The following is a 113841-nucleotide window of genomic DNA, read 5'->3' as shown; positions in this document are numbered from 1 at the left end:
GCACACCCGCGAACAGACCGATCACCGTCGACACGGCGCCGATCGCAGCCATGCCAAGGATCAGCAACCGCCGGTCCATCCGGTCCGAGAGCCACCCCACCGGAAACTGCCAAACCATCGACCCGACAAAGATCGCCGCAACGAAGCCGGTAATCTGCGGCACGCTCAGCCCCGCAGCAGCGCCATAAACCGACGCCATGCCGAACTGTGCCGCGAAAACGCCGCCCAGAAGCAGGATCCCCACACTGGCCAGCGGCGAATGGTCGTATAGCTGGCGCAGGCTCATCGGCTTGGTCGATTCAAAGGCCGGGGTCGGCGTCACCGACAGCAGGATCGGCGCAAAGCTCAGCGAAACCAGGATCGACGGGATCACGAACAGGAAATACCCCGCCGCCTCGCCAAGGTTCATCATGCCCTGCGCCACGATCAACCCGGCCATCTGCGCCACCATGTAAAGCGACAGCACCTTGCCCCGCGTCTGGTTGGTCGCGGCATTGTTGAGCCAGCTTTCGGCCGTCACGTAGACCCCGGAAAGACAGAAACCGATGACCACGCGGATCACCGTCCAGCTGATCGGGTCGGTCAGCACCGGAAACGCGATCAGCCCGGCTGAGAGGAACGACCCCAGCGCAGCGAAGACCCGCACATGCCCGACCCTGCGGATCAATTCGGGCGCCAATCGGCTGCCCACCAGGAAGCCCAGGAAATAACCCGACGTGATGATCGACAGCTCCAGCGTGCCGAACCCCTCGATCGCGCCGCGCACACCCATCAGAGTCGCCTGCATGCCGTTGCCGATCATGATCAACGTCATGCCCAGCAGCAGCGCCCAGACCGAGGCGATCACCTGAAACATTCGCTTCTACCTTGTCCTCGGCGCAGTCATCGCGCGTTTCGGCGCGGCCGCGGGCACATCGTTCCCTTGCCGGGCTAACAGCCGGTCGAAGCCGCCGTCGATCCCGAAAGCGACAGGTTTGTCGGATTTTTGCCGCCCCCGTAGCGCGCGGGCTCTGGCCCTTCGCCTCTCTGAGCATTACACGGGAGGAAATTTGACGCATATGCGCTAAACGCAGGACGGACTCGATGGCAAGGCACCTGATCACATCGGCACTTCCCTATATCAACGGGATCAAGCACCTGGGCACGCTGATCGGCTCTCAGCTTCCCGCCGACCTCTATGCCCGCTACCAGCGCGGGCGCGGTCACGAGGTGCTGTTCCTCTGCGCCACCGACGAGCACGGCACACCCGCCGAACTGGCCGCGGCCAAGACGGGCGAACCGGTGGCCGATTATTGCGCGCGGATGCACAAGGTGCAGGCTGATCTCGCGCGCGGCTTCCGGCTCAGCTTCGACCATTTCGGCCGCTCCTCCAGCCCCCAGAATCGTCGCCTGACACAACATCTCGCCGGCAAACTCTACGAGTCTGGCCTGATCGAGGAAGTGACCGAAAAACAGGTCTATTCCAATGCCGATGGCCGCTTCCTTCCGGATCGCTACATCGAAGGCACCTGCCCCAATTGCGGCTATGACAAGGCCCGCGGCGACCAGTGCGAGAACTGCACCAAGCAGCTCGACCCGACCGACCTGATCGATCCGCGCAGCGCCATTTCCGGTTCGACCGACCTTGAAGTGCGCGAGACCAAGCACCTGTTCCTGCGCCAGAGTAACATGCGCAACCAGTTGAATGCCTGGATCGACTCCAAGGAGGACTGGCCGATCCTCACCACCTCGATCGCGCGCAAATGGCTCAATGACGGCGACGGGCTCCAGGATCGCGGCATCACACGCGACCTCGACTGGGGCATCCCCGTCAAGCGCGGCGACGAACCCTGGCCCGGCATGGAGGGCAAGGTCTTCTATGTCTGGTTCGACGCCCCCATCGAATACATCGCCTGCGCCGCCGAATGGGCCGAGGCCCACAGCCTTGACGACAGCGCCTGGGAACGCTGGTGGCGCACCAAAAAGGGCGCATCCGATGTGCGCTACACGCAGTTCATGGGCAAGGATAACGTGCCGTTCCACACGCTCAGCTTCCCCGCCACCCTGATAGGCTCGGGCGAGGATTGGAAACTTGTCGATTTCATCAAGTCGTTCAATTATCTCAATTACGATGGCGGCCAGTTCAGCACCTCGCAGGGACGAGGCGTGTTCATGGACCGCGCGCTTGAAATCCTGCCTTCGGATTACTGGCGCTGGTGGCTGCTGAGCCATGCACCCGAAAGCTCGGATGCCGAATTCACCTGGGACAATTTCCAGCAATCGGTGAACAAGGACCTGGCCGACGTTCTGGGCAATTTCGTCTCGCGCGTGACCAAGTTCTGCCGCTCCAAATTCGGCGAGGCCGTGCCCGATGGCGGTGAGATGGGCGCCCGTGAACGCGCTCTGATCGATGACATCACCGACCGGGTCCGCGCCTATGAGGGCCATATGGAGGCAATGGAGGTGCGCAAGGCCGCTCAGGCGCTGCGGGCGATCTGGGTCGAGGGCAACGAATACCTGCAAGAGGCCGCGCCCTGGGCCACCTACAAGGAAGCCCCCGAGCAGGCCGCCGCCCAGATCCGCCTGGCGCTCAACCTGATCCGTCTCTACGCGGTGCTCTCTTCGCCCTTCATCCCCGATGCCTCGGCTTCGATGCTCAAGGCCATGCAGACCAGCGACGACGCCTGGCCCGATGACGTCGCAAACGCGTTGGCACATCTGCCGGCAGGGCATGGCTTCATGGTGCCCGAAGTGCTGTTCAACAAGATCACCGACGATCAACGCGATGAATGGCAGGCGCAGTTTTCCGGCGTTCAGGACTGACGCCAAGGCTGACGCACCAACTCTGGTACCCGCGGCCGGACTCGAACCGGCACGGCCTTTCGGCCTGGAGATTTTAAGTCTCCTGTGTCTACCATTCCACCACGCGGGCCAGTGGGGCGGACAATATCCGTTCCGCTTGCGGTGTAAACCCGTGCAAATCCACGAAAAGCGGCCTCAGAGTTCGTCCTCGCCCGCTTCCAGGGCGGGCAAAAGGTGGCGCTCACTCAGCCACGGGTTCAGGTCCAGCGCGCGGCGCAGCGCCAGCGCCGCCTCAGGCATGCGCTCCAGCGCAAAGAACGTCAGCGCCTGCCCGCTGAGCGCCGCCACATGGCGCGGCGACAATTCGATGGCGCGTTCCAGATCCGGCAGCGCGGCGTCGTAATCCTCGCGGATGAAATTGATGAAAGCGCGCTGGTTGTAACCCTCGGCGTAATCCGGGCAATAGGCGACCAACGCGTCGAAGGCCTTGATTGCGCCTTCGAAATCATAGGCGCCGCGCCGAGTTATTCCCTCGTCGAGAAGCTCCTGGGCGTAAGCGTCGGGCGCATCGGTCCACAAGGCCCACATCTGATCGGACAGCGCCTGGCCACTGCCTTCATCGGGCGCGGCGCGGATTTCGCCGATCAGGCGCGTCAACGCCTCCGAATGATCAGGCGGCGGCGGGCAGGCCCCGGCCCGCGCCATGCCGGGCAGCGCCGCGTCGACCGCGACAAGGCCGCACAGCAACGGGATGACAGGCAAGACTCTCATTATTACAGCAAAGCACCGCGATGCCGCCCCGGTCAAATAACATCCGAGAGAGCATTCTCCTTCACCGCCTGCATCGCCACGTAGGTTGACGTGTTCGCGACATGCGGCAGGGTCGATATCTTTTCTGCCAGCACCCGGCGGTAATCGGTCATATCCTGCGTGCGCACCTTCATCAGGTAGTCGAAGTTTCCCGCGATCAGGTGCACTTGCTCGATCTCGGCGATCCGGGTGACCGCGGCGTTGAACTCGGCCAATGCCGCTTCGCGCGTATCGTGCAGCCGCACCTCGACGAAACTGACGTGATCCAGACCCAGACGGATCGGATCGAACAGCGCCCTGTAGCCGGTAATCACCCCGTCCTTTTCAAGGCGGCGCAGCCGCGCCTGTGTCGGGGATTTCGACAGCCCGATCTCGCGCGCCAGATCGGTGATGCTGATCCGGCCATCACCCGCAAGCACCCTGAGAATCGCCCGGTCGAAGCGGTCCAGCTCTGGATAGTCGTTATTCATCGGCGGCCCTCTGATTTTGTATCGCAATGGATCGCGAAAACAGTGCATTCAGGAAAAATGACTTACCGCGCGGTGATATGATGGGTCAATCCACCTTGAGGGAATCCCATGCCATATGACAGCGATATCCGCCGCGCCATCGACCTTGCCACCTATGCCGATGAAGCCGCGACCATAGACCGGCTGACAGAGCTGGCCGCGCTGTCCGAAGCCGACCGCGCCCGCATCGTCGCGCGTGCCGCCGATCTCGTGCGCGAAATCCGCGGAGAATCCAGCCCCGGCCTGATGGAAGTGTTCCTCGCGGAATACGGCCTTTCCACGGACGAAGGCATCGCCCTCATGTGCCTGGCCGAGGCATTGCTGCGCGTGCCCGACGCCGAAACCATCGACACCCTGATCGAGGACAAGATTGCGCCTTCCGACTGGGGCAAGCACATGGGCCATTCTGCCTCGCCACTGGTCAATGCCTCGACCTGGGCGTTGATGCTCACCGGCAAGGTGCTCAAGGATGAGGATCCCGGCGTCGTCGGCCACCTGCGCGGCGCCATCCGCCGTCTCGGAGAGCCGGTGATCCGCACCGCCGTCGGGCGCGCAATGAAGGAAATGGGCCGACAGTTCGTGCTGGGCGAAACCATCCAGTCCGCGATGAAACGCGCCGCCGGCATGGAGAAGAAAGGCTACTCCTATTCCTATGACATGCTGGGCGAAGCCGCACGCACCGATGCCGACGCGAAGCGCTATCATCTCAGCTATTCGCGCGCGATTTCGGCCATCGCCAACGCCTGCACCAATGCCGACATCCGCGACAACCCCGGCATCTCGGTCAAACTTTCGGCGCTGCACCCCCGCTACGAGGTCGCCCAGCGCGAACAGGTGATGGACGTGCTGGTGCCGCGCCTGCGCTCCCTCGCGCTTCTGGCCAGATCGGCAGGCATGGGGCTCAATATCGACGCTGAAGAGGCCGACCGCCTGTCGCTCTCGCTCGACGTGATCGAAACTGTGTTGTCCGAACCCTCGCTCGCGGGCTGGGACGGGTTCGGCGTCGTGGTGCAAGCCTATGGCCAGCGCGCCGCGCCCACGCTCGACTTCCTCTACGACCTCGCCACCCGGCTGGACCGCCGCATCATGGTGCGGCTGGTCAAGGGCGCCTATTGGGACACAGAGATCAAGCTGGCGCAGGTCGAAGGCATCGACGGCTTTCCGGTGTTCACCTCGAAGGCCGCGACCGATATCAGCTATATCGCCAATGCGCGCAAACTGCTGAACATGACGGATCGAATCTATCCGCAATTCGCCACCCATAACGCCCATACAGCTGCCGTTATCCTCGATATGGCAAAGGACAAGTCTGCCTTTGAATTCCAGCGCCTTCACGGCATGGGTGAGGCGCTGCACAGCATCATCCTTCGCGGCGAAGGAACCCGCTGCCGCATCTACGCCCCGGTCGGGGCCCATCGCGACCTTCTCGCTTACCTTGTGCGCCGCCTGCTTGAAAACGGCGCCAATTCCAGCTTCGTCAACCAGATCGTCGACGAGGACGTCGCCCCCGAAACCGTCGCCCGCGACCCTTTCGAGGCGATCCATGACGATACCCCGAGGCTGACCACCGGCCCCAACCTCTTTCAGCCCGAGCGCCGCAACTCGATGGGCTTTGACCTCTCGCATCGGCCCACGCTCGATGCGATCGACGCCGCGCGCGACCCCTTCGCCGCGCCCCATCGATGGAAGGCTGCGCCGCTTCTGGCGGGTAAGAGCGCGCCGCAGGCTCCTGAACCAGTCAACAACCCCGCCGATCCCGCCGACAGCCCCGGCACCGTCGCCTTTGCCAGCGAGGCCGATGTGAACACCGCCCTTGATGCGGCCCACCCTTGGGACGCGCCCGCCAGCGAGCGCGCGGCGGTGCTCAACAAGGTGGCCGACCTCTACGAGGAAAACTTCGGCGAGATCTTCGCCATCGTCCACCGCGAGGCCGGCAAGATGGTGATGGACGCGGTGGCCGAACTGCGTGAGGCAGTTGATTTCCTGCGCTACTACGCGGCCAACGCGCCCGAGGGCTCGCCCGTTGGGACCTTTACCTGCATCAGCCCGTGGAACTTTCCGCTGGCCATCTTCACCGGTCAGATCAGCGCGGCGCTTGCGGCAGGCAACGCGGTACTATCCAAGCCCGCCGAGCAGACCCCGATCATCTCGCATCTCGCAGTGCAGCTCATGCACAAGGCGGGCGTGCCGAAAACCGCACTGCAATTGCTCCCAGGCGCGGGTGATGTCGGCGCGGCGCTCACCTCGGACCCCCGCGTCGATGGCGTCGCTTTCACCGGCTCGACCGAAACCGCGCTCAAGATCCGCACTGCAATGGCTGAAAACCTCGCCCCCGGTGCGCCGCTCATCGCGGAAACCGGCGGACTCAACGCGATGATCGTCGATTCCACGGCCCTGCCTGAGCAGGCCGTGCAGGCGATCGTCGAATCCGCCTTCCAGTCCGCCGGCCAGCGCTGCTCGGCGCTGCGCTGCCTCTATGTGCAGGAAGACATCGCTAAACCCTTCATCGAGATGCTGACCGGCGCGATGGACGCGCTCTCCATCGGCGCGCCCTGGAACCTGTCCACTGATGTCGGCCCGGTCATCGACGACGAGGCCCGCAGCGCCATCGCCGCACATATTCAGCAGGCCCGCGCCGAAGGGCGCCTGATCCACACGCTGAAATCACCCGATACCGGCACTTTCATCGCGCCCAGCCTGATCCGAGTCGGCGGCATCGCCGATATGGAGCGCGAAATCTTCGGTCCGGTCCTGCATCTCGCAACCTTCCGCGCCGATGAGCTGGACAGCGTGATCGACGCGATCAATGCCACCGGCTACGGGCTGACCTTCGGGCTTCAAACCCGGATCGACGACCGCGTGCAGCATGTCACCGACCGTATCCACGCGGGCAACATGTATGTGAACCGCAACCAGATCGGCGCCATCGTCGGCTCGCAGCCCTTCGGCGGCGAGGGCATGTCGGGGACCGGCCCCAAGGCCGGCGGCCCGCATTACCTTGCGCGCTTCACGCGTCAGACCGCACCCGCTTCGGGCGGCGACGGGAATTGGAGCGGCGACATGCCCATCACCGAGCTGAAAGCCGCGCTTAAACGCGCCAACAGCCAGCAGGCCGAACGGCGCGAAGCGCTCGTGCTGCCGGGGCCGACAGGTGAATCGAACCGCCTGACGACCCATACCCGTCCCGCGCTGCTCTGCCTCGGGCCGGGCCAGGCGACGGCAGAGACACAGGCCCGCGCGGTCCGTGACCTTGGCGGTATCGCGGTGGCGGCAACCGGCCATATCGCGCCCGAAACGCTGCGCGATCTCGACGGGATCGCGGGCGCGCTGCATTGGGGCGACGCCAGCGCGGCGCGCGCCTATGCCCAGGCCCTCAGCCGGCGCAGCGGACCGATCCTGCCGCTGATCAGCGGCTTGCCCGATACCGGCCATGTGCTTCATGAACGCCATGTCTGCGTCGATACCACGGCAGCGGGCGGCAACGCGGCACTGCTGGGCGGTATGGCGTGACCGCACTGATCCGCGCCCTCCGGTCCCCCCCGGCGGGCGCACGCGGTTTCGCTTGACCATCCGGCGGCGGCGCGCCAACACTCCGGCATGTTCCCGATCCGCGATCACAACCCCTCGGGGGGCACACCCTATGTCACCTACGCGCTGATCGCGATCAACGTGGTGGTGTTCGTCAGTTACTGGCCCCTCTTCACCGATCCCCGCCAGTTGAACCTTTTCTTTTACGACTGGGCAATGACACCGGTTCTGGTCAGCAGCGAGGGCACCTGGCCGACCATGTTCACCTCGATGTTCCTGCATGGCGGCTGGATGCATCTTCTCGGCAACATGCTGTTCCTCTGGATCTTCGGCGACAATCTCGAAGACGAGATGGGCCATCTCGGCTATCTCGCCTTCTATTTCGCATCCGGCCTCGGGGCCGCGGCAGCGCATTTGATCTCGGCGCCCTATTCGCAGGTGCCGACCGTGGGCGCTTCGGGTGCGATTGCCGGGGTCATGGGCGGCTACCTCCTGCTTTATCCCAAGGCCCGCGTCGATGTTCTCCTGATCATCATCTTCATCGTCAAGATCATCCCGGTTCCTGCCTGGGTCATGCTGGGGCTCTGGTTCGGGCTGCAACTCTTCAACGGTTTTGGAGCCGACCCCACGGGCGGCGGCGTCGCCTATTGGGCGCATGCCGGTGGGTTCATTGTCGGGCTGGTCCTGACCCTGCCAATCTTCCTGCGTCTTGGCGGCACCCGATACTGGCGGCGCACCGATGGCCATCCGCCACATCCCGAGGCGCGCTACACCTACCGGCGCACGCCCATCCCCCGCGTGAGGCGGCGCAAATGAGCAACCCTCTCAAAGCCGCCTGTCATTGCGGCGCGGTCGAACTTCGCGTGACGCTTTCCGATGGTCTTGCCACGGCCCGGCGCTGCGACTGCTCCTTTTGCCGGCGCCGCGGCGCCGCCGCGGTCTCTGCCCCGCTCGACGGTGTCGAAATCCTGCGCGGCGCCGACAAGCTCACGCTCTATCAATGGGGCACCGGCACAGCGCAGCATTACTTCTGCTCGGTCTGCGGCATCTACACCCATCACCGCCGCCGCTCGAACCCGAATGAATACGGCATCAACCTTGGCTGCCTTGAAGGCATCAACCCGCGCGACCACGAGCCGATTCCCTGGGTAGATGGCGTGAACCACCCCTCCGATACCTGATCGCACACCGTTCGCGCGCCCGGCTTCATCTTGCCTTAAATACGCCCGCCGAAGGCGGATTTCCCCATCGGGACCCGCAGGGATTCAGATCGCGTGAAAACGGCAACCCGATGCGCATCCGCGCTCGACCCAGCCACCGGTCACGATGCCCTCTAGAGCATCCCGCGCGCGATGTGCTCGATCTTGCGCGCCACCGCCACAAGGCGGGGGGCTAGATCCTGCTCCAGTCGCTCTGTCGTGATGATCGAGCGCAAACCGCCCACATTGACCGCATAGACCGGGTATCCGTCACGCCGCCGGATCACCGCGCCCGCCGAATTCGCCTCGGCGATCCAGTCACCGTCGCTCAGCGCATATCCATGCGCATCCGCATGTGCGATTGCGGCGCGGGCGCGCGCCTCGACCTGGGGCCAGTCATCCCCGAATTGCGACGCGATCGACGCCATATGCGCTTCGCGCTCGGCCTCGGGCAGCGCGGCCAGAAAGGCACGCCCCATGCCGGTGCTGATCATCGGAATGCGCGAGCCGACGCCAAGCCGGATCGCCATCGACGCAGGCGTGCGGCAGGCTTCGACATAGATGATCTCCGAACCGCTCGGCGTTCCGAGGTAGACGCTGGCATCAGCATATTCGGCCAGTTCCTGCATGTAGGGGCGCGCGATATCGCGGATCTCCATCTGCGCCATCACATCATAGCCCAAGGTCAGAACCGCCGGCCCCAGCGAATAACGGCCGGTTTCCTCGTCATGATCGAGATAACCAAGCTCCGTCAGCGTGAAGGTCAGCCGCGACACCGTCGCCTTGGGCAGATCCACCCGCGCCGCGATCTCGGCATTGCCGATGGGCCGGTTATCCGGCCCGAACGCCTTGAGAACCGCAAGACCCCGCGCGAGCCCGGAATTGATCCTGTAGTCCTTTTGCCCGCTCTCGGCGGACGGGGCTTCTTTTCGTCTGACCAAGTCCGTGTCCCATGTACCGTTATGCTATGCACCATGATGGCAAGCACACATAGCCCATAAGGCAGGCCGAAGGCAAACACGCCGTTAGCCGGACCCGGCAGCATTCCGTTCCGCGATCGACCGGTAGAGCGCGACGGTCTCGCGGATACCCTCGGACAGGGGCGTTTCCCCGATATCGCCGATCACGTTCCTGAGCTCGGATGTGTCGAATCCTTCGCAGGGCGATATCCGCTCGTCCCCCGCACAGGTGATGCGCGCAGAGGGCACCACCTCCTGGATCGCGCGCAAGACGTCGGCCGTGGTGTGAACCGTCTTCGTGACATCCGACAACAGCGCCCCGCCCCAGCGGCCGGTCACGGCCTTGACGAACACATCGGCCACATCCCCGGCATATTGAAAGCAGCTGCGCATGGTGAAAGGAATTTCATAAGGCCGCCCCAGCGCCGCGGCCTCGATCGCACGGGTGATCGCCGATGTCTCACCGTCATCGCGCCCCACGCCATAGACCACATAGGGCCGCAGACCGAGGCTCGCCAGCTGGTAATCCTGCCAATAGATGCGGGAAATCTCCTCGCCGGTTTTCTTGAACACACCATAGAGGTTCGACGGCGCGTTCGCCGGGCCGCGCGGTTTCGCGGCGATCGAGCTGGTGTAGATGATCCGCTCGATACCATTCTGGCGCGCGGCCTCGAAGACGTTGATATGGCCACCGATATTGATCGCCGCGCCACGCCCCGGCATATCGCGGCATTGCGGGATCTGAAGTGCCGCAAGATGGATGATGCCGGTCGGGCGCGTCTCGGCAATCATCGCCCCAAGCGCGGCACCGTCGGTCACATCGCAGACCTTGAAATCCACCAACCCCTCGGGAAGGTCGGGCTTCAGCAGGGCCAACCGGCTGTGATCGTCGCTGATATCGGTCGCAACCACGCCGATCCCGCGGTCGACCAGCCGGGAAATGATCCAGGACCCAAGGAACCCGGTCGCGCCGGTGATGAAAATGAGCTCTCGCGATGGCGTCATCGCCCCCCCTGTATGATCTTTGTCACGGCAGCCAGTGACATGCGCATCGTCATCACGTCTGCGCACGCGGCGCGGATTGCCCGTTGCATGTGGCCTGCCTCCTCCGCTCTTTCACCGCGCTGCCCCAGGAATGCGGCCTCCTCTGCCGCTGCCCGAACATCGCTCTGACTATTTTTAAAACACAATTTCAATTTTGATTGCAAGTGAAATTCCAACCCGATAGCCTTTGGCACGGAAACAATTGGTCTGCCGGGCCTTTATGCGCGGCTGGCCCCAATCCGGGAGGAGACGGAAAACCCATGCCGAAGACGAATGAAATGGTGGTGCGCACGCTGATCGAAAGCGGTGTCGAACGCGCCTTTACGCTGCCCGGACTGGGCGTGACCTGGTCGCTGCCCGCCTTCTACGACGCCAAGGACGATTTCGACGTCGTCCTGTGCCGCAACGAGTGGATCGCGTCGATCATGGCGCAGGCCGCAGGCCGCCTGACCGGCAAGCCTTCGGTCCTGATGGGGCAAGGCCCGTGGATCACCACGATGGGCGGACTCGGCATTCTCGAGGCACATTTCGCCGGTTCGCCTATGGTGGTTCTGACCGAGACGTCCGATTACGACGGTTACGGGCAGATGGGCTGCTACCAGACCATGACCGGCGATTACGGCGGCGCGAATGCGCTGGCCTCGCTCAAGCCGATCACCAAGTACAGCACATATGCCACCTCGCCCGAAGAGGCGGTGTTCGGAACGCAGATGGCCGTGAAACATGCATCCCTGCCCCGGATGGGCCCGGCGGCGGTGATCATGAAGACCTCGATCATCCGTCAGGAATTTCCCGAGGACGCCAAGCCGGCGATCTATCCCACGGGCGGCTACCTCAGCTACACGCCCGCACGCCCCGACAAGGCGGCGGTCGCGGAACTCGCGCGGATGATCGACGCCGCCGAGCGGCCGGTGATCGTTGCGGGCAACGGCGTGAACGCCGCCGAGGCGGGCGAGGCCCTGCAGGCGCTGGCCGAAAAGACCGGCATCATGGTCGCCACCAGCTACAACGGCAAGGGCGTCATCGCCGAGACCTCGCCGGTCTGCGCGGGCATGCTGGGCACATGGGGACACCCGACCGCGAATCGCGTCGTGGCGCAATCGGACCTCGTGATCATGCTGGGCGCGTCGATGGGACCGGATTACACCCGCTTCCGCGACCCCGGCCTGATCCGCCCCGGCGATCAGAAGCTCGTTCAGGTCGATATCGACCCGCGCAATTCCGGCTGGGTCTACCCGGTGGATCACGCGATCACCGGCGATGTCGCCGATGTGCTGGCCATGCTCGAGGAATTCGGCCTTTCCGAGGAACGCGCCACGCCGCGCATCGGTCACGGGATGGATATGAAGAAGCGCTGCGGCTATTTCGATCTGCCCGACCTGCCGTCGGCACAGGGCACGGTGCATCACACCGATGTCGTGCGCGGCTTGCAGGATTTCCTCGGGCCGGACGATCTGGTCACCCTCGATGCCGGTGCACAGCGGATCTGGGCGACCTTCGGCCTGCGCACGCCCTATCCGGGGCAGCTTCTGGTGCCGGGCGGCACCGGCGTGATGGGCTGGGGCGGCCCTGCCGCAGCGGCCGCCAAGATCGTGCGCCCCGAAAAGCGCGTGACCTGCCTGTCTGGCGATGGCGGCTTCATGATGACCGTGCAGGTTCTGCCGACTGCCGTTCAGCAGAACCTGGACGTCGTCTTCCTGGTGTCCAACAATGCCGGTCTTGGCATGGTGCGCGACAACCTCGGCGACAAGCAGATCGCGGTCGATTTCAACGATGTCGATTTCGCCAAGGTCTCCGAAGGCATGGGCGCCAAGGGGATGAGCGTCTATCACCCCGGCGAAATCCGCGATGCGCTGGAAGAGGCCCACAAGATGGGCGGGCCGGTCGTCATCGACGTCAAGGTCGACCCCGCAGCCAGCCATCACGAGGCGGTGGACAATGCGCCGCTTTGAAAACCGCAGCGCCCTGATCACCGCCGCCGGCAGCGGCCTTGGCCGCGCCATGGCGTTCCGGCTGGCGCAGGAAGGGGCCGTCGTCACGATCTGGGATCGTGACGCCGACGCCCTCGCCGAGGCCGAACAGGAGGCCCGCGATGCAGGCCTCGACGTGACCGGCATGGCACTCGACATGACCGACGCAGCGGCGATCGACGCCGCCGTTGCCCGGATGCTCGACGCAAGCGGGCAGATCGACATCCTGGTCAACAATATCGGCGGCTCACTCCACACGCCCTTCCGCTTTCTCGAACAAAGCGAAGAGGATTGGGACAGGGTGATGTCGGTGAATGTCACCGCCTGCGTGCGCACCACGCGGGCGGTTCTGCCGCATATGGTGGCCGCAGGCTATGGGCGCGTGATCAACATGGGCTCCAAGGCGGGCCGCTTCGGCAGCCTGTTCGCGGGCGCCAACTACGCCGCCTCGAAAGGTGCGATGCAGGCCTTCACCCTTCAGATCGCGCAGGAATTCGGCCCGGCGGGCATCACCTGCAACACGCTGTGCCCCGGCGCGATCCTGACACCGCGCGTCGAACGCCTGCTGTCGGAACGCCAGTCCGAGGAGGAGCGCGCCAAGGTTCTGCAATCCATCCCGGTCCGCCGACACGGCACGGTCGAGGACATCGCCGCCGCCGTCGCTTACCTCGCGTCAGAGGAAGCCGGTTTCGTCAATGGCGCCTCGCTCGACATCAACGGCGGTCAGGCAATGGTCATCTGATGGCCGCGCGGCGCGGGAGACCTCCCGCGCCGCTTTCGTGCTTTCCGCCCCTTTCGATCAGATGGCGGGCGGGTTCCAGGCTTCCGGCGCGCGCGGGTCGATATCCGTCACCACGTCAATCAGCACCGGCTTGCGCGCGGCGATGGCGCGCTCCAGAACCGGACCAAGTTCGGCAGGATCTTCGACCCGGATGCCCTCGACCCCGAAATCCCGCGCGATGGCGGCAAAATCCGTGGGGCCGAAACGGTTGATCTCCTCGGGTGACCCGGTGCGCCCCTCGTAGAATGACGCCACCTTGGGCGTTCCCTGCCCGAACCCCGAATTGTTGTTGATGACCGTCACCACCGGGATGTTCCAGCGCCGCTGCGTTTCCAGTTCGGACAGGTGGTAGTAGAACGCCCCGTCCCCCGAGAAACAGACCACGGGCCGCTCCGGCGCCCCGCATTGCGCCCCAAGCGCCGCAGGATAGGCCCAGCCCAGAGAGCCCGCCGCGCGCAGATAGCTTTGCCCCGGATGCGGCAGGTCAAGCATCGTCGCCGTCCAGATGCCGGAATAGCCGGTATCGGCTACCAGCACGCCATTCTCGGGCAGGGCATCGGAAATCGCGCGGCACAGGCGCTCGACCCGGATCGGGGCGACGTCGGACGTGGCCAGCGGCTCCATGTCGGCGCGCCAGTCTTTCACCACCTTGCCCACATGCGCGGCCCAGGCCTCCCAATCGCTGCGCGCGGTTGTCGCCGCGTCCAGATCGGTCACCGCCTGGCGCGGGCATCCCCAGACCGGCGTCACACCGGGATAGTTGCGGCCGATCTCCTGTCCGTCGAGATCGATCTGAATGATCGCCGTGCCCTGCGCGGGAACGGTGTAGTTGTTGGTCGGCTGGTCGCCCGCATGACAGCCCACGAAGATCACCAGATCCGCCTCATGCACCAGCCTGTTGGCCGGGGGCGCCGAATAGGTGCCGACCGTGCCGACATGCAGGGGATGGGTCGTCGGAATGATCGTGCGCCCGCCCAGGGACGTGGCGACAGGGATGTTGCAGCGCTCGGCCAAGCTCAGGATCGCGGCATTGGCATCGACCTGTATCGCGCCGGCCCCGATCACCATGATCGGCCGCTCCGCGCGCATCAGGCGCTCGGCGGCGGCGGCGATCGCGTCGCGCGCGGCAATCGGTCGATGCACCGGAAGACGCCCCAGCACCGGCTCGGGCAAGACCGCATCCGGCACCTCGCCGCGTTCGATCACTTCGCCCCCGAGGCCGTTCACATCCAGATGCACCGGGCGGGGCGACCCGTCTACCGCCATGCGGAAAGCCTGCGCCAGCAGATGCGGCAGCTCTCGCGCCTCGGCCACATCCATGCTGGCCTTGGTCACCGATTGATAAAGCGGGGTATGATCCACCTCCTGATAGGCGTTGCGATATCGCAGCATCGGCTCCTTGCGCCCGGTCAGCGCCACCACCGGTGCGCGGTGCAGATAGGCGTCCTGCAAGCCCGCGGCCAGATTGGCCGCCCCCACCGACTGCGCCATGCAGACCCCGACATGGCCGCTGACGCGGGCATATCCATCCGCCATGTAGGCCGCGGATTTCTCGGAATGGGCCAGTATCCGGGTGATCCCGAGAGATTCCATTTCCACCAATGTGGGCCGCAGGATCGCGTCCATGAAGAACACATGTGTGACCCCGAGCGCGTCAAAGGATTCGGCGATGTAGCGGGCTCCGTTCATGGGTGCGGAAGTCTTGGCAGGCATGGCGTCAAATCCTTGTCAAATCTCGTTCATGCGCGATTCGTGAAAGCGCTTTCAAAATGAACATTCACAAATTGCACTTATATTTTCAACATATATTTTGAATTGCTATTCCAATAAAATGCGCAATAATGATTTCGCTTTCATATCTTGCAGTGGATGCCTCGTGACCCGGACAAACCAGACAGATAACGGACCTCGCCGCGTGCGCATGGAAGAAGTCGCCCGCGTCGCAGGCGTCTCGCCCGCAACGGTGTCGCGCGCGCTCAAATCGCCGGAAACCGTGTCCGAGAAACTGCGCCTGCGCGTGCAGGAGGCCGCCACGCGCCTCGGCTATGCGCCCAATCGCATCGCCGGCAGTCTGGCGGGCGCGCGCACGCCACTGATCGGGGTGGTGGTGCCCAGCCTCACCAACTCCTTTTTCGCGGCCACGCTGGACCGGATGAGCGCCCTGCTCGATGCCAAGGGCTATCAACTCATGATCGGCCAGCACGATTACGACTCCGACCGCGAGGAGCGCATCGTCACCGCCTTTTCAAGCTGGAATCCCTCCGCGCTCGTGGTGACCGGGCGCGACCACACGCGCGGCACGGTCAGCATCCTTTCGGCCACCGCCTGCCCCGTGATCGAGATGTGGGATCACGATGAGCGCCCGATCGATTCCGGCATCGGCTTCAGCAACCGCGCTGCGGGCCGACTGGCAGGGCAGCATTTCGCATCGCAGGGCTTTGAGCACGTGGCCTATGTCGGCGCCCTGCTCGAGCAGGACACCCGCGCCCGTGCCCGCGCCGGGGGTTTCGCCGCCGAGTTCCTCGCGGCCACCGGCAGGCAGGCCCAGATCCTGGATGTCAGCAGCCGCGATCTTGGCGAAGGCTGCAAGGCACTCGCGCGGGTTCTGGCAACCCAGCCCGAGACACGCGCCATCGCCTTTTCCGGCGACATGCTGGCCGCTGGCGCCATGTTCGCCGCCGAAAGGGCGGGGCTGCGCATTCCTCAGGATCTGGCCATTCTGGGTTATGGCGATCTTGATATCGCCGCGCATATGAACCCGGCGCTCAGCACCATTCGCCCACCCCGCAACGAGATCGGCGAGGCCGTCGCGGACCATATTCTTGCCCGGCTCGCGGATCCTTCGGCGCCCAAGCAGAATCTCGATCTCGGGGTCGAACTGATCCGGCGCGCCACGACGTGAGCGCACGGATCAAGGGCCTCCCACCCGAACAACCCAACCCGAAAGGACAGGCCATGAGAATCGAACAGACCGCCGTGATCGGCGCAGGCACGATGGGCCACGCTTTGGCACTGGTTCATGCGCTTGGCGGGCAGCGGGTCAGCCTGCATGACAGCAGCCCCGAGGTGCTCAGGTCCGCGCCCGCACTCATCGAAGCCGCCAGCGCCACCCTTGTCGATGCGGGCGCGGTCTCGGCTTCCGATGCCCGGACAGCGCTTGAGCGGATCACCTATACCGAGTCTTTGCCGGACGCGGTCCGCGACGCCGATCTCGTGGTCGAAGCCGTGGTCGAGAAAGCCGATGTGAAGCGAATCGTTTATGACGAGATCGACCGCTATGCCCCGGGATACGCGGTCATAGCCAGCAATACGTCCTATCTGGATCCCTTCCCGCTGATCCCCGCGGCGCGTCAGTCGCGCGCCGCCATCGCCCATTGGTATACGCCGCCCTATATCATCGATCTGGTCGATCTGGCGCCGGGGCCCGAGACCGCGCCCGAGGTGATCGAAACCCTGCACGCCCTCTACAAGGGGTTCGGCAAGGCACCGCTGGTCTTCGACCGCCTCGTGCCGGGCTATATCGCCAACCGGCTGCAACAGGCGCTGAACCTCGAATGCCTGCGCATGATCGACGAGGGCTGGGTAAGCGCCGAGGACATAGACCAGTCCATCCGCCACGGTCTGGTCCATCGCCTCGCCGTGCTGGGCCATATGAAAAAGCTGGATTTCACCGGGCTGGAAATGGCGCGCCTCGGCATTGAGGGCGGCACGTATGAGCCGCCCGCGAACATGCTGCAAAGCCCCACGCTCGACCGGCTGATCGCCGCCGGGCGCACCGGCGTGCGCGCCGGGGCCGGCTTCTACGATTATGGCGATGCATCCGCCGACGCGCTGTTTCGCGAACGCGACCTGAAATTGCTCAGGCTCAAGGCACAATTGAAAGACCTCGAAGGAGAAGACACATGATTACCGCCGACCTCGCGGGCAAGACCGCCTTGGTGACAGGGGGCGCATCGGGAATCGGGCTTGCGACCTCGACGATGCTGGCCCGGATGGGGGCAAAAGTGGCGATCAACCATCTCGAGGATGACCCGACCGGCCCGGCCAGGCTGTCCGAGTTGCGCGCCGAAGGACTGGACGTGATCTCCGCGCCCGGCAATGTCTCGGTCCCCGGCAATGCCGAGGCCATGACCGCCGCCGCCATCGAGGCCCTTGGCGGGCTTGACTACCTCGTCAACAACGCCGGAACCTCGGGCACCCCGGACAAGATTCCGCCCTCGCAGCTCGACAAGATGACCGAGGAATTCTGGCAGCTCCTGCTGAACACCAACCTGATCGGCGCGTTCCGCTGCGCCCATGCGGCCGCCGACGCGCTGAAGGCCAGCCGCGGGGCGATCGTCAACATGACCTCGATTGCCGGGATCGGCCAGCAGGGCAGCTCGATCGCCTATGCCGCCAGCAAGTCCGGGCTGGTCAGCCTGACCCGAAGCCTTGCGCGCGGGCTGGCGCCCGAAGTGCGCGTCAACGCCGTCGCGCCCGGCCAGACCAAGACCCCCTGGACCGAGAACTGGCCCGAAGAGCGCAAGCAATGGGCGCGCGACCAATCGGTGCTCAAGCGCCGCTCGTCGCCCGAGGACATCGCCGAGGCGGTCCTTTTCCTCTGCGCCGGGGCCAGCATGGTCACCGGGCATGTGCTGGTGGTCGATGGCGGGATGACGCTCTAGAGGCCTATCAGCGCGCGAAACCGTTTCAGGTGGCTGGCGCGCCCGCCCTCGACCTGCGAGAGCACCAGCAGCCGTTTCAGCATGTGACCGACGGCCAGTTCGTCGGTCACACCGATCCCGCCATGCAGTTGAACCGCATCGCGCATCACCACGCGCGCGTCCTTCGCGATCTTCACGCGCGCCGCCGATACCAGCTTGCCGCGAAATGCGGCATCGTCGCCCTCCATGGCCTCTGCCGCCAGCCGTGCCATCGAATGCACCTCCTCGCGGCGGATGAACATCTCGGACATGCGGTGCTGAACCACCTGAAACCGCCCGATCGCGCGACCGAACTGCTCGCGCAGCTTCACGTAATCCAGCGTCGCGCCATGCAGCGCATCGACCAGCCCCGACATCTCGGCCAGCACCCCGACAAGCGCCATGTCCCGTCCGTAAGCCAGCGCCTCGGCGCAGCCGGTCACGACATCCTCCTGCGCGCAGCGCACACCGTCAAAACAGACCCGCGCCGCCACCTGCCCGTCAACCAGGCGCACGGGCGTCACATCCGCGGCCTCGGCGGGTATCCGCATCAGGACGGGCGCGCCATCAAGCTCGGCCACCACCCAGAAGACCTGAGCCCAGGGCCCGGCCATCACCAACGGGGCCACGCCCGACAAGACCAGCGCTCCGCCCGTCTTCACCGCGCTGACCGGCGCGCCCGGCGCACCCTCGGCCACAAGCGCGATACGCTCACCCGACAGGATCGGCTCCAGCTCGGCCCCAGCATCGGGCAAGGCCCGCGCCAGCGTCGCGGCGCATTTCATGGCGACCGGCCCCACCGGCTCCAGCACCAGCCCACGTCCCAGCACCTCGAGCATCGGAACAAGCTGCGCCGCGCTCAGCCCCAGACCGCCCGCTGCCTCGGGCACCGCCGCCGCCAGCCAGCCCAGTTCAGCCATCTCGCCCCAATGGGGCGGCACCTGCTCCGGCGGCTGCTCCAGCATCACATTGCGCTGCGCAAGGCCGTAATGATCTGCAACGAACCGTTCGGCGGTATCGCGCAGCAAGAGGGTCTCATCATCTGGAATGTCGAAACGTATCATGGATGTCTCTTTCAAAGTCCCAGCACCTGGCTGGCAAGGATGCTGCGCTGAATCTCGTTGCTGCCGCCATAGATCGACAGCTTGCGCCAGTTCATGAACTGGAACGCCACGTTCTCGAACGGTTCCTCGGTCGCGCCGCTGTCGCGCGCGGGCAAGGCCGATGGTCCGGCGATATCCAGCATCAGCTCCGTCAGCCCCTGTTGCGTCTCGGTGCCCCGAATCTTCAACAGCGATGTTTCAGCCCCGATTCTGACCCCAGCCTCCGCCGCCGCCATCAACCGCAGCGTGGTCGCCTCGATCGCCATGATGTCGATCTCGAACTCAGCCAGCGCATCGGCGATCTCGGGCTCGGCCTCGCATCCGGCCGCGCGCGCCATCTCCCGCGCCCTTTCCAGCAGATGCTTGGAACGGCCGATCCCGCCGATCCCAAGGCGCTCGTGTTCCAGCAGCGCCTTGGCATAGGTCCAGCCCATGTTGATCTCGCCGACCACCATGTCATCCGGGACAAAGACCTGGTCCAGGAAAATCTCGTTCACCTCCTCGGTGCCGTCCATCAACCGGATTCCGCGGCGCGTCAGGCCCGGCGCCGACATATCCACCAGCATCATCGAGATGCCCTCTTGCTTCTTTACATCCGGGTCGGTCCGCACCAGGCAGAAGATCCAGTTCGCGTATTGCGCATAGGTGGTCCAGGTCTTCGATCCCGAGATCAGCCAGCCACCTTTCGTGCGCTCGGCGCGGGTGCGCAGGGCGGCAAGGTCGGACCCCGCGCCGGTTTCGCTGAACCCCTGGCACCACCAATCCTCACCCGACAGGATGCGCGGCAAGAACCGCTGCTGCTGCGCGGTCGAGCCAAAGCGCATCAGGATAGGTCCGATCATCTTGAAGCCGAAACCCGGCAAGGGCGGCGTGTGCAGGCGGAACAGCTCTTCATCCGCGATCAGGCGCTGGCGGGCGCTCCATCCCGGCCCGCCATGTTCCTTGGGCCAGCCCGGCGCGGCCCAGCCCTTCTGATAGAGACTGCGGTGCCACATCATGAAATCGTCCCGCACCAGCGGCGCGCCCCGCACCACCTTCGCACGCGTATCCGGGTCCAGCTCTGCGGCGACGAAATCGCGGATCTCCTTGCGAAACGCCATGTCTTCGGGGCTGTTCAACAGATCGGTCATTGGGTGGCCTCCTCCGGTTTTACGATCAGGGCATCCACCGCGACACAGCCTTCGCCCTCGGGCAGCACCAGCAGCGGGTTGATGTCGATGCTCTCGATCTCCTGCGCATGCTCCACCGCCAGATCCGACAATCTCAGAATGGCATCCTCAAGGGCTGCACGGTCCGCGCGCGGCGCGCCCCGGTATCCTTGCAGCAACATCCCCAGCCGGGTTTCGCCGATCATGTCCTTCACGTCTCGCCGGCTCAGCGGCGCACGGCGCAGCGCCACATCGTCCAGCAGCTCGGTCATCACGCCCCCCACGCCGACAAGGATCATCGGCCCGAAATCAGGATCGTTCTGCATACCGAGGATCACCTCGACCCCGCCCGTCACCATCTGCTGGACGACACAAGGCGCAGGCTGCCCGTTCAATGTCTGGCCCGCCAGCTTTTCGGCAAGATCGCCATAGGCCGCACGCGCGCCGCCTGCATCCTTCAGGTTCAGATGCACCAGACCTGCATCGCTCTTGTGCTCCAGTCCGTCGGCAAGCCCCTTCATGACCACCGGGAAACCGATTTCCTCGGCGGCGGTCAGCGCCTCGGCCTCGCTCATGACCAGTCGCTCACCCACCATCGGCAGGCCATAGGCACGCAGCGCCGCCTTTGCGGCATGTTCCGACAGGCTGCGCCCGTTCCCGGCAAGCTGCGCCTTCATGGTCGCGGCCGCCCCGTCGGGCAGATCAGGCCGCGGCGTGTCATCCGCGGTGACATTCGCACGCCTGTGGTAATCCACGAACCGCTTTAGCGCCTTCAGCGCGGGCTGGCTGCCGCGATAGATCGGCAGGCTGCGATCCTTCGCCAGCTGGTCAAAGCCAGCCTCGACCACCTTGCCGCCGTCATAGACCACAAGGATCGGTTTGTCCGAGCGCCGCGCCAGCTCCAGCACCGGCGAAATTAGGCGCCCGCGCCATGCCTCGCGCACCTGATGAATGAACACCACCACGATATCCGTGTTCTCGTCCGCCAGCACCGCCTCAAGGCTCTGACCCCAGCGTTCGGGATGGTTGTTGACGTTCCCCGACAAATCCAGCGGGTTCACCGGCGGCGTGAAATCCAGCAGCGGCCGCAGCGCCGCCTCGGTCTTTTCCGTGAAATCCGCCATCGGCAGGCCCAGTGCCTCGGCCTGGTCCGCAACGACCCCGCTCCACCCGCCCGAGAAGGTGACGACCGATATCCGCTCACCGCGCGGCGCGGGGCATTTCTCGAACAGCGCCGCCACCTCCGCCAGCTCCAGCGGATCGTCGACCGAAACGACATTGTTCTGCCGGAACACCGCCTCGTAGGTGCGAAACGCGCCGGCCATCTTGCCGGTATGGGCCAGCGCCGTGCGCGCCGCGCGCTGGCTGCGGCCCAGCTTCAGAACGATCAGCGGCTTCTCTGCCTCGCGCGCGCGTCTCGCCAGTTCAAGGAAACGCGACGGCGTGCGCAGCCCTTCCAGCGCCATCGCCACCGACGCGATCTGCGGATCGTTCAGCGCCCAGCCCGCGTAATCCGCCGCCTCGACATTCAGTTCGTTCCCGGTCGACACGAGGTAGCGCATATGCACCCCCTGGTCATGCGCCCGCGCCAGCAGCACCATCAGCAACTGGCCGCTTTGCGATATCAGCGCGGTTCGGCCCGCCGACATATCCTCGGGAAACGTCGCGGCGGTCAGCCCCATGAATCCGCTGTCCAAATTGGCCAGCCCAAGGCAGTTGGGGCCACAGATCGCGATCCGGTTGCGGTTGGCGACCTCGCGCAGGCGCTCTTCCAGCGCGCGGCCCTCCTCGCCGGTCTCCGAGAACCCCGAGGCCAGGATGACCGCTCCGCGCACGCCCTTGCGTCCGCAATCTTCCAGAATGTCCGGCAGCACCTTTTGCGGCACGAACATCAGCGCGGCGTCCACCTCTTCGGGTATGGCCGAAACCGACGGATAGCAGGGCAGCCCGTTCAGCTCTTCGTATTTCGGATTCACCGGGAATATCTTGCCCGTATAGCCAAGGCGGCGCAGCACCGGCACCGCCATGCCGCTCCAGCCCTCGGCGTTCGCGCTTGCCCCCACCACGGCCACGCTTTGCGGGTTCATCAGGCCGGAAAGCTGGTCGGAAAGCCCGAAATCCGCGGTCGCGCCTGCGGCGGGCGGGGCCGCGGTGACTGTATCGGATGGCATCGTTGTTCCTCCCCGGAAAGCTCTGTTCAGCCGCTTATCCGCCAAGGTGATGAACGAGTCAATATTTTCGGAATGTTAGTTCGCTATGCGAAATTACGGGAGCTTGAACCCCCTCATCTCGCTCCGCAACACCTAGTCAGGATACAGCCGCCGCATACGGCTCTGAATGATCTGTGCGCTGTTCATCAGCGCCGGGGCGTATTCCTCCCGGATGCGCTCAGCCGTCATGACCGAAGACAGGCCCGACACCGACAGCAACAGCGGATCGGCGCCATCGACAACGCTGATCGTTGTCGCCACCGCATGAAGTTCGGGCCACCAGCCGCCCATCGACGCCGCGTATCCGCGCGCCTCGAATCCGGCGACGGCAGCGTTCACGGCCTCCTCCTGGGCGGCGAAAAGCGCCGGGTCGGCGCGGGCCAGATCGCTCAGGATCTCCGCGCGCCTCTCCTGCGAAAGCCCCGCCAGATAGGCCCGCCCGATCGCCGTCTGAAGCATCGGCACCAGCGCCCCGACCTCAAGGTTCAGAACAATCGCCTCAGGCCGCCGCGCCAACTCGATATACCTTATTTCAAGGCCGCTCGGCACGCCCAGCGCCACGGAAAACGCCCCGATCTCCGACAGCGCCTCCATCGCCGGGCGGGCGATATCGCGGATACCAGTGCTGACATGCGCGGCATGGCCCAGCTCTATTACCCGTGGCGTCAGGCTATAGCGCCCCGCGCGCTCGTGATAGGCAAGGTAGTTGAGCTTGCGCAGCGTATGGGTAAAGCGCGACACCGTGGGTCGCGGCAGCCCGGTGCGCGCGGCAAGCTCCTGGTTGCTCAGCGCCCGCTCGTCGGGGCGAAACGCGGCGATGATCCGCAGCCCGCGCGCCAGCGAGGTGACAAACTGACGGTCCGTCGCCTGGCCCTGCTCGTCCTCGCTCATGACCCGCCCTCCTTTTGCTGGCAAAGCACGCGTTGATAGGCAACATCACCGCCCCGCGCAAGCCACCCTTCATCCACAGATCGCGGGCTTGTCACCCAGGATAGCGGGTGCTAGACATTATTGAAATACAATTTTGCAAAGCGGACGCATTCGGATTTATCACCCCGAAATCACCCGCGCCACGCAGAGGAGGGAAACATGACAGCCAGCCCGGATCGCCCCGGCCCGCCCCCGACCGGCCCCGACCAGCAGTTTCAAGCGCATGTGGCCGATGGGCGGCTCTGGCTTCAGACCTGCCAGGATTGCGGCAGCGCCATCTTCATGCCGCGCATTCTGTGCCCGCACTGCCACTCGCTTTCGCTGCAATGGGCACCGGCATCGGGGCTTGGAACGGTCTATACCCGCTCGGTCCTGCACCGCCGCCCCAAACCCGGCGACGATCGCCCGACCGAACACGCCATCATTCTCGTCGATCTCGACGAAGGCCCCCGCATCATGAGCCGCCTGCCCGACACGCCCGCCGCCGATATCCGCATCGGGATGCGCGTGCGCGCCCGCATCGCAGGCGAGGACGGCGCGCGCGTCGTGCTGTTCGATCCCGAGGAGAGCAAGACATGAGCAACACGCTGAAAGGCGCCGCCGCCATCGTGGGCGTCGGCACCGCAGGCCTCGGCGAAGCCCCCGGCTTCAACGCGATGGATATTCAGGCACTTGCAGTGCGCGCGGCGCTTGAAGATGCCGGCTTGTCCCTGGCGGATGTCGACGGGCTTTTCTGCGCCAACATGAGCCATACCTTTCCCGCCATCTCGACCATCGAATATCTCGGCATCGCGCCGCGCTGGATCGACGGCACCAATACCGGCGGCTCCAGCTTCGTGGCGCACGCGATGTCGGCGGCGATGGCGCTTCAGGCGGGGCTCTGCGACGTTGCGCTGATCTGTTACGGCGCGACCATGCGGACCGGCGCGGGGCGCATGGTCCCCGCCGCCGAGCAGCCCACCTACGAAATCCCCCATCAGCCGCGCTATCCGATGACCGCCTATGCGATGGCGGCGGCGCGGCACATGGCGCAATTCGGCACCACGCGCGAACACCTGGCCGAGGTGGCGCTTGCCGCCCGTGCCTGGGCACAGCTCAACCCCGACGCCTTCGAGCGCGGCGACCTCACGATGGAAGATGTCCTGTCGTCGCGCATGGTGCTCGAACCCCTGACGCTGCGCGATTGCTGCCTGTTGACCGATGGCGCGGGTGCGGTGGTGATGACCCGCCCCGACCGCGCCCGCGACCTCGCACAGAAACCGGCCTATTTCCTTGGCGGCGGCGTGGCATCCTATAACCGGGCGATCTCCGAAATGCCCGACCTCACCACCACCGCCGCAAAGGACTCCGGCGCGCGCGCCTATGCGATGGCCGGTCTCGGCCCGGCGGACATGAATGTGCTTCAGCTTTACGACGCCTTCACCATCAACGTGATCCTGTTTCTCGAGGATCTGGGCTTTTGCCCCAAGGGCGAGGGCGGCGCCTTCGTCTCGGGCGGGCATATCGCACCGGGCGGCGGGCTGCCGGTCAATACCAATGGCGGCGGGCTCTCGTTCACCCATCCCGGCATGTATGGGATCTTCACCCTGATCGAAGCCACCCGACAGCTGCGCGGCGAGGCGGGCGCGCGGCAGATACCGGATGCAGAAACCGTTCTGTGCCACGGTAACGGCATCACGCTGTCGCACCAGGCTACCGCCATCCTGGGCAGCGAAAACACACTCTAACCGCAGGGAAGCGACCCTATCATGACCGATCTCATCGAACGATTCACGCGCGGCCCGCTCGGGATCATCCGCATGACGCGACAGCCGGTGAACGCCCTGGGCCATGCCCTGCGCTGCGCCATATCCGAGGCGCATCGCGATTTCGATGCCGACCCCGCCATCGCCGCCATCGTGCTCACCGGCTCGGGGCGGTTCTTTTCCGCCGGGGCCGACATCACCGAGTTCGACAGCGGGCGCAAACCGCCTTACCTGACGGACCTGATCGATCAGCTTGAACAGGGCGGGACGCCCGTCGTCGCGCTGATCAACGGCATCGCCTTTGGCGGCGGTCTCGAACTGTCGCTCGGCTGCGACGATATCTACCTTCTGCCAAAGGCAAAGCTGGCCTTGCCCGAGATCAAGCTCGGCATCATTCCCGGCGCGGGCGGCACCCAGAAACTGCCCCGCGTCATCGGCGGCCCCGAGGCCTTGGCCTTCATCCTCAAGGGCGATCCCATCAATGCCGACAAGGCCTGTGCACTTGGCCTTGCCCGTGCAATCGCGCCCGACGAAGACGCCGCCCTCGACCTTATCGCGCGCGCCGCCGAAGACGGCCTGCCCCGCCGCGACATGCACACGCTGACCGTGCCCGGCGCAGTCAGCGATCTTGACGAGGTCGCCGCGCCCTTTCTCAGGCGCGCGCGCGGCGCACCGGCCCCCGCCAAGGCGCTCGAAGGGGTCCGCATGGCCTATACCACCCCGCTTGACGAGGGGCTGGCATGGGAACGCGAGACCTTCACCGCGCTCAATGCCTCGCCGGAATCGCGCGCCATGCGGCATGTGTTCTTCGCCGAAAGACAGGCCGCCAAGATCGCCGATATTCCCGCCGATACCACCAAGCGCCCGGTTGAAACCGCGGGCGTGATCGGCGCCGGAACGATGGGGGCGGGCATCGCCATGTGCTTCGCCGATGCGGGCATCCCCGTGACAATCGTGGAACAGGATCGCGAACGGCTCGATGCCGGGCTGGCGAATATCAGGCGCAGCTACGAGGCGATGCGCGACAAGGGCCGCCTCGCCCCCGAGACCGCCGAGGCGCGCCTCGCATCTATCACCGGCTCGGTCGCGATGCGCGATCTGGGCGCGGCGGACGTCGTCGTCGAAGCCGTGTTCGAGGCGATGGACGTGAAACGCGAGGTCTTTGCGCAGCTCGACGCGATCTGCAAGCCGGGCGCAATCCTGGCCACCAACACCTCGACGCTCGATGTGAACGAAATCGCCGCGGCCACCGGACGGCCCGAGGATGTCATCGGGCTGCATTTCTTCAGCCCCGCCCATATCATGAAGCTGCTCGAAGTGGTGCGCGCCGAAAAGACCGCGAAGGACGTTGTCGCGACGGCGATGGACCTCGGCCGCAGGCTCGGCAAGATCGCGGTGCTGGTCGGCGTCTGCAACGGCTTCGCGGGCAACCGCATGTTCATCAATTTCAACCGCGAGGCGCAGATCCTGATCGAAGAGGGCGCATTGCCCTGGCAGATCGACAAGGTGCTGACCGATTGGGGGCTCGCGATGGGGCCGCTCTCGGTGATGGACCTGGCCGGGCTCGACGTGGGCTATCGGATCCGCAAGGCCCGTGGTGCGCAAACCCCCTACCCCTTCACCACCGCCGACCGGCTGGCCGAAGCCGGACGGCTGGGCCAGAAGACCGGCGCGGGCTGGTATCGCTATCCCGAAGGCGCGCGGCGCGGTGAACCCGACCCCGAGGTCGAGGCGCTGATCGAACAGGTGTCACGCGAAAAGGGTATCACCCGGCGCCCGGTCAGCGACGATGAGATCCTGCATCGCTGCCTCTGGCAACTGGTCAACACCGGCTACCAGATCCTTGAAGAAGGCATCGCGCAGCGCGCCAGCGATCTCGATGTGATCTTCGTCAACGGCTATGGTTTTCCGCGCAGCCGCGGCGGCCCGATGTTCCACGCCCAGGAGGTCGGGCTTGACCGCGTTGCCGCCGATGTAAGCCGCTATCACGACGCCCATGGCGCGCATTGGGCGCCTTCGGCGATGCTGCTGAGAGAAGCCGGGAAAGCACCCCCCGCCTGACACGCCCAGCGCCCGGTAAACGCAAAACGGCCACCTTTCCGGTGGCCGTTTTCTTGTGTCCCGCTTGGCCTTCCAGTGTCAGGCGTAGCCAAACAATCGCGGGAAATACATCGTGAAGAAGGGGACGTAGGTGATGAGCAACAGCACCAGTATCTCGGCCCCCACGAAGGGCAGGATCGCCCAGCTCAGCCGCGTCAGCTTCACATTGGAGATCCCGCAGGCCGCGAACAGCACCAGTCCGAATGGCGGCGAGGCCAGACCGATCGTCAGGTTGGTACAGGTGATCAGCGCGAAATGGATGGGATCGACCCCGTACTGATAGGCAACCGGCGCCAGAAGCGGGCCAAGCACGATGATCGCAAACCCCATGTCCAGGAACATCCCGATGATCAGGAACAGGATATTCACCAGCAGCAGAAACACATACTTGTTCTCGGTCAGCGAAACGAACATCACCGTCACTTCATCGACCAGGTTGTAATAGCTCACCAGCCAGCTGAAGCTCTTGGCGCAGGCCAGGAGGAACATGATCATCGCCGTGGCCTTCACCGTATGCAGCAGGATCGGCGCGATATCCGACAGCTTGAGCGTGCGGTAAAAGACAAAGCCGATCAGCAGCCCGTACATGACCGCAACCGCCGACGCCTGTGTCGGGCTGAAAAAGCCGAACAGGATGCCGCCCATGATGATCGCGGGCAGCAACAGCGCCGGAATCCCCTGCAGGATCGCGATGGACAGCCGCGCAAAGCCCACGAACGGCGCGCGCTCGCCATATCCCTTGCGCACCGCCACGATATAGGCCGTCACGATCAGCGCGATTGCAACCAGCACGCCGGGCAGCATCCCCGCCAGGAACATGCCCGCGATCGAGACATTCATCACCGACGCATAGATCAGCATCGGAATACTGGGCGGAATGATCGGGCCGATCACCGAACTGGCGGCGGTGACGGCGGCCGCGTATTCCTCGCTATAGCCGTTCTTCTTCATCGCCGGGATCATGATCTTGCCCACGGCCACCGTGTCCGACACGGCCGAGCCGGTAATCCCGGCAAAGAACATGCTCGAGACGATATTGGTATGTGCCAGCCCGCCACGGACCCAGCCCACGAGCGACCCGGCCAGCGTCATCAGCTTGTCGGTGATGCCCGCCCGGTTCATGATTTCGCCCGCCATGATGAAGAACGGGATCGCCAGCAGCAGAAGGTTCTCGGTGCTCGAGAACATCCGCTGCGGAATCTGCGTGAACAGGCGCGGATCGCCGATATCCACGTAGACGAAGATCGTCATCAGGACGAGGCAGAATGCGATCGGCACCCCCAGCAGGAGCATCGGAACGAAAGTGCCAAAGATAATTCCAACCACGGGTTCAGCCTCCGGAAAATTGCATGACAGGGGGGGCGTTGCGCGGATCGGGGAGCGCTGCGCCGATGCTGAAGAACCCAAGCAGCGCACCGCCGACCGGGATCGAGAAGTAGTAATAGAACAAGCTGATATCGAGATAGAGAGAGGTCTGGTACTTGCCCACGAACAGCGCCATCTTGACCCCGTAGAACACCATCACCCAGACGATGATGAGCGCCATGACCATGTAGATGATCCGGAACACGGTCTTCATGCGTGGCCCCAGAAGCTCGTAGACCATGTCGACCCCGATATGGCCGCCATGCCGGGCAATCACGCCGGCGCCGACAAACACGGCCCAGGCGAAGAAAAGATTGTTCAACTCCTCGACCCAGACCAGCGAATTGCCGGTGATCCTGTCGGCGACGATGCCCGACGCCGTGTTCAGGAACAGCAGCGCGGTCAACACCATCGCGAAAATCAGACTGGCCCGCTCCAGCCAGTCAAGGAAGGTATGATACCCGATCAGAAACGTCTTCATGTCGACACTCTCCTTGCCGCCTTGCATCACTGACGGCCTTCACCGCCCGCTCTTTGATCCGTGCCTTGCAAAAGAGGGGCGCGGCGCCAGTCAGGCGGAGCGACGCCCCTTCATCCGTTCAGACCATAACGCACCGGTCCGGGCTGGATCGTCCAGAGAGAATTGCAGAACTGGCGCCGATCCTGCCAGGTCATGCCGGACCGGCGCCTGCCGGCCGGATCGCGGTGTGGGTCGCCCCTCTCCGCCTCCGGTCGGCTGCTTTGAACGTGGTGTGCGATCTACCTGGCCGTTTGCTCGGCTTCCTTCGCCGCCGCCATGATCTTGTCCACCCATTCCTGGCCCTCGTCACCGATCTTGCGGGTGATCGTGTCGATATAGGGCTGCTGTCCAAGATCGCGGAACTCTGCAATCTCTTCATCGGTCGGGTAATAGAAGGTCGCGCCCTCGGCCTCCATCGCCTGTTTCACCACCAGCGAACTGACGAAGGAATGCGCATTGCCGACGCGCGTATAAAGGTCGCCCGCCTGAAGAACCAGCGTCTGATGCTCGGGCGAGAGCGACTGGAAGAACTCTTCGTTGATCATGATCGGGTGCAGGTTATAGCTGTGCCGCGTCATGGTGACGTAAGGGTTCACCTCGTAGAGCTTCTTGGAATACATCGAGTAAAGCTCGGTATCGTGCCCTTCGGCCATGCCCGATTGCAGCGCGGTGTAAAGCTCGCTCCAGGTGATGGTCACCGTGTTCGCCCCCCAGGCCCGGAACATCGCCAGAAGGCCGGGGTTCTCGGGCACGCGCATCTTGGTGCCTTGCAGGTCGGCCACGTTCTTGATCGGCTTTTCCGCATAGATATGGCGGAAACCGGCGCCATCGGCCCAGCCCAGCACGCGCAGTCCGGTCTTCTCAAGGAAGGATGCCGCCAGCTCGTCGCCAACCGGCCCCTCCATCACCTTCCACGCGGTCAGGTTGTCGCGAAACACGTAAGGGATCTGCGTGACCGCGATCTCGGGCGCGAAGGGCACCATGATCGACGTGTAGGCACCGACCATCTCGATCACGCCGGTCTGCGCCGATTCCACCATCGTGCGGGCATTGCCCAATGCCCCATCGGGGTGAATTTCCAGCTGAAGTTCACCACCCGAAGCGACCTCCAGGTAGTTCTTCATCGCCAATGCGCCGGCCGAGCGGCCAGCGCCGGGCATGCGGATATCGCCCTCGGAACTGAAGCCGATCTTCATGACGATTGGCTCTGCAAGCGCCGTGGTAACCGTCGACCCGAAGGCCAGCGTCACGCCCAACGCGAAAGCTGCGAATTTATTCATTTTAATCCTCCCTGTTCCATTCACTCCTCCGAAACGGATGGCCACCGAGCATGCGCGCCACTGGCGTGACCAGGTCCAGCGGCATGGAACAATTTGCCGCTTTTGAAACGTTATTTTAAAAATATTCATGTGTCGATTCATTTCTCATGAAAGATCTTTCAGAACCGAGGCTCTGAATTTGCACATATTTTCGGGAAAATCCCCGGAAAATCGCCCGCGTTCGGGCGCGCTTCGCCGGGACGGCGCCGCTCTTGTGCAACGTCACCTGTTCACGCCATAGATCGCGGTTTTCGCTCCAACTGCGCCACGACCCAAACGCCACCGGCAGGAAAACCGCGCGGGGCTGCGACGCCTTGTGGCCGATCCGCCCCGCCCGCGATGTCAGGTCGCCCGCACCGATGACACATGTGAGCTTCAGGATCGCCTCGCCGGACCATTGCGGGATCACGCGCCGCAGCGCTCGAATGCCGCTCGTCGGGCTCGCCCCGGCTTCATCTTGCTTGAAATACTCCCGCCGGAGGCACCCAATGCCTGCCCCGCACGGTTTGTACGCAATGACACGCGGTTATTGCCGTTCGCCGTGTTAACCCGCGCAGATGCAGTGGCGCATACCGACGCGATACCGACGCCACGCCGACGCGATACAGATCGTCATTTTCTCATGTTAACCAATGGCTTGATCCCGATTCGGGATCAACGGCCGCGGATCACCTTTGCGAACTTCTCAAAGATCACCTCGTTGGCGCAGACAACCTCGCCATCCTCGAGGATATTCCCCCCCTCGGTCAGCGGCTCGACAAAGCCGCCCGCCTCCTGAAGGATCACGATTCCCGCCGCCAGGTCCCAGGCATTGAGCCCGCGCTCCCAGAAACCCTCGTAACGTCCGGCGGCCACATAGGCCATGTCCAGCGCCGCCGATCCCCAGCGCCGCACACCCGCGCAGGCCGGCATCAGGCGCGCCAGGTCCTGCAAGGTCGCCGGCAGGTCCGCGCGCCCCCCGAACGGCACGCCCGTCGCAAAGAGCGACTCGATCATCTTGCTGCGTCCCGATACCCGCAGGCGGCTCTCGTTCAGCCAGGCGCCCTCGCCTTTCTCGGCGAAGAACATCTCGTCCTTGGCCGCGTCGAAAATGACACCGGCCACGATTTTTCCCTTGTGTTCCAACGCGATGGAGATCGCCCAATGGGGCAGCCCGTGCAGGAAATTCGACGTTCCGTCCAGCGGGTCGACGATCCAGCGGCGGGTCGGGTCCTTGCCATCCTCGGCGCCACCTTCCTCGGCCAGCCAGCCATAGGTGGGGCGCGCCTCCATCAGCTCGTCCTTGATGATCTTCTCGGCAGCGAGGTCGGCGCGGCTCACGAAATCGCCCGCGCCCTTCATCGAGACCTGCAACTGCTCGACCTCGCGGAAATCCTTGACCAGCGACCGCCCCGCCTTGCGCGCGGCCTTGATCATGACATTGAGGTTGGCACTGCCCGGCATCGCATGGCTCCCTTGCGTTCAGGCCGCGCGTATACGCCGCCCGCGCCTTGCTTACAAGTGGTCTCGCTGCTCGGCCTCGCCGCGCTGCATCCTGACCGGAATCTCGCGCGCCAGCCGGATCAGGTGGGCGACATAGGGCTTGTCACCGTCTTCTTCCCGTATCGCCGCATAGAGCCTTTTGGTGACACCCTTCTGCGTCAAAGGCCGGGTCACGTAATCGCGGCTCGTGCGCAGCTCGCGCACCACCCAGTCCGGCAGCACCGCCACGCCCCGGTTCGAGGCGACCAGCAGCAGGATCACCGCCGTCAGCTCGACCTGCCGGATGGCGCGCGGCTCGACCTTGGCAGGGGTCAGCAGGGAGGTGAACACATCCAGCCGGGCGCGGTCCACCGGGTAGGTTATCAGCGTTTCGTCGCGAAAATCCTCGGCGACGACAAAGGGCTTCTGCGCCAGTGGATGCTGGCTCGAGGCCACGAAAACAGGCTCGTAATCAAAGAGCGGCTTGAAGGTGACGCCGGGCAGGTCCTCGGGATCGGAAGACACCACCAGATCGACTTCCTCCTTGCGAAGCGCAGGCAGCGCATCGAAGGCAAGGCCGGGGCGGATATCCACATCCACGTCGGGCCATGCCTTGCGGAACTGCTCGAGCACCGGAAACAGCCACTCGAAACAGGCATGACATTCGATCGCGATATGCATCCGCCCCGCCGATCCCTGCCTCAACCCGCCGAACTCGCCCTCCAGCGCCTCGACCTCAGGCAGCACCTTCTCGGCCACGCGCAGCAACCGCTGCCCCGCCGCCGACAGCTTGAGCGGCTTGGAGCGGCGCACGAACAGCTCCACCCCGGCCTGATCCTCAAGCCCCTTTATCTGATGGCTCAGCGCCGATTGGGTGATGTGCAGCAGGTCCGCCGCGCGCGCGATCCCGCCCGCCTGATGGATCGCCCGGATCGTCCTAAGATGCCGCAACTCGATATGCATATATTAGCGCGCCTCACATAGACCATGAATATTATGAAGTTGTCTCACAATGCTGCGCCTGCAACAAGAGGACAACCTGTAAAGCATGCAAGATGGATCCAGCCGATGCCCACGCCCCGCGTCTCCTTTGAATTCTTCCCCCCGAAATCGCTCGAGGCGTCGTTCCGTCTCTGGGATACGATCCACACGCTCGCGCCGCTCGATCCGCGTTTCGTTTCGGTCACGTACGGCGCTGGCGGCACCACGCGCGAACTGACCCGCGAGGCGGTCGGCACCCTGCACAAGGCCACCGGCCTCAATGTTGCGGCGCACCTGACCTGCGTCGAGGCGACCCGCGAAGAGACCCTCGCGATTGCCGATGGCTTTCACCAGGCTGGCGTCACCGAGATCGTCGCCCTGCGCGGCGACCCTCCAAAGGGTTCGGACGGCTTCACCCCGCATGCCGACGGCTTCGCCAATTCCTGCGAGCTGATCGAGGCGCTGGCCGATACCGGCAATTTCACTATCCGGGTCGGCGCCTATCCCGAGAAGCACCCCGAAGCGGCTGACACCAAGGCCGATATCGAATGGCTCAAACGCAAGATAGACGCGGGCGCCAGCGAGGCGATCACGCAGTTCTTCTTCGAGGCCGAAACGTTCTTCCGTTTCCGCGACGCCTGCGTCAAGGCGGGCATCGACGCGCCGATCATCCCCGGTGTGCTGCCGATCGAGAACTGGACCGGCGTGCGCAAGTTCGCCACTGCCTGCGGCACCGGCATTCCCGCCTGGCTGGACGATACCTTCGACAAGGCGCTGCGCGACAACCGTCAGGATCTGCTGGCCACAGCGCTGGCCACCGAGCTCTGCAGTGAACTGATCGAGGGCGGGGTCGAGGATCTGCATTTCTACACGCTGAACCGCCCGGAACTGACGCGCGACGTGTGCCACGCACTTGGCGTCTCGCCGAAGGTCAGCCTGCGCGACGTGGCTTGAGCCAAGCCGCGCCAGGCCGCATCATGCATTCTGTCCGGCCACCGGCACTTCGATGTCGCGTGGCCCGACGGTTTCGTGCAGGCGCTCGCTGGGATGCTGCCCGACGCGCCGCCGCCCCCTGAGCAGGAACACCTTGCCCCATCCCCGCCATGTGCCGACCGAAGGCGCCTCCGGGTCGGTCGGAAAACGCGTGCGCCAGCCTTCCGGCAGCGGCAACGCGCAGCTTTCGGCGCGCTCCAGCATCCAGACCAGCGGGATGTTCGAGAGCGGCCGCGCCGCGTGAAACCCGCCCAGTTGCCCGCCCACATCGCCATGCGTGCCGCGAAACCACACCTGTTCGACGCGGCCGTTCCACTCGGGGGGCGATGACCACAGCACCGGCTCGAAGACCGTTCGCGTCTCGTCCAGCGCCAGCGCATGAAAGCCATGCAGGATTGTCGGGCCAAGACGGTGATTGTGAAACGCATGCGCCTCGGCGCTCCAGCGCCACAGCATCGGCAGGCGCAGGCCAAGCGCCTTGACGGTATCCCACACCCCGACCATCTCGACCGGCGCGGCCTCGTGACAAAGCGAGGCCTTGAAATCCGCGGCCACCGGGCCGCCCGGTGCCGACTGGTAGTGGCGATAGGCGGTGACGATATTGCGCACGGTCGCGTTCTCGGCCTTCAAGAGGCCCACCCGGTCGATCACCCCGGCCAGCGAACGCACCGCATAGGCACCCCGCGAATAGCCGAACAGGAAGATCCGGTCACCCGCGCGATACCGGCTGGCAAGATAGCCATAGGCGCGCCGGATCTGCCGGTTGATGCCACGCCCCATCATCACATCCGGCGTCGTGCGCCAGTCCTGCCATTGCAACCCGGCCTCGTAATAGACCGACAGCGACGGGCCACTCATTTCGGAAAGCAGCTTATAGGTAAGACCCGCATTGCTTTCGTCGCCCTCGACCAGCGACGACATGGTGCCATCGAGGATCAGCACATGCGTGACCTGCCCGCGCGAGCGCGCCAGTCCGCTTTGCCCATGGCGCAGGCCGGGGCGCAGCAGTGCGTATAGGCGTTTAGTCCACTGGCGCCATGACATCGTTCAGCATCTTCCACACGCGATGCGGCGTGAATGGCATGTCCGCCTGCCGCACTCCCTTGTCCCACAGCGCATCGGCCACTGCATTGGCCGTCGCCGCCATCGCCCCGACCGTGCCCGCCTCGCCACAGCCCTTCATGCCCATGACATTCGCAGTCGATGGCACCGGCTCGGTCGCGAAACCGAACATCGGCACATCGTCGGCGCGCGGCATGGCATAGTCCATGAAACTTGCCGTGAGCAGCTGCCCGTCCTCGTCATGCACCACATGCTCGCACAGGGCCTGCCCGACACCCTGCACCACCCCGCCATGGATCTGCCCTTCCACCAGCATCGGGTTAATCAGATTGCCGAAATCATCGACCACCGTGTATCGCTCCAATGTAACCTTGCCGGTCTCCGGGTCGACCTCGACCTCGGCCACATGCGCGCCATTGGGGTATGAGCGCGCCGGAAGCGTTGCAGTTTCCTCATGCACCAGCAAATCGCTGCGCCCTTCGGCCCGCGCCATCGCGGCAATCTCGGTCAGGGTCGGCGTCAGGTTCGACCCCGGCACGCGGAAGCGTTCGTCGTCAAAATCGATCTCGCTTTCCGCGACCCCGGTCTTTTCTGCCAGGAAGGATGCGAAGGCCGCGATCATACTGGTAACCGTCGCCAATGTCGCGTTATTCTGCGTCGTGACCGAGCGCGACCCCCCGGTACCGCCGCCGGTCCTGATGCGGTCGCTGTCGCCCTGCACCACGCGGATCTGTTCAACCGGGATGCCGGTCTGATCCGACAGGAACTGCGCATAGACGGTCTCATGCCCCTGCCCGTTCGATTGAGTGCCCACATAGATCGACACACTGCCATCCTCGTTGAACTCGACTTTCGCCGTCTCCGAAGGATTCCCCAGAATGCTTTCGATATAGTAACAGAGGCCCAAGCCCCTCAGCCGCCCGCGTGCGACGCTTTCGGCCTTGCGCGCCGCGAACCCGGCGCGATCGCATTCCGCTTCGGCGCGGTCCAGCACGCGATGGAAATCCCCCACATCATAGGTCTCCCCCGTGGCCGAGACATAGGGAAAGGCTTCGCTGGCGATGAAATTACGCCGGTGCAGATCCCATGTGTCGACGCCCAGTTCGCGCGCGGCGCGGTCCATGATGCGTTCCAGCGCATAGATCGCCTCGGGTCGTCCGGCCCCGCGATAGGCATCGACCTGCGTGGTGTTGGTAAAGAATCCTTCCACATGCAGGAACGCATCCTGCACGTCATAGACCCCCATCAAGACCTTGGAAAAGAGATCCGTCTGGATGCCCTGCCCCATCGTGCTGCAATAGGCGCCCAGATCCACCCGGCTGTCGACACGGTAGGCGGTGATCCTCAGATCCCCGTCAAACGCCAGCGTCAGATCGTGATCGAGACCCCGGCCCGCATTGTCGCTCAGCATGGTTTCGCCCCGATCCGCCATCCAGCGCACCGGCTGGCCCAATTGGCGGGCGGCGTGGGCCACCAGGTAGGTTTCGGGGTAATCCATCGCCTTGGTGCCGAAACCGCCGCCGACATCGGGGTTGGTCACGCGGATATCCTCGGCATCCATGTTCAGCACCCGTGCAAGATTGCGCTTGGTGCCCCAGACGCCCTGACCGTTCACCGCAAGGTGCAGGCGGTTGCCCTGGATTTCGGCATAGCAGCCGCGCGGCTCCATCGGGTTGGCGATGATCCGGTTGTCATGCACCGTCATCCGCACCACATGCTTGGCCTTGCCGATCGCCGCCTCCACGGCCGCCTCATCGCCCATGCCCCAGTCAAAGGCGCGGTTCTCGGGCGCCTCTTCATGCAGGGGCTCGCCTCCCGGCCCGATCTCCATATGGGCGGTCAGGTCGTCGTAATCGAACGCGATCATCTCGGCCGCATCGCGGGCCGCTGCCAACGTGTCGGCGACGATCATCGCCACCGGCTCGCCCACGAAACGCACGCGGTCTTCGGCCAGGATCGGGCGGCGCGGGGCTGCCGCCGGGGTGCCGTCCTGGTTCTTCACGGTGTTGAAGGCCATCGCTTCGGTGATCCCGCCCGCGGCCAGATCCGCCGCCGTCAGCACAAGGCGCACGCCGGGCGCGGCGCGGGCCTCCTCGACATCCAGCCCGCTGATGCGTGCATGCGCCACCGGCGCACGCAGCACATGCGCGACCAGCGCGCCCTTGGGTGCGATATCGTCGACGTAGCGTCCCTGCCCGGTCAGAAACCGCCCGTCTTCCAGGCGCCTGACCGGCTGACTTTTCCCGAATTTTTCCATGCTCTGCCCTTTCGCGCGGTCTCGCCCCGGACCCTAACGGGCGAGACGCGCATGTCCAGAGCCCGTCAGGTCAGAGACGCCACCGTGACCGATCCGCCCAAACCGTAACCGTTGAACCGGGTGGTCAGGCTGCGTGAATAGGCACCCATGCCGTCAAACAGCACATAATCGCCCTCTTCCATATCACCGGGCAGCGGCAACGCATCGGGCAGGCGGTCGATACTGTCACAGGTCGGGCCAAAAACCACGCGCGCCACGGGCGGCGCACGGCGCACCGCGCCTTCGGGCGACAAAACCCGGACCCGCCCTGGCGCGCCGATATCGCGAATCTCGGTCAACCCGCCATAGATTCCATCGTTCAGGAAAACCGATCCGTTCTCGCGCAGCGCCTTGACGCGCGCCGCCAGCGAAAAGGCATCCGCCACCATTGCGCGGCCCGGCTCGCATACCAGATCGGGTGCATCGGCGCCAAAACAGCGCGTTGTCTCGGCGCGGATATGGTCAAATATCGCCTCGAGATCGGGCGCCGCCCCGCCCCTGTGCGAGGCAAAACCGCCACCCACATTCAGGCGTGCCAGGCGCACGCCAGCCGCCCGCGCGACATCCGCCGCGACCGCGATATAGCTTCCCCAGGCCGCGGGGTCAGCGCATTGCGTGCCGGGGTGAAAGGTGATCGAGGGCACGAAACCGCGCGCCGCGACCTCGCGCAGGAGGGTTTCGGCGCGCTCCGGTCCGACGCCGAACTTCTCGCCGAAATCATAGGCCGCCCCGGCCACCGGCAGCGCCAGCCGCACGGTGATTTCCGTGGATTTCGGCAGAACCGACAGCTTGTCCAATTCCCGCGCGCAATCCACCGAGGCCGACGCCACGCCAAGCGCGCGCGCCACCGTCACTTCCTCGGGCGAGCGCACGGGGTTGTTGTAATGCAGAACCGCATCCGGGCAGACCGCCCGCACCGCATACATCTCGCGCGGGCTGGCCACATCGAAGGCGCGGATGCCAGCGGCAACCAGGTTGGCCAGCACCTCTTCCTCCGCATTCGCCTTGACGGCATAGGTCACCAGCCCGTCGAACCCGGCCTGAAACCGCCGCGCCATCGACTGAAGCGCCGCCGGGCTGAAATACAACAGCGCCGTGTCGGGCAGATGGCGAACGATATGGGCGGCTGGATCGGGCCAGTTCGGTGTTTCGCGCATGAAGGGTCCTGTCGCTTTGCTCGTTTTCTTGAGTGTGGCGGCAAAAGCTGTCGATTCCGCGCGTCGATTTGTGTAATCTGACTCTTATCACCGTCATAATGACGAAAGAGCGATGCAAACAGACGAAACCGATCAGGCCCTTCTGGACCTTCTGGCCGACAACGCCCGCACGCCCGTCGCTACGCTGGCGCGGCGGCTGGGGCTGGCGCGCACCACCGTTCAGGCGCGGCTCGATCGGCTCGAATCCTCGGGCGTGATCGAAGGCTACACCCTGCGCCTTGCCGACCGGCTGCGCGCGCCCTTGCGCGCAACCGCCCTTGTCAGCATCGAACCGCGCAGCGCACCGGCGGTCCTGGCGCGGCTGCGCTCGCTGCCCGATGTGCGCACGGTGCATACCACGTCGGGGCGTTTCGACCTGATCGTCGGGATTGAAGCCGCCACCACCGAGGCCCTCGACGACACGCTTGACCGCATCGGCGAAACCCGCGGCGTCAAGGGCTCCGAAAGCCTGATCCAACTGTCCACCAAGCTCGACCGCCGGGCTTAACGCCTGAGCCAGCCCAGCATCCGGAAGACTCCGAACAGCGCCACCCCGACGATGACAATCCCCGCCGTGACGACCCAGAAGGCGCGCGGGTCGTCGGCCCCCGGGATGCCGCCCACATTGATCCCCAACAGCCCGGTCAACAGACCGAGCGGCAGGAAGATCGCCGCGACCACCGACAGGATCAGCATCTGCTGGTTCATCACCTCTGAGCGGTGCTCCATGATCTGATCCTGCACCACCTGCGCGCGGTCGCGAATCGCGTCCAGTTCCTCGGACAGGCGGGTGACGCGCTCGACCGCCTCGCGCAGGCGGCTGCGATCCTCATGGGTCAGCCAGGGCAGGTCCTCGATCTCGAAGGTGCTCAGCGCATCGCGCTGCGGCGCGATGTGGCGGCGCAGCTTGATCGCCATGCGCCGCACATCCCCCAGATCCGCGCGTGAAACCGCCCAGGGTCCCTGATCGACTTTCTCCTCGATATCGTCGATCCGCTCGTTCAGCCCGGCGATCACCGGTTCCGCCCTGTCCGCCAGCCGCAACGCCAGCCGCGCCACCAGATCGCCGCTGCGCACCGGACCCTGCCCGCGCAAGGCGGCCTCCCACACGTCGCCCGCCGCCATCAGGCGGCGCAACTGCGCCGAGACGATCTCGCGCCCGGTGATCCACAGACGCACCGAGACCATGTCCTCGACCTCGTCGCCGGGATTGAGGTTGACGCCGCGCAGGTTCATCAGCGCGCCCTCGCCATGCACGGTGCAGCGCGGCCTTGTATCCTGCGCCCCAAGCGCCGCCACCACCAGCGGATCAAGCCCCGACCGCGCCAGCCATTCAGCCCCTTCCGCCTGCGACAGATCCACCCTTGTCCAGCGCAGAACACCCGCGTCAGGCGCGCCGCCACCCGGTTCCACCGCATGGCCCTGCCCCGCCTCGTCCATGTCGATCGCTTGCACAGCCTGCACGGCGCTCTCCTTCTTGCGGCCCCCGACCTTGGCGCAGCATGACGCCACAGCGCAATAAATTCCAGCGCCAGCCTTTCCCTTGGCCAACGCATTCGCTAGAGACGATCCCGACCAAGGACATTCCGCAGGACAGACCCCAATGGCGATGGAAAAGACCTTCAACGCAGCCCAGGCCGAGGGCCGCATCTATGACGCATGGGAACAGGCGGGCGCCTTCAAGGCGGGCGCCAATGCCGCCCCCGGCGCCGAAAGCTTCTGCATCATGATCCCGCCGCCCAACGTGACGGGCTCGCTGCATATGGGTCATGCCTTCAACAACACCCTGCAGGACATCCTGATCCGCTGGCACCGGATGCGCGGCTTCGACACGCTCTGGCAGCCGGGCCAGGATCATGCCGGTATCGCCACGCAGATGGTGGTCGAACGCAAGCTGGCCGCCGAAGGCAATGCCGGCCGCCGTGAACTCGGGCGCGACAAGTTCCTTGAAAAGGTCTGGGAGTGGAAACAGGAATCCGGCGGCACGATCATCAATCAGTTGAAGCGCCTCGGCGCCTCCTGCGACTGGTCGCGCAACGCCTTCACCATGTCCGGCGCGCCCGGCGCCCCGGCGGGCGAAGAGGGCAATTTCCACGACGCCGTGATCAAGGTCTTCGTGGACATGTACAACAAGGGCCTGATCTATCGCGGCAAGCGGCTGGTCAACTGGGACCCGCATTTTGAAACCGCGATTTCCGATCTCGAGGTCGAGAACATCGAGAACCCCGGCCATATGTGGCATTTCAAATACCCGCTGGCTGGGGGCGAGACCTATACCTATGTCGAGCGCGACGAGGACGGCAACGTGCTGTTCGAGGAAGAGCGCGACTACATCTCCATCGCCACCACCCGGCCCGAAACCATGCTGGGCGACGGTGCCGTCGCGGTTCACCCCTCGGATGAACGCTATGCGCCGATCATCGGCAAACTCTGCGAAATTCCCGTCGGTCCCAAGGAACATCGCCGCCTGATCCCGATCATCACCGACGAGTATCCCGACCCCGATTTCGGCTCGGGCGCGGTCAAGATCACCGGCGCGCATGACTTCAACGACTACGAGGTCGCCAAACGCGGCAACATCCCGATGTATCGCCTGATGGATACCAAGGCGCATCTGCGTGACGATGGCGCGCCCTATGCCGAAGCCGCCGCCCGCGCGCAGCAGATCGCCAACGGCGCCGAGTTTACCATCGAAGAGGTCGACAGCCTCAACCTCGTGCCCGACCACCTGCGCGGACTCGACCGTTTCGAGGCCCGCCAGAAGGTGGTCGACGAAATCACCCATGAGGGCCTCGCCGTCATGGTGCCGGAAAACGACCCGCGCCTCGGCAAGGCCGCGCATACCCCCGTCGCGCCCGAAGAGGGCGGTGACCCGCGCGAAGACTCCGAGGTGCCACTGGTCGAATCCAAGCCGATCATGCAGCCCTTCGGTGATCGCTCGAAGGTCGTGATCGAACCGATGCTGACCGACCAGTGGTTCGTCGACACCGCCAAGATCGTCGGCCCCGCGCTTGATGCCGTGCGCTCGGGTGAGGTGACGATCATGCCCGAAAGCGACCGCAAGGTGTATTTCCACTGGCTGGAAAACATCGAGCCCTGGTGCATCTCACGCCAGCTCTGGTGGGGGCATCAGATTCCGGTATGGTATGACGAGGACGGCAAGCAATACTGCGCCGCCACCGAAGAGGACGCGCGTGCGCTGGCGGGCGACAAAGTGCTGACCCGCGACCCCGACGTGCTCGATACATGGTTCTCGTCGGGCCTCTGGCCCATCGGCACGCTTGGCTGGCCCGAACAGACACCCGAGCTGGAGAAGTACTTTCCGACCAGCGTGCTGGTCACCGGCTTTGATATCATCTTCTTCTGGGTCGCCCGGATGATGATGATGCAATATGCCGTGGTCGGGCAGAAACCCTTCAGCCATGTCTATGTTCATGCCCTCGTGCGTGACGAGAAGGGCAAGAAGATGTCCAAGTCCTTGGGCAACGTTCTGGATCCGCTCGAACTCATCGACGATTACGGCGCGGACGCGGTGCGCTTCACCCTGACGGCGATGGCCGCCATGGGCCGCGATCTCAAACTCTCGCCGCAGCGCATCGCCGGCTACCGCAATTTCGCTACCAAGATCTGGAACGCCGCGCGTTTCGCCGAAATGAACGGCGCAACGGGCAGCGACGGGCAGGTTCCCAAACCCGAAGCCACTGTGAACAAGTGGATCGTCGGCGAAACCGCCAAGGTGCGCGAAACGGTGGACGAGGCGCTTCAGAACTTCCGCTTCAACGATGCCGCCAATGCGCTTTACGCCTTTGTCTGGGGCCGGGTCTGCAGCTGGTATGTCGAACTCTCCAAGCCGCTTCTCTTGGACGGGGACGAGGCGACCAAGGCTGAAACACAGGCCACGATGGCTTGGGTCATGGATCAATGCCTGATCCTTCTGCATCCGATCATGCCCTATGTCACCGAAGAGCTGTGGGGCATTCTGGGTGAGCGCCAGAAGATGCTGATCCACGCCGACTGGCCCGACTACCGCGCCGCCGACCTTGTCGATGCACAGGCCGACCGCGAAATGAACTGGGTGATTTCGGTGATCGAACAGATCCGCTCGGCGCGCGCGCAGGTGCATGTGCCTGCCGGTCTCTACATCCCGGTGCTGTGCAACGAACTCGATGATGCCGGCAAAGAGGCCTGGGCGCGCAACGAGGTGATGATCAAGCGCATCGCGCGCATCGACAGCCTCAGCCGCGTCGACAGCCTGCCCAAGGGCTGCATCACGGTCACCGTCGAAGGCGGCAATTTCGGCCTGCCCGTCGCCGAGATCATCGATGTCGCCGAGGAAAAGGAACGGCTCGAAAAGACCCTCGGCAAGCTCGAAAAGGAACTTGGCGGTCTGCGCGGGCGGCTCAACAACCCCAAATTCGTCGAAAGCGCCCCCGAGGATGTGGTCGAGGAAGCCCGCGAAAACCTCGCCCTGCGCGAGGAAGAAGAAGGCAAGCTGCGCGCCGCGCTCGACCGTCTCGCCGAACTGGGCTGAAGCCGCTACGCCACCGACCTGATACCGACGCGATACCGACGTGATGCCGAAGCCCGATTTCCGGGCTTCGGCCCGCCCCGCTTGCACATCGCGCGCCGATACCGTTAGCTGCGCCCATGACCGAACCACGCTATACCGACCTTGTTCAGACCCTCCCCGCCAACGTGCCTTTCGTCGGCCCCGAGGAACAGGAACGCGCCCGCGGCGCGCCTTTTCGCGCACGACTCGGCGCAAATGAAAGCCTGTTCGGCCCCTCCCCCGCCGCCGTCAAAGCGATGCAGGCCGAGGCGCTCGAAACCTGGAAATACGGCGACCCTTCCAGCCATGACCTGCGCGCCGCGCTGGCCGCCGGGATCGGCTGTGACGTTGAAAATATCCTTGTAGGAGAAGGGATTGATGGGCTTCTCGGCAATCTCGTGCGGCTGCTGGTGGCGCCGGGCGACGCGGTAGTCACATCCGACGGCGCCTATCCGACTTTCAACTATCACGTCGCCGGATTCGGCGGTGCGCTGCACAAGGTCCCCTACCGCGACGATCACGAAGACCCCGCCGCCCTGTTAACAAAGGCGAAAGAGGTTGATGCCAAGCTCGTCTACCTTGCCAATCCCGACAACCCGATGGGCAGCTGGCATTCCGGCAGCGACATTCGCACCGCGCTGGATGACCTGCCCGAGGGCTGTCTGTTGCTGCTCGACGAGGCCTATATCGAGTTCGCCCCCGAAGGCACGGCTGCGGCGATAGACGCGGATGACCCGCGCGTTATAAAAATGCGCACGTTTTCAAAGGCTTACGGCATGGCCGGGGCGCGTATCGGCTATGCGATAGGGGCGCGCGGCCTGATCCGCAGTTTCGACAAGATCCGCAACCATTTCGGCATGAACCGGATGGCGCAGGCAGGGGCTTTGGCGGCCTTTGACGATGCGGCGTGGCTCTTGCATGTGCAAGGCGAAGTGGCCCGCGCCCGCGACCGTATCGCCTTGATCGCGCAGGAAAATGGCCTGCGCGCCCTGCCCTCGGCAACCAATTTCGTCGCCGTGGATTGCGGCGCCGATGGCGCTTTCGCCAGCGCTGTTCTGGAGGCTTTGGTGGCGCGCGGCGTTTTCGTGCGCAAACCCTTCGTCGCCCCCCAGGATCGCTGCATCCGCATCAGCTGCGGGCGCCCCCAAGACCTTGACGTGCTGGCCGAGGTCCTGCCCGAGGCACTGTCAGCCGCGCGAGGCTGATCCACCACGGCACGAAGAATTTACGCCGCCAATCGTCCACGCTGCGCTAAACTTAGGCATGAGACGTGGAATCCTGCCCAAGGCACCCAATTACACCAACGCTGCCCTGATCATGGGGCTGGTGAATTTGCTTTGGATTTTCATTGTCTTATGGGGAACACTCGGCTTTGCCGCCGTCTGCGCGGCAGGTTATGGGCTGAATCTGCTGATCTCGCGACTGGCGCGGCGCGCCCGTTATTCAGGCCGCCGCAATCACCCCTGACGCCGCCTCCAGCGCGCCATGGCCATGCGGAATATCCAGCGCCACGAGCCCCGCCTGCACCGCACCCAGCATCCCCTGCACCATATGGGCGTTCACGTGACCCATATGCCCGATGCGGAAAAACCCGTGCCAGGCCGGATCGCCCGGCTCGGCCATTCCCAGCCCGATCCCCAGCGTGACACCCGCCTTCTCCTGCACCCATGAGCGCAGCGCAGTACCATGCGGCGCCCCGATCCGCAGCGCCGTCACCGCGTGGCTGCGCAACCCCTTGTCGGCCACGTTCAACGCCAGCGGGCCATCCTCGGCCCATGTGTCACAGGCCGCCCAGATCGCCTGCGCGAGCCGCGCATGACGCGCCCAGACGGCCTCGATCCCCTCGGCGTGGATCATGTCCAACGCCGCGCGCAGCCCGAAAATGTGATGGGTCGGCGCTGTGCCGCCGAAATACTGGTAAAACAACGCCGGATCGGCGCGCGGCACCCAGTCCCAATAGCGGCTGACCAGTTCGCGACGCGCCCGCGCTTCAGCAGCCCTGTCGCCGAAATAAACGAATGCCAGGCCCGGCGGCACCATCAACCCCTTCTGGCTGCCGGCGACCATCACATCGACCCCCCAGGCGTCCATCTCGAAACGGTCACATGCCAGCGATGCAATACAATCCGCCATCAAGAGCGCCGGATGCCCGGCCGCGTCCATCGCGGCGCGAATGGCCGGAATATCGTTGCGGATCGACGTCGATGTATCCACATGCGTGATCATCACCGCCTTGATTTGATGGGCGGAATCGGCCCTCAGCAAGGTTTCGATCCGGCCGGGGTCGACCGGGGATTGCTTACCGAAATCTTCAAGTTCGACCTTGATACCCAGGCCCGACGCGACCTCGGCCCAGCCATGCCCAAAGCGCCCCGTGGCAGGCACGAGAACCTTGTCACCCGGCGCGAGCACATTGGTCAGAGCCGCTTCCCATGCACCATGCCCATTGCTGATATAGATCGCGACATGCTTCTCGGTCCGCGCCACCCGTTTCAAATCATCGATCAGTGCGGGCATCATGTCGATCAGCTCGCCCTCGTAGATATTGGGCGCCGCGCGATGCATTTCGCGCAAGACCGCGTCGGGGACCACGGAGGGCCCCGGAATGGCCAGGTATGGGCGGCCGTTTCTGAGCGTCATGCTTCTTGTCTCCTGAATTCGCCGGCCGACATTACGCCGCTCGCCGCTGCCGTCAATCGCCGCGACAGCTTGCCTTGGCGACGCTCTCCGCCTACATGGGGCTTTCGGGTAAAAGGTCAGGCCGCACGGAGCGCATTCCCCACATGAAACTCATCAAACGGATCGTCGATTGGGAGCGTTCGGTGCGGGCATCGTATGACACGGATCTGTCCACCCCCGAAAACCGTCGCCGCGCGCATATCTACAATCTGTGGTTCGATCACGCGATTCTGCGCAAGGTCTGGACCAATTTCTATCCGGTCGCGCCGGGTGTCTATCGCTCGAACCAACCCACGCATGAACGCTTCGTCAGGCTTCGGGACCAGGGGATCAAGACGATCCTCAATCTGCGCGGCGCTGGCGGCGCGGCGCACTACCTTGTCGAAGAGGAAAGCTGCCGTGACCTTGGCCTGACGCTGGTGAACGTCAATCTCAGGGCCCGCCATGCCGCGCCCCGGCGCGAGATCAAGGCGCTGATCCGGGCCTTCCGGGAAATCGAGAAACCCTTTGTCATGCACTGTAAATCCGGTGCCGACCGCGCCGGTTTCGCCGCGGCCATCTATCTTCTGGTGATTGAGGGGCGATCGATTCGCGAAGCCCGCAAGATGCTGAGCGTGAAATATATTCACTTCAGATGGTCGCGCACCGGCATCCTCGACTACATCCTGGATCGCTACGAAGCCGCCCACAAAGAAACCGGCGTCGATTTTGAAAGCTGGCTGCATACGGATTACCGGTCCGTCCCGATGCAGGAAGCCTATGAAGCGACGCACAAGCCGATCTTCTGAGCCTCAGTAACGCCGTGCCAGGTCCTCGGGCCTCGCGCCCATCAGATAGCGCATGAGTAGCACGAGGTTTCGCGCGCCCCGGCTGAACCACCCGGCCTGACGATAGCGCGCCGCGCTTGTGGTCACCTTGCCGGGCAATCGGCGCATGCGTTTGCCAAGCACCCGGACAATGGCGACATCCTCCATCAGCGCAATATCGGGATACCCGCCGACCGCGTCATACTCTCTACGCGAAATCAGCAAGCCTTGGTCGCCATAGGGTAGGTGAAACACCCATGAGCGCAGATTGGCCCAGCTCGCAACCCACGCCGGGGCAAAGCCCGCCGCATCGTATCGGAGGCCGAAAAAGGCCGGGCGTCCATCTTCCATCTGCGCGCGCACCATCGTCGCCCAACCGCTTGGCAAGACAGTATCTGCATGCAGGAACAACAGCCAACTCCCGCCCGCTGCCGCTGCCCCCCGGCCAAGCTGCCCGCCGCGCGAAGCCTCGCCCGTAACCACCACCGCCCCTGCCTCATCGGCGATCTCCAATGTCGCATCCTTCGAGCCACCATCCGAAATGATCAACTCGCGGATCAAACCCTCCTGCAAGCCCTCGGCCAAAGCGGGCAAGGCGCGCCCCAACCCCTCCGCCGCATCGAGGGTCGGGATCACGATCGAGAGTTCTGCACGCATCCACACCCCCTGTTGTCTCACGCGTCATGACCTATATTACAGGACGAAACGCGACGGGAGTGGCAATGACACGCACGATCCTCGAAATCACCGGCACGGAGGCGCAGGATTTTCTGCAAGGGCTGGTCACCAATGATCTTGGCAAGCTTGATCAGGGGCTGGTTTATGCGGCGATGTTGACGCCCCAAGGCAAGTATCTGGCCGATTTCTTCCTTTCGCGCCAGGGCGATACAATTCTCCTGGATGTCGACGACAGCCTTGCCGAAAGCCTGCTCAAACGGCTCAACATGTATAAGCTACGCGCCGATGTGGCGATTTCGCAGAGCAGCCTGAATCTCATGCGTGGCACCGGCCCCGCCCCCGAGAATGCGCTGAATGACCCACGTCATCCCGATATGGGCTGGCGCCTTTATGGCGAGAAGGCGGGCGATGACGGCACCGACTGGGACGCGATCCGCGTGGCGCATTGCATTCCGGAAACCGGCATCGAGCTGACGCCCGACAGCTTCATCCTGGAGGCCGGGTTCGAGCGGCTGAACGGAGTCGATTTCCGCAAGGGTTGCTATGTCGGCCAAGAGGTCACCGCGCGAATGAAACACAAGACCGAACTGCGCAAGGGTCTTGCCGGGGTCGAGGTCGCGGGCGAAGCGCCCATCGGCACGCCGATCACGAAGGATGGCAAAGCCGTCGGCACGCTCTTCACGCAATCAGGCGGCAGGGGTATCGCCTATCTTCGCTTTGATCGCGCCACGGGCGATCTGGAGGCGGGCGACGCGACGCTGCGTTACACACCACAAGAAATCGGGCGCGGCTGAACACCGCGCCCGACAACTTGACTGACCGGCTGTGCCTGGCGTTCAGGCCCGCTCGGCGTATTCCATGGTCTCGGTATTAACGACGATCTCTTCGTCGGACCCCACGAAGGGTGGCACCATGACCTTGATGCCGTTGTCCAGAACTGCCGGCTTGAAGCTGTTGGCCGCGGTCTGACCCTTGACCACAGGCTCGGTCTCGACCACGCGGCAAACCACCTTTTGTGGCAGAGCGGCGCTCAGCGCCTCGTTTTCGTAATATTCGACCTGCACCGTCATCCCGTCCTGCAGGAAAGGGCGGCGCTCGCCCAGAATTTCGGCGGGCAGCTCGATTTGCTCGAAGGTCTCGCTGTCCATGAATACCAGCTGACCGTCGGTTTCATAAAGAAACTGCTGATCCTTCTGCTCCAGGCGGACGCGCTCGACCTTGTCGGCGCTGCGGAACCGCTCATTCAATTTGGAGCCGTTGCGCAGGTTGCGCATTTCAACCTGAGCAAAGGCGCCACCCTTGCCGGGCTTCACATGATCGACCTTCACGGCAGTCCACAGACCTCCGTTATGTTCCAGGATATTTCCGGGTCTGATCTCGTTTCCATTGATCTTGGGCATTCTGGCAAAACCGTGACAAAAGGTTGATGAAGGATTGAGCCCCCCTATATCTGGGGAGACCATGACTGGCAAGATGACGATAGCCCGTGCAAAAGAAAGGCCTTGATATGCGCCTGACGCATAGATGCTATGCATGTACGCTCTATCCGAATCGATCAAACTTCGCCATAACCGGCTGCACGCCGAAAAGACAAGAGCAATAACATCAAGGACGAACCATGACGGATTTCGTTGACGGCACGGCCTTCAATGCCGAACAGGGCAACCGTGCCCGTAAACTATTTGCAGCCGTAGTTCTGGCCGCGCTGGATGACGCCATCGCGGACGACAAGAAATACGGCAACGGCCCCGAGCAGATCGCCCGTTGGGCGCGGTCGCGCGACGGTCGCGAGGTGCTGTCTTGCGCCGGTATCGACCCCAATGAGCGCGTCGTCGACGGTCTCATGGATTTCGTATCCAAGGGCGTGCGCACCTCGGTCGCATTGTCGCGCGAAGAAAGCGAACGGCGCAATGCCGCCGCACAGGCCGAAGCCGCCTGAACACAACCTGACGTCGCTGCAAAAGACCCTGCCGGATACGGCGGGGTTTTTTCTTTGCGCAGCGCCGCGCCACGCCTACGCCTGCCACCTTCCCCCGCCTCGGTCCAGCCTGTATCACCGCGCTTGAACGGCAGGAGGGCAGAACATGGCGAAGGCGATCATGATCCAGGGCGCAGGGTCGAACGTGGGCAAGTCCATGCTGGTCGCAGGTCTCGCGCGCGCATTCGCGAATCGGGGCCTGTCGGTGGCTCCGTTCAAGCCACAGAACATGTCGAACAACGCCGCCGTGACGCCCGAGGGCGGCGAGATAGGCCGCGCACAGGCGCTTCAGGCGATGGCCGCACGCCGCCAGCCCCATACCGACATGAACCCGGTTCTGCTCAAGCCAGAAAGCGATACCGGCGCGCAGATCATCCTTCAGGGGCGCCGCTTCGCCACATTGCGCGCGCAGGGCTACGCCGACAAGAAACCGCAGCTCCTGACCCCCGCGCTCGAAAGTTTCCACCGTCTTTGCGCAAATGCCGATCTGGTGCTGATCGAAGGCGCAGGAAGTCCCGCGGAAATCAACCTTCGCGAAGGCGACATTGCCAATATGGGTTTCGCCGAGGCTGCCAACCTGCCCGTCATCCTGATCGGTGACATCGACCGCGGCGGAGTCATCGCGCAGATCGTCGGCACGCAGGCGGTGTTGTCCGCGGCCGATGCCGCGCGGATCAAGGCCTTCGCCATCAACAAGTTTCGCGGCGATCCCAGCCTGTTTGACGCGGGCATGACCGCCATCGAACAGCGCACCGGCTGGCCATCGCTCGGGGTTTTACCATGGTTCAACGATGCTTGGCGCCTCCCGGCCGAGGACGTGCTCGACCTTCGCTCATCCCAAGGCGGCGGGTTCAAGATCGCCGTGCCGCGTCTCGGGCGGATCGCCAATTTCGACGATCTCGACCCGCTTTCGTCAGAGCCGGGAATCAGCCTTGTCTTCATCGAGCCCGGTCAGCCATTGCCTGGCGATGCCGATCTGGTCCTTCTGCCGGGCAGTAAATCGACCATTGCCGATCTGGCACATTTCCGCGCTCAGGGATGGGATATCGACCTCCGGGCGCATATCCGGCGCGGCGGGCATGTGCTGGGCCTCTGTGGCGGCTACCAGATGCTGGGTCGTGAACTTGCCGACCCCGACGGGATCGAAGGCGCACCCGGCGTGGTGGCGGGGCTTGGGCATCTGGACGTCACCACCGTGATGAAACCGGAAAAACGCCTGTCCATGACCAGCGCCACCTATACCGCCACCGGCGACCCGGTTGCGGGCTACGAGATCCACCTGGGCGAGACGACCGGACCCGATTGCGCGCGCGCGTGGCTGCATCTCGATGACCGCCCCGAAGGCGCCGCATCGGCATCGGGGCGGGTGCGCGGCACCTATCTGCACGGGCTTTTCGCGTCGGACGGGTTTCGCGCGGCGTTTCTGCAGGAACTCGGCGTGAAATCGGGGCTGAAATACGATTCAAGCGTCGAGGATGCACTGCAATCGCTCGCTGACCACGTCGAAACGCATCTCGATCTTGACAGGATACTGGAACTGGCCGCGACCCCGCGCGCCTAGTCGAATTCCTGGCTGGTCAGCGCGCGATGAATTTCGCGGCGCACCAGTTTGCGCACATTCCGCGTGATGCGCTCGCCCAAGGCGCCCTGAAGCTCTTGGCGCACGATCTCGCTGACCATGTCGCGCAGCGCAGCCTCGTCCAAAATCCCCTCATCCGCATCGTCCGACCAGAAATCCGCATCGTCATCCTCGGCTTCCTCGGCCATGTCAGACGCGGACGCGGCGACGGTCTCTTCCGCGTCCTGAACGGCCTCATCGCCATTCTCGGGCGCGGCAGGTGCCGGAGCGTCCGCGCACTCATCGTCAGGTTCGTCATCGAAGTGCGGTTCCCGCAGCTCGGGTTCGGGGGCATAATCTTCCCAGGCCATCGGAGTGACGTCCGAGCCGGAATAGGGCTCGTCAGTCTCGCCATCGGGCTCCCACTCGTCGTCGCGCGCCGCCACGGCGGCTTCGACGCCGGCGATACGGTCTTCCAGCGCCGCGATGTCTGCATCCTCATGCGTTTCGTCGTCCGCATCGTCATCCGCGCTCTCATTGCGGACGGATAAGTCATCGTCGCCGGCGGCAACGAAATCGATATCATCGGCGGCATCTTCTGTCGGCCTGTCGACGGCGTCGGCTAGCGGGTCATCCCCAGCAGTGCCTTCGGTGGCCACATCGTCTTCCGGAGCGTCCTGCGATCCGGCATCAACGGCTTGGGTCGTGTCGGCTGTCTCATCTTCCGATTCGCCCGCCTCATCGGCCTCATGTTCCCGCACGGCATGGCGGAACTCGAACCGGTCATGCGCGACAGCAGCGTCATCCGCCGCAGGAAGCGGCGGCGCCTCAGCCGGGGACTCATCGACCTCGTCCACGCGCAATGCGGGTGTCAGAACAAGTTTGCTGGCGCTTTCAAAGCCGGACCCGACGACGTCGCTCGGCTTCTCGCGGTCACCGCTCGAAACCAGACGCCGGATGGAGGACAAGACATCCTCGATTTCCGCATTGCTGACGGGATCAGACATATTCCTGCACCACTCTTGCCTCACCCAAGTTTATCCGCGAGGGCGTGTTCACACAACTGGTTAGGTCGTGTTTTACTCTTTCCCGAGCGCGCGCAGCACCCGATCAAGCTGTTGCCCCTGGGGGCTGATATCGACCGGAGCCGTCTTCACCAGGTTGTAATAGGCTGCCGGATCGTAGGTCTGAACCGCGAGGTTCAGATCCTTCGCGGTCAATTGCCCCATCGCCGCCAGGATCGCATAAGCCGCAACATATACGTCGATTTCCGCCGAGATGAGGTTGGTGCGTGCATCCAGCAGGTCCTGTTCGGCATCCAGCACATCCAGTGTCGTGCGTGCACCCAGCTGCGCCTCTTCGCGCACACCCCGGAATGCCACTGTCGCGGCACGCACGGCTTCCTGGCTGGCCTCACGGCTGGCGCGGGCGGCACGCAGATCGGCATAGGCATTCCCGACATCCTGCTGCACCTGAAGGCGCGCAAGATGCAGCGCGCCGCGCGTCGCATCGCGCCGCGCGATGGCCTGACGTCTGAGCGCGGTCAACTGGCCGCCCTGATAGATCGGGCCGCTGATCTCTACGCCCACGCTGCCCGAGCGCACGTAGTCGCTGCCGCCCCATTCTTCCTCGACGCCAGCGCGCGCATTCAGTCCGATCCGCGGGCGCGTCGCCGCCGCAGCAGCATCCGCCGTCAGATCCGCCGCGGCCACATCGTGTTGAGCGCTGTGAATGTCGGGATGGGCGCGCACGGCCACGGCTTTCGCCGCGTTCACATCGCCCGAAAGATTCGGCAAGGAGCCCGGAGCCTGCAGGTTCCCCGGTTCGCGGCCCACGGCGCTCACGAATTCCTCGATCGCCCGTGTCAGGTTGCCCTGCGCCGATGCCAATCCGCTTTGCGCAAGCGCAAGCGCCGCCTCGGCTTGTGATACATCCGTGCGGGTCACCTCACCCACTTCGAACCGGTCACGCGCCGCCTGCAATTCCTGCCGCAGCAGGCGCAGGTTGTTCTGGCGCAGCGACACGAACTGGCTGTTGCGTCGAACGTTCATGAACGCCGCGACCGCCCGCAGAAGCACCTGCTGCTCTATGCTGCGCAGGCTCTCGCGGGTGGAGAGAACGGTTTCCTTGGCCGCCTCCACCTGAAGCCGCGTGCGGCCGAAATCATACAGCAGCAACTGCGCTGTCAGTCCAAAGCTCGCGTCGGTCGAATCGATCGACACGGAGCCGTTGCCCTGTGTGCGGTTTCGCCCGAACCCGCGGGTCACATCCGCCGACCACCCGATGATCGGGCGCAATTGCGATACCGTCACAGCGACATCCTCGTCAGCCGCGCGCAGCAAGGCGCGATTCTGTTCGAGCAGGCCGCTGTTGCGATATGCGCTGACCAGCGTATCCGCCAATGTCTCGGACCAGGCCGTGATGGGGGTCGAGACCGCCAAGGCCAGTGCCAGAACCGGGGCGAGAACTTTCTTTGTCGTCAGGCGTGTCAATGGACGCTCCCTCTTGGCCCGGCGGCAGCGCCGCTCACAGGGCAAATGCTGCGTGACGCTCGAAACCGGGCAGCACAGGAGCGCCCGCGTTGAAGGCAAAGCGCCATGAAATCTCCCCGTCGATCCGGTAGCCGATGCGCACCGCGCCCAAGGCCCCTTCCATGAAGAGACAGGCGATGCGACCGCCTTCCTTGACCTGATCGCACAGCGTCTGGGGCAGGTGTTCGACTGCGCCCTCGACGACGATCACGTCATAAGGCCCGTGTTCGGGGGCGCCCTGCGTCAGCGGCCCTTCCTGAAGGATGACGTTATCCGCTCCATTCTCCGACAGGAGACCCGGTGCCTCACCTGCCATTTCGGCGTTTTCTTCCACCGCGACGACGGCCTCGGCGACACGCGCCATCACCGCCGACGAATAGCCAAGCGCGCAGCCCACATCCAGCACCAGCTCATCGGCCTGGATGTCCAGCGCGTCAAGCATCTTGCCCAGAATGCGCGGATCGAGAATCACCCGGCCACCGCCCAGGTCGATATTCTCGCCCATGTAGGCGGCCTCGCGCAGTTCCACAGGCACGAACGCCTCGCGCGGAACCGACATCATCGCGTCGATAATCGGGAATTTCGTTACATCGGAGGGGCGGATTTGCGTATCCACCATCACGGCGCGCCGCGCGGCATAATCTGTCATCGGCCGAACTCTTGTCTTCCATGAACCTGCTTCATATCTTCACATATAGATCAGCGGGGAACAACGCAAATGCGCGCACAATAGCTGCGCGCCGGGCCTTGCGCAGAGAGCAATGATCGGATAACCGATCTCAACCACTTGAGCGGCGAGTTGGCGGAGTGGTGACGCAGCGGATTGCAAATCCGTGTACACCGGTTCGATTCCGGTACTCGCCTCCACTCTCCCCAAGAACATCAGGCAGATCTTCAACTGCGTATCGGGTGCCCTGAAGGGATCGATCCGCGGCACGCGAGATGATCGGCTGTCAGCGTTCAGACATACTCGACACCATCGGATCGCTTTCGGCTCACGCCATGACCGGCCGGGTGCGTTCACGGGGCGGCAACCATTGGCTTGCAACACCGCGTTCCACTTACTCTGCCGCATCCTGTGCCTGTTCATCCATGGCGGCCAACTCGCCCAACGTCACGGGCTTCAGGGGTGGGCGGATACGGAAATGACCTGTCTCGTCAGCGGTCCGCCCGTTGGCCTCGGCGAGAAGCGCTGTGACCGTCAGGCCGCAGAAACGCCCCTGACAAGCCCCCATCCCAGCCCGTCCGAACGCCTTGGCCTGGTTCGGTCCAAGGCAGCCCATACCGGCATAGCGGCGGATTGCCCCGGCCGTGACCTCCTCGCAGCGGCAGACAATCGTGCTGTCTGCGGGCGCAAGCGCCTCGCGAAAGGGCGGATAGGCCGCATCGAGGAAAGCGCGCGGCGCGCATTCGTGCGTCAGCGCGGCACGCAGGGGAGCCGCACGTTCCATACAGTCCGGACCGCTGATGTGGCCAAGCGTCTCGGCGATCTTCAGCGCGGCAAGACCGCCGGCATGTTCTGCCGCCCTTGCCCCTCGGATGCCGGCGCCATCTCCGGCGATAAAAACGCCCTCGACATCGCTCTGTCCCCATTCATCCAGCACCGGGGCAAAGCAGTTCTGCGCGTCATCCCATGCATGAGTGATCCCGAGAGACCGCGCGGCCTGCGTGTTCGGCACAACGCCGTGATGTAGGAAGACCGTATCGCAAGCGATCCGTCGGGTGCGCCCCGCACTGGTGAACGCGACGGCCTCGGGACAGGAGTCGCCTTCGATCCTGATATCCTGCGCCCCGATAAAGCGCGGCACACGGGCGCGGGCAATCTCGCCCAGCATCCTCATGCCCTTCAGCAGATAGGGCCACCCTCGAAGCGCGCCGCCAAGGTGACGCATCGCGCGCATGATGTCGCCCCGGCCTTGGGTTTCGATCATGGCGGCGGGCGGCGTTCCCGCGCGGATCATCTGTATTGCAATGAGGTAAAGCAGCGGCCCCGAACCCACCAGCACGGCGTTGCGCGCCAGAACGCCAGACTGCTTGAGCAGGATCTGCCCGGCACCCGCCGTCATCACCCCGGGCAGGGTCCAACCTGGCAGCGGCATCGGCCGCTCCAATGCACCCGTCGCCAGAAGAACATGCGAGGCAGACAGCTGCGCTGCCTCCCCGTCGATGCTGTAGGAAACGCGGAAACCTTCTTCGATCGCCCAGACCACGGCACCGGGCAAGTGATCGATCGCTCTGCTGCGCAAACCTGCCGTCAGGGTCGCCCCGTGCGCGTAATCCTTGCCCAGGATATCGCCGCGCAGTTCAGCGGCGCGGTCCACGTCGCGATAGATCTGCCCGCCGGCACGGGGCTGCTCGTCAAGAATGCTGACGCTCAGGCCCAGATCAGCCGCCGTCGCCGCTGCGGCCATGCCCGCGGGCCCGGCACCGATGATGACAAGATCACGCCGGATCATCATGCACCTCTGCCGATTCTGGCCTGCTGATCTCCAACCCATCGGACACCTCGATCATACAAGCCTGCCTCACCACGCCGTCGATCTCCACAAGGCAGTCGAAACAGGCGCCCATCATGCAGAATGCCGCACGCGGCGCGCCTGTGGTCTTGGTATGCCGAAACACCTGGACACCCGCCGCCAGAAGGGCGGCGGCAAGGTTCGCGCCTTCGGGCAAGCGCAGCGGCACATCTTCAAACATGACATCGACACGCGGGCCCGCGTCGGTCTCAAGAAACGGCGAAGCGGTCTTCACTGAACACCTCCAGATCCGGGGCCACATCGCTGCCTTCCAGCCAATCAGGCATCAGACGGGCATGCGCGGCGGCCAGCGTGATGCCGCTATGACAGGTCACGAGAAATGCCCCCGGCATCGTGGCGCTTTCCTGATAGATCGGCAGCCCGTCCGGCGACAGCACCCTCAGCGCCCCCCAGCTTCGCAAGAGCTGCGCCTTGGCCAGCGCGGGATAGGCGGCGACCGCCCTTGCGGCCAGTCCCGAAAGACCCGGCTGCGTGACGCGATCGTCAAGCCCGACCTCTTCGTTGGTGGCACCGATCTGGATGCCACCCTCGTCGACCTGGCGGGCGATGAGCGAGGGCCGGTTGATCAGCTTCGGCAGCTTCTCGGTAATCAGCACCTGTCCGCGCTGCGCGCGCACCGGCGCCCTGAATCCCATTCGCGGACCAAGCTCTGCCGCGCCAAGCCCCGCCGACAGGACGACCTTGCCCGCACCGACCATCGTCCCGTCCGCACAGGCAACGCGAAACCCGTCGGTTTTCGTCACCCCTGTCACGGTCTTGCCGGTCAATACGCGCCCGCCCATCCGACGGACATCGGCCGCGAGGGCCATCAGCAGCCTGAGAGGGTTCGCATGGCCATCCTGATAGTGCAGGATCGCGCCCACGACTTTTGGCCCAATATGAGGTTCCTCCTTTCGCAGGGCGTTATGGCCCAGCACCTCGTAGGGGTAATCGCCACCCAGCTTGGCCTTGAGCGTCTCGTACTGGGCCGCCTTGGCTTCCAGGGTTTCCTCCGAGAAATGCAGATCATAGCCGCCCCTTTGCTCCAACGGCACGTTCTGGCCGGTATTGAAGCCCAGTTCCGCGGCGAACTCTGCCCAGATCGCGGCGGATTGCTGCGACCAGCGGGCATAGCGAGGCTGGTTCATGCCCTTGGACTGGACCCAGACCAGCCCGAAGTTCCCGCGGCTGGCGCGGAATGACCCGTCATCGCCGTCGAGAACCGTCACCGTCCGCCCGCGCCTCAAGAGGCCCCAAGCCAGCGACAGGCCGACAACCCCGCCTCCGATGATGGCATAATCGGTTTCCATATCCGTGCCCTGACAAGAAAAGAAACGGGCGGGGCGGCAAGAACCGCCCTGCCCCATGCTGGTTCAGTTGGATGCGGCGGCAACCTTGTCAAGAATCGCCTGCCCCCAGTCGGCGCCGACATCCTCAAGGACAGCAGGCCATACATCAGCACGGGTCTTCGCGGCCATGGCAGCGAGCTGCTCGTCGCTCAATTCAACGACCGTGGCACCCAGTTCGTCAACCAGACGCTGCTCATTGCGGCCCTGATCGGTTTCGGCCACGTCCCAACGGGTCGCCTCGAAGGCGGCCGCCTGTTCCTTCAGCGCGTCCTGATCCTCGGCCGACAGACCGGCGAGGCTCTCGTTCGAGATGATCATGTACCAGACCTCAAAATGGGTATTGGCCGGAATGTAGGTCTTGGTCACGTCCCGGAACGAGGCGTAATACCCCTCGGCACCTGACCCGATGACACCATCGACCACGCCGGTCTGGACGGCCGTGAAGGCTTCGGAAAACGGGATCGGCGAAGGAATGTAGCCAAGCGCCTCGCCGGTCAACTGAAAGGACTTGATGCCCGGCACGCGCACCTTGATGCCATTCGGCTCGACCGAACCTGCGCCGGGATGTTCGACATTGAGCGAAATCCCTCCGAAATAGACGGGGTAGGCGGCCAGCATTGTGATGTCCTGTTCGGCGTAGAGCTCTGCCATGACATCGCGCACGACACCGCCGGGGCCATAGACCGCGCGGGCCTGGTCCCAGTTTCCGGCCAGATAGGGGAAGGAACTGATCTGCATGCGCCGGTCGGCGGCGGTCGCCGCAGGCTGGGTCGCCATGTCGATGGCGCCAACGCTGACGCGCTCCTGCACGGTGGTGTAATCGCCAAGCGCCGAGGCCGGGAAGATATTGATCTTCACGTCACCGCCCGTGGCCTCATCGACGGCTGCGGAGAACGCGCGCAGTTCCACGTCGATGGTCGCATCTTGCGGGCGCACATGGCTCATCTTCAGGTCCTGTGCCTGCGCGATGCTACCAAGCGCCATGAGGGCCGCGGTGGCGGTTGTCAGGAATGCATGTTTCATTTTGGTTTTCTCCTTGTTGGACTTCATTGCTTCGGATGGGTCAGGGCGCCACGTCATAGCCGAAGAAGCGCGGCAGAAAGAGCGATAGATCCGGCCAGAACGAGGTCAGGAAGACCACCGGCACATACCCGAACAGGATCAGCTTCATCGCGGGCGGTATGACCTTGGTGACCTTCACCTTGCCGATCCGTGCTCCGAGATAGAGGATCGATGCGTAGGGCGGCGTCACCCCACCCATCGCGGTATTGACCCCCATGATCGCGGCGAATTGCACAGGGCTCACACCGATGGCGTTCATCAGGGGTAACAGCAGCGGCGCGATAAGGATGATCGCAGTCACGTCATTGACCACCATGCCCACCAGGAACAGCAGGATATTGATCATGATCAGCAGCAGAAGCTTGTTCTCGGTGATCGCGAAGATGCCTTGGACCAGTTGCTGCGGGATACTCTCGTAGACGAACATCTGGCTGAGGATCATCGAGAACAGGATCATCATCATGATCGCGCCGACGGCGGTCGCGGCCTCCCTGCCAGCGGAAAGGAAGTTGGACAGCTTCAGACCCTTGTATATCAGAAATCCGACCGGCACCGCATAGATCACGGCCACCGCCGCGGCCTCTGTCGGCGTCATCACTCCGCCATAGATACCGCCAAGGATGATCACCGGCATCAGCAGCGCCGGAAAGGCATGGAATCCGCGCCGGGCGACCTCGCCTGAAAGTTTCGAGAACGTTGGCTTCTCGTCCAGCACAAGATCGAACTTGCGCGACATCACCATGTTGATGACCGAGAACGCGAACATGATCATCAGGCCCGGACCAAGCGTGGCCAGGAAACACGCGAGGATCGAAGTATCGGTGACCCAGCCGTAGACGATCATCGTCACAGATGGTGGGATCAGCAGACCCAGGATCGACGAGTTGGCGATCAGCGCAGTGGCGTATTCGCGCGGATAGCCGCGCTTTTCCATTTCGGGAATCAGGAGCGGGCCGATGGCGGCAATCCCGGTCAGGCCTGAGCCCGAAATCGCTCCGATCACGGCGCATGACACGGCCGCAACCACACCAAGACCACCGCGGATATGACCGATAAAGGCGTTCACGAAACGCAGCAGCGACGCGGCGATCCCGCTTTCGGACATGATCGTCCCGGCCAGCACAAACAGCGGAATCGCCAACAGCACCGGATTGCCAAGCTGTTGGAAACCCCAAAGCATCATGCCTTTCATGGTCACGTCGCCGACGAAATACATCACCATCAGCGCAGCGCCGAAACAGTAGGGCAGCGGAACACCCAGCGTCAGTGTGATGACCAGAAGGGCGATGGCGAGAAGCGCGATCTCGATCATGTCGCATCCCCCCCGCGCAGGTCGCGTATATGGCTCCAAAGATGCCAAGCGGTGTAGATCATCATCAGTCCAAGGCCCGCCAGAAGCGCGATATCTGAATAGAATGTCGGGATGTAGAGCGTCGGGCTTTCACGCCAGACGCGCCAGGCATAGCGAGTGTAGTCCCATGCCCAGGACAGCAGCCACAGCCCGACGGTAAGGCTGATGATCTCGCCAATGATCGCGAGTATCCTGTGCCCACGCTCGGTCTTGATGAATATCTCCAGCACATTCGCGCGGATATGCGTGTTCTCGCGGGATGCGTTGACCGATCCGAGAATATACAGCCAAAGGGTCGGATACAGCATCGTTTCCTCAAGCCCCATCACGGGCACTTGCAAAACGTAGCGCGTAACAACCTGCACGAACTGACCCAGGGCCACGATGCAGATCAGGGCTGTCAGCAGGTATTTGGCGAATGTGTCCATCTATCCCCCTCGCCCAGTCGTTTTCCGAGATGAGCTGAGAAATATATCACTGGACAGAAGCCATAAAATCAATTTCATAATATCTTTAAAGTCATTAGTTTGATTGATACCCATGCACTTGTCTCTCCGGCAACTCTCCACCTTTCGCGAAGTCATGCGCTCAGGCTCCATCAGTCAGGCTGCGCGCTCTGTCGGCCGGACACAGCCAGCGGTGTCGACGATGATTCAATCGCTTGAGGGCCAGCTCGGCTTTGCGCTTTTCGTGCGCGAACAGGGTAAGCTGACACCGACGCCCGAGGCGCATTTCTTTCTTGAGGAATGCGAAGAGATTCTCGGCCGGGTGGAACGGGCCGAGCGCACACTCGAACGGATCGGCACGCTGCAATCGGGCAAGTTGCAGGTGGCCTGCCACCCGGCGGCCTCCAGCGTGCTTCTGCCCAAGCTGATGACGCAGTTTCTCGAAGGGCGGGACGATCTCGACGTGTCGCTGATCATGCGCTCCTCGGACATCATCGAAGACCTGGTCGCGTCCCAGCAATTCGATATCGGATTTTCCGAGACACCCCGCCCGCGTGCCTCGATCCGGCAGACCGATTACGATCTCGAATGCGTCTGCATCCTGCCCGCCGATGACCCGTTGGCCCGATCCGCCACGATCACCCCCGCCGATCTCGACGGGCGCCCCATGGCCGTCCTGTTCGACGAGCACCGGACCGCCGTCCAGACCGAAGCCGCCTTCAGCGCAGCCGGCTGCCGGTTCAAGAAGCGTCTTGAGCTGCGCACCTTCCTGCCCGGTCTGCAATTCGTCGCGGCGGGTGTCTGCGTGATGGTCTGCGACATGATCACCGCCTACAGTCACCTGCTAGAGGCTCCCGAAGGCGCCCGCCTGGCGATCCGGCGCTTCAGGCCGCGCATCTCGAACAGTGTCTCGATCCTGACGCCCGGCTACGCCACGCAATCGATGGCCGGGCGCGCCTTCATCCGCGAGCTGGAAACCGCGGTGGAACGGATGCAGGTCGAGGTCGAAAAGGTGCTCACGGACAACTGACGCCGCGCTAGAGCGCCAGCAGCAGCGGAACGAAGGCGATCAGCAGGTAGACCACGATCAGCACCAGCAGATAAGGCAGCACAGCGCGGGCGATCTTTTCAATGGGAACATTGGCCGTGGTCGAGGCCACAAAGAGGTTGATCGCCACCGGCGGCGTCACCATGCCAATGGCCAGCCCAACCACGATGATGATCCCGAAATGCACCGTATCGATCCCCAACTGCGCCGCCAGCGGCAACAGCATCGGGGTCAGGATGATCAGCGCGCTCGCGGTTTCGAGGAACACGCCGGTGATCAGGATGAGCGCCATTATCAGGATCAGCAGCACATAGATATTGCCCGACAGCGACAGCGCGAAGGATGCGATCGCGCCCGGCACCTGCCAGCTTGCCAGCGCCCAGCTCAGAACCGACGAGGCCGCGATCACGAACATGATGACCGCCGTGGTCACCCCGGCGCGCAGCACGATCCGGTAAAGCCCGCTCAGCGTCAGGTCGCGATAGATGAAGAACGATACGAAGACGGCATAGTTGACCGCCACCACCGCCGCTTCGCTGGGGGTGAAAATGCCCGAAAAGATTCCGCCAAGGATGATCAGCGGCGCCATCAGGCCCCAGCTGGCCGAAACCAGCGTCCGCATGATGGTGGCCGGGGACAATGCCGTGCCGCGCGGGTAGGCCCGCCTGTGGCCCTGGACAAGCGCGACCGCGATCAGCCCCACACCCATCGCAATCCCCGGAATGAACCCGCTCAGGAACAGCTCTTTCACCGATTCCTGCGCGATCACCGCGTAGATGATGATGGGCACCGAGGGCGGAATGACCACACCGATCGTGCCGGATGCGGCGATCAGAGAGGCCGCCGAGGCCGCATCATACCCCTTGCGCTTCAACTCGGGGACAAGGCTTGCCCCCACTGCCGCCGTGGTCGCCGCCCCCGAGCCCGAAATCGCGGCAAAGAACATGCCCGCCAGCACCGACACCACCGAAAGACCGCCCTTTATGAAACCGAACATGCTGTCGGCAAAGGCCACCAGCCGCTTTGATATCTCGCCCTGCGCCATGATATCACCGGCCAGAACGAACATCGGCACCGCCACCAGCGCAAAGCTGTTGATCCCAGAGAACATCTGCTGCGGCACCACCATCAGCGGCACGCCCCCGAGGTTGAGCGCGCTCATCGCCGCTGCCCCGATGACGACGGCAATGGGCAGACCCATGAGCAGAAACAGGACGAAAAGACCTGCCAGAACCAGGCTCATTCCAGCCCCTCCGGCACCGCGGCGAGGCCGCGCGGTTCCTGACCTGCCAGCAGGCGCAGAAGATCGATCACCGACAAGCCCGCCATGATCGCTGCACAGACCGGCATCACCGCATAGACAATCCCCATCGACATGCGCAGCGATGGCGATTTCTGGAAACTCTGCATCCCCATGTAGCGCCAGCCGATCACCGCAAGCGTCACGAGGAACGCGATCGCCACCAGCATCCCCACGCCCGACACGATCCGGCGCAGGCGCTCCGGCAGGCTGTCACGCAACAGCGTGACAGCGATATGCCGGCCCTGTTGATAGGCCAGAGTGGCGCCCAGAAAGGTGATCCAGATCAGCAGGAAGCGGGCGACTTCCTCGGTCCAGCTGACCGAGGTGAACGCCACCCGCGACACGATCTGCAACGTGATCACCCCGGTCAGCGCGACCATGCCCACGAAAACCACGGGGCCCAGTATCGCGCCGACCATCCGGTCGATCCACTCCAGCGCCTTCAGCATCTTACTTCAGCGCCGACTGGATGCGCGTCAGGTAATCGCCGAACTTCGCGCCATATTTTTCATAGACCGGCGCAACCGCCTCGGAGAACGCCGAAAGGTCGGCATCGTCCACGATCTCCATCCCCGAATCGCGCAGCGCCTGAAGCTGCTCGCTCTGTTGCTCAGCATTGAGAGCGCGTTCGTACTCGGCTGCGTCCTGCGCGGCCTGAACGACGATCTCCTGCGCCTCGGGCGACAGCTTCTGCCAGACCGGCATGCCCATCACGAAGATTGCCGGCGCATAGCTGTGGCGCGTCATCGTCATGTTGGTCTGGGTCTCGTTCAGCTTGAAGGAATAGACCACGCCGACCGGGTTCTCCTGCCCGTCGATGGTGCCCTGCTGCATCGCGGTCAGCGCCTCGGTCCAAGCCATCGGGATGGCGTCGGCGCCCAGCTCGCGGAACGTGTCGATATAAACGGGGTTCTCCATCACGCGGATCTTCAGGCCATCGATATCCTCGGGGCTGCGCACCGGGCGTTCGGAATTGGTCAGGTTGCGGAAACCACGCTCGGCATAGGCCAGACCCTTGAGGTTCACTTCCGACAGACGGTCCAGCAATTCCTGACCGATCGGCCCGTCCAGCACCTCATAGGCCTTCTCGGCCGAGGGGAACAGGAAAGGCAGTTCAAACACCGCCATATCCTCAAGGAAGTTCGAGACCGGACCATTGGTGATCACGCCCATATCGACCGTGCCGATCTGCATGCCTTCCAGCAACGTGCGCTCATCGCCCAATGTCGCGTTGGGGAAAATCTCGACGCTGATCGCACCGTCCGAGCGTTCGCCGACCAGTTCCTTGAACTTGGTTGCGGCAGCGTGAAAGCCGTCCTGCTCGTTGACCACATGCGCAAGCCGCAGGTTCACGGGCTCGATCTCGGCCGCCAGCGGCAAGGCGCTGACCGCCAGACCAAAGCCCGCCACAACAGCGGAACGGACAATCGTTTTCACATTGTTCATCGTGTTTCCTCCTGAAACCAATTGCGAACGGCGCGACATGCGCCTGGGGTGCTGCGGCCCGGGATCAGAGATTTCGGCCAAGCCCGGATCAGCGCTTCTTCCATGCTGAAACCCCATGCAAAACGCAGCTTTCTTGCGCTTAAACGTGAAATACGAAGGGGATTCAAGGGACTCTTGATGGTCTCTCGAACGCGCTCGGGTATCGGCTCCGGCGGCATGGTCACGGCGCGTTCAGAGTGACTGCGTCGCTGCGACCGCGCGCTTCCAGGCGTCATATTTTCGCGTGCGCTCGCCTTCGTCCATCGCCGGGGTGAACTGGCGCTCCAGCGCCCATGTTCCAGCGAATGCCGCCGCATCCGGGTAAAGCCCTGATTGCATCCCCGCGAGCCACGCCGCGCCCAGCGCCGTGGTTTCCAGAACCTCGGGGCGATCCACCGGTGCGTCGATGATGTCCGAAAGAAACTGCATCGTCCAATCCGATGCGCTCATGCCGCCATCGACGCGCAGGACGGCGTCGCCCTGCCCGGCCCAATCGCTTCGCATCGCGTCCAACAGGTCGCGAGTCTGGAACCCGACGCTTTCCAGCGCGGCGCGGGCGAATTCCTCGGGGCGCGAGTTACGCGTCAGACCGAATATCGCGCCTCTGCACTCGGCGTTCCAGTAGGGTGCGCCAAGCCCGGTAAAGGCCGGCACCAGCACGACGTTCTGGCCGGGATCGGCCTGTTGTGCCAGCGGCTGCGTTTCCCTGGCGTCGCGGATGATCTTCAGCCCGTCGCGCAGCCATTGCACCACCGCCCCCGCGATGAAGATCGAGCCTTCAAGTGCATAGGTCGGCTTGCCGTCCAGCTGATAGGCGATGGTCGTCAGCAGGCGGTTCTTTGATGTCACCGGTGTATCCCCGGTATTGAGCAGCGCGAAACAGCCTGTGCCGTAAGTTGATTTCATCATTCCGGGTTGGAAACAGGCCTGCCCCAGCGTCGCCGCCTGCTGATCCCCTGCAACCCCGCGAATGGGAATCTCGCGCCCGAACAGATCGTCGCGCACCATGCCGAAATGCCCCGCGCTGTCACGCACCTCCGGCAGCATGGCCATAGGGATATCCAGCATCTCGCAGATTGTGCCGCTCCAGCGACCATTGCGAATGTCGTAAAGCAGAGTGCGCGCGGCATTGGTCGCGTCTGTCGCATGCACCTTGCCGCCGGTCAGCTTCCAGATCAGGAAACTGTCGACCGTCCCGAACAGCAGCTCGCCCTTTTCGGCGCGGGCACGGGCGCCCTCCACATTGTCGAGGATCCATTTCAGCTTGGTTCCCGAAAAATACGGGTCCAGCAACAGCCCGGTGCGTTCGCTCACCGCCGCTTCATGCCCAGCATCGCGCAAGCTGCGGCACAGCGCGGCGGTGCGCCGGTCCTGCCAGACGATGGCGTTGTAAACCGGCGCGCCGGTGTTCCGGTCCCAGACCAGCGTGGTCTCGCGTTGATTGGTGATGCCGATGGCAGCGATATCCGCCACCGTCAGCCCCGCGCGCTCGATCACAGCGCGACAGGTGCCCGCGGTGGTCGACCAAAGGTCGTTGGGGTCATGCTCGACCCAGCCCGATTCGGGATAGATCTGGCGAAACTCTTCCTGCGCGGTGGCCTTCAGCCGCATCTGATCGTCAAAGAGAATGGCGCGGCTCGACGTGGTGCCCTGGTCGATGGCAAGGATGTGGCTCATGTCTCTCCTCCGGTGGCGGCGGGCTCATTATGGCGCGACGCGCGTCGCTCGGCCATCCATGCGTCCAGCGCGGCGATTTCGCCCGCTTTCATCCGCAGCCCCAGCTTGCTGCGCCGCCAGAGCACGTCCTCGGCGCTGCGCGCATATTCCCGGCGCATCAGCCAGTCCACCTCGCGTTCACTGAGGGTCGCGCCGAAATCCCTCCCCAGATCGCCCGCAGCACCCGCATCGCCCAGCATCGCCTGCGCCTCGGTGCCATAGGCCCTGATCAACCGTCCGGCCCAGGCTTCGTCAAGAAACGGATAGGCCGCGCAGAGATCCGCGGTCAGGCGCGCGACGGCATCAACCGCGAAATCGCCCCCCGGCAGCGCCACCCCCGCGGTCCAGTCGCCTTGCAGCCCCTCGAAGAACGGCGCCAGCTTGCCCATCGCCGACTCGGCGAGCTTGCGGTAGGTCGTGATCTTGCCGCCGAAGACATTGAGCAACGGCGCGCCGTCGTCCCTCTGCTCCAGCTTCAGCACGTAATCGCGCGTCGCCGCCGTCGCCGATGCCGCGCCGTCGTCATAAAGCGGCCGCACACCCGAGTAGCTCCAGACGATGTCCTCCCGCGTCACCGGATGCGCGAAATACTCCGACGCGAAACGGCACAGGTAGTCCGCCTCTTGCGGCGTGCAGACCGGCGGGGTCTCGGGGTCCTCGTGTTCGGCATCGGTGGTGCCGATCAACGTGAAATCTCGCTCATAGGGGATCGCAAAGATGATCCGCCCGTCGCTTCCCTGAAAGAAATAGCTGCGGTCGTGATCGAATAGCCGCCGTGTCACGATATGGCTGCCCCGCACCAGCCGCACACCCTGCCCCGCACTGGCATCTCGCCCAAGCGCCGCCTCGATCACCTCGCCCACCCATGGGCCAGCCGCATTGATCAGCGCGCGCGCCCGTGTCGTGGTGCGCGCGCTGGTCTCGCCATCTTCAAGCGTGATCGCCCAGACCCCGCCCTCGCGACGCGCCGACACCACCTTGACGCGTGTGCGGATGACCGCCCCCCGCGCCTCTGCATCGCGCGCATTCAGCACCACGAGGCGGCTGTCTTCGATCCAGCAATCCGAATACTCGAAGGCGCGCTTGAACTTGCCCTTCAGCGCAACGCCCGCGCGATCCGCCGTCAGGTCCACCGCTCGCGTTCCCGGCAGGATCTTCCGCCCGCCCAGATGATCATAGATGAACAGCCCCAGCCGGATCATCCAGGCCGGCCGCCGTCCCTTCATCCAGGGCATCACCCGATTGAGCAGCTTCGACGCCGGCGTCTCGCCCTCGAACCGCATCCCCTCATGCAACGGCAGAACGAAGCGCATCGGCCAGCTGATATGGGGCATCGCCCGCAGCAGCGTTTCGCGTTCGATCAGCGCCTCTCGCACCAGCCGGAATTCAAAATATTCAAGATAACGCAGCCCGCCGTGAAACAGCTTGGTCGAGGCCGATGATGTCGCCGAGGCCAGGTCGTTCATCTCGGCGAGTTCCACGCTCAGACCCCGCCCCGCGGCATCCCGCGCGATGCCGCAGCCATTGATCCCGCCGCCGATCACGAAAAGATCGACCGGATCCTTGCCTCGCGCGTCTTCCACCTGCTGCCCTTTCGTTCCCATGCCGACCAGCACACGCAAGCATGGCCCCGCAGACAGAGTCAATCCGTGGCATTCGTTTTCTTTCGTTTTTGCCGATTCTGCATTCTATTTTCGCCACATAATGGCTAATTTGCCCGATTCAGGCTTGCTAATCATCATAAAACGAACATACTCGAACAAATCATCAAGATACCCGAGCACCCCTTGCCCCAAAGCATCCGACAGCCCGACATTCTCGAAATCGCCCGCAGTGCGGGCAAGGTCACCGTCGACGGGCTGGCCGCTCATTTCGGCGTGACAGTCCAGACCATTCGCCGCGACCTCAGCGAGCTTTCGGATGCCGGCCTGCTCGAGCGTGTCCATGGCGGCGCGGTCCTCCCCTCCGGCGTCAGCAACATCCTCTACGAGGAACGCCGCCGCCTTCATGGCAGCGCCAAACAGGCCATCGCCCGCGCCTGTGCCGCGACGATCCCCGACAATGCTTCGCTGTTCCTCGATATCGGCACCACCGCCGAGGCCGTGGCCCACGCCCTGCTGGGGCATGAAAACCTGATGGTGGTCACCAACAACATGAATGTCGCGCAGATCCTGCAGGCCAATGAAACCTGCGAGATCGTGGTCGCGGGCGGCACGCTGCGGCGTTCGGATCGCGGGCTGGTGGGCGCATTGACCGCCCGTACCATCGGCAATTTCAAGTTCGACCATGCGATCCTTGGCTGTTCGGCGCTCGATCCGGATGGCGACATGCTCGATTTCGACATGCAGGAGGTGATCGTCGGCCAGACCCTGCTCAGCCGCTCGCGTGAATGCATCCTCGTAGCCGATCATTCCAAGTTCGCGCGCAGCGCTCCGATGCGGATCGGCTCCCTGCGCGATATCGACCAGTTCTTCACTGACAGCCCCCTGACCGCGCCGCTGGCGGAACGCTGCCGTGAATGGGGTACCCGTGTCTGCGTGGCCCATCCCTGAGCCGCGCGCCTAAGCGCCGTAGACCGTGCTCCAGCGCTCGATCAGCGCCTGCTGCAAACCCTTGGCGCGAGCGTTCCAGCTCGCGGCACCCGGCGGACGGCCAGCCGCCCGAAGGTCCGCCTGCCGGCGGCGGGTGTGGTTCGCTGCCAGAATCGCGAAGGCCAGCTCTGTGCCGTCCGGCGCGGTCATATAGCCCGCCAGCGAACTCACGAAATAAAGCGTGCCGGTCTTCGCCACCACCTTGACCGGGTGTCGTTTGTTGATCGAGCCACTAGCGTCCCGCAGCGGAATGTCCTTCAGGATCGCGCGCAGCTGCCCGTCGCGATGCGCCTTGACCATCGCCCGTGCAAGCGCCCCGGCGCTCAGCCGCGATTTCTCGCCCAGCCCCGAATGATCGACCAGCGACGCCCCCTCCATGCCCAGCTCGGTGCGCGCCCAGCGGCTCATTTCCCGCGCCGACGCCGACAGCGACTGCGCCCGCCCCACGCGTTTCGCGCTGGCGGTCATCCCGACCAGCTCGGCGGTCATGTTGTTGGAATATTTAAGCATGTCGCGCAGCACTTCGCGCAACGGAGCGCTTTGGTGCACGACCAGCGCATCGCCCCGCGGGGGTTCGCGCAGCGCGGCGCCCCTTTCAAGGACGATCCCGTGCGAGCGCGCCAGCGTCGCGAACACCTCGGCCGCATAGGCCTCGGGCTTGCGCACCGGCAGCCAGCGCGACCCGCCATTGCCCAGCGCCGTATTCGCCACCGTCCATGAATCGTGGTCGCCGCCGTCGCGATAGGTATAAACCGGGCCCTCGCGCTTTGACACCGCCATACGCGCGATCGTGACCGCCGGGCGATAAGCGCGCGCCCGCGCATCCATCGTCACCTGATAGCCACTGCCGCCGCGCTTCCACTCGAAATGCACCCGGTTGAAATTCAGGTTTATTCCCGAAATCGACGGGTTGTAACCGACATGCTCGGGCTGGGTCGGGTCGATCGTCCGCTCAAAGGGCAGCGCCCCGCCCCAGACGTGAAACCGCCCCTCGACAGCGCGCACGCCCTTGCGCTTGAGATCGGCTGCCATCTCCGCCAGCGCATCGGTATCCAGCGTCGGATCACCGCCGCCCGCCAGGATCAGATCGCCCTTGATGACCCCGTTCTGGACCGGGCCGGTCGCGACCAGCCGCGTGCTGAAACGATAGTCTCCACCAAGCATGTCCAACGCATAAAGCGCCGTCACCGATTTCGTGACGCTCGCCGGGGGCAACCCGTCATGTGCGCCGCGCGTCTCCAGCATCAACCCGGTTTTCACATCCATCACCGCAAAGGTGACATCGCCGCCCAGGTTCGCCGCCTCGATCAACGTCTCCGCGCCCGGTGCGACCCGCGCCGCCTTGCTGCCCGGGCGTGCTTGCGGGCGCAGCGACACCGCAGGCGCGGCGGCCCAGGCGCCCGAACCGGCCAGCTGCGTCAGTGCGCCGATGGCGCCCAGCGCGCTTCCCAGGAAAAGTCGTCTCGATACCGATCTGCTCATAGGGCGAAAATAAGCCGAGCAGGGCCCCCGAGACAATCGGATTCACGGATAAGTTTCGGCCTGGCCGTCTCTCGAATGCGGCCATTCGCCCTGTCGCCTGAGCCGCGTCGATGACAGCGCGATCATCGGCACGTTCACAAAGCACCAGGCAGGCGCGCGGCTCTGCCCGAGGAAGCGACTGTCGCGCGTGGGCAGGCGGGCGAAGCCATATACCTTCGCGGCCTTCGACATGCGCGCCGAAATCCGCTGTCCCGGCCGGGCCAGCACCCCCACCGGCACGCGGTTCATGATGTCGTGCCAATCCTGCCATTGATCGAACTGCACAAGGTTGTCCGCGCCCATCAGCCAGACGAACCGGACACCGGGCCGGGCATCCTGCAGCAATCGCAGGGTCTGGGCGGTGTAACGCGTGCCAAGCTGTGCCTCGACATCGGTGACCGCGATACGGGGATGATCGACGATCTCGCGGCAGGCCTCCATCCGCCGCTCCAGCGGAGCAGGTCCCTGCGCCTTGAGCGGATTGCCCGGACTGACCAGCCACCACACCCGATCAAGTCCAAAACGCCGCAGCGCCTCGCGGCTGATATGCACATGCCCCGCATGGGGCGGATCAAAGGATCCCCCCAACAGCCCGACAACCTGGCCGGGGCGTATATGTGGCAGCGCGATTTTCATCATGCTTCCATCACCTTGGCACCAAGCCACTGTCAAGCGCCAAGCCGCGATTGACAGCAGCAAATAGTTTACCATAGTAAACCACCATGAGTCTCGATCCGATCTCCCGCATTCGTCGCTTCAACCGGGCTGTGACACGTGAAACCGGCGTTCTGGACACGTCCTTTCTGGGTCGCGGGCGGCCGCTCGGGGCGGCGCGCGTCCTTCATGCCATCGGCTTTGACGGCGCTGACCTGGAAAGCGTGCGCGACGCGCTCGACCTCGAAAAGGCCCTGCTCAGCCGCTATCTCGGCACGCTGCAGGACGAGGGGCTGATCACGCTTGCAGCCTCCCCCGACGACGGCCGCCGCCGCGTCGCCCGGCTGACCGACAGGGGCCGGCGCGAGCTCGAAGCCTATGACGCCCTCTCGAACGACCGCGCCCGCAAGCTGCTGGATCGCCACCCGAATCCCGAAACCCTGCTCGCCGCGATGGACCTGATCGCCTCGGCGCTCGGGCGTGACCGTGTGACCTTCACACGCATCGACCCGCGCCATGACGATGCCCGCCATTGCCTCGAATCCTACTACGCCGAACTCGCCCGCCGCTTCGAGACCGGCTTTGACGTCAACCTCAGCTGCGACCCGGACGCGGGCGACATGATCGCGCCGCGCGGCGCCTTCGTCCTGGCGCTCTCGGACGGGCTGCCGATCGGCTGCGTCGGCCTCAAGGGCACCGATCTCGGCTATGGCGAGATCAAGCGCCTCTGGGTCGCGCCCGCCGCCCGCGGCATGGGCCTTGCGCACCGACTCATGGCCGAAATCGAATCTGCCGCCCGCGACCTTGGCATCACCACGCTGCGGCTCGATACCAACTCCGCCCTGCCCGAGGCCGTCGCCCTCTACCGCAACAGCGGCTGGACCGAGATCGACCGTTTCAACGACGACCCCTACCCAGACCACTTCTTTGAAAAAACCCTCTGACGCGGCGCGACGCCCTTGGGTGATTGCTCCTGCGCGCCGCCTCGGCTATCACGGCCCGCAACATACGTTCACCCATCAGGAGCGGACAACAGATGGCAGCCTATCAATACGTCTATCACATGCAGGGCGTCTCCAAGACCTATCCCGGCGGCAAGAAATGCTTCGAGAACATCCATCTCAGCTTCCTGCCGGGCGTGAAGATCGGCGTCGTCGGCCCGAACGGCGCGGGTAAATCGACCCTGATGAAGATCATGGCCGGACTCGACACCGATTTCACAGGCGAGGCCTGGGCCGCCGAGGGCGCCAAGGTCGGCTACCTCCCCCAGGAACCCGAACTGGATCCGAATCTGAGCGTGCGCGAGAACGTCATGCTGGGCGTCGCCGAGAAAAAGGCCAAGCTCGACCGCTTCAACGAGCTGGCGATGAACTACTCGGACGAGACCGCCGACGAGATGGCAGCCCTCCAGGACGAGATCGACAGCCAGAACCTCTGGGATCTGGATGCCCAGATCGATGTCAGCCTAGAGGCGCTGCGCTGTCCGCCCGACGACGCCGACGTCACCAGCCTCTCGGGCGGCGAAAAGCGTCGCGTCGCGCTGTGCAAGCTGCTTCTCGAAGCGCCCGACATGCTGCTGCTGGACGAACCGACCAACCACCTCGACGCCGAAACCATCGCCTGGCTGCAACAGCACCTGATCGACTACAAGGGCACCATCCTGATCGTCACCCATGACCGCTATTTCCTGGATGACATCACCGGCTGGATCCTCGAACTCGACCGTGGCCGCGGCATCCCCTACGAGGGCAATTACTCCGCATGGCTGGAACAGAAGGCCAAGCGCCTTCAGCAGGAGGCGCGCGAGGACAAGTCACGCCAGAAGACGCTGGAACGCGAGCTGGAATGGATGCGTCAGGGCCAGAAGGCCCGGCAGGCCAAGTCCAAGGCCCGGATCAACGCCTATAACGACCTCGCCAACCAGTCCGAGCGCGAGAAACTGGCGCGCGCCCAGATCGTCATCCCCAACGGGCCGCGTCTTGGCTCGAAGGTGATCGAAGTCGAGGGCCTCAAGAAGCATATGGGCGACAAGCTGTTGATCGAGGATCTGAGCTTCTCGCTGCCGCCTGGCGGTATCGTCGGGGTAATCGGCCCCAACGGCGCGGGCAAGTCGACGCTGTTCAAGGTGCTGACTGGGCAGGAAGCGCCCGACGAAGGCACGGTCGAGTATGGCGACACGGTCAAGCTCAGCTACGTGGACCAGTCCCGCGACGACCTCAAGGATGGCGAGACGGTCTGGGAGGCGATCACTGGCGGCGCCGAGATCATCCAGCTGGGCGATGCGCAGATGAATTCGCGCGCTTACTGCTCCGCCTTCAACTTCAAGGGCGGCGACCAGCAGAAAAAGGTCTCGCTCCTGTCAGGGGGTGAACGCAACCGTGTCCACATGGCGCGGCTGCTGAAATCGGGCGGCAACGTGCTGCTGCTCGACGAACCGACAAACGATCTCGATGTCGAAACCCTGCGCGCACTCGAGGACGCGCTGGTGGATTTCGCCGGCTGCGCCGTGGTCATCAGCCACGACCGTTTCTTCCTCGACCGGATCTGCACCCATATCCTCGCCTTCGAGGGCGAGGCGCATGTGGAATGGTTCGAGGGCAATTTCGAGGATTACGAGGAAGACAAGAAACGCCGTCTCGGGCCGGACGCCCTTGAACCCAAGCGGATCAAGCACAAGAAGTTCGCGCGCTAGGCACCGCGTCGGCGGGATGTCCTCCCGCCCGCGCCCCCGCATCCCGCAGGCCGGGGTGCACAGCGGCATCTTGCTCCGCCCGGATCACCGGGAACTGGGGCAAGGCCGCATGGAGTTGATCGGGCGGCGCGCCGTCCGGCACCCGCCTCGACCAGTGGCCTGCCTCCCCGCGCCGACAGATTGACCGTGATGACGACGGATGCGCGCCCCGCGATCCTGGGCCGGATGTCGCATGACCTGGGCCACTCAAACCCTGACACGGTTAACGTCGCGTTACCGGCATCCCCACCGAATTCACTTGCCAGAACTGTGGGCATCTGTCATATGGCCCCTGCTAAGTTATTCTTTTTCGACCCACTGTCTCCCTTCAAACGGCGCTCAGTCAATCGATCCAGACGACGACGCCGGGCTGCCGCAATATCGTGGGCAGCATATATCTAGGAGACTACGGATGGCCAACGGCACCGTGAAATGGTTCAACACCACCAAAGGCTTCGGCTTCATCGCGCCTGAAACAGGCGGCAAAGACGTTTTCGTTCACATCAGCGCCGTCGAGCGTTCGGGCCTGACCGGCCTGGCCGACGACCAGAAAGTGACCTACGACGTCGAAGCAGGCCGTGACGGCCGCGAAAGCGCGACCAACCTGCAGCTGGCCTGAGGCCACTGACCGCCCAAGCGGCGACAGGTGAATGTTTTGGGGGCGGGCCAATGGTCCGCCCCCTTCGCGTGTCAGGGATGTTTTCCGGCACGCTCAGCCCGGCGTCACGGGGCCTTCCCCGCCTCCGTCATACTCGCCGCAGCTGATCCTGCCGCCGCTCTCAAGCCAGGCTCGTTCGTTCTCGCCGATCTCGTCCCCCGCATCCGGCTCGTCCTTCGCTGCCTGCTCGTCGTCGGGGCCGGACTCCCTGTAGCCCAGCCGTTTCTTCAGATGTTCATCCAGTTGCACCTCGCCCGCGATCTTCATCTGCGCCCATGTCGCCAGCAGCCGGTTGATCCGCGCCTGATAGCCCCGCCCCATTGCCCGGTAAAAGCGCACGACCGAGCGGTCGAGGTATAGCGTTACCTTCTGCTTTGCCTCCTCGACATCCAGATCGGCTTCCAGCGTGTGCCAGGCCTCGGGCACCTCGTCCTTGATCACCGAGGTGATCCAGCCGTCCCGATGCAGATGGATCAGGTTCTTCATCAGCCCTTCGCGTGCGATACGCTCGGTCTTGGTCATGCGCGGTGGCTGGCGGGTGGTCTTGCTGGTCATCGCCTGTCTCCTCTGGGCGCGAACAGCCTGCCGGCAAAAAGGTTAACAAGCCCCGACCCCACCGTGCGCCCGCACCGATGCGGTACCGACGGGATAAAGACGTGATACCGATGCCATGCCGGTCAGGATTTTTAAGCTGTCGCCGGGTTTTGATTTTTCCTTTTCAAAGTAAGGGGCTATACGTCCCCCTGTGCTAACGAGGGACCCAACCATGTTCGACCGACGTTTCTTCATCGGGGCGGGCTTGGCCGCTGCCAGCCTCCCCGCCGCCGTGCAAGCCTTTGAACTGGAAGAGAAATTCAAGCCGACCCAGGTGCGTGTTTCCGCCGAGTATCAACCCGGGCAACTTCTCGTGCTGCCGCGCGCCCATTTCCTCTACTTCGTGACCGCCCCCCGCCAAGCGATCCGCTACGGCGTCGGCGTCGGCAAAGCCGGCCTCCAATTCACCGGCACCGCCACCATCGACGTCAAGAAAAAGTGGCCCACCTGGCGCCCCACCGACGAAATGATCGAACGCGATCCGCGGGCCTATGGGCGATTCAAGGACAACGATTATGTCCAGCCTGGCGGGCCGCAAAATCCGTTGGGCGCGCGGGCGCTCTACCTGTTCCAGAACGGTCGCGACACCTATTTCCGCATTCACGGCACCAACGCCCCGCGCTCAATTGGCCAGTCGGTTTCGAATGGTTGCATCCGGATGCTGAACGAACACGTCAAGGACCTCTATGAGCGCGTTCCGATCGGCACCGTCGTCACCGTCATCTGACACCAACATCCACCGCTGAAAGCCGTGCGATCAATTCCGCAGCTTTCCTCTTGCAGGACGCATTGGCACGTTCCATATTCTTGGTGCGACGTTACCTCTATCGACCATCTGCTCCGACCACGGCTCAGTCACTCGATCTTGCTCTGACTTAGCCGGGCTGCCGCACTCGGGCGGGCAGCGAAAACCAAAGGAGAAATCGGATGGCCAATGGCACCGTCAAATGGTTCAACACAACGAAGGGCTACGGCTTTATCGCCCCTGAGGGCGGCGGCAAGGACGTCTTTGTCCACATTTCGGCTGTCGAGCGCGCAGGCCTGACCGGCCTTGCAGACAACCAGAAAGTGACCTTCGACATCGAAGCTGGCCGCGACGGCCGCGAATCCGCGTCGAATATCGCTCTGGCCTGAACGCTAAGCGATCTGACACCTGCGGGCCCCCTTCGGGGCCCGTTTTCATTTTACACGCGCCACCAGTTCGCTGACGGCAGGGCCAAGCGCCTCGACGATCCGCGCCACACCCTCGGAATTCGGGTGAATGCCATCGGGCTGAAAGAAGCGTCGCGCCTCGGCCGGATCATCCTCGTTCAGGCCGGCAAAGAAGTTCCTGAACAGAAGCGCATCATATTCCTGTGCGAGTTCGGGATAGATCGCATCGAATTCGGTCTTGTAGTCCTGGCCGTAATTGCCCGGTGCCGTCATGCCAACGAGCAGCACCTCGACACCCTCTGACTGCGCAGCTTTCAGGATCCGCTCAAGATTGCCGCGGGCCACCTCAGGCGCAATGCCACGCAACAGGTCGTTGCCGCCAAGTGCGACGATCATGCCGCCGATCTCTGGCGTCAGGCTCCAGTCGACACGCGCCGCCCCGCCTGCCGTCGTGTCCCCGGAGACACCACCATTTATCAGTTCCACCTCAATCCCGTTCTCGTCCAACCAACGATCGAGCTGCGGAACCAATCCTTCTTCCTCAGGCAGGCCGTAGCCTTGCGTAAGGCTGTCACCAAGTGCGAGCACCGTCACCGGGTCAGCGGCGGCAGGTGCTGCGACAAAAAGAAAGACGCCCGTGACCTTGCCCACCAGACGCCATACACCATATGACAGAAAGTTCTTTGTAATCAGGCGCAGCTGCATGACCGATCCCGTCCTTTCACTCAAAGACGCCGCGCTTTCGCTTCAGGGCAATGCGGGGCTGGTGAGAATACTCCACGGGATAACACTGGATGTCCAGAAAGGCGAAACGCTCGGCCTTGTCGGGCCATCAGGTTCCGGCAAGTCTTCGCTTCTCATGCTGATGGGCGGCCTCGAGCGAGCCAGTTCAGGGCAAGTCATGGCGCTTGGACATGATCTTTCCGCCATGAACGAGGATCAGCTCGCGCGGCTGCGGCGGGACCATTTCGGTGTCGTCTTTCAGTCCTTCCACCTGATTCCCACGATGACAGCGATCGAGAACGTCGCCGCGCCGCTGGAACTGGCCGGGCACCGCGACGCGTTCAAGCGCGCCGCCGAGGAGCTGGAGGCGGTCGGCCTGTCGGACCGGGCCGAGCATTACCCATCGCAACTTTCAGGTGGCGAACAGCAGCGCGTTGCACTTGCGCGCGCCGCCGCGCCCCGCCCTGACATCGTGCTCGCCGATGAACCTACCGGCAACCTCGACGGGGCCACCGGCGCATCGATCATCGAGCTTCTCTTCGACCTCAGCCGCCGACATGGCGCAACGCTGGTTCTTGTGACCCACGCGCCCGATCTCGCTGCGCGTTGCGACAGAGTGGTGGAACTGGTGGATGGGTGCCTGTCGGATATGGCCGGGTTACCTGCATGAGGCTACTCACGGCTATGCGCTTCGCCCGTCGCGAATTACGCGGCGGCTTGCGCGGCTTTCGCATTTTCCTCGGCTGTGTGATCCTGGGCGTTGCTGCAATCGCCGCAATCGGCACGGTGCGCGAGAGTATCACTGAGGGGTTGGCGCAAGAAGGTGCGATCCTGCTGGGAGGTGATGCCGAGATCGAGTTCACGTATCGCTTTGCGACCGCCGACGAGCGCGACTGGATGAATACCAAGGCCGAGCGCGTCTCGGAGATTGTCGATTTCCGCTCGATGGCAGTGTCGTCGGACGGCGAGCGGGGCCTCACGCAGATCAAGGCAGTCGATGACGCCTACCCCCTTTTGGGACGGATCGGACTCTCGCCCGATATGGCACTGGATCAGGCGCTTGCGGGGCAGGATGGCGTACCCGGCGCGGTGATGGACCCGCTTCTGAGCGCAAAGCTGGGGCTGGAACCGGGTGACAGGTTCAAACTGGGCACGAATGACTACGTTCTGAGTGCAGAAATCACCCGTGAGCCCGACAATGCGACGGCTGGTTTCAGCCTTGGCCCACGCACCATCGTGCGCACCGAGGCCCTCGACGGGTCGGGCCTGCTCGGCCCAGGAACGTTGTTTTCCACGCATTACCGCATGGACCTTCCAGCCGGTGCCGATCTGGCGGGTTTGCAACAGGAGGCCGAAGCCGTCTTTTCCGACAACGGGTTGCGTTGGAGCGATGCGCGCAACGGCGCGCCGCGCGTGGCCGAGTTTGTGAACCGGCTGGGGGCGTTCCTGGTGCTTGTCGGCCTCTCGGGGTTGGCCGTGGGAGGCGTCGGAATCTCGGCGGCGTTGCGGGCCTATCTGTCGACCAAGACCGAAACCATCGCCACGCTGCGTACGTTGGGCGCAGACCGGCAAACCATCTTCCTGACCTATTTCCTTCAGATCGGCGTGTTGGCCTGTCTGGGTCTTGTGCTGGGTCTGGGCCTTGGCGTTGGCACACCGATCCTGTTGGCGCCGCTCATCGAGGCGCGTTTGCCGGTGCCTGCGGTATTTGCGCCCTATCCCGGCCCAATGGGTGAGGCGGTGCTTTACTCGGTTCTGACAGTGCTGATCTTCACGCTCTGGCCGCTTGCACGTGCACAGGATATCCGCGCGGCAACCCTGTTTCGCGATGCGTTTGGTGCGGGCCGAGCGCTGCCGCGTTGGCCCTATCTGGTGACAATCACCCTGCTGACGGGCGGATTGCTGAGCGCGGCGACGTGGTTTTCCGGCAATCTCATGCTGACGATGTGGACGGCGGGTGGTATCGCCGGAGCCCTTGTAATGCTTGGCCTTGCCTCCGTCGCGATAAGACAGGCCGCGCGGCGGATGAAGACCGCGGCGCACGGGCGTCCCGCATTGAGTTGGGCGCTTGCCGCCATCGGCGGGCCGGGAAGCACCGCCGGTCCGGTGGTGCTGTCGCTTGGCCTGGGCCTCTCGGTGCTGGCCGCCGTCGGCCAGATCGACCAGAATTTGCGCAGCGCGATATCGCGCGATTTACCGACGCGCGCTCCGGCCTATTTCTTCGTCGATATCCAGAAGGACCAGATGCCCGGCTTCATGGAACGTCTGGAAAATGACCCGGCCGTGACCGGGATCGACTCGGCACCGATGTTGCGGGGGATCCTGACTCGGATCAATGACCGCCCGGCCAAGGAGGTCGCAGGCGGCCACTGGGTGATCGAGGGCGACCGGGGCATCAGCTATGCCGCGGCGTTACCCGAGCGCACCACGATCACCCAAGGCGAGTGGTGGGGTCCAGAATATGACGGGCCGCCACAGATCAGCTTCGCCGCCGAGGAAGCGGCCGAGATCGGGCTAAAGCTTGGCGACGTCATCACCGTCAACATTCTTGGCCGCGACATCAACGCGACACTGACATCGCTGCGCGAGGTCGACTTCTCGACCGCTGGAATGGGGTTCGTGATGGTCATGAACCCCGCCGCACTCGAGGCAGCGCCCCACACCTTCATCTCGACCGTCTATGCTGAGCCCGAGGCCGAGGCGGCGATCCTGCGCGATCTTTCCGCGCGGTTCCCCAACATCACCGCCATCCGTGTGCGCGATGCCATCGACCGGGTTTCGGGCATTCTGGCGGGACTGGCATCTGCGACGGCATGGGGCGCGACCGCGACCTTGCTAACAGGCTTTCTCGTGTTGATCGGAGCGGCGGCCGCGGACCAGACCGCCCGCACCCGCGAGGCTGCGATCCTCAAGGCAATCGGCGCCAGCCGCGCCCGCATTCTACAAAGCCTTGCGCTGCGCGCCGCGCTTCTGGGAGCGGCGGCGGGGCTTGTCGCGCTTGGTGCAGGGATCGCAGGCGGGTGGGCCGTGACCTACTTCGTGATGGAGACGGATTTCGCCGTCGCATGGGGTTCGGCGGTGATGATCGTCAGCGGCGGAGCGCTGATAAGCCTTCTGGCGGGTCTGGGCTTTGCGTGGCGACCGATGCAGGCGCGCCCAGCCCGCATTCTTCGCGCAAGGGAATAGCGCAGGCGGGCGGCCCGCTTGGCCCGCCCACCCGTTTTCGCTTACTCTGCCGCGTCAGCGTAGCTTTCCATCGGCGGGCAGGTGCAGATCAGGTGCCTGTCGCCATAGACATTGTCGACGCGGTTGACCGGCGGCCAATATTTGTCCACCCGGAAGGCGCCGGGCGGGAAACAGCCCTGTTCCCGGCTATAGGGGCGATCCCAATCACCTACCAGATCCTCGACCGTGTGGGGCGCGTTCCTGAGCGGGTTGTTCTCGCGGTCACTGCGCCCTTCCTCGATGTCGCGGATCTCCTGACGGATGGCCAGCATCGCATCGCAGAAGCGATCGAGTTCAGCCTTGGTTTCGCTTTCGGTCGGTTCGACCATCAGCGTCCCCGCAACCGGAAAGCTCATGGTCGGCGCATGGAAACCGCAATCTACCAGTCGCTTGGCGATATCGTCGACGCTGACACCCGCGCTTTTCTCGAAGGGGCGCGTGTCAAGGATGCATTCATGCGCCACCCGGCCCGAAGGTCCCTTGTAAAGCACGTCATAGGCGCCCTCGAGCCGCTTCGCGATGTAGTTGGCGTTCAGGATCGCGACCCGCGTCGCCTGGGTCAGCCCCTCGCCGCCCATCATGAGGCAATAGGCCCACGAGATCGGCAAGAGCGACGGCGAGCCATATGGTGCCGCCGAGACCGGCCCCTCGGTGCCGCCTGTCGCCGGGTGACCCGGCAGATGCGGCACCAGATGTTCCTTCACGCCGATTGGCCCCATGCCCGGGCCGCCACCCCCATGCGGGATACAGAAGGTCTTGTGCAGATTGAGGTGGCTTACATCGCCGCCAACATCACCGGGGCGCGCCAATCCCACCATCGCGTTCATGTTGGCCCCGTCGATATAGACCTGCCCGCCATGCTGATGCGTGATATCACAGACCTCGCGCACGGTTTCCTCGAACACACCATGAGTCGAGGGGTAGGTGATCATGCAGCCCGCCAGATTGTCGGCGTGTTGTTCCGCCTTGGCGCGGAAATCATCGAGATCGATATCCCCGTTCTCTGCGGACTTCACGGCAACCACGTCCCAGCCGACCATGTGGGCGCTGGCCGGATTGGTGCCATGCGCGCTCATCGGGATCAGGCAGATCTTGCGATGCCCTTCGCCATTGGCACGGTGCCAGGCCGCTATCGTCAGCAGGCCAGCATACTCACCCTGCGCGCCGGAATTGGGCTGCATCGAAATCGCCGCGTAACCAGTGATGCTGCACAGCTTGGCGCTCAGATCGTCGATCATCTGGCGATAGCCCGCCGCCTGATCATTCGGCACGAACGGGTGCAGCAATGAAAACTCGCGCCAGCTGACCGGCATCATCTCGGCGGCGGAATTGAGCTTCATCGTGCACGAACCAAGCGGGATCATCGCACGATCGAGCGCCAGGTCGCGATCCGCGAGGCGGCGCATGTAGCGCATCATTTCGGTCTCGGCCCGGTTCATGTGAAAGATCGGATGCGTCAGGTAATCCGACGAACGCAGCAGGCCGTCGGGCATCCGGTATTCGGCGGTGAAGTCGCGGTCCTCCATGACGATCCCGAAGGCGCGCCAGACCGCTTCGATCGTGGCCGGACGGGTGCGTTCGTCAAGCGCGATGCCGATCTTGGTGTCGCCGACGCGGCGCAGGTTCACCCCCTCGCGCACTGCCGCCTGAAGAACGCCGCGTTGCAGCAGACCCACATCGACGGTGATCGTGTCGAAGAACGCGTCCGGCTCCACATGAAAGCCCGCCGCCTCGAGCCCCTTGGCAAGGCGCACCGTTTTCCGGTGGATGCGCTGCGCGATCGCCTTGAGGCCTTTGGGTCCGTGAAACACTGCATACATCGACGCCATGACCGCCAGAAGCGCCTGCGCGGTGCAGACGTTGGAGGTGGCTTTCTCGCGGCGGATATGCTGTTCGCGGGTCTGCAGCGCCAGCCGGTAGGCCCGGTTGCCGTGGCTGTCGACCGATACCCCGACCAGACGCCCCGGCAACGCGCGTTTATAGGCTTCCTTGGTGGCCATGTAGGCGGCATGCGGGCCGCCATAACCCATCGGCACACCGAAGCGCTGTGTCGAGCCTACGGCGATATCCGCACCCATTGCGCCCGGCTCCTTGAGAAGCGTCAGAGCCATCGGATCGGCAATCACGATGCCGATCGCCTTCGCCTCATGCAGGGCCGCCATCTCGCCCGAAAAGTCACGCAGATGCCCGTGTGTGCCCGGATACTGGAAGATCGCGCCGAACACCTTGTCGGCTTCCAGATCTTCGGGCGCGCCAACAATGATCTCGATGTCCAGAGGCGCGGCGCGCGTGCGCATGACGGCGATGTTCTGCGGGTGGCAGTTTTCATCCACGAAGAACGCTTTCGCCTTGGATTTCGCGACCCGCTGCGCCATCGTCATCGCCTCGGCTGCGGCGGTGGACTCATCGAGAAGCGAGGCATTGGCGATCTCAAGCCCGGTCAGGTCGCTGACCATGGTCTGAAAGTTCAACAGCGCCTCAAGCCGCCCCTGGCTGATCTCGGGCTGATAAGGCGTATAGGCGGTGTACCAGGCGGGGTTTTCGAGGATGTTGCGCTGGATCGCGGGCGGCGTGACCGTTCCGTGATAGCCCTGACCGATCAACGAAATCAAAACCTTGTTCTTCCCGGCGACCTTGCGCATGTGATGCAGCAATTCGCGTTCGGACATAGGCTTGCCGAAATCCAGCGGATCCTCCTGACGGATCGACTTTGGAACGGTGTCGTCGATCAGCGCCTCGAGGTCATCCACCCCCAGAAGGTCCAGCATCTGCGCCATTTCCTCGGGCGAGGGGCCGATATGGCGGCGGTTGGCGAAATCATACGGCAGGTAGTCGATCGGCTCGAAAGGCATGGTCTGTCCCTTTTCATATCATCGGCCAAGGGCGCGGCCGAGCGGCCGCCCCGACATGTTGATCAGGATGCAGCGGCCAATGCCGCCACGGCAGGGCGTGTCAGCCTATGAAATCCTTGTAGGCGTCCTCGTCCATGTATTCGTCCATCTGCGAGGGATCGCTGGCCTTGATCTTGAAGAACCATGCTTCGCCCAGAGGGTCGGAATTCACCTTGCCAGGGTCGTCGGCCAGCGTCTCGTTGATTTCGATGATCTCGCCATCCACGGGTGCAAGGATATCGCTTGCGGCCTTGACGCTTTCGATCACCACGATGTCGTCGCCCTTGGTGACCTGGGTGCCCACTTCCGGCAGTTCCACGAACACCACATCGCCAAGCTGCTCGCTGGCATGTTCGGTGATTCCCACTGCCACCACGTCGCCATCAGCGCGCAGCCATTCGTGTTCTTCGGTGAATTTCATATGTCGCTCTCCCCTGAAGTCAGCGTTTGAAATTGGCCGGGGTGAATGGCATTTTCGCCACCTTCACCGGCATGCGTTTTCCACGCACCTCGCCATACAGCATGGTGCCGGTTTCGGCCATCTCGGATGGCACGTAACCCATCGACATCGGCGCACCGATCGTCGGGCCGAAGGCACCAGACGTCACACGCCCCAGCGGCGCGCCGCCCTCTTCCCGAGCGTATAGCTCGGTGCCCTCGCGCATCGGCGCTCGCCCCTCGGGACGCAGCCCCACGCGGCGACGCGATGCGCCGCTTTCAAGCTGCTCCAGAACGACGTCCGCGCCGGGAAAGCCGCCAGCGCGCGCGCCGCCATTGCGGCGCAGCTTCTGGATCGCCCAGGCCAGCGCGGCCTCGACCGGCGTCGTCGTGCTGTCGATATCATGCCCGTAAAGGCAAAGCCCCGCCTCAAGGCGCAGGCTGTCGCGCGCACCAAGGCCGATCGGCTCCACCTCGTCATTCGCCAGCAAGGCGCGGGCCAAGGCCTCGGCGTTTTCATTCGCGACGGAAACCTCGAACCCGTCCTCACCGGTATAGCCAGACCGGGATATCCAGAGCTCTCCATAATCGCTATCCAGAACCGCGACATCCATGAACCGCATGTTACGCACATCCGGGACCAGGGCGCTCAACACCGCCTCGGCGCGCGGGCCCTGAAGCGCCAAGAGCGCGCGGTCGGTGATCTCCTCGACCTCGCAGCCCGGCATCCCGGCGCGCATGTGGGCGATATCGGCTTCCTTGCAGGCGGCGTTGACCACAACAAAAAGATGATCGTCCCGATGCGCGATCATCAGATCATCGCCTATCCCGCCCGCCTCGTTGGTAAAGACCCCGTAGCGCTGACGCCCCTCTCCGAGCCCAAGGATATCGACCGGCACAAGCGCCTCGAGAGTAAGCGCCGCGGCGTCGTAACCACCCTCGGCGCGCACAATGACCTGCCCCATGTGGCTGACATCGAACAGACCCGCCGCCGCGCGTGTGTGCAAATGTTCCTTCATCACCCCCAGAGGGTATTGCACCGGCATGTCATAGCCCGCAAAGGGCACCATCTTGGCACCCAATTCCAGGTGCAGGGCATGCAGCGGCGTCCTGCGCAGCGTGTCGCTCATCGGGATCCTCCCAAAATGGCGCCAGTTTGACCACGGTATCAATCCGGCATCGTCCATGCACGACCCATTCGGCCCGTGCCTCGATGCCCCCTCTGTCCTTGCGCCTGAGATCGCTATCCCTTCGGCGGGCGCATCGCGTGCACCACTCTCCAGAGTTTTCAGTGTCGAAACGGTCCCTGTCGCCTGAGAGTTTCCGGGGCGGTTGCTCCTTCGGCACCGGCGTGGCCGGTTCTCCCGTTTCGAATGCTGGCTACGCTAGTATACCGAAACCCCGGTTTCAAGCCTGTTTCACGCAGGTGAACGGGGTAAAGATCGCCCGCAACGGATCGTTGTTGCAGACCAGTGCATCAAGGGTGACCGTGTCCAGATGGGCGTAGAACGCCTCGGCGGCGTCGGCGATGGCCAGACGCAGACGGCAGGCTTCGGTCAGCGGGCAGGTATTGTCCACATCGGCAAAACACTCGGCGATCGGCACGTTCGATTCGAGCTGGCGAAAGACGTCGCCGATCACGATCTGATGCATCGGCCGCGCCAGGGCGATCCCGCCACTGCGGCCCCTTTGGGTATGCAGGAATCCCAGTTGACCCAAGCGGTTTATCACCTGCGCCAGATGGCTTTCCGAGGTGTTGCAGCGCGCCGCGATTTCGGACTTCGTGACCAGGCGTTCGGAACAAGCCGCGCAGAACATGAGGACGCGTACAGCGATGTTGGTGCGTTTCGTGATGCGCATGAACTTCTGGCCCGTTGCTTGAATTCGCACCATCGTGGCGGCAAATAGGACCTTGCAACATGACTCAGATCAAGGGATGCGAAGATAACATCCATGACGGATACATATTTCTTCGGCTATGGCAGCCTGGTCAATCGCGAGACGCATGATTTCGCCCAAACCCATTGCGCAAGACTGCGCGGCTGGCGGCGGGTGTGGCGCCATACCAGCCTGCGCCCGGTCGCCTATCTGACCGTCGTGCCCGACGCGACCACCGAGATCGACGGGCTGATCGCTGCCGTTCCCGGCCATGATTGGGCCGCGCTGGACGAGCGCGAACGCGCCTATGACCGTGTCGCCGCCGCCCATCAGGTCAGCCATGCCTTGCCTCATCTGCCCGAGATCGCGCTCTATACCATTCCCGAAGGTCGTCACGACCCCGCAACCGAGACCCACCCGGCGCTGCTCAGCTATATCGATGTCGTGGTGCAGGGCTATCTGCGCGAGTTCGGCGAGGCAGGGGCGCAGCATTTCTTTGACACCACCGATGGCTGGGACGCGCCGGTGCTGGACGACCGCGCCGATCCGGTCTATCCGCGTCATCGCCGCCTCACTGCAGACGAACGCGCCTTCGTGGACGACCAGTTGCACGCGCGCGATATCCGCCTTCTGCGCCGCTGAGCGCTCTGTTTACTGGACCGGCGCGCGCGCCTGGGGCAAGCTGCGGACAACCGCACAGGAAACCAATGACCATATCGAAGGCTGCCTCGAAACCCCTCATGATACTGTTGCGCGCTTTTCGGCGGCTATGGGTGCGCGTGGCGTTGATGGCGCTGCTGGCCGTAATGGCCTCGGTTCTGGCGGCGCTGCTCGAGGATGTAATCCCGCTCGCGATCAAGGACCGCGTCAAACCTGATGCGGTCTTGCCGGTGTTGACGATCCTCGCCTCAAGCATGCTGGCAGTCAGCACATTTTCCCTCAATGTCATGGTTTCTGCCCACAACGCCGCCGCATCGCAGGCGACCCCGCGCGTGCATCGCATCCTGCTGGCGAATACCACGACGCACACCGCACTGGCGACCTTCATCGGGGCTTTCGTCTACGCTCTGACGTCGATCATCCTGTTCAAGGCGCAGCTGCACGGGCCGGGCGCCTCGGTCACGATCCTGGGCGTCACCGTGGCTGTGGTGGTTCTCGTGATCCTTGCGATGCTGCGTTGGATCGACCACCTGAGCGAACTTGGCAGCATGGAAAACAGCCTGCGCGTGACCGAAGACGCGGCCCGCGGCAGCCTCATGCAGAGTCGTGCCGCCCCCGCGCTTGGCGCGCGGGTTCTGACAGATGAGACAGTGATGCCCCAAAAAGCCGAGCCGATCCGGGCGCCGTGCTCGGGCTATCTTCAGTTTCTGGACCTTCGCAAGCTGAACGGCATCCTCGAGAAAGAAAACGCGACGGTGTATTTCCACATCGTGCCCGGGGATCCCATCCTCGTCGATCGGGCGGTTGCACATGCAGCGGGTCTGACGGCCGAGCAGCGCGAGCAGGTGCAGGCCTGCCTCACGATCTCGGACACGCGTTCGTTTGAACAGGACCGCACTTTCGGCCTTCTGGTTCTGTCCGAAATTGCCGCGCGCGCGCTGTCGCCGGGCGTGAACGATCCCGGCACCGCTCTCGATGTGATCAACCGTCAAGAACGTCTGCTCTGGGACTGGGCGCGCACGCCCCCCGAGGACGCGCCGCCTGCATATGACCGGATCTTCGTGCGACCAGTGGCGGCGGCAGAGCTGATCGAAAACGCCTATGGCAGCATCGCCCGCGACGGGGCCGGCACGATCGAGGTCGTCGAGCGGCTTCTGAAAGCGCTGGAGACCTTGTCGCAAGGCCCGGACATGGCACTGGCCAAGGCCGCCCGCGACATGGCCGGCCACGCGCGCAGCCATGCCGCAGAGGCTCTCCCGCTTGCCAGTCAGCGCGAAAGGCACATCGCCTCGCCGACCGACAAGACGCCTTAACCGCGCGCCTTGATCTTCTGCAGCAATGGCAGAACCTGAGCCATCTCCGGTCCGTGGGGCTGCCCGGTCAGCGCCTTGCGCAGGGGCATGAAAAGGCCCTTGCCCTTACGGCCCGTCGTCTCTTTCACATCGGCGGTCCAGGTGCTCCAGGTGGTGTCATCGAACGGTCCTTCGGGCAGCAAGGTCATGGCATGCGCCACGAACTCGCGGTCCTCGTCCTCGATCACCGGCTCGGCGCCATCGCGGAACATCGCCCACCATGCCGGCAGATCCCTGAGCGTGGTGATGTTCTCGCGCGTGACCGTCCAGAAACGCTCGGCCAGATCATCGGGCACGCCGATCGCGGCAATCTCGTCGCTGACTTCGTCATAGCTGCGCTCGTGCAGCAGGCGGGCGGTCAGCGGGAACAGGTCATTCACGTCGAACTTGGTGGGCGCAGAACCAAAGCGGGCGATGTCGAACCCTTCGATCAGCGCCGCCATATCAGTGCGCAATTCCACCGGGTCGGCCGACCCGAGCCGCGCCATAAAGCTGAGCAGCGCCATCGGCTCGACACCTTGCGCGCGCAGGTCGCGCAGGCTGAGCACGCCAAGGCGCTTCGAGAGCGACTCGCCCTGAGGGCCGGTCAGCAGAGAGTGATGCGCGAAATGCGGCACCTGGCCGCCAAGCGCCTTGATGATCTGGATCTGCGTGGCGGTGTTGGTCACATGGTCCGAGCCGCGCACGACGTGGGTGACGCCCATCTCGGTATCGTCCACGACCGAGGCCAGCGTGTAGAGCACCTGGCCATCGCCGCGGATCAGCACCGGGTCACTGACACTGGCGGCGTCGATCGAGATATCGCCAAGGATGCCGTCGTCCCATTCGATCCGCTCGTGATCCAGCTTGAAGCGCCACACGCCATTGCCACGCTCGGCGCGCAGCGAGGTCTTTTCCTCATCCGAAAGGGTCAGCGCGGCGCGGTCATAGACGGGCGGCTTACCCATGTTGAGCTGCTTCTTGCGCTTGAGGTCAAGTTCGGTCGGGGTCTCGAATGCCTCGTAGAAACGGCCCAGTTCACGCAGCTTGTCGGCGGCCTCGGCGTAGCGGTCCAGCCGTTCGGACTGGCGCTCGACCCGGTCCCAGTGCAGGCCCAGCCATTCGAGATCCTGCTTGATCGCGTCGACATACTCTTCCTTCGAGCGTTCGGGATCGGTGTCGTCGATGCGCAGGATGAACTGCCCGCCGGCCTTGCGGGCGATGAGAAAGTTCATCAGGGCGGTGCGCAGGTTGCCCACATGGATGTATCCGGTGGGCGACGGTGCGAAACGAGTGGTCGTCATGGGTTTCTCCTGGTTCGCGTGGGCCATGTCACAGCGCCGCGCGATTGTCCAGATTTCACGGTCCGGGCCATGTTTCGGGCGATGTATCACTTTGACGTGAAAGCACGCGCCACGGGGCGCTGTCGCATTATGATCGGGTCATATCAACAAGGAGGATTCGCATGTCACGATCAATGATTACTCGACGGGCCGTCCTGGCGTCAGGTGCGGCACTGCCATTGGCGGCGGCTTCGGCCGGTGCGGTGCAGGCGGCGGCGCCGATGATGGGCAGCGGCATGTCGCGGTTCAACCGCGTGGGGCTTGGCGGATTCGAGGTCACGACGATCCTTGCCGGGACCACGCCACGCCCGGACCCGCATTCGATCTTCGGCCTGAATGTCGGCCAGGACGAGTTCGCCGCCGCCTCGAAAGAGGCACGCATCCCCACTGACGTGGCGCAGTTCTTTTTCACGCCGACCGTCGTCAACACCGGTAACGCATTGATATTGTTCGATACCGGGCTCAATGCCGAGGGCACGACGGCGGCCCTGGGCGAGGCCGGATACAGCCCCGATCAGGTCGATGTGGTGGTGATTACCCACATGCATGGCGACCATATCGGCGGGCTGATGAATGGCGATGCGCCGACCTTTCCAAATGCCAGATATGTCACTGGTTCCAAGGAGTTCGACGCCTGGGCGGCGATGGAGAACGAAGGGTTCGAGAGCAAGGTTCGCCCGCTGGCCGAGAAGATGGAGATGCTGGAGGACGGCGGCAGCGTCGCGCCGGGCATCACTGCGATGGCCGCGTTCGGCCATACGCCGGGGCATATGACCTACATGCTGGAGAGCGAAGGCAAACAACTTCTGGTGGCGGCGGACTTTGCCAACCACTACGTATGGTCGCTTGGCTACCCGGATTGGGAAGTGAAGTTCGACATGGACAAGGGGGCGGCGGCGGCCACGCGGCGGCGTATCCTGGAGATGCTGGCCGCTGAAGAGATGCCCTTCATCGGCTATCACATGCCCTGGCCGGGGATGGGATATGTGGAGGCGAAGGGCGACGGATTCCGCTATGTTCCGACCAGTTACCAGTTGATGCTGGAGGGGTGACGAACGGGATTTATCACCGATATACAATGGTTTATGATGCATCTCATGCAGCATGAACCAAGCATATCCGAGTTCGAGACAATGGCCCGCGATACCGTCGCGGGCCTGCCTGAACCATTCCGAAAGGCGGCGCTGGAGGTGGCGCTGCGGGTGGTGGACTGGCCCGCGCACGACATGCTGCAAGAGCTCGGAATGCATGATCCGCTGGAGCTGACGGGGCTATACGAAGGCATTCCGGTGACGGAAAAATCCTTTATGGATCAACCATATGGCCCCGATACCGTTTGGCTGTTCCGGCGTCCCATCCTGGCGGAATGGCGCGATCGGGGGACTGTCGAGATCGCCGATCTGGTCGCGCATGTGACAATCCACGAATTCGCCCACCACTTCGGCTGGTCGGACGCCGATATCGCCAGCATCGACCGCTGGTGGGAATGAGCCGCGCGGAGCGTACAAAACGTCCGTTTTGTACGCCGGTTCTGTACCGAAATCGGGATGCTGCGCGAAGATTACGTACAAAACCGCGATGACGCGAAAAATCGCCCGCTGCGCACCCCTCGCCCACCATTTGTTAACCACCCTGTGTTCTTCTGCCTGCATCAGAGGCGAGACAGGAGGTCAAGCATGACAGACAGGCACGCGGTTCATTCCAGTGGCGGCAGGTCGACGTTCCATTCGATCCGCGCGGGAACGGGCGTGGCCCCTTCGGCCACTTTCGGGTCCGAGCTGTATCCGGTGAGGCGCAGGAACTCGCCCTCGATCACGCCGCTTGCGGTGTTGCCCTCCATCGAGAACGCGGTGAGCGTTCCGTCACCGCCATCGGCCCCCATCGCCATCGGCGCGTCAAAGCCCTGATCGTCGAAGACCTCGGCCGAAAGAAAGCGCATGTCGCCGGTGCTCTTTTGCAAGGTGATCTGCACCATGGGGCTGCCGGGCGTGCCATCGGGCTTAACCACCCGCCCGACGGCATTGACGGTCAGGTAGCTGCCCATGATCATCTTCTGCTCGGCGTAGCCGCGCTGTTTTTCCGTATCGAAGGGAATCACCATGTCCAAGGTTTCATCGCCGAGCTGCACGGTCATGGTGCCCATGGCGGTATACCTGTCGGCAAGGTCGGCGGCGAAGGCGGGCGCGGCGATGCACAATGCCGCGATGGCGGAAAGGAAACGGGTCATTGGAAATCCTGTGTGCGGTCAGTTCAATGGGCCGAGCATAACATCGCAAGGGCGCGCCGACAAAGATCGCTTGCGCCGGGGGGCGACACGGGCGGATATCCGTCACCCATGCAGATCGCGCGAGGTCGACTTTCGGGCCTGTCGGCCAGTCATGAGCGATCCGCGCGCAGCTGCCCGCCATCTGTTCGGGGAGCAGACCCGTATCAGGGATGGCGAAGCCGGGTTTAGCGAGATGATGCGGCGCCGTCCGGGTGGCGCGGTGCATATCTGTGCGGCCGGGGATGACGCGACGGGCGGGCGAAGCGCGAAAGGCGCGCTCTGTATCGGGTGGCTCAGGCGCAGGCCCCTACCCCAAACGACGCGTCGGGCAAGCCGCCCGGACCCGGGCGGCCGGGTGACGTTTTCTCAGCTATCGTCGCGCCAGCGGTTGGCGATGGGATAGCGGCGATCCAGCCAGAAGGCGCGTTTGCTGAGCCGCGTGCCGGGGGCGGACTGGAAGCGTTTGTATTCCGAAATATAGAGCAGGTGCTCGACCCGCTTGGCATCTTCGCGCGCATACCCGGCGGCGACGCAATCGGCGATCGAGCCGTCCTGATCGACCAGAATATCGAGGATGCCATCCAGCACCGGATAAGGCGGCAGGCTGTCCTCGTCACGCTGATCGGGGGCAAGCTCGGCGCTTGGCGGGCGCTCGATGATGCGCTGCGGAATGACCGCGCCTTCGGGGCCGTGCATCCAGTCGCGGTGATGCGCGTTGCGCCAGCGGCAGGTTTCAAAGACACGGGTTTTATACATATCCTTGAGCGGGTTATAGCCGCCCGCCATGTCCCCGTAGATGGTCGCGTAACCGACCGCCACCTCGGATTTGTTGCCGGTGGTCAGGAGCATCTCGCCGAACTTGTTGGAGATCGCCATCAGCAGCAGGCCACGCAGGCGGGACTGGATGTTTTCCTCGGTCACGTCGGGTTTCTTGCCCTCGAAAAGCGGGGCGAGCGTGCCGGTGATGGCGGCGCGGCCCTCGGCAATGGGCACGAAATCGTAGCGGCAGCCCAGGTTTCCGGCCAGCGCTTTGGCATCATCCAGCGAGGCTTGCGAGGTATATTCGGAAGGAAGCATCACGCAGCGGACGTTCTCTGCGCCCAGCGCATCGACCGCCACCGTTGCCACCAGCGCCGAATCGATCCCCCCCGACAGGCCCAGCAGCACCTTGGAGAACCCGGTCTTGCGCAGGTAGTCGCGCAAGGAAAGCACCATCGCATGGTAATCCTGCTCGGTCGGGCCGGGGATCGAGGCCAGTGGCGCCTGTTCGATGCGCCAGCCATCGGCGCCGCGCGTGAGGTCGATATGGGCGAGCGATTCCGTCATCACCGGCATCTGCAGCGCCAGTTCGCCGCCCGGATTGAGCGCGAAGCTGGCGCCGTCGAACACCTGGTCGTCCTGACCGCCCACAAGATTGAGGTAGATCAGCGGCAGCCCGGTTTCGACGACGCGGGCGACCATGAGCTGATGACGATGCGCAAGTTTCTCGCGGTAATAGGGCGAGCCATTCGGGACCAGCAGGAATTCGGCGCCGGTTTCGGCGAGGGTTTCGCAGACATCCTCGAACCAGCTGTCCTCGCAGATCGGCGAGCCGATCCGCACGCCGTTGATGGCGTAGGGGCCGGTGACATGGCCCTGGGTGTAGATGCGTTTCTCGTCGAACACCGTCTCGTTGGGCAGGTGGTGCTTGAGGACGCGGGCGGCAATGCGCCCGCCCTGAAGGACATAATAGGCGTTATAGAGCGCGCCACCCTCGAGCGCGGGGCCGCCGATGGCCAGCGCAGGCCCGTCGGCGCAATCGCGCGCAAGGGTTTTGACGGCGGCGATGGCGGCCGTGTGAAAGGCCGGTTTCATCACCAGGTCCTGGGTGTTGTAGCCGGTGATGAACATCTCGGGCAGCGCGACAAGGTCGGCGCCGGCCTCGCGGCCTTCGCTCCAGGCGGCGCGGGCACGCGCGGCGTTGCCCTCAAGATCGCCCATTGTGGGGTTCCATTGCGCGAGCGTCACGCGAAACCGGTCGGCCATGCCATGCCTCCTGCTTGCATTGCGGCCATGATTTAGCAGATCGCTGCGCGAGGGAAAGCCGATTTGGGCAAAACACGTTGTCAGCCCCGCGAGGCTCCACTAGATTCCGGGCGGTGCGCTGGCGCGCGAAACTGGGGATTCTGGGGCCGATATGAGCTTTTCACTGAGGGATGCGACGATCGCCGCGATGATGCTGGCCGGAGGTGCCGCACTGGCGCAGGACGGCGAGGTGCAGACCAAGCAATATGACGATGGCGGCATCTACGAGGGCACGTTCAGGAACGGACTGCAGCATGGCACCGGCACCTACACGCTGCCCAATGGCTATGAATATTCCGGTGAATGGGTCGATGGCGAGATCCGCGGCCAGGGGGTTGCGCGCTTTCCCAACGGGTCGGTCTACGAGGGCGAGTTCGCCAAGGGCAAGCCCGAGGGCGTGGGCAAGATCGTCTTCGCCGATGGCGGCACCTATGAGGGCGACTGGCTGGATGGCAAGATCACCGGCCAGGGGGTCGCGGTCTATGCCAACGGGGTGCGCTACGAGGGCGGTTTCCGCAATGCCATGCATCACGGCAAGGGCCGCATGGAAAGCCCCGGCGGCTATGTCTACGAGGGCGACTGGGTCAATGGCGTCAAGGACGGCGCGGCGCGGATCACATACCCTGACGGCGCGGTCTACGAGGGCGAGGTGAGCCGCGGGGCGCGCCACGGGCAAGGCACGCTGACCATGCCCGACGGGCTGATCTACGAGGGGCGCTGGCAGGACGGGCAGATCGACGGCACCGGAAAGCTGATCCAGCCCAATGGCGATGTCTATGAGGGTGACCTCGTGGCCGGGCGGCGCGAGGGCCAGGGCCGCGTGACCTATGAGAACGGCGATGTCTACGAGGGCGCGTTCGAGGATGACCGACGCCACGGCCAGGGCGTGTTCACGGGCACCGACGGCTATCGCTACGAAGGCTCCTGGAGCGCGGGCAAGATCTCGGGCCAGGGGCGCGTGACCTATCCTGACGGTTCGGTCTACGAGGGGGCGTTCCGCGACGATCTCGCCAATGGCGAGGGCAAGATCACCTATCCCGACGGCTCGACATACGAAGGCGAATGGCGTGGCGGCGTGATCGACGGCCAAGGCCGGGCCACGTATCCCAACGGCGTGGTCTACGAGGGCGAGTTCGAGAACGCGCGCAACCACGGCCAGGGTGTCATGACCTATGCCGATGGCTACCGCTACGAGGGCCAGTGGAAGGACGGCCAGCGCGAGGGCATGGGCACCGCCACCTATCCCGACGGCACCGTCTACGAGGGCGCGTTCCTTGACGGCCAGCGCCACGGCCAGGGCAAGATCACCATGCCCGACGGCTTCACATACGAAGGCGAATGGAAAGAGGGCGAAATCTCGGGCCAGGGCATCGCCACCTACACCAATGGCGATGTCTACGAGGGCACGTTCCTCAAGGGCAAGCGCCAGGGCGAAGGCACGATGCGCTATGCCACCGGCGAAGAGGCGAGCGGCACCTGGGAGGACGGCGCACTGGACAAGCAGACCGAATCCGCCCCCGCCGGTGACACGCCGGAGCCCGCCGACACGCCCGACGCGCCAGAGGCCGAACCCGAGGCCCCGGCCACGCAGAGCGACTGACGCGCCCCGGCTTCATCTGGCGGAAAATACCTCGGGGGAGTCGCGGCCCCGGGCCGCGGCGGGGGCAGCGCCCCCCCCTGCCCGCTCAGACGGTCTCGCCCCGGTCGAGCCGCTCCAGAACCCGAGCGGCCCCGTCCAGCACAGAAGCGCGGCGGGTCTCGTCCATGCGCTCCCATGTGCGATAGATCGGCCCCATGCGCGGATTGCGCGCGAAGCGCTCGCGGTGGCGGATCAGGAAATCCCAGTAAAGCAGGTTGAAGGGACAGGCCGTCGGGCCGGTTTTGTCCTTCACCTTATAGGCGCAGCCGGCGCAGTAATCCGACATCCGGTCGATGTAATTGCCCGAACTCACATAGGGTTTCGAGGCGATGATGCCGCCATCGGCGAACTGGCTCATGCCGATCGTGTTGGGGGCCTCGACCCACTCGAACGCGTCGATATAGACGGAGAGATACCATTCATGCACCTGGGCCGGGTCCACCCCGGCCAGTAGCGCGAAGTTGCCGGTCACCATCAGGCGCTGGATATGATGGGCATAGGCCAGATCGCGGGTCTGCACGACGGCATGGGAAACACAGTTCATATGCGTCTCGCCGCCCCAGAACATCGCGGGCAGCGCGCGGTCATGGCCCAGCGCGTTCTGCGCAGTATAATCGGGGCCTTCGCGCAGGTAGATCCCGCGCATGTATTCGCGCCAGCCGATGATCTGGCGGATATAGCCTTCGGCGGCATTGATCGGAACGCGCCCGGCCTGCCACTCGGCCTCGACGCGCTGACATATTTCCAGCGGCCCGAGCAGCCCCAGATTGAGATAGGGGGAGAGCAGCGAGTGATTGAGAACGGGATCGCCCTCGAGCATCGCATCCTGCGTGTCGCCAAATCCCGCCAGTTGATGCCGCAGGAAATGATCGAGCGCCGCCAGCGCATCCGCGCGCGTCGCCCCGTAATGAAACGGCAGCAGCGTGCCGAAATTGTCGCCAAAGCGCGCGCCGACCAGGTCGAGCACCTCTTGCGTCATGGTGTCGGGTTCAAAGCGCAGCGGCGCGGTGCGGAAAAGGTCCGGCGCGGCGGGTTTGCGATTGTCGTGGTCGAAATTCCACTTGCCGCCCGCTGGCGCGTCACCCTCCATCAGAAGACCGGTCTTGCGGCGCATCATGCGATAGAACCACTCCATGCGCAGCTCCTTGCGCCCCTCGGCCCAGTCATCGAATTCGCCGGACGAGGCGATGAAGCGGTCATCGGGCAGAAGCGTCACCGAAAGCGGTGCGTCTTCGAGTGCGCGGATCAACCGCCATTCGCCGGGGGTTGTGGCAATCACCGTGCTGGCGTCATGCGCCCCGGCGCGGCGCAGCAGCTCGCCGGTGATCGACCCCGAGGAATCGGGGTCGTCCAGCCTTGTGTAAGCCACCTGCCAGCCGTCGCTTTCCAGTTCGGCCGCGAAATGACGCATCGCCGAGAGAACGAGCGCGATCTTCCTGGGGTGATGGGGGACATAGCCGGTTTCATCCGCCACCTCCGCCATGACGATCAGGTCATGCGCCTTGTCGGCGGCGGCAAGCGCCGAGAGACCCGCGCTCAGCTGGTCGCCAAGCACCAGAACAAGGCGCTTCACCACGGCACGGGCTTCCCGGCCCAGTCGAAGAACTGCCCGCTCTGGGCCGGGGTCAGACCGTCGATCACGCCCAAGAGGTTGTTTGCCGCCTCGGGCGCGGGGACGGTCGGGTGATTGCGGGCATAGCGCGCCGTGAGGGGTGTTTCCACGGTGCCGGGATGGAGCGCGACGCAGATGGACTGGCGGTGCGTGCGGCCGAGTTCGATCGCGCCGGTATGGACGATCTGGTTCAGCGCGGCCTTGGCGGCGCGGTAGCCATACCAGCCGCCGAACCGGTTGTCGCCGATCGACCCCACCCGCGCCGACAGCGCCGCAAAGACCGCCCGCCGGTCGCGCGCCAGAAGGCGCGGCGCGTGCTTGAGCACCAGCGCGGGGCCGATGGAGTTGAGCGCGAACTGGTCGGCCAGCGCTTTCGCGTTCAGTTCCTTGAGGGACTTCTCGGGGCGCTGGCCGTCGATCTCGAGCCCGCCGGTGGCGACGAAGATGAGATCGAAAGGACCGTCAAGCGGATCAAGCGCGGCGCTGATTGAGTCCTCATCCGTCAGGTCGATCCCGTCATGACGGCGCGAGAGCGGGGTCACGGCGACCCCGCGCGTCTCGAGCGCGGCGCTGAGCGCGGTGCCGATTCCGCCCGAGGCGCCGATGATCAATGCGTTTTCCATGCGCGCCAGATAGGCTGGCAGTGATACGCTTCAATGGGGGACGCAGTGGATTCGGGGGTTTTCAAGGCGCGTCGCGATCCCTATAGTTCGTTCCATGATCAAGCAGGACCATATCTCTTTTCCCGTGACGCCCCGCCAGGCGGGTTGCGTTCGCGTCCTGCTGCTCCTAAGCCGCCTCTGAGCGTGCCGATCCGGCGCGACCGCTCAGAGGATGTGCCTTTTCGCGCCTTTGGCTTAGGACAATGAACGAGATTCGACATGACAGACCAGACCAAGACCGTATCGCCTGAAGCGGACAAGGATGTATCGCCCGAGGCGGGCAAGGATCGCGTGGTGATCTTCGACACCACCCTGCGCGACGGCGAACAATCCCCCGGCGCCACCATGACCCACGAGGAAAAGCTGGAGATCGCCGGACTTCTCGATGACATGGGCGTGGATATCATCGAGGCGGGGTTTCCGATCGCTTCCGAGGGCGATTTCCGCGCCGTCAGCGAGATCGCCAAGCGAGCGAAACAGGCCACGATCTGCGGGTTGGCGCGTGCCCATATCAAGGATATCGACCGCGCCTGGGAGGCAGTGAAACACGCCGCCAGCCCGCGTATCCATACCTTCATCGGCACCTCGCCGCTGCACCGCGCGATCCCCAATCTCACCCAGGACGAAATGGCCGAGCGCATCCATGAAACGGTGACCCATGCGCGCAACCTGTGCGACGATGTGCAATGGTCGCCGATGGATGCGACGCGCACCGAATGGGATTACCTGCGCCGGGTGGTCGAGATCGCGATCAAGGCGGGCGCGACCACGATCAACATTCCCGACACGGTGGGCTATACCGCGCCGGTGGAAAGCGCCGACCTGATCCGCCGCCTGATCGCCGATGTGCCGGGCGCCGACGAGGTGGTCTTTGCGACCCATTGCCATAACGACCTGGGCCTTGCCACGGCCAATGCGCTGGCCGCGGTGGCGGGTGGTGCGCGCCAGATCGAATGCACGATCAACGGGCTGGGCGAGCGCGCCGGCAATACCGCCCTCGAAGAGGTGGTGATGGCTCTGAAGGTGCGCGGCGACATCATGCCCTTCTACACCCAGGTGGACAGCCGCAAGATCATGAACATCTCGCGCCGGGTCGCCACGGTCAGCGGTTTCCCGGTGCAATACAACAAGGCGATCGTGGGCAAGAACGCCTTCGCCCATGAATCGGGCATCCACCAGGACGGGATGCTCAAGAACGCCGAGACCTTCGAGATCATGCGCCCGGCGGATGTGGGGCTGGCCGAGACCAGCATCGTGCTGGGCAAGCATTCGGGTCGCGCGGCACTGCGCGCCAAGCTCAAGGACCTGGGCTATGAGCTGGCCGAGAACCAGCTCAACGACATGTTCGTGCGCTTCAAGGAACTGGCCGACCGCAAGAAGGAGGTCTATGACGAGGACCTCATCGCGCTGATGCGCGCCGGCGAGGACGAGGCGACCGACCGCCTTGTCATCAAGTCGCTGCGCGTCGTCTGCGGCACCGGCGGACCGGCCGAGGCCGAGCTGGTGATGGTCATCGACGGCACCGAGAAAAGCGTGACCGGAACCGGCGACGGCCCGGTCGATGCGACCTTCAAGGCGGTGCGCGAGCTGCATCCCAACGACGCGCATCTGTCGCTCTACCAGGTGCATGCGGTGACCGAGGGCACCGACGCGCAGGCCACCGTTTCGGTGCGGCTCGAGGAAGAGGGCAATATCGCCACCGGCCAGTCGGCCGATACCGATACGGTCGTCGCCTCGGCCAAGGCCTATGTGAACGCGCTCAACCGCCTGTTGGTGCGGCGTGGCCGCCTGGGCGAGGACAAGCGCGAGATCAGCTACAAGGACGTGAGCTGACCCGCCCTGCCCGCTGACAGCGAAAGACCCGGCCACAGCGCGTGACCGGGTCTTTTCATGTCTGGCCCTGCATGGGGGCTCTGCCCCCGTCGCGCGCAGCGCGACTCCCCCGGGATATTTCGCAACAGAAGAAGACAGCCCCGGCCCCTTCTTCTGTTCTAAAATATCCCGGGGGGTCCGGGGGGCTGGCCCCCCGGCGGGTCCCGCAGGGAAATCCCTTCAGGCGGATTCGGGTTCGGATTCGGCTTCGTCGGCCCATTCCCAGGGGCGGGTGAAGCGGCCGAGCACATGGGCGAGCGCCTCTTCATCGGTGGACGCGCTGCGGTCGATCTGCGCCACGAGGCCGCGTTTCTTGGAATCGATCACCTGTGCGACGCGTGCGTCGATCCCGGCTTCGGCGAGTGCGGCGTCATAGATGCGGGTGATGGCGCGTTTGCGCAGGTCCGGCTTGAACACCTTGCCGACCGCCGTCTTGGGCAGTTCGTCGAGGATTTCGACGTGTTTGGGAATGGCGGCACGTTCATGGACATGGACCTTGCAATGCGCCAGCAGCTCCTCGGCGGTGACGCTGGCGCCGTCCACGAGCTCCACATAGGCGCAGGGCAATTCGCCGGCATGGGCGTCGGGCTGGCCGATGGCTCCGGCCATGGCGACATCGTGATGGGCCATCAGGGCCTCTTCGATGTCGGCGGGGTCGATATTATGGCCGCCGCGGATGATCAGATCCTTGGCGCGGCCCGTGATCCAGAGATAACCATCGGGGTCGATCCGGCCCAGATCGCCGGTGCGCAGATAGCGCTCGTAATGATAGAGGTCCGCGTTCTTGGCGGCCTCGGTATAGGTGTTGCCGGCATAGACGCCGGGATTGGAGATGCAGATCTCGCCGACCTCGTCGGTGGCGCATTCCACCGGCGCGCCCGACGCATCGGTCTTGAGGATGCGCACATCGGTATAGGGGAAGGGCACGCCGACGGAGCCCACTTTCTTCTGCCCCTCGGGCGGGTTGCAGGAGACAAGGCAGGTCGCCTCGGTCAGGCCGTAGCCTTCGATCACGGTCATGCCGGTGGAGGATTCGAAGCGCTTGAACAGTTCGAGCGGCATCGGCGCCGAACCGGAAAACGCGTTCTTAACGGTCGAGATATCGGCATCGACCTTGCGCTGCATCAGCGCCGACACCGCGGTCGGCACGGTGATCACGAACGTCGTCTGCCAGCGTTCCAGCAATTTCCAGAAATTGTCGAACACGCCGTCACCGCGATAGCCTGCCGGCGTGGGAAAGACCACATGCGCCCCGGACTTGATCATCGCCATCAGGATGACGTGGCAGGCAAACACATGAAAGAGCGGCAGCGGGCACATCACGCTGTCTTTCTCGGTGAAAAGAAGGGTGTGCCCGAGCCAGCCGTTATAGACCATGCCCGAATAGCGGTGCTGCGCCACCTTGGGCATGCCCGTGGTGCCGCCGGTGTGGAAATAGGCCGCGACGCGGTCCTCTCCGCCATCGTCGAAGCCGAGCGTCACCGGATGCTTGCGCATCTCGGCGTTGAAGCATTTCACGTCGGCATGATGCTTGCCCTGAACCTTGGGACGGATCAGCGGCACGATCCAGCTTTTGGGCGGGGTCAGGTAGCGGTTGAGGTCGATCTCCAGGATCGTGTGGACGCGTGGCGCGTGGCGCACGGCCTCGGCGGTTTTCTGGGCGATGTCGGTTTTCGGGAAGGCCTTGAGCGTGACCACGACGCGGGCATCGGTTTCGCGCAGGATGGCGCCGATCTGTTCGGGTTCGAGCAGGGGATTGATCGGGTTGACGATCCCGGCGATGGCCGCACCGATGGTGACGATGGCGGTTTCCAGCGTATTGGGCAGGACCAGCGCGACGACGTCGCTCTCGTTGATCCTGAGATCGCGGAACAGGTTTGCCGCGCGGCAGACCTGATCGTGGAACTGCTGCCAGGTCATGGTCTGCGCGGGGTCGCTCGCGCCCGAGAGAAGCTGGTAGCTGACGGCCGGGCGATCGGGGAAGGCATCCACCGTTTCGCGCAACATCTGGTAGAGCGTCTCGGGGCGCGGGCGCGCCTCCCAGCTCATCTCGTTCTCGATCGCAAGCGCGTCCTGGCGCGAGGCAAAGGTCATGTGGTCGTTCCTCCCCGATCCCGGCCTCGTTTCAGGCCGGTTCCTTCTCCTGGCGGGCAGGATGGAAGGGATTGACGCGCAGCGCAAGATTTACGCTGCGTTTCGGCGCGCGGGTGCCGCCGCGCGCCGAAACGATACGGGATATCAACCCTGAGGCGTGAGGCATTCGGCCATTGCGCCCGCCATCGCGCGCAGCAACGCCGGGTAGTGATCCGCGCCCGGTTCGAGGCCGATACCGATCGGGTCGAGTTCGCGCACGGGGACGGCATCGCCGAAGACCGAGCCGATGAGGGCGGTGTTGAACTGCGGTTCGGAGAAGACGCAGACCGCGCCCTGTTCCTGAGCCAGCGCGCGCAGTTCGACCAGCCGCGCCGGGCCGGGATCGCTGGCGTCGCTGATGGAGAGCGCACCCGCGGCGGCGATGCCGAAGCGGTTCTCGAAATACTGGTAGGCGTCGTGGAACACGAGGAAGGGGCGATCCGCCAGCGGGGCGAGACGCGCGGCGATCTCTTCGCTCAATGCGGCGAGTTCGGCCTGACCGGCGGCGGCGTTGGCGGCGTAGAGATCGGCGTTCTCGGGATCGAGCTCCGAGAGTTCGCGCGCGATCAGGTCAAGCCAGAGCGCGGCGTTCTGCGGGTCGAGCCAGGCATGGGGATCGGGACCGGCATGGGAGTGGTCATGGCCGTCGGCGTGGTCATGCCCCGCATCGGCGTGATCCTTGTCTCCCTCGTGGTCGTGGTCTGCCTCGTGGTCATGATCCTTGTGGTCGGCGTGGTCGTCGTGGCCTTCCTCGTGGTTATGGTCCTTGTGGTCGTCGTGGTCGTCATGGCCCGCTTCGTGGTCGTGATCTTTGTGATCATCGTGGCCCTCGCCCTCCGCCGCGCCGTGGTCGTGATCGTGGTCATGCGCGGCGAAGCGCGGGTCGATGCGGCCCGGCAGAATCAGGGTTTCGGGGGCGGTGAGCAGGCTGAGGTGGGTGGCCTCGGGGGCCAGTGTCTCGATCGGGTCGACGAGCCAGGGTGTGAGCCCCGGCCCCATCCAGACCACGAGATCGGCCTGTTCGAGCGCGCGTGCCTCGGAGGGGCGCATGGCATAGCCGTGCGGCGAGGCGCCGGGGCGGACGATCACTGCGGGCATTTCATCCGCTCCCACCCCGTCGAGCACCCGCGCCACCAGCGACTGGACCGGTGCGATATCGGTGGCGACACGGGGCGATTCGGCGAGGGCCGGGAGGGCCAGGGGCAAGAAAGCGGCAAGCGCGGCGGCGGACAGGCGCATCGGGATCTCCATGTGATAATATAACATTTCCGCTGCTTGATAATTGTAATTCTATAACATATCAACCCTGCAAAGCAGGAGACCCAGACATGGATGCCATCGGATTTGAAACCCATGACCACAAGGGCTGCATTCGCGCCGGGCTGGAGCGGGTGGAGCGCACCTGTGCCGAGCGGGGACTGCAGCTGACGCCGGGACGCCGGCGGGTTCTGGAATTGCTGCTCGAGGGGCACCGGGCGATGGGCGCCTACGAGATCCTCGACATCCTGCGCGAAGAGGGCGCCGGGGCGCAGCCGCCGGTCGCTTACAGGGCGCTGGATTTCCTGGTCAGCAACGGGTTTGCCCACAAGATCCAGAGGCTCAACGCCTTTATCGCCTGCATGCATCCCGGCGAGGACCACACCCCCGCCTTCCTGATCTGCCGGGGCTGCGATGCGGTGGCGGAGGCCCATGCCGACCCTGCCAGCGGCCTGCTGGGGAGGGCAGCGCGCGAAAGCGGCTTTGTCATAGAACAGGCGGTGATCGAGGCGGTCGGGCTGTGCCCGTCCTGCACGGAGGCGGCCGCATGAGCCTTGTGGAGACGCGCGGGCTGACGGTGCGCATCGGGCGCAACCGCATCCTGGACCACGTGGATTTCGCCATCGAGAAGGGCGAGATCGTCACCATCGTGGGGCCGAACGGGTCGGGCAAGTCGACGCTGTTGCGCGCGCTGATCGGGGCGGTTGCCCCGAGCGAGGGCGAGGTGACGCGCGCGCCGGGTCTGCGGATTGGCTATGTGCCCCAGAGGCTGCATATCGACCCGACGCTGCCGATGACGGTCGGGCGGTTCCTGAGCCTGCCGCGCCGCCAGAGCGCGGTGGATCTGCGCATGGCGCTGGAGGCGGCCGGGCTGCCGGATCTGGGCGGGCGGCAGATGGGCGATCTGTCGGGCGGGCAGTTCCAGCGGGTGTTGCTGGCGCGGGCCTTGATGGAAAAACCCGACCTGCTGATCCTGGACGAGGCGACGCAGGGGCTGGACCAGCCGGGTTCGGCGGCGTTCTACCGGCGCATCGAGGAGGTGCGCCAGGAGATGGGCTGTGCGGTGCTGATGGTCAGCCACGAGCTGCACGTTGTGATGAGCGCGAGCGACAGGGTGGTCTGCCTCAACGGGCATGTCTGTTGCGAGGGCCAGCCCGAGCATGTGGCCCAGGCCGAGGAATACCGCGCGCTGTTCGGCAGCGGCACGCAGGGGGCGCTGGCGCTTTACCGGCACGATCACGACCACGAACATGCGGGATGCGTCGGCGGTCATGACCATGCGCATGACGGGTGCGGGCATGGTCATGACCAGGAACACCAATACGGGGCGACGCGATGATCGGCGCATTGATGGACGATTTCCTGATCCGCGCGGCGCTGGCCGGGCTGGGCGTGGCGCTGGCGGCGGCGCCGCTTGGCTGTTTCGTGGTCTGGCGGCGGATGGCCTATTTCGGCGATGCGACTGCACATGCCTCGATCCTCGGGATCGCGCTGGCACTGGGATTCGGGATGTCGGTCTTTGCCGGGGCGCTGGTGGTTGCGCTGGCAATGGCGATGGCGGTCTCGACCCTGTCGGGGCGCGGCGTGGCGATGGATACGCTGCTGGGGGTGCTGGCGCATTCGGCGCTGGCCTTCGGGCTGGTGGCGGTATCCTTCCTGCAGGGCGTGCGCATTGACCTCATGGGCTATCTGTTCGGCGATATCCTGGCGGTGAGCAAGACCGACCTCGCGGTGATCTGGGGCGGTGCCGTTCTGGTGGTGGCGCTGCTGGCGTGGCGCTGGCAGGCGCTGCTGACGGCGACGCTGAGCAGCGACCTGGCGCAGGCGAGCGGGATCGACCCGCGACGCGAGCAGCTGGGCCTGACATTGGCGCTGGCGGTGGTGGTGGCGGTGGCGATCAAGGTGGTCGGGGTGCTGCTGATCGCGGCGATGCTGATCATCCCCGCCGCCGCGGCGCGCCCGCTGGCGGGCACGCCCGAGCGAATGGCGGCGGTGGCGGTCGGACTGGCGGCACTGGCGGCGCTGGCGGGGGTCGAGGGCTCGTTCGTGCTGGACACGCCGACGGGGCCGACGATTGTCTGCGTGGCGGCGGCGATCTTTGCGCTGACCAGCAGCTTGGCGGCGCTGCGGCGGACCGTGGCGCGGCGCTGAACCTGACCTGAAACAAGGCCTGAAAGGCTCCGGGATGCGACATGCTTTCACGGTGTGTCTTTGCTGTTGACTAATTTTGTCGGAAATGGAATGGAATACCCTATGAATTCACTCGGTTTTCAGGAGGCTCCAAGAGACCATGACCAGAACCATCACCCGCAGCTTCATCGCCGCGTTTGCGCTTTCGGCCACGGTCGCCCCGGCGCTGGCGCAGGAAGTCAACATCTACTCCAGCCGCCACTATGATTCCGACCAAGCGCTGTTTGACGAGTTCACCAGCCGCACCGGCATCACCGTGAACCGGATCGAAGCCAAGGCGGACGAGCTGATCGCACGCATGGAGGCCGAGGGCGAGAACAGCCCCGCCGACGTTCTGCTGACGGTCGATGTGGGCCGCGCCGCCCGCGCCGAGGAAGCGGGCGTGCTGCAGGCGTATTCGTCGGACGCGGTAGAAAACCGCATCCCGCCGCACCTGCGCGACCCCGAGAACATGTGGTTCGGCGTGTCCCAGCGCGCGCGGATCATCTTCTATTCCAAGGAGCGTGTCGAAAACCCGCCCAGCACCTACGAGGAGCTGGCCGATCCCGCATGGAAGGGCAAGGTCTGCATCCGCTCGTCCTCGAACATCTACAACCAGTCGCTGCTGGGGTCGCTGATCGAAGCGCATGGTGAGGACGCCGCCAAGGAATGGGCAGCCGGCATCGTCGAGAACATGGCGCGCGCACCGCAGGGCGGCGACACCGACCAGCTGCGCGGTATCCTGTCGGGCGAATGCGACGTGGCTGTCGCCAACCACTATTATTTCCTGCGCGGTTATGAGCAGGAGGTCGAGGGGCTGACCGACGGGATCGACAATATCGGGTTCGTCTGGCCCAACCAGAGCGGGCGCGGCGCGCATGTGAACCTGTCGACCGCTGCGAAGGCCGTGCATTCGCCCAATTCCGAGAATGCCGACAAGCTGCTGGACTTCTTCACCAGCGATTTCGCGCAGCAGCACTTTGCCGGGCAGAACAACGAGTATCCGGCCGTGAGCGGCGTGCCGCTGGACGAGGATACCGCGCGGCTGGGCATCTTCATCCCGGACACGACGACGAACACCGCCTCTTATGGCGACAACGCGAAGGCGGCGCAGGCCATCTTCAACGAGGTCGGCTGGGACTGATCGCGCCTGACGGCTGAACGAGATCGCCCCGCGCTGTTGCGCGGGGCTTTTTCGTTCCTGCGGATGGTCGGAAGGCGGCGTTTGACGCCCAACCGGCGCCCTACTCTGCCGCGCTCTTGAGGCTGGCCATGAGGTTGTGGAACTTCTCGCCCTGGACGGCGACGTGCTTGTGCAGGGTGTCGCCCGCGCGCGCGCCGTCGCCCTGTTCGAGCGCGGCGACGATGGCCTCGTGTTCGGCCATCGATTGCGCCATGCGGCCACGGAACCCGAGCTGTTTGCGGCGAAAGGGCTTGAGCCGCTTATGGAGCTTGGTGGTTTCCTGTTCCAGGAATCCGTTGCCCGATTGCTGGTAGATGATTCTGTGGAATCGCTCGTTCTCGGTATAGTAGCTGTCGGAGTCGCGGGCCTCGACGGCGGCACGGCAACGGGCGTTGGCATCGCGCAGGTCGGCCAGAGCGGCGTCGCTGATGCGGCGCGCGGCGAGGCGCCCGCAGGCGGCTTCGAGTTCGGCCATCACCTCGAACATCTCGATCAGTTCCACGGGGCCGGGTTGGCGCACGAAGGCCCCTCGCCGGGGGATGAGATCGACGAGACCCGACAGCGCAAGGCGTTGAATCGCCTCGCGAAGTGGTGTGCGCGAAACGCCGAACTGATCGGCGAGGCGGACCTCGTCCAAGCGCTGGCCATCCTGGAAGGTGCCGTCGAAAATCAGTTCTTCCAACTGGACCGCGATATGATCGGCGCGACGTTGCTGCATGGGGGAGAACTTTAGCAGGAGTTTTCTGCGATGCAATATGTCGCTTCTTGTATACAAAACGGTTGACTTGAAAAACATGACGCACGTAGTCTTGCCGGACATCCCCGGCGCTGCCGGGGCAATGCTTTGGGAGGAGACTATGAAAACAATGCTTAGAACCGCCGTGGCGGCCGCGGCGCTCATTTCGGTGGCCGGCCTGGCGCAGGCGACCGAGCTGCGCCTGTCGCACCAGTGGTCGAACAACGACGTCCGTCACAAGGTTGCGCAGATCGTCGCCGACGAGGTGGCAGCAGCCGATGTGGATCTCGACATCAAGATCTTCGGATCGAAATCGCTGTTCAAGCCGCGCGAGCAGTATACGCCGCTGAGCCGCGGGCAGCTTGACATGACGGTGCTGCCGCTCAGCTATGCGGGCGGGCAGCAGCCGGCCTATAACCTGACGCTGATGCCGGGACTGGTGAAAAACCACGACCACGCCGCACGCCTGTCCGCGAGCCCCTTCATGGAGGCGCTGGAGGCCAAGATGGCCGAGGATGACGTGATGGTGCTGGTGCATGGCTACCTCGCGGGCGGTTTCGCGGGCACCGAGGAGTGCCTGACCAAGCCCTCGGATGTCGAAGGCAAGCAGATGCGCGCCGCCGGGAAGGCGTTCGAGCAGATGCTGGCCGGGGCGGGCGCGTCGATCGCCTCGATGGCCTCGTCCGAGATCTACAACGCGATGCAGACCGGCGTTCTGGACGCGGCGAACACGTCTTCCTCGTCCTTCGTGTCCTACCGGATCTACGAGCAGGTCAAGTGCTATACCCCGGCCGGGGACGTGGCGCTGTGGTTCATGTACCAGCCGCTGCTGATGAACAAATCCACCTTCGAGGGGCTGACCGAAGATCAGCAGGCGGCCCTGCTAGCCGCCGCCGAGAAGGCCGAGGCCTTCTACCTGGAAGAGGCCAAGAAGGAAGACGCCGAGTCGGTCAAGGTGTTCCGCGATGCGGGCGTCGAGATCGCCGAGATGTCGCAGGAGGATTTCGAGGCCTGGCGCGCGCTGGCGACCGAGACATCCTACAAGGCCTTTGTCGAGGAAGTGCCCGACGGGCAGGCCCTTCTGGATATGGCGCTGGCCGTCGAATAATCTGACATCCGGGGCGGCGCAGATACGTTCCGCCCCGGATCCCCGACCAGATCACATGCATGAGGGAGGCAGTCATGGCCGTTCCAAACTCGGCAGGCGCAGCGCGCACGGGCCGAAATCCGTTCCTGCGCGCGGTGGCCGCGATATCCACAGTGGCGGGATGGTGTTCGGCGGCGATGATCGTCTCGGCGGTGGGCATCACCTGCCAGATGATCTTTATCCGCTTCGTCCTGAACGGATCGACGATCTGGCAGACCGAGGCGGTGGTTTACCTGATGATCGCGGCGACGCTGATCGGGCTGCCTTATGTGCAGCGGCTGCGGGGCCATGTGAATGTGGACCTGTTTCCGCTGATGCTGCCGATGCGGGCGAGATTCGCGCTGGCGACGCTCACGCTGTCGCTGTCGATCGCCATCATCGCGGTGATGCTGTTTTACGGCTATGAATTCTGGCATTTCGCCTGGGATCGCGGCTGGCGTTCGGACACGGTCTGGTCGGTCAGGCTGTGGATTCCCTATCTGTCTATTCCCGTCGGTCTCGCGCTGTTGCTGTTGCAACTGGTCGCCGACCTGATCGCGATGATGATCGGCGTGGACAAACCCTTCGGACTGGAGGACGCCTGATGGATCCGCTTCTTCTTGGCGCCCTTGTCGCGCTGGCGACGATCATGGTGCTGTTTTCGGGCGTGTCGGTGGCGATCGGGCTGCTGATCGTTTCGGCCGGTTTCCTGATGATTTTCGACGGGCTGCGGTCGCTTGAGCTGATGCCGGAGCTGTTGTTCGGCAAGCTGGACAATTTCGCGCTTCTGTCGATCCCGATGTTCATCATCATGGGCGCGTCGATTTCGTCGACGCGGGCGGGCGCGGACCTTTACGAGGCGCTGGAACGCTGGCTGACGCGGGTGCCCGGGGGCCTGGTGATTTCCAACCTCGGAGCCTGCGCGCTGTTCGCGGCGATGTCGGGATCGAGCCCGGCGACCTGTGCCGCCATCGGCAAGATGGGCATCCCCGAGATGCGCAAGCGCGGCTATCCCGACGGCGTTGCCGCAGGGTCGATCGCGGCGGGGGGCACTCTGGGCATCCTGATCCCGCCATCGGTGACGATGATCGTCTACGGGATCGCCACGGAGACCTCGATCGGGCGGCTGTTCCTGGCGGGCGTCATTCCGGGGCTGATGCTGGTCATGCTGTTCATGGCGTGGTCGCTTTACTCGACATGGCGTTCGGGCGCGCAGGCGGTGCTGAGCGCCGGGAATTACAGCTGGCGCGAGAAATTCGAGATCCTGCCGCGTGTGCTGCCGTTCCTCGCGATCATCCTGGGTGTGCTCTACGCAATGTATGGCGGTGTGGCGACGCCTTCGGAGACGGCAGCGGTCGGCGCGCTGCTCTGCATGGTTATCGCGATGGTGATCTACAAGCTTTGGGACCCACGCCAGCTTTGGGTGGTGCTGCGTGACAGCACCCGTGAAAGCGTGATGATCCTGTTCATCATCGCCGCCGCGGGTGTGTTCAGCTACATGCTGTCGTCGCTGTTCATCACCCAGTCGATCGCCGAGTGGATCGGCACGCTGGAGGTGAACCGCTGGGTGCTGATGGGGGCGATCAACATCTTCCTGCTGATCGCGGGTTTCTTCCTGCCGCCGGTCGCGGTGATCCTGATGGCCGCGCCGATCCTGTTGCCGATCATCACCACCGCCGGTTTCGATCCGATCTGGTTCGCGGTGGTGCTGACGATCAACATGGAGATCGGACTGATTTCGCCGCCGGTGGGCCTGAACCTTTATGTGATCAACGGGATCGCGCCGGATATCTCGCTGCGCACGATCCTGACGGGATCGCTGCCGTTCGTCGCCTGCATGGTGATCGCCATCGTGTTGCTGTGCCTGTTTCCGGGGCTTGCGACATGGCTTCCGGATGCGGTGATGGGGACGGCGCGATGACCTTGCTTGCGGATCTTCTGTCGACGGTGTTCGAGCGGCGCTATCGCCCCTTTGCGCTGCGGCGTCGCGGCACCCGCCCCCTGCCCGATCTGGCCGATGAGCTGGTGGGCGCGGCGGGGGAGACCTCGGGCGTCAGCCTGGCGACCGAAATCCTGTCGGGTTTCGGCGAGATGGATGACGACGAAAAGCGCGCGTTCTTCAGCCATCTGGCCACCGAGATGAATATCGACCCCGAGGCGGTCCGGACGGCGCTTGACGCCTATGAGCAGGCCCCGTCAAAGGCCACCTATCGCGCCTACATGGCCGCGGCAGAACCCCGCCGCCAGGAGCTGATCCGGCGCCTGAACAGCCTGCCCGGCGCAACACGCGCGCTGGTGGAGATGCGCGCGGACCTGTTGCGGCTGGGGCGCGGCACGCCGGAGCTGGAGGCGCTGGACCTCGATTTCCGGCATCTGTTCGCATCATGGTTCAATCGCGGCTTCCTGGTGCTGCGGCCGATCAACTGGGAAAGCCCGGCGCATATCCTGGAGAAGATCACCCAATACGAGGCGGTGCACGCGATCCATAGCTGGGACGACCTGCGCCGCCGCCTGGAGCCGCAGGACCGGCGCTGTTTCGCCTTTTTCCACCCCGCCATGCCCGACGAGCCGCTGATCTTCGTCGAGGTGGCGCTGACGCGCGGCACGCCGGGATCGGTGCAGGCGCTGCTGACAAGCGAGCGCGAGACGCTGCGCGAGGACGAGGCGGATACCGCCGTGTTCTATTCGATTTCCAACTGCCAGGCGGGTCTGGCCAGCATCTCGTTCGGCAATTCCCTCATCAAGCAGGTGGCGGCGGACCTGTCGGCCGGGCTTCCGGGGCTGAAGACGTTCGTCACGCTGTCGCCGATTCCGGGGCTGACCCGCTGGCTGGACTCCGAAGGGTATGAATGGCAAGGGGCCAGCAGCGAGCAGATGCGCGCATTGGCGGCCCACTACCTGCTGAATGCCAAGCTGGATAACGGCGATCCGGTCGACCCGGTGGCGCGGTTCCATCTGGGCAATGGTGCGATCGTCCACGCCGTGCACGGCGAGGCCGACACATCCGAGAACGGGCGCAAGCAATCGGGGGGCACAATGGTGAATTACCTTTACGATCTGGCCAAGGTCGCGCAGAACCACGAACAATTCGCAACGACGCGGCAAATGGTGGCGACATCGGAGGTCCGATCGCTTGCCAATTCCGCCACTCTCGTTAAGGCCGAGGATTCCTGAAACCATGGCAAATATTCTTTACGACAAGCTGATGGGCAAACATGCCGGCAAGGCCACACCTTTCCTGTATCTGCCCGATGGCGGGGTCATCACCCATGCGCAATTCCTGGCGCGCGCGGCGCAGCTGGCCAATGCGATCACCGGAATGGGCCTCGCACCCGGAGACCGGCTGGCGGTACAGGTCGAGAAATCGCCCGAGGCGCTGGCGCTTTATGCCGCCTGTGTGCAGGCCGGGGTGATCTTCCTGCCGCTCAACACCGCCTATACGGTGAGCGAGCTGGCCTATTTCATCGAAAACAGCGGCGCGCGGCTGATCGTCTGCGACAGTGCGAAGAAGGACTCGGTGGCGCCGATGGCCGGGCCGCTCGATGCGCGGGTCGAGACGCTGGACGCGGACGGCACCGGCAGCCTTATGGAGGCGGCGCAAGACCAGCCCGAGACATTCGAGACGGTGGCGCGCGGGGCCGATGACCTCGCCGCGTTCCTTTACACCTCGGGCACGACCGGGCGCTCGAAAGGGGCGATGCTGACGCAGGGCAATCTGTTGTCCAATACCGAGGTGCTGGTCGATCACTGGCGTTTCAGCGGCGATGACGTGTTACTGCACGCGCTGCCGATCTTTCACACGCATGGCCTGTTCGTGGCGACCAACATCATACTGGCGACGGGCGGGGCGATGATCTTCCTGCCGAAATTCGATGTCGATCGGGTGATCGAATGGCTGCCGAAGGCGACGACGATGATGGGCGTGCCGACCTTTTACACCCGTCTGCTGGACGATGCGCGTTTCACCGGCGATCTGGTGGGGCATATGCGGCTGTTCATCTCGGGTTCGGCGCCGCTATTGGCGGAAACCCATGTGCAGTTCGAGGAGCGCACCGGGCATCGCATCCTGGAGCGCTACGGGATGACCGAGACCAACATGAACACCTCGAACCCCTATGACGGCGAGCGGCGCGCGGGCACCGTGGGTTTCGCCCTGCCGGGGGTGGAGCTGAAGGTGACGGACCCCGAAAGCGGCAAGACCCTGGAGCAAGGCGAGATCGGCCAGATCGAGGTGCGCGGGCCGAACGTGTTCAAGGGGTATTGGCAGATGCCCGAAAAAACCGCCGCCGAGCTGCGCGAGGACGGGTTCTTCATCACCGGCGACCTGGGGCGGATCGACGAGGATGGCTATATCCATATCGTCGGGCGCAACAAGGATCTGATTATCTCGGGGGGATACAACATCTATCCCAAGGAGATCGAGCTGTTGCTGGACGATCAGCCCGGCGTGCTGGAAAGCGCGGTGATCGGCGTGCCGCATCCCGATTTCGGCGAGACGGTTCTGGGGGTCCTGGTGCCCGAAAAGGGCCGTGAGCCCGACCCTGACGCGATCATGGAGGCGGCAAAGGCGTCGCTTGCGCGGTTCAAGCATCCGCGCAAGCTGGTGGTGATGGAGTCCCTGCCCCGCAACACGATGGGCAAGGTGCAGAAGAACATCCTGCGCGACACCTTCAAGGATATGTTCGCGGCCTCATGAGGCAGGGCGCGGACTGGCCTGAGAGGGTGCGCGCCGCGCAACGCGCGGGCGTGAGAGCCAGGGCACGAGCCGCCATGCCAGCAGCGCGAACGATGTCGTCCAGAGCAGCGCCGAAAGGGCGATGCCGTCAAGCCCGCCAAGGTTGAGTGCATCCCCGGCAAGGCGCGCCAGGGCCGCCAGAGGCAGAAGCACGAAAGCGACCGTGAGGCCGCGCCCCGCCACCATCTCGCGCCCGGTATGGCCCATCGTGGCGCGCATCATCACCGCGACGGTCATCCCCCCGACCGCGCCGATCCCGAACAGATGCGCCGGTGCCGCCATCGCGGCCAGCCCGAGAGCCGTGGCGCTGACGGCGATGAAACCGGCCGGGATGCCGAGATAGGCCACATGCAGCATCAGAAGAAGCGGCGAGCGCCATGTGGCATGCCCGCGCCAGCGCGCAAGTCGCGCCACATGCAGGAGCGCCGCCAGAACGCCCAGCGCCGCCGCAGCGAGGGTGAAGGGCGCGAAGATCCAGGTCAGCAGGGCAAGCACACCCGTGACAAGGCAGACCGCATCGAAACGGTTGAACGGCACCGGGAGGCGCGCGGCCCCGTGCTGTGCAAGCCAGTTGCGGGTGAAGCTGGGCAGGATGCGCCCGCCGATCAGCATGATCAGGAAGACCAGCAGCGCCAGACCCAGCCGCCGCCCCAGATCGGCGGTCCCGGCGGTCATGACCTCGGCGTGATAGAGGATATTCGCGGCCCAGAGCAGGGTCACGGGCACGAGAACCTTGAGATTTCGCCAGTTCTTTCCGGCCATGATCTCGCCCGAGACCATCGCCACGACCGCCAGAAGGAATGCCTGGTCGATCAGCAGCACCGCGGGCGAACCCAGGGCAGCGCCCCCGGCCAGCACGACACGCCCTGCCAGCCAGATCGCCGCGAGGGTGGCGAGCGGCCAGCCGCGCGTCGGCATCCGCCCGGTCCAGTTCGGCACGGCCGTGAACAGGAACCCGGCAACCACCGCCGCGCCGTAGCCGAAGATCATTTCATGAATATGCCAGTCCACCGGCGCGAACGGGCTGTGGAGCGTCAGTTCTCGGCGCCAGATGAAGAGCCAGACCGGCACGACGCCAAGCGCGAACAGCGTGGCGCCAAGAAAGAACGGCCTGAAGCCGTAGGAAAACAGCGTCGGTCCGTTGAACGGGTTGCGCGGTGTCATCGGCGCACCTCCGGGAATGAGGAAAACGGGGGGCGCCGCCCATGGCGACGCCCCGGCAGGTCAGACGATGCGGGACGCTGCCTCAACGGACCTGCGCAACGAGATCGGCCATGCGCGACTTGGCCTTGCCCTTGTGGATGACGGCGCTGGCCGTATCGAGATTGACGGCCTCGCCCACCTGGATCACGGCGACCATGCCCATCGCGTAATGGGGCGTGCATTTGATGCCGTAGACGCCTTGTTCATCGACGGTCAGTTCAAACTCCTGGTTGAACTTGGTCTTGAAGCTCTCGACCCCCTCGGGAAGCATGCCTTTGATGCTTTCGACGTTGTGGCCCTTGTCGGTGGGCAGGAAGCGGATCACGTCGCCGGGGGCGGCATTGACGTAGGCGGGTTCAAACACCATCGCACCTTCGGCGCCGCGGTTGAGCATCTGCACATCATGGGTTTCGGCGGTGGCGGCCGTGCCCAGAAGAGCCAGCGCGGCGGTCAGTATCAGCGGTTTCATCATCGGAGATTCCTTTCGTCCTGTCCGGTTCGTGTCGTCCGGTTGTTTCGCTGGCATCGGTTATGGTGTATGAACCCGGGGCGAACATTGCTCTTTCACAAACTTCCGAAACATTCGTGGCAAAACTCGACGAAAGCCTGCTGACCGGCCTGCCGCCCTTCTCCCGCCTGAACCGGGAGCAGATTCGCGAGATATTGGATCACGCGACCTCGCGGCGATACGACGAGGGCACGACGATCTTTCGGGAGGGGCATGACGCCGAGCGGTTCTACCTGCTGCTGGATGGCTATCTGCGTGTGGTGCGCACGACGCCGGGGGGCGACCAGATCATCGTGCTGCATATCGCGCCGGGGCAGTTGTTCGGGATCGCGCCCGCGCTTCAGCGCGACACCTACCCGGCCAGCGCGATCGCGGCGGCGGAATCGATCGCGCTTTCGTGGCCGGTGCGGCTCTGGGCGGACTTCACCGCCTCCTATGAGGGTTTCGCGACCGAAAGCTACAAGACGCTGGGCACGCGGCTGGGGCAGATCCAGGAGACCCTGACCGAAATGGCGACGCAGGCGGTGGAAAAGCGGGTG

Annotated in this window: 101 protein-coding genes, 2 tRNA genes and 1 riboswitch (2 of these 104 cut by a window edge); of the genes, 47 read left to right on the top strand and 56 right to left on the bottom strand. The window is 64.3% G+C overall.

Features of this window, described 5'->3' with window-relative positions:
* Positions 1 to 856 carry the 5' portion of an MFS transporter gene (locus tag ROH8110_RS01120; protein WP_085815953.1) on the bottom strand. It extends 431 nt beyond the left edge of the window, so the window shows 856 of its 1287 coding nt (coding positions 1–856); the start codon lies at positions 854 to 856; its stop codon lies beyond the left edge, outside the window.
* A gap of 227 nt (positions 857 to 1083) precedes the next feature.
* Here ROH8110_RS01120 and metG point away from each other — a divergent pair, with 227 nt between their 5' ends.
* Complete coding sequence (metG, locus tag ROH8110_RS01115; protein ID WP_085815952.1) at positions 1084 to 2802, top strand: methionine--tRNA ligase; 1719 nt, start codon at positions 1084 to 1086, stop codon at positions 2800 to 2802.
* Positions 2803 to 2825: 23 nt separating this feature from the next.
* On the opposite strand, the gene ROH8110_RS01110 is transcribed toward metG, so the two are convergent.
* From ROH8110_RS01110 to ROH8110_RS01100, 3 genes are all read right to left on the bottom strand, one after another.
* Positions 2826 to 2911 (bottom strand) — tRNA-Leu (locus ROH8110_RS01110).
* A gap of 65 nt (positions 2912 to 2976) precedes the next feature.
* The gene (locus ROH8110_RS01105; protein ID WP_085815951.1) at positions 2977 to 3552 is read right to left on the bottom strand and encodes a tetratricopeptide repeat protein; all 576 of its coding nucleotides are present in this window, start codon (positions 3550 to 3552) and stop codon (positions 2977 to 2979) included.
* Between the two features lie 32 nt (positions 3553 to 3584).
* Positions 3585 to 4061, bottom strand: coding sequence for an Lrp/AsnC family transcriptional regulator (locus tag ROH8110_RS01100; RefSeq protein WP_085815950.1), 477 nt, complete (start codon positions 4059 to 4061; stop codon positions 3585 to 3587).
* A gap of 108 nt (positions 4062 to 4169) precedes the next feature.
* On the opposite strand from ROH8110_RS01100, the gene putA reads away from it, so the two are divergent.
* From putA to ROH8110_RS01085, 3 genes are all read left to right on the top strand, one after another.
* Complete coding sequence (putA, locus tag ROH8110_RS01095) at positions 4170 to 7610, top strand: bifunctional proline dehydrogenase/L-glutamate gamma-semialdehyde dehydrogenase PutA (protein ID WP_085815949.1); 3441 nt, start codon at positions 4170 to 4172, stop codon at positions 7608 to 7610.
* Positions 7611 to 7697: 87 nt separating this feature from the next.
* The gene (locus ROH8110_RS01090) at positions 7698 to 8444 is read left to right on the top strand and encodes a rhomboid family intramembrane serine protease (protein WP_085815948.1); all 747 of its coding nucleotides are present in this window, start codon (positions 7698 to 7700) and stop codon (positions 8442 to 8444) included.
* Positions 8441 to 8809, top strand: coding sequence for a GFA family protein (locus ROH8110_RS01085; protein WP_085815947.1), 369 nt, complete (start codon positions 8441 to 8443; stop codon positions 8807 to 8809). The genes ROH8110_RS01090 and ROH8110_RS01085 overlap by 4 nt, the downstream gene beginning before the upstream one ends.
* Before the next feature lie 152 nt (positions 8810 to 8961).
* On the opposite strand, the gene ROH8110_RS01080 is transcribed toward ROH8110_RS01085, so the two are convergent.
* Positions 8962 to 9768 carry an IclR family transcriptional regulator gene (locus tag ROH8110_RS01080; protein ID WP_085815946.1) on the bottom strand — a complete coding sequence of 269 codons (807 nt, stop codon included), beginning with the start codon at positions 9766 to 9768 and terminating at the stop codon, positions 8962 to 8964.
* Between the two features lie 84 nt (positions 9769 to 9852).
* Positions 9853 to 10791, bottom strand: a complete 939-nt coding sequence (locus tag ROH8110_RS01075) for an NAD-dependent epimerase/dehydratase family protein (protein WP_085815945.1) — start codon at positions 10789 to 10791, stop codon at positions 9853 to 9855.
* 299 nt (positions 10792 to 11090) lie between these two features.
* Here ROH8110_RS01075 and ROH8110_RS01065 point away from each other — a divergent pair, with 299 nt between their 5' ends.
* Together ROH8110_RS01065 and ROH8110_RS01060 are read left to right on the top strand one after the other, a co-directional pair.
* Positions 11091 to 12782 (top strand): thiamine pyrophosphate-binding protein, encoded by a 1692-nt coding sequence (locus tag ROH8110_RS01065; RefSeq protein ID WP_085815943.1) that lies wholly within the window; start codon positions 11091 to 11093, stop codon positions 12780 to 12782.
* Positions 12769 to 13542, top strand: a complete 774-nt coding sequence (locus ROH8110_RS01060; protein ID WP_085815942.1) for an SDR family NAD(P)-dependent oxidoreductase — start codon at positions 12769 to 12771, stop codon at positions 13540 to 13542. Before ROH8110_RS01065 ends, ROH8110_RS01060 begins: the two co-directional genes overlap by 14 nt.
* 57 nt (positions 13543 to 13599) lie before the next feature.
* Here the strand turns inward: ROH8110_RS01060 and ROH8110_RS01055 are convergent, their stop codons facing one another.
* Positions 13600 to 15270, bottom strand: coding sequence for a thiamine pyrophosphate-binding protein (locus ROH8110_RS01055; RefSeq protein ID WP_085815941.1), 1671 nt, complete (start codon positions 15268 to 15270; stop codon positions 13600 to 13602).
* Positions 15271 to 15502: 232 nt separating this feature from the next.
* On the opposite strand from ROH8110_RS01055, the gene ROH8110_RS01050 reads away from it, so the two are divergent.
* Genes ROH8110_RS01050 through ROH8110_RS01040 form a run of 3 tightly spaced genes read left to right on the top strand, consistent with a single transcriptional unit; the run spans position 15503 to position 18245 of the window.
* Positions 15503 to 16483 carry a LacI family DNA-binding transcriptional regulator gene (locus ROH8110_RS01050; RefSeq protein WP_211330747.1) on the top strand — a complete coding sequence of 327 codons (981 nt, stop codon included), beginning with the start codon at positions 15503 to 15505 and terminating at the stop codon, positions 16481 to 16483.
* A 53-nt stretch (positions 16484 to 16536) separates the two neighbouring features.
* Positions 16537 to 17487 carry a 3-hydroxyacyl-CoA dehydrogenase family protein gene (locus ROH8110_RS01045; RefSeq protein WP_211330749.1) on the top strand — a complete coding sequence of 317 codons (951 nt, stop codon included), beginning with the start codon at positions 16537 to 16539 and terminating at the stop codon, positions 17485 to 17487.
* The gene (locus tag ROH8110_RS01040; RefSeq protein ID WP_085815939.1) at positions 17484 to 18245 is read left to right on the top strand and encodes an SDR family NAD(P)-dependent oxidoreductase; all 762 of its coding nucleotides are present in this window, start codon (positions 17484 to 17486) and stop codon (positions 18243 to 18245) included. Before ROH8110_RS01045 ends, ROH8110_RS01040 begins: the two co-directional genes overlap by 4 nt.
* Here the strand turns inward: ROH8110_RS01040 and ROH8110_RS01035 are convergent.
* The 4 genes from ROH8110_RS01035 to ROH8110_RS01020 form a co-directional block, all read right to left on the bottom strand.
* The gene (locus ROH8110_RS01035; protein WP_085815938.1) at positions 18242 to 19327 is read right to left on the bottom strand and encodes an acyl-CoA dehydrogenase family protein; all 1086 of its coding nucleotides are present in this window, start codon (positions 19325 to 19327) and stop codon (positions 18242 to 18244) included. The genes ROH8110_RS01040 and ROH8110_RS01035 overlap by 4 nt on opposite strands.
* 11 nt (positions 19328 to 19338) lie before the next feature.
* Entirely contained in the window at positions 19339 to 20496 is a 1158-nt protein-coding gene (locus ROH8110_RS01030) for an acyl-CoA dehydrogenase family protein (protein WP_085815937.1), read from the bottom strand.
* Positions 20493 to 22685: an acetate--CoA ligase family protein gene (locus ROH8110_RS01025; protein WP_085815936.1), complete on the bottom strand. Its 2193-nt coding sequence runs from the start codon at positions 22683 to 22685 to the stop codon at positions 20493 to 20495. Before ROH8110_RS01025 ends, ROH8110_RS01030 begins: the two co-directional genes overlap by 4 nt.
* A gap of 132 nt (positions 22686 to 22817) precedes the next feature.
* Positions 22818 to 23615 carry an IclR family transcriptional regulator gene (locus tag ROH8110_RS01020; protein WP_085815935.1) on the bottom strand — a complete coding sequence of 266 codons (798 nt, stop codon included), beginning with the start codon at positions 23613 to 23615 and terminating at the stop codon, positions 22818 to 22820.
* 198 nt (positions 23616 to 23813) lie between these two features.
* Between ROH8110_RS01020 and ROH8110_RS01015 the strand changes: the two genes are divergently transcribed.
* Genes ROH8110_RS01015 through ROH8110_RS01005 form a run of 3 tightly spaced genes read left to right on the top strand, consistent with a single transcriptional unit; the run spans position 23814 to position 27460 of the window.
* A complete protein-coding gene (locus tag ROH8110_RS01015; protein ID WP_085815934.1) occupies positions 23814 to 24233 on the top strand; it encodes a Zn-ribbon domain-containing OB-fold protein in 420 nt (139 codons plus the stop codon).
* Complete coding sequence (locus ROH8110_RS01010; protein ID WP_085815933.1) at positions 24230 to 25381, top strand: acetyl-CoA acetyltransferase; 1152 nt, start codon at positions 24230 to 24232, stop codon at positions 25379 to 25381. Before ROH8110_RS01015 ends, ROH8110_RS01010 begins: the two co-directional genes overlap by 4 nt.
* A gap of 21 nt (positions 25382 to 25402) precedes the next feature.
* On the top strand, positions 25403 to 27460 hold the full coding sequence (locus ROH8110_RS01005; protein ID WP_085815932.1) for a 3-hydroxyacyl-CoA dehydrogenase NAD-binding domain-containing protein: 2058 nt from the start codon (positions 25403 to 25405) through the stop codon (positions 27458 to 27460).
* Between the two features lie 78 nt (positions 27461 to 27538).
* Here the strand turns inward: ROH8110_RS01005 and ROH8110_RS01000 are convergent, their stop codons facing one another.
* The 6 genes from ROH8110_RS01000 to ROH8110_RS00975 all read right to left on the bottom strand — a co-directional run bounded on the left by ROH8110_RS01000 (position 27539) and on the right by ROH8110_RS00975 (position 33127).
* The gene (locus ROH8110_RS01000) at positions 27539 to 28825 is read right to left on the bottom strand and encodes a TRAP transporter large permease (RefSeq protein ID WP_139837367.1); all 1287 of its coding nucleotides are present in this window, start codon (positions 28823 to 28825) and stop codon (positions 27539 to 27541) included.
* Positions 28826 to 28829: 4 nt separating this feature from the next.
* Positions 28830 to 29345, bottom strand: a complete 516-nt coding sequence (locus tag ROH8110_RS00995; protein ID WP_170156463.1) for a TRAP transporter small permease — start codon at positions 29343 to 29345, stop codon at positions 28830 to 28832.
* 278 nt (positions 29346 to 29623) lie between these two features.
* A complete protein-coding gene (locus ROH8110_RS00990; RefSeq protein WP_170156464.1) occupies positions 29624 to 30664 on the bottom strand; it encodes a TRAP transporter substrate-binding protein in 1041 nt (346 codons plus the stop codon).
* A 115-nt stretch (positions 30665 to 30779) separates the two neighbouring features.
* A complete protein-coding gene (locus tag ROH8110_RS00985) occupies positions 30780 to 31112 on the bottom strand; it encodes a hypothetical protein (protein WP_085815928.1) in 333 nt (110 codons plus the stop codon).
* Between the two features lie 245 nt (positions 31113 to 31357).
* A complete protein-coding gene (locus ROH8110_RS00980; RefSeq protein WP_085815927.1) occupies positions 31358 to 32146 on the bottom strand; it encodes an inositol monophosphatase family protein in 789 nt (262 codons plus the stop codon).
* A 51-nt stretch (positions 32147 to 32197) separates the two neighbouring features.
* On the bottom strand, positions 32198 to 33127 hold the full coding sequence (locus tag ROH8110_RS00975) for a LysR family transcriptional regulator (RefSeq protein ID WP_085815926.1): 930 nt from the start codon (positions 33125 to 33127) through the stop codon (positions 32198 to 32200).
* A gap of 105 nt (positions 33128 to 33232) precedes the next feature.
* Here ROH8110_RS00975 and metF point away from each other — a divergent pair, with 105 nt between their 5' ends.
* Positions 33233 to 34099, top strand: coding sequence for a methylenetetrahydrofolate reductase [NAD(P)H] (gene metF, locus ROH8110_RS00970; RefSeq protein WP_085815925.1), 867 nt, complete (start codon positions 33233 to 33235; stop codon positions 34097 to 34099).
* Between the two features lie 21 nt (positions 34100 to 34120).
* Here the strand turns inward: metF and ROH8110_RS00965 are convergent, their stop codons facing one another.
* From ROH8110_RS00965 to ROH8110_RS00955, 3 genes are all read right to left on the bottom strand, one after another.
* Positions 34121 to 35182 carry a T6SS phospholipase effector Tle1-like catalytic domain-containing protein gene (locus ROH8110_RS00965; protein WP_085815924.1) on the bottom strand — a complete coding sequence of 354 codons (1062 nt, stop codon included), beginning with the start codon at positions 35180 to 35182 and terminating at the stop codon, positions 34121 to 34123.
* On the bottom strand, positions 35160 to 37457 hold the full coding sequence (locus tag ROH8110_RS00960) for a xanthine dehydrogenase family protein molybdopterin-binding subunit (protein WP_085815923.1): 2298 nt from the start codon (positions 37455 to 37457) through the stop codon (positions 35160 to 35162). Before ROH8110_RS00960 ends, ROH8110_RS00965 begins: the two co-directional genes overlap by 23 nt.
* Positions 37458 to 37522: 65 nt before the next feature.
* The gene (locus ROH8110_RS00955; protein ID WP_085815922.1) at positions 37523 to 38653 is read right to left on the bottom strand and encodes a type III PLP-dependent enzyme; all 1131 of its coding nucleotides are present in this window, start codon (positions 38651 to 38653) and stop codon (positions 37523 to 37525) included.
* Between the two features lie 112 nt (positions 38654 to 38765).
* Between ROH8110_RS00955 and ROH8110_RS00950 the strand changes: the two genes are divergently transcribed.
* The gene (locus ROH8110_RS00950; protein WP_085815921.1) at positions 38766 to 39200 is read left to right on the top strand and encodes an Lrp/AsnC family transcriptional regulator; all 435 of its coding nucleotides are present in this window, start codon (positions 38766 to 38768) and stop codon (positions 39198 to 39200) included.
* On the opposite strand, the gene ROH8110_RS00945 is transcribed toward ROH8110_RS00950, so the two are convergent.
* On the bottom strand, positions 39197 to 40156 hold the full coding sequence (locus ROH8110_RS00945) for a zinc transporter ZntB (protein WP_245962780.1): 960 nt from the start codon (positions 40154 to 40156) through the stop codon (positions 39197 to 39199). The two genes, ROH8110_RS00950 and ROH8110_RS00945, sit on opposite strands and share 4 nt — an antisense overlap.
* A gap of 139 nt (positions 40157 to 40295) precedes the next feature.
* Here ROH8110_RS00945 and ROH8110_RS00940 point away from each other — a divergent pair, with 139 nt between their 5' ends.
* The 3 genes from ROH8110_RS00940 (at position 40296) to ROH8110_RS18805 (ending at position 44708) form a co-directional block, all read left to right on the top strand.
* A complete protein-coding gene (locus tag ROH8110_RS00940) occupies positions 40296 to 43223 on the top strand; it encodes a valine--tRNA ligase (protein WP_085815920.1) in 2928 nt (975 codons plus the stop codon).
* Positions 43224 to 43339: 116 nt separating this feature from the next.
* Positions 43340 to 44446 carry a pyridoxal phosphate-dependent aminotransferase gene (locus ROH8110_RS00935; RefSeq protein WP_085815919.1) on the top strand — a complete coding sequence of 369 codons (1107 nt, stop codon included), beginning with the start codon at positions 43340 to 43342 and terminating at the stop codon, positions 44444 to 44446.
* A gap of 58 nt (positions 44447 to 44504) precedes the next feature.
* On the top strand, positions 44505 to 44708 hold the full coding sequence (locus ROH8110_RS18805; protein WP_217808218.1) for a hypothetical protein: 204 nt from the start codon (positions 44505 to 44507) through the stop codon (positions 44706 to 44708).
* Here ROH8110_RS18805 and ROH8110_RS00925 read toward each other — a convergent pair.
* Entirely contained in the window at positions 44685 to 45881 is a 1197-nt protein-coding gene (locus ROH8110_RS00925) for a pyridoxal-phosphate-dependent aminotransferase family protein (RefSeq protein ID WP_085815918.1), read from the bottom strand. The two genes, ROH8110_RS18805 and ROH8110_RS00925, sit on opposite strands and share 24 nt — an antisense overlap.
* Before the next feature lie 143 nt (positions 45882 to 46024).
* Here ROH8110_RS00925 and ROH8110_RS00920 point away from each other — a divergent pair, with 143 nt between their 5' ends.
* The gene (locus ROH8110_RS00920; RefSeq protein ID WP_085815917.1) at positions 46025 to 46708 is read left to right on the top strand and encodes a fused DSP-PTPase phosphatase/NAD kinase-like protein; all 684 of its coding nucleotides are present in this window, start codon (positions 46025 to 46027) and stop codon (positions 46706 to 46708) included.
* Between the two features lie 3 nt (positions 46709 to 46711).
* Here ROH8110_RS00920 and ROH8110_RS00915 read toward each other — a convergent pair whose 3' ends face one another.
* The gene (locus ROH8110_RS00915; protein ID WP_085815916.1) at positions 46712 to 47383 is read right to left on the bottom strand and encodes a TIGR04283 family arsenosugar biosynthesis glycosyltransferase; all 672 of its coding nucleotides are present in this window, start codon (positions 47381 to 47383) and stop codon (positions 46712 to 46714) included.
* A gap of 65 nt (positions 47384 to 47448) precedes the next feature.
* On the opposite strand from ROH8110_RS00915, the gene ygfZ reads away from it, so the two are divergent.
* Positions 47449 to 48198, top strand: coding sequence for a CAF17-like 4Fe-4S cluster assembly/insertion protein YgfZ (gene ygfZ, locus ROH8110_RS00910; protein WP_085815915.1), 750 nt, complete (start codon positions 47449 to 47451; stop codon positions 48196 to 48198).
* 42 nt (positions 48199 to 48240) lie between these two features.
* On the opposite strand, the gene efp is transcribed toward ygfZ, so the two are convergent.
* Positions 48241 to 48804, bottom strand: coding sequence for an elongation factor P (efp, locus tag ROH8110_RS00905; RefSeq protein WP_085815914.1), 564 nt, complete (start codon positions 48802 to 48804; stop codon positions 48241 to 48243).
* Positions 48805 to 49022: 218 nt separating this feature from the next.
* Here efp and ROH8110_RS00900 point away from each other — a divergent pair, with 218 nt between their 5' ends.
* Positions 49023 to 49343, top strand: a complete 321-nt coding sequence (locus ROH8110_RS00900) for a DUF6280 family protein (RefSeq protein ID WP_085815913.1) — start codon at positions 49023 to 49025, stop codon at positions 49341 to 49343.
* Between the two features lie 145 nt (positions 49344 to 49488).
* Positions 49489 to 50943 carry a cobyric acid synthase gene (locus ROH8110_RS00895; RefSeq protein WP_085815912.1) on the top strand — a complete coding sequence of 485 codons (1455 nt, stop codon included), beginning with the start codon at positions 49489 to 49491 and terminating at the stop codon, positions 50941 to 50943.
* On the opposite strand, the gene ROH8110_RS00890 is transcribed toward ROH8110_RS00895, so the two are convergent.
* From ROH8110_RS00890 to ROH8110_RS00880, 3 genes are all read right to left on the bottom strand, one after another.
* Positions 50940 to 51947, bottom strand: a complete 1008-nt coding sequence (locus ROH8110_RS00890) for a prolipoprotein diacylglyceryl transferase (RefSeq protein WP_085815911.1) — start codon at positions 51945 to 51947, stop codon at positions 50940 to 50942. The two genes, ROH8110_RS00895 and ROH8110_RS00890, sit on opposite strands and share 4 nt — an antisense overlap.
* 72 nt (positions 51948 to 52019) lie before the next feature.
* On the bottom strand, positions 52020 to 53423 hold the full coding sequence (locus ROH8110_RS00885) for a TolC family outer membrane protein (RefSeq protein WP_085816917.1): 1404 nt from the start codon (positions 53421 to 53423) through the stop codon (positions 52020 to 52022).
* A 43-nt stretch (positions 53424 to 53466) separates the two neighbouring features.
* Positions 53467 to 54120 (bottom strand): protein-L-isoaspartate O-methyltransferase family protein, encoded by a 654-nt coding sequence (locus tag ROH8110_RS00880; RefSeq protein ID WP_085815910.1) that lies wholly within the window; start codon positions 54118 to 54120, stop codon positions 53467 to 53469.
* Positions 54121 to 54264: 144 nt separating this feature from the next.
* On the opposite strand from ROH8110_RS00880, the gene ROH8110_RS00875 reads away from it, so the two are divergent.
* Positions 54265 to 54338 (top strand) — tRNA-Cys (locus ROH8110_RS00875).
* Positions 54339 to 54532: 194 nt separating this feature from the next.
* Here ROH8110_RS00875 and ROH8110_RS00870 read toward each other — a convergent pair.
* The 6 genes from ROH8110_RS00870 to ROH8110_RS00845 form a co-directional block, all read right to left on the bottom strand.
* On the bottom strand, positions 54533 to 55927 hold the full coding sequence (locus tag ROH8110_RS00870) for an FAD/NAD(P)-dependent oxidoreductase (protein WP_085816916.1): 1395 nt from the start codon (positions 55925 to 55927) through the stop codon (positions 54533 to 54535).
* Positions 55914 to 56222, bottom strand: a complete 309-nt coding sequence (locus tag ROH8110_RS00865) for a (2Fe-2S)-binding protein (RefSeq protein WP_211330751.1) — start codon at positions 56220 to 56222, stop codon at positions 55914 to 55916. The genes ROH8110_RS00870 and ROH8110_RS00865 overlap by 14 nt, the downstream gene beginning before the upstream one ends.
* Entirely contained in the window at positions 56197 to 57297 is a 1101-nt protein-coding gene (locus ROH8110_RS00860; RefSeq protein WP_085815908.1) for an NAD(P)/FAD-dependent oxidoreductase, read from the bottom strand. The genes ROH8110_RS00865 and ROH8110_RS00860 overlap by 26 nt, the downstream gene beginning before the upstream one ends.
* A gap of 63 nt (positions 57298 to 57360) precedes the next feature.
* A complete protein-coding gene (gene dctP / locus ROH8110_RS00855) occupies positions 57361 to 58359 on the bottom strand; it encodes a TRAP transporter substrate-binding protein DctP (RefSeq protein WP_085816915.1) in 999 nt (332 codons plus the stop codon).
* Between the two features lie 40 nt (positions 58360 to 58399).
* Positions 58400 to 59710, bottom strand: coding sequence for a TRAP transporter large permease (locus ROH8110_RS00850; RefSeq protein ID WP_085815907.1), 1311 nt, complete (start codon positions 59708 to 59710; stop codon positions 58400 to 58402).
* Positions 59707 to 60177, bottom strand: a complete 471-nt coding sequence (locus tag ROH8110_RS00845) for a TRAP transporter small permease (protein WP_085815906.1) — start codon at positions 60175 to 60177, stop codon at positions 59707 to 59709. The genes ROH8110_RS00850 and ROH8110_RS00845 overlap by 4 nt, the downstream gene beginning before the upstream one ends.
* Before the next feature lie 112 nt (positions 60178 to 60289).
* On the opposite strand from ROH8110_RS00845, the gene ROH8110_RS00840 reads away from it, so the two are divergent.
* The gene (locus ROH8110_RS00840) at positions 60290 to 61225 is read left to right on the top strand and encodes a LysR family transcriptional regulator (RefSeq protein WP_085815905.1); all 936 of its coding nucleotides are present in this window, start codon (positions 60290 to 60292) and stop codon (positions 61223 to 61225) included.
* 7 nt (positions 61226 to 61232) lie between these two features.
* On the opposite strand, the gene ROH8110_RS00835 is transcribed toward ROH8110_RS00840, so the two are convergent.
* From ROH8110_RS00835 to glpD, 5 genes are all read right to left on the bottom strand, one after another.
* Complete coding sequence (locus ROH8110_RS00835) at positions 61233 to 62486, bottom strand: TRAP transporter large permease (RefSeq protein ID WP_085815904.1); 1254 nt, start codon at positions 62484 to 62486, stop codon at positions 61233 to 61235.
* On the bottom strand, positions 62483 to 62995 hold the full coding sequence (locus tag ROH8110_RS00830) for a TRAP transporter small permease (RefSeq protein WP_085815903.1): 513 nt from the start codon (positions 62993 to 62995) through the stop codon (positions 62483 to 62485). The genes ROH8110_RS00835 and ROH8110_RS00830 overlap by 4 nt, the downstream gene beginning before the upstream one ends.
* A gap of 1 nt (position 62996) precedes the next feature.
* Complete coding sequence (locus ROH8110_RS00825) at positions 62997 to 63992, bottom strand: TRAP transporter substrate-binding protein (RefSeq protein ID WP_245962782.1); 996 nt, start codon at positions 63990 to 63992, stop codon at positions 62997 to 62999.
* A gap of 231 nt (positions 63993 to 64223) precedes the next feature.
* Positions 64224 to 65708 carry a glycerol kinase GlpK gene (glpK, locus tag ROH8110_RS00820; RefSeq protein WP_085815902.1) on the bottom strand — a complete coding sequence of 495 codons (1485 nt, stop codon included), beginning with the start codon at positions 65706 to 65708 and terminating at the stop codon, positions 64224 to 64226.
* Entirely contained in the window at positions 65705 to 67351 is a 1647-nt protein-coding gene (gene glpD, locus ROH8110_RS00815; protein WP_085816913.1) for a glycerol-3-phosphate dehydrogenase, read from the bottom strand. Before glpD ends, glpK begins: the two co-directional genes overlap by 4 nt.
* A gap of 183 nt (positions 67352 to 67534) precedes the next feature.
* On the opposite strand from glpD, the gene ROH8110_RS00810 reads away from it, so the two are divergent.
* Entirely contained in the window at positions 67535 to 68299 is a 765-nt protein-coding gene (locus ROH8110_RS00810) for a DeoR/GlpR family DNA-binding transcription regulator (protein ID WP_085815901.1), read from the top strand.
* A 9-nt stretch (positions 68300 to 68308) separates the two neighbouring features.
* Here ROH8110_RS00810 and dacB read toward each other — a convergent pair whose 3' ends face one another.
* Positions 68309 to 69820: a D-alanyl-D-alanine carboxypeptidase/D-alanyl-D-alanine endopeptidase gene (gene dacB, locus ROH8110_RS00805; RefSeq protein ID WP_085815900.1), complete on the bottom strand. Its 1512-nt coding sequence runs from the start codon at positions 69818 to 69820 to the stop codon at positions 68309 to 68311.
* 42 nt (positions 69821 to 69862) lie between these two features.
* Positions 69863 to 70495, bottom strand: coding sequence for a nicotinate-nucleotide adenylyltransferase (locus ROH8110_RS00800; protein WP_085816912.1), 633 nt, complete (start codon positions 70493 to 70495; stop codon positions 69863 to 69865).
* Between the two features lie 86 nt (positions 70496 to 70581).
* Between ROH8110_RS00800 and ROH8110_RS00795 the strand changes: the two genes are divergently transcribed.
* The 3 genes from ROH8110_RS00795 (at position 70582) to ROH8110_RS00785 (ending at position 73863) form a co-directional block, all read left to right on the top strand.
* Positions 70582 to 71457, top strand: coding sequence for a bifunctional helix-turn-helix transcriptional regulator/GNAT family N-acetyltransferase (locus ROH8110_RS00795; RefSeq protein ID WP_085815899.1), 876 nt, complete (start codon positions 70582 to 70584; stop codon positions 71455 to 71457).
* 92 nt (positions 71458 to 71549) lie between these two features.
* Positions 71550 to 73205 (top strand): energy-dependent translational throttle protein EttA, encoded by a 1656-nt coding sequence (gene ettA / locus ROH8110_RS00790; RefSeq protein WP_085815898.1) that lies wholly within the window; start codon positions 71550 to 71552, stop codon positions 73203 to 73205.
* A 451-nt stretch (positions 73206 to 73656) separates the two neighbouring features.
* On the top strand, positions 73657 to 73863 hold the full coding sequence (locus tag ROH8110_RS00785) for a cold-shock protein (protein WP_085815897.1): 207 nt from the start codon (positions 73657 to 73659) through the stop codon (positions 73861 to 73863).
* Between the two features lie 93 nt (positions 73864 to 73956).
* Here the strand turns inward: ROH8110_RS00785 and ROH8110_RS00780 are convergent, their stop codons facing one another.
* On the bottom strand, positions 73957 to 74457 hold the full coding sequence (locus ROH8110_RS00780) for a BrnA antitoxin family protein (protein ID WP_085815896.1): 501 nt from the start codon (positions 74455 to 74457) through the stop codon (positions 73957 to 73959).
* Positions 74458 to 74668: 211 nt separating this feature from the next.
* Between ROH8110_RS00780 and ROH8110_RS00775 the strand changes: the two genes are divergently transcribed.
* Both ROH8110_RS00775 and ROH8110_RS00770 read left to right on the top strand, forming a co-directional pair.
* Entirely contained in the window at positions 74669 to 75223 is a 555-nt protein-coding gene (locus tag ROH8110_RS00775) for a L,D-transpeptidase (protein WP_085815895.1), read from the top strand.
* 200 nt (positions 75224 to 75423) lie between these two features.
* Entirely contained in the window at positions 75424 to 75630 is a 207-nt protein-coding gene (locus tag ROH8110_RS00770) for a cold-shock protein (RefSeq protein WP_085815894.1), read from the top strand.
* A 45-nt stretch (positions 75631 to 75675) separates the two neighbouring features.
* Here the strand turns inward: ROH8110_RS00770 and ROH8110_RS00765 are convergent, their stop codons facing one another.
* Positions 75676 to 76353, bottom strand: a complete 678-nt coding sequence (locus ROH8110_RS00765) for an arylesterase (protein ID WP_176236572.1) — start codon at positions 76351 to 76353, stop codon at positions 75676 to 75678.
* Between ROH8110_RS00765 and ROH8110_RS00760 the strand changes: the two genes are divergently transcribed.
* Positions 76352 to 77041 (top strand): ABC transporter ATP-binding protein, encoded by a 690-nt coding sequence (locus ROH8110_RS00760; RefSeq protein ID WP_085815893.1) that lies wholly within the window; start codon positions 76352 to 76354, stop codon positions 77039 to 77041. The two genes, ROH8110_RS00765 and ROH8110_RS00760, sit on opposite strands and share 2 nt — an antisense overlap.
* The gene (locus tag ROH8110_RS00755) at positions 77038 to 79557 is read left to right on the top strand and encodes an ABC transporter permease (RefSeq protein ID WP_085815892.1); all 2520 of its coding nucleotides are present in this window, start codon (positions 77038 to 77040) and stop codon (positions 79555 to 79557) included. The genes ROH8110_RS00760 and ROH8110_RS00755 overlap by 4 nt, the downstream gene beginning before the upstream one ends.
* Before the next feature lie 41 nt (positions 79558 to 79598).
* On the opposite strand, the gene gcvP is transcribed toward ROH8110_RS00755, so the two are convergent.
* The 4 genes from gcvP to ROH8110_RS00735 all read right to left on the bottom strand — a co-directional run bounded on the left by gcvP (position 79599) and on the right by ROH8110_RS00735 (position 84785).
* On the bottom strand, positions 79599 to 82448 hold the full coding sequence (gene gcvP, locus ROH8110_RS00750; RefSeq protein WP_085815891.1) for an aminomethyl-transferring glycine dehydrogenase: 2850 nt from the start codon (positions 82446 to 82448) through the stop codon (positions 79599 to 79601).
* 100 nt (positions 82449 to 82548) lie between these two features.
* The gene (gene gcvH, locus ROH8110_RS00745; RefSeq protein WP_085815890.1) at positions 82549 to 82908 is read right to left on the bottom strand and encodes a glycine cleavage system protein GcvH; all 360 of its coding nucleotides are present in this window, start codon (positions 82906 to 82908) and stop codon (positions 82549 to 82551) included.
* Between the two features lie 19 nt (positions 82909 to 82927).
* The gene (gene gcvT / locus ROH8110_RS00740; RefSeq protein WP_085815889.1) at positions 82928 to 84055 is read right to left on the bottom strand and encodes a glycine cleavage system aminomethyltransferase GcvT; all 1128 of its coding nucleotides are present in this window, start codon (positions 84053 to 84055) and stop codon (positions 82928 to 82930) included.
* A gap of 160 nt (positions 84056 to 84215) precedes the next feature.
* Positions 84216 to 84302, bottom strand: a riboswitch (glycine riboswitch).
* Between the two features lie 30 nt (positions 84303 to 84332).
* Entirely contained in the window at positions 84333 to 84785 is a 453-nt protein-coding gene (locus ROH8110_RS00735; RefSeq protein ID WP_085815888.1) for an RrF2 family transcriptional regulator, read from the bottom strand.
* 93 nt (positions 84786 to 84878) lie between these two features.
* On the opposite strand from ROH8110_RS00735, the gene ROH8110_RS00730 reads away from it, so the two are divergent.
* A complete protein-coding gene (locus ROH8110_RS00730) occupies positions 84879 to 85445 on the top strand; it encodes a gamma-glutamylcyclotransferase family protein (RefSeq protein WP_085815887.1) in 567 nt (188 codons plus the stop codon).
* 65 nt (positions 85446 to 85510) lie between these two features.
* Entirely contained in the window at positions 85511 to 86776 is a 1266-nt protein-coding gene (locus ROH8110_RS00725) for a DUF2254 domain-containing protein (protein WP_085815886.1), read from the top strand.
* Here ROH8110_RS00725 and gltX read toward each other — a convergent pair.
* Positions 86773 to 88098, bottom strand: coding sequence for a glutamate--tRNA ligase (gene gltX / locus ROH8110_RS00720; protein WP_085816910.1), 1326 nt, complete (start codon positions 88096 to 88098; stop codon positions 86773 to 86775). The genes ROH8110_RS00725 and gltX overlap by 4 nt on opposite strands.
* Before the next feature lie 161 nt (positions 88099 to 88259).
* On the opposite strand from gltX, the gene ROH8110_RS00715 reads away from it, so the two are divergent.
* Together ROH8110_RS00715 and ROH8110_RS00710 are read left to right on the top strand one after the other, a co-directional pair.
* Complete coding sequence (locus ROH8110_RS00715; protein ID WP_085815885.1) at positions 88260 to 89189, top strand: MBL fold metallo-hydrolase; 930 nt, start codon at positions 88260 to 88262, stop codon at positions 89187 to 89189.
* Between the two features lie 45 nt (positions 89190 to 89234).
* Entirely contained in the window at positions 89235 to 89627 is a 393-nt protein-coding gene (locus tag ROH8110_RS00710) for a metallopeptidase family protein (protein ID WP_245962785.1), read from the top strand.
* A 206-nt stretch (positions 89628 to 89833) separates the two neighbouring features.
* Here the strand turns inward: ROH8110_RS00710 and ROH8110_RS00705 are convergent, their stop codons facing one another.
* Both ROH8110_RS00705 and ROH8110_RS00700 read right to left on the bottom strand, forming a co-directional pair.
* Positions 89834 to 90364 (bottom strand): hypothetical protein, encoded by a 531-nt coding sequence (locus ROH8110_RS00705; protein WP_085815884.1) that lies wholly within the window; start codon positions 90362 to 90364, stop codon positions 89834 to 89836.
* Positions 90365 to 90769: 405 nt separating this feature from the next.
* Entirely contained in the window at positions 90770 to 92428 is a 1659-nt protein-coding gene (locus ROH8110_RS00700; protein ID WP_085815883.1) for an NAD+ synthase, read from the bottom strand.
* Between the two features lie 151 nt (positions 92429 to 92579).
* Here ROH8110_RS00700 and ROH8110_RS00695 point away from each other — a divergent pair, with 151 nt between their 5' ends.
* The gene (locus tag ROH8110_RS00695) at positions 92580 to 94067 is read left to right on the top strand and encodes an MORN repeat-containing protein (protein WP_085815882.1); all 1488 of its coding nucleotides are present in this window, start codon (positions 92580 to 92582) and stop codon (positions 94065 to 94067) included.
* Positions 94068 to 94152: 85 nt separating this feature from the next.
* Here the strand turns inward: ROH8110_RS00695 and ROH8110_RS00690 are convergent, their stop codons facing one another.
* Both ROH8110_RS00690 and ROH8110_RS00685 read right to left on the bottom strand, forming a co-directional pair.
* Positions 94153 to 95679 carry a cryptochrome/photolyase family protein gene (locus ROH8110_RS00690; RefSeq protein ID WP_176236585.1) on the bottom strand — a complete coding sequence of 509 codons (1527 nt, stop codon included), beginning with the start codon at positions 95677 to 95679 and terminating at the stop codon, positions 94153 to 94155.
* The gene (locus ROH8110_RS00685) at positions 95676 to 96341 is read right to left on the bottom strand and encodes an SDR family NAD(P)-dependent oxidoreductase (RefSeq protein WP_085815880.1); all 666 of its coding nucleotides are present in this window, start codon (positions 96339 to 96341) and stop codon (positions 95676 to 95678) included. Before ROH8110_RS00685 ends, ROH8110_RS00690 begins: the two co-directional genes overlap by 4 nt.
* 258 nt (positions 96342 to 96599) lie before the next feature.
* Here ROH8110_RS00685 and ROH8110_RS00680 point away from each other — a divergent pair, with 258 nt between their 5' ends.
* Complete coding sequence (locus ROH8110_RS00680) at positions 96600 to 98213, top strand: 2-isopropylmalate synthase (protein WP_085815879.1); 1614 nt, start codon at positions 96600 to 96602, stop codon at positions 98211 to 98213.
* Positions 98214 to 98432: 219 nt separating this feature from the next.
* Here ROH8110_RS00680 and ROH8110_RS00675 read toward each other — a convergent pair whose 3' ends face one another.
* Together ROH8110_RS00675 and ROH8110_RS00670 are read right to left on the bottom strand one after the other, a co-directional pair.
* A complete protein-coding gene (locus ROH8110_RS00675; RefSeq protein ID WP_085815878.1) occupies positions 98433 to 100346 on the bottom strand; it encodes an acyl-CoA synthetase in 1914 nt (637 codons plus the stop codon).
* Positions 100347 to 100490: 144 nt separating this feature from the next.
* Positions 100491 to 101651, bottom strand: coding sequence for a zinc ABC transporter substrate-binding protein (locus ROH8110_RS00670; RefSeq protein ID WP_245962786.1), 1161 nt, complete (start codon positions 101649 to 101651; stop codon positions 100491 to 100493).
* Positions 101652 to 101713: 62 nt separating this feature from the next.
* Between ROH8110_RS00670 and ROH8110_RS00665 the strand changes: the two genes are divergently transcribed.
* From ROH8110_RS00665 to ROH8110_RS00650, 4 genes are all read left to right on the top strand, one after another.
* Positions 101714 to 102193, top strand: coding sequence for a transcriptional repressor (locus ROH8110_RS00665; RefSeq protein WP_085815877.1), 480 nt, complete (start codon positions 101714 to 101716; stop codon positions 102191 to 102193).
* Complete coding sequence (locus ROH8110_RS00660) at positions 102190 to 102981, top strand: metal ABC transporter ATP-binding protein (protein WP_085816907.1); 792 nt, start codon at positions 102190 to 102192, stop codon at positions 102979 to 102981. The genes ROH8110_RS00665 and ROH8110_RS00660 overlap by 4 nt, the downstream gene beginning before the upstream one ends.
* Positions 102978 to 103793 (top strand): metal ABC transporter permease, encoded by an 816-nt coding sequence (locus ROH8110_RS00655; protein WP_085815876.1) that lies wholly within the window; start codon positions 102978 to 102980, stop codon positions 103791 to 103793. The genes ROH8110_RS00660 and ROH8110_RS00655 overlap by 4 nt, the downstream gene beginning before the upstream one ends.
* 139 nt (positions 103794 to 103932) lie before the next feature.
* Positions 103933 to 104955 carry an extracellular solute-binding protein gene (locus ROH8110_RS00650; RefSeq protein ID WP_085815875.1) on the top strand — a complete coding sequence of 341 codons (1023 nt, stop codon included), beginning with the start codon at positions 103933 to 103935 and terminating at the stop codon, positions 104953 to 104955.
* Between the two features lie 100 nt (positions 104956 to 105055).
* Here ROH8110_RS00650 and ROH8110_RS00645 read toward each other — a convergent pair whose 3' ends face one another.
* Positions 105056 to 105712 (bottom strand): GntR family transcriptional regulator, encoded by a 657-nt coding sequence (locus tag ROH8110_RS00645; RefSeq protein WP_085815874.1) that lies wholly within the window; start codon positions 105710 to 105712, stop codon positions 105056 to 105058.
* Positions 105713 to 105851: 139 nt separating this feature from the next.
* Here ROH8110_RS00645 and dctP (ROH8110_RS00640) point away from each other — a divergent pair, with 139 nt between their 5' ends.
* The 5 genes from dctP (ROH8110_RS00640) to ROH8110_RS00620 all read left to right on the top strand — a co-directional run bounded on the left by dctP (ROH8110_RS00640) (position 105852) and on the right by ROH8110_RS00620 (position 111552).
* Entirely contained in the window at positions 105852 to 106838 is a 987-nt protein-coding gene (gene dctP / locus ROH8110_RS00640; RefSeq protein WP_085815873.1) for a TRAP transporter substrate-binding protein DctP, read from the top strand.
* Between the two features lie 74 nt (positions 106839 to 106912).
* Positions 106913 to 107461 (top strand): TRAP transporter small permease, encoded by a 549-nt coding sequence (locus ROH8110_RS00635; RefSeq protein WP_085815872.1) that lies wholly within the window; start codon positions 106913 to 106915, stop codon positions 107459 to 107461.
* Complete coding sequence (locus tag ROH8110_RS00630; protein ID WP_085815871.1) at positions 107461 to 108777, top strand: TRAP transporter large permease; 1317 nt, start codon at positions 107461 to 107463, stop codon at positions 108775 to 108777. Before ROH8110_RS00635 ends, ROH8110_RS00630 begins: the two co-directional genes overlap by 1 nt.
* Complete coding sequence (locus ROH8110_RS00625) at positions 108774 to 110030, top strand: malonyl-CoA decarboxylase (RefSeq protein WP_085815870.1); 1257 nt, start codon at positions 108774 to 108776, stop codon at positions 110028 to 110030. The genes ROH8110_RS00630 and ROH8110_RS00625 overlap by 4 nt, the downstream gene beginning before the upstream one ends.
* Positions 110031 to 110034: 4 nt before the next feature.
* Positions 110035 to 111552 carry a malonate--CoA ligase gene (locus tag ROH8110_RS00620; protein WP_085815869.1) on the top strand — a complete coding sequence of 506 codons (1518 nt, stop codon included), beginning with the start codon at positions 110035 to 110037 and terminating at the stop codon, positions 111550 to 111552.
* Here ROH8110_RS00620 and ROH8110_RS00615 read toward each other — a convergent pair.
* Together ROH8110_RS00615 and ROH8110_RS00610 are read right to left on the bottom strand one after the other, a co-directional pair.
* The gene (locus ROH8110_RS00615; protein ID WP_085815868.1) at positions 111547 to 112755 is read right to left on the bottom strand and encodes an NnrS family protein; all 1209 of its coding nucleotides are present in this window, start codon (positions 112753 to 112755) and stop codon (positions 111547 to 111549) included. The two genes, ROH8110_RS00620 and ROH8110_RS00615, sit on opposite strands and share 6 nt — an antisense overlap.
* 82 nt (positions 112756 to 112837) lie before the next feature.
* On the bottom strand, positions 112838 to 113266 hold the full coding sequence (locus tag ROH8110_RS00610) for a pseudoazurin (RefSeq protein ID WP_211330753.1): 429 nt from the start codon (positions 113264 to 113266) through the stop codon (positions 112838 to 112840).
* 113 nt (positions 113267 to 113379) lie between these two features.
* On the opposite strand from ROH8110_RS00610, the gene ROH8110_RS00605 reads away from it, so the two are divergent.
* Positions 113380 to 113841, top strand: the 5' portion of a protein-coding gene (locus tag ROH8110_RS00605; RefSeq protein ID WP_085816905.1) for a Crp/Fnr family transcriptional regulator. Its footprint extends 228 nt past the window's final position; only the first 462 of its 690 coding nucleotides appear in the window; the start codon lies at positions 113380 to 113382; its stop codon lies off the right edge, out of view.

It is taken from the genome of Roseovarius halotolerans (genome assembly GCF_900172255.1).
GTDB classification, from domain to species: Bacteria; Pseudomonadota; Alphaproteobacteria; order Rhodobacterales; family Rhodobacteraceae; genus Roseovarius; species Roseovarius halotolerans.
The sequence above is the reverse complement of the archived record's forward strand: the minus strand, read 5'-3'. Positions and strand labels throughout refer to the sequence as shown.

Coding starts and splice junctions, on each gene's coding strand:
- metG (WP_085815952.1), top strand. CDS start 1,084: ATGGCAAGGCACCTGATCACATCGGCACTTCCCTATATCAACGGGATC.
- ROH8110_RS01105 (WP_085815951.1), bottom strand. CDS start 3,552: ATGAGAGTCTTGCCTGTCATCCCGTTGCTGTGCGGCCTTGTCGCGGTC.
- ROH8110_RS01100 (WP_085815950.1), bottom strand. CDS start 4,061: ATGAATAACGACTATCCAGAGCTGGACCGCTTCGACCGGGCGATTCTC.
- putA (WP_085815949.1), top strand. CDS start 4,170: ATGCCATATGACAGCGATATCCGCCGCGCCATCGACCTTGCCACCTAT.
- ROH8110_RS01090 (WP_085815948.1), top strand. CDS start 7,698: ATGTTCCCGATCCGCGATCACAACCCCTCGGGGGGCACACCCTATGTC.
- ROH8110_RS01085 (WP_085815947.1), top strand. CDS start 8,441: ATGAGCAACCCTCTCAAAGCCGCCTGTCATTGCGGCGCGGTCGAACTT.
- ROH8110_RS01075 (WP_085815945.1), bottom strand. CDS start 10,791: ATGACGCCATCGCGAGAGCTCATTTTCATCACCGGCGCGACCGGGTTC.
- ROH8110_RS01065 (WP_085815943.1), top strand. CDS start 11,091: ATGCCGAAGACGAATGAAATGGTGGTGCGCACGCTGATCGAAAGCGGT.
- ROH8110_RS01060 (WP_085815942.1), top strand. CDS start 12,769: ATGCGCCGCTTTGAAAACCGCAGCGCCCTGATCACCGCCGCCGGCAGC.
- ROH8110_RS01055 (WP_085815941.1), bottom strand. CDS start 15,270: ATGAACGGAGCCCGCTACATCGCCGAATCCTTTGACGCGCTCGGGGTC.
- ROH8110_RS01050 (WP_211330747.1), top strand. CDS start 15,503: ATGGAAGAAGTCGCCCGCGTCGCAGGCGTCTCGCCCGCAACGGTGTCG.
- ROH8110_RS01045 (WP_211330749.1), top strand. CDS start 16,537: ATGAGAATCGAACAGACCGCCGTGATCGGCGCAGGCACGATGGGCCAC.
- ROH8110_RS01040 (WP_085815939.1), top strand. CDS start 17,484: ATGATTACCGCCGACCTCGCGGGCAAGACCGCCTTGGTGACAGGGGGC.
- ROH8110_RS01035 (WP_085815938.1), bottom strand. CDS start 19,327: ATGATACGTTTCGACATTCCAGATGATGAGACCCTCTTGCTGCGCGAT.
- ROH8110_RS01030 (WP_085815937.1), bottom strand. CDS start 20,496: ATGACCGATCTGTTGAACAGCCCCGAAGACATGGCGTTTCGCAAGGAG.
- ROH8110_RS01025 (WP_085815936.1), bottom strand. CDS start 22,685: ATGCCATCCGATACAGTCACCGCGGCCCCGCCCGCCGCAGGCGCGACC.
- ROH8110_RS01020 (WP_085815935.1), bottom strand. CDS start 23,615: ATGAGCGAGGACGAGCAGGGCCAGGCGACGGACCGTCAGTTTGTCACC.
- ROH8110_RS01015 (WP_085815934.1), top strand. CDS start 23,814: ATGACAGCCAGCCCGGATCGCCCCGGCCCGCCCCCGACCGGCCCCGAC.
- ROH8110_RS01010 (WP_085815933.1), top strand. CDS start 24,230: ATGAGCAACACGCTGAAAGGCGCCGCCGCCATCGTGGGCGTCGGCACC.
- ROH8110_RS01005 (WP_085815932.1), top strand. CDS start 25,403: ATGACCGATCTCATCGAACGATTCACGCGCGGCCCGCTCGGGATCATC.
- ROH8110_RS00995 (WP_170156463.1), bottom strand. CDS start 29,345: ATGAAGACGTTTCTGATCGGGTATCATACCTTCCTTGACTGGCTGGAG.
- ROH8110_RS00990 (WP_170156464.1), bottom strand. CDS start 30,664: ATGAATAAATTCGCAGCTTTCGCGTTGGGCGTGACGCTGGCCTTCGGG.
- ROH8110_RS00980 (WP_085815927.1), bottom strand. CDS start 32,146: ATGCCGGGCAGTGCCAACCTCAATGTCATGATCAAGGCCGCGCGCAAG.
- ROH8110_RS00975 (WP_085815926.1), bottom strand. CDS start 33,127: ATGCATATCGAGTTGCGGCATCTTAGGACGATCCGGGCGATCCATCAG.
- metF (WP_085815925.1), top strand. CDS start 33,233: ATGCCCACGCCCCGCGTCTCCTTTGAATTCTTCCCCCCGAAATCGCTC.
- ROH8110_RS00965 (WP_085815924.1), bottom strand. CDS start 35,182: ATGTCATGGCGCCAGTGGACTAAACGCCTATACGCACTGCTGCGCCCC.
- ROH8110_RS00960 (WP_085815923.1), bottom strand. CDS start 37,457: ATGGAAAAATTCGGGAAAAGTCAGCCGGTCAGGCGCCTGGAAGACGGG.
- ROH8110_RS00955 (WP_085815922.1), bottom strand. CDS start 38,653: ATGCGCGAAACACCGAACTGGCCCGATCCAGCCGCCCATATCGTTCGC.
- ROH8110_RS00950 (WP_085815921.1), top strand. CDS start 38,766: ATGCAAACAGACGAAACCGATCAGGCCCTTCTGGACCTTCTGGCCGAC.
- ROH8110_RS00940 (WP_085815920.1), top strand. CDS start 40,296: ATGGCGATGGAAAAGACCTTCAACGCAGCCCAGGCCGAGGGCCGCATC.
- ROH8110_RS00935 (WP_085815919.1), top strand. CDS start 43,340: ATGACCGAACCACGCTATACCGACCTTGTTCAGACCCTCCCCGCCAAC.
- ROH8110_RS18805 (WP_217808218.1), top strand. CDS start 44,505: ATGAGACGTGGAATCCTGCCCAAGGCACCCAATTACACCAACGCTGCC.
- ROH8110_RS00925 (WP_085815918.1), bottom strand. CDS start 45,881: ATGACGCTCAGAAACGGCCGCCCATACCTGGCCATTCCGGGGCCCTCC.
- ROH8110_RS00920 (WP_085815917.1), top strand. CDS start 46,025: ATGAAACTCATCAAACGGATCGTCGATTGGGAGCGTTCGGTGCGGGCA.
- ROH8110_RS00915 (WP_085815916.1), bottom strand. CDS start 47,383: ATGCGTGCAGAACTCTCGATCGTGATCCCGACCCTCGATGCGGCGGAG.
- ygfZ (WP_085815915.1), top strand. CDS start 47,449: ATGACACGCACGATCCTCGAAATCACCGGCACGGAGGCGCAGGATTTT.
- efp (WP_085815914.1), bottom strand. CDS start 48,804: ATGCCCAAGATCAATGGAAACGAGATCAGACCCGGAAATATCCTGGAA.
- ROH8110_RS00900 (WP_085815913.1), top strand. CDS start 49,023: ATGACGGATTTCGTTGACGGCACGGCCTTCAATGCCGAACAGGGCAAC.
- ROH8110_RS00895 (WP_085815912.1), top strand. CDS start 49,489: ATGGCGAAGGCGATCATGATCCAGGGCGCAGGGTCGAACGTGGGCAAG.
- ROH8110_RS00890 (WP_085815911.1), bottom strand. CDS start 51,947: ATGTCTGATCCCGTCAGCAATGCGGAAATCGAGGATGTCTTGTCCTCC.
- ROH8110_RS00880 (WP_085815910.1), bottom strand. CDS start 54,120: ATGACAGATTATGCCGCGCGGCGCGCCGTGATGGTGGATACGCAAATC.
- ROH8110_RS00870 (WP_085816916.1), bottom strand. CDS start 55,927: ATGATCCGGCGTGATCTTGTCATCATCGGTGCCGGGCCCGCGGGCATG.
- ROH8110_RS00860 (WP_085815908.1), bottom strand. CDS start 57,297: ATGGAAACCGATTATGCCATCATCGGAGGCGGGGTTGTCGGCCTGTCG.
- dctP (WP_085816915.1), bottom strand. CDS start 58,359: ATGAAACATGCATTCCTGACAACCGCCACCGCGGCCCTCATGGCGCTT.
- ROH8110_RS00850 (WP_085815907.1), bottom strand. CDS start 59,710: ATGATCGAGATCGCGCTTCTCGCCATCGCCCTTCTGGTCATCACACTG.
- ROH8110_RS00845 (WP_085815906.1), bottom strand. CDS start 60,177: ATGGACACATTCGCCAAATACCTGCTGACAGCCCTGATCTGCATCGTG.
- ROH8110_RS00840 (WP_085815905.1), top strand. CDS start 60,290: ATGCACTTGTCTCTCCGGCAACTCTCCACCTTTCGCGAAGTCATGCGC.
- ROH8110_RS00835 (WP_085815904.1), bottom strand. CDS start 62,486: ATGAGCCTGGTTCTGGCAGGTCTTTTCGTCCTGTTTCTGCTCATGGGT.
- ROH8110_RS00830 (WP_085815903.1), bottom strand. CDS start 62,995: ATGCTGAAGGCGCTGGAGTGGATCGACCGGATGGTCGGCGCGATACTG.
- ROH8110_RS00825 (WP_245962782.1), bottom strand. CDS start 63,992: ATGAACAATGTGAAAACGATTGTCCGTTCCGCTGTTGTGGCGGGCTTT.
- glpK (WP_085815902.1), bottom strand. CDS start 65,708: ATGAGCCACATCCTTGCCATCGACCAGGGCACCACGTCGAGCCGCGCC.
- glpD (WP_085816913.1), bottom strand. CDS start 67,351: ATGGGAACGAAAGGGCAGCAGGTGGAAGACGCGCGAGGCAAGGATCCG.
- dacB (WP_085815900.1), bottom strand. CDS start 69,820: ATGAGCAGATCGGTATCGAGACGACTTTTCCTGGGAAGCGCGCTGGGC.
- ROH8110_RS00800 (WP_085816912.1), bottom strand. CDS start 70,495: ATGAAAATCGCGCTGCCACATATACGCCCCGGCCAGGTTGTCGGGCTG.
- ROH8110_RS00795 (WP_085815899.1), top strand. CDS start 70,582: ATGAGTCTCGATCCGATCTCCCGCATTCGTCGCTTCAACCGGGCTGTG.
- ettA (WP_085815898.1), top strand. CDS start 71,550: ATGGCAGCCTATCAATACGTCTATCACATGCAGGGCGTCTCCAAGACC.
- ROH8110_RS00785 (WP_085815897.1), top strand. CDS start 73,657: ATGGCCAACGGCACCGTGAAATGGTTCAACACCACCAAAGGCTTCGGC.
- ROH8110_RS00780 (WP_085815896.1), bottom strand. CDS start 74,457: ATGACCAGCAAGACCACCCGCCAGCCACCGCGCATGACCAAGACCGAG.
- ROH8110_RS00775 (WP_085815895.1), top strand. CDS start 74,669: ATGTTCGACCGACGTTTCTTCATCGGGGCGGGCTTGGCCGCTGCCAGC.
- ROH8110_RS00770 (WP_085815894.1), top strand. CDS start 75,424: ATGGCCAATGGCACCGTCAAATGGTTCAACACAACGAAGGGCTACGGC.
- ROH8110_RS00760 (WP_085815893.1), top strand. CDS start 76,352: ATGACCGATCCCGTCCTTTCACTCAAAGACGCCGCGCTTTCGCTTCAG.
- ROH8110_RS00765 (WP_176236572.1), bottom strand. CDS start 76,353: ATGCAGCTGCGCCTGATTACAAAGAACTTTCTGTCATATGGTGTATGG.
- ROH8110_RS00755 (WP_085815892.1), top strand. CDS start 77,038: ATGAGGCTACTCACGGCTATGCGCTTCGCCCGTCGCGAATTACGCGGC.
- gcvP (WP_085815891.1), bottom strand. CDS start 82,448: ATGCCTTTCGAGCCGATCGACTACCTGCCGTATGATTTCGCCAACCGC.
- gcvH (WP_085815890.1), bottom strand. CDS start 82,908: ATGAAATTCACCGAAGAACACGAATGGCTGCGCGCTGATGGCGACGTG.
- gcvT (WP_085815889.1), bottom strand. CDS start 84,055: ATGAGCGACACGCTGCGCAGGACGCCGCTGCATGCCCTGCACCTGGAA.
- ROH8110_RS00735 (WP_085815888.1), bottom strand. CDS start 84,785: ATGCGCATCACGAAACGCACCAACATCGCTGTACGCGTCCTCATGTTC.
- ROH8110_RS00730 (WP_085815887.1), top strand. CDS start 84,879: ATGACGGATACATATTTCTTCGGCTATGGCAGCCTGGTCAATCGCGAG.
- ROH8110_RS00725 (WP_085815886.1), top strand. CDS start 85,511: ATGACCATATCGAAGGCTGCCTCGAAACCCCTCATGATACTGTTGCGC.
- gltX (WP_085816910.1), bottom strand. CDS start 88,098: ATGACGACCACTCGTTTCGCACCGTCGCCCACCGGATACATCCATGTG.
- ROH8110_RS00715 (WP_085815885.1), top strand. CDS start 88,260: ATGTCACGATCAATGATTACTCGACGGGCCGTCCTGGCGTCAGGTGCG.
- ROH8110_RS00710 (WP_245962785.1), top strand. CDS start 89,235: ATGCAGCATGAACCAAGCATATCCGAGTTCGAGACAATGGCCCGCGAT.
- ROH8110_RS00705 (WP_085815884.1), bottom strand. CDS start 90,364: ATGACCCGTTTCCTTTCCGCCATCGCGGCATTGTGCATCGCCGCGCCC.
- ROH8110_RS00700 (WP_085815883.1), bottom strand. CDS start 92,428: ATGGCCGACCGGTTTCGCGTGACGCTCGCGCAATGGAACCCCACAATG.
- ROH8110_RS00695 (WP_085815882.1), top strand. CDS start 92,580: ATGAGCTTTTCACTGAGGGATGCGACGATCGCCGCGATGATGCTGGCC.
- ROH8110_RS00685 (WP_085815880.1), bottom strand. CDS start 96,341: ATGGAAAACGCATTGATCATCGGCGCCTCGGGCGGAATCGGCACCGCG.
- ROH8110_RS00680 (WP_085815879.1), top strand. CDS start 96,600: ATGACAGACCAGACCAAGACCGTATCGCCTGAAGCGGACAAGGATGTA.
- ROH8110_RS00675 (WP_085815878.1), bottom strand. CDS start 100,346: ATGACCTTTGCCTCGCGCCAGGACGCGCTTGCGATCGAGAACGAGATG.
- ROH8110_RS00670 (WP_245962786.1), bottom strand. CDS start 101,651: ATGTTATATTATCACATGGAGATCCCGATGCGCCTGTCCGCCGCCGCG.
- ROH8110_RS00665 (WP_085815877.1), top strand. CDS start 101,714: ATGGATGCCATCGGATTTGAAACCCATGACCACAAGGGCTGCATTCGC.
- ROH8110_RS00660 (WP_085816907.1), top strand. CDS start 102,190: ATGAGCCTTGTGGAGACGCGCGGGCTGACGGTGCGCATCGGGCGCAAC.
- ROH8110_RS00655 (WP_085815876.1), top strand. CDS start 102,978: ATGATCGGCGCATTGATGGACGATTTCCTGATCCGCGCGGCGCTGGCC.
- ROH8110_RS00650 (WP_085815875.1), top strand. CDS start 103,933: ATGACCAGAACCATCACCCGCAGCTTCATCGCCGCGTTTGCGCTTTCG.
- ROH8110_RS00645 (WP_085815874.1), bottom strand. CDS start 105,712: ATGCAGCAACGTCGCGCCGATCATATCGCGGTCCAGTTGGAAGAACTG.
- dctP (WP_085815873.1), top strand. CDS start 105,852: ATGAAAACAATGCTTAGAACCGCCGTGGCGGCCGCGGCGCTCATTTCG.
- ROH8110_RS00635 (WP_085815872.1), top strand. CDS start 106,913: ATGGCCGTTCCAAACTCGGCAGGCGCAGCGCGCACGGGCCGAAATCCG.
- ROH8110_RS00630 (WP_085815871.1), top strand. CDS start 107,461: ATGGATCCGCTTCTTCTTGGCGCCCTTGTCGCGCTGGCGACGATCATG.
- ROH8110_RS00625 (WP_085815870.1), top strand. CDS start 108,774: ATGACCTTGCTTGCGGATCTTCTGTCGACGGTGTTCGAGCGGCGCTAT.
- ROH8110_RS00620 (WP_085815869.1), top strand. CDS start 110,035: ATGGCAAATATTCTTTACGACAAGCTGATGGGCAAACATGCCGGCAAG.
- ROH8110_RS00615 (WP_085815868.1), bottom strand. CDS start 112,755: ATGACACCGCGCAACCCGTTCAACGGACCGACGCTGTTTTCCTACGGC.
- ROH8110_RS00610 (WP_211330753.1), bottom strand. CDS start 113,266: ATGATGAAACCGCTGATACTGACCGCCGCGCTGGCTCTTCTGGGCACG.